The organism is Edaphocola aurantiacus (assembly GCF_019797745.1).
Classification (GTDB): Bacteria; Bacteroidota; Bacteroidia; order Chitinophagales; family Chitinophagaceae; genus Edaphocola; species Edaphocola aurantiacus.
The window spans coordinates 135700-246917 of record NZ_VOSI01000001.1; the positions used below are offsets into that span (position 1 = coordinate 135700).

At 45.1% G+C, this 111218-nt stretch carries 88 protein-coding genes; 40 read left to right on the forward strand and 48 right to left on the reverse strand.

Annotated elements, in window-relative coordinates:
• Positions 1-110: 110 nt before the first annotated feature.
• Genes kdsB through FTD44_RS00590 form a run of 5 tightly spaced genes read right to left on the reverse strand, consistent with a single transcriptional unit; the run spans position 111 to position 3511 of the window.
• Positions 111-851, reverse strand: a complete 741-nt coding sequence (kdsB, locus tag FTD44_RS00570) for a 3-deoxy-manno-octulosonate cytidylyltransferase (protein WP_222164683.1) — start codon at positions 849-851, stop codon at positions 111-113.
• Positions 852-882: 31 nt separating this feature from the next.
• The gene (locus FTD44_RS00575) at positions 883-1536 is read right to left on the reverse strand and encodes a response regulator transcription factor (protein WP_129021177.1); all 654 of its coding nucleotides are present in this window, start codon (positions 1534-1536) and stop codon (positions 883-885) included.
• Between the two features lie 14 nt (positions 1537-1550).
• Complete coding sequence (locus FTD44_RS00580) at positions 1551-2312, reverse strand: sensor histidine kinase (RefSeq protein ID WP_222164684.1); 762 nt, start codon at positions 2310-2312, stop codon at positions 1551-1553.
• Positions 2309-2932: a hypothetical protein gene (locus tag FTD44_RS00585; RefSeq protein ID WP_222164685.1), complete on the reverse strand. Its 624-nt coding sequence runs from the start codon at positions 2930-2932 to the stop codon at positions 2309-2311. Before FTD44_RS00585 ends, FTD44_RS00580 begins: the two co-directional genes overlap by 4 nt.
• Positions 2933-2935: 3 nt before the next feature.
• Complete coding sequence (locus FTD44_RS00590; RefSeq protein ID WP_222164686.1) at positions 2936-3511, reverse strand: hypothetical protein; 576 nt, start codon at positions 3509-3511, stop codon at positions 2936-2938.
• Between the two features lie 351 nt (positions 3512-3862).
• Here FTD44_RS00590 and FTD44_RS00595 point away from each other — a divergent pair, with 351 nt between their 5' ends.
• The gene (locus tag FTD44_RS00595) at positions 3863-4459 is read left to right on the forward strand and encodes a hypothetical protein (RefSeq protein WP_222164687.1); all 597 of its coding nucleotides are present in this window, start codon (positions 3863-3865) and stop codon (positions 4457-4459) included.
• A 4-nt stretch (positions 4460-4463) separates the two neighbouring features.
• Positions 4464-5066: a hypothetical protein gene (locus FTD44_RS00600; protein ID WP_222164688.1), complete on the forward strand. Its 603-nt coding sequence runs from the start codon at positions 4464-4466 to the stop codon at positions 5064-5066.
• A 62-nt stretch (positions 5067-5128) separates the two neighbouring features.
• Here FTD44_RS00600 and FTD44_RS00605 read toward each other — a convergent pair whose 3' ends face one another.
• The 6 genes from FTD44_RS00605 to FTD44_RS00630 all read right to left on the reverse strand — a co-directional run bounded on the left by FTD44_RS00605 (position 5129) and on the right by FTD44_RS00630 (position 14535).
• Positions 5129-5761: a YiiX/YebB-like N1pC/P60 family cysteine hydrolase gene (locus FTD44_RS00605; RefSeq protein WP_222164689.1), complete on the reverse strand. Its 633-nt coding sequence runs from the start codon at positions 5759-5761 to the stop codon at positions 5129-5131.
• A gap of 78 nt (positions 5762-5839) precedes the next feature.
• Positions 5840-6403 carry an ExbD/TolR family protein gene (locus tag FTD44_RS00610; RefSeq protein ID WP_222164690.1) on the reverse strand — a complete coding sequence of 188 codons (564 nt, stop codon included), beginning with the start codon at positions 6401-6403 and terminating at the stop codon, positions 5840-5842.
• Between the two features lie 302 nt (positions 6404-6705).
• Positions 6706-8931 carry an aconitate hydratase gene (locus tag FTD44_RS00615; protein ID WP_262901651.1) on the reverse strand — a complete coding sequence of 742 codons (2226 nt, stop codon included), beginning with the start codon at positions 8929-8931 and terminating at the stop codon, positions 6706-6708.
• 330 nt (positions 8932-9261) lie between these two features.
• The gene (locus tag FTD44_RS00620; protein ID WP_222164692.1) at positions 9262-12024 is read right to left on the reverse strand and encodes a bifunctional aconitate hydratase 2/2-methylisocitrate dehydratase; all 2763 of its coding nucleotides are present in this window, start codon (positions 12022-12024) and stop codon (positions 9262-9264) included.
• 232 nt (positions 12025-12256) lie between these two features.
• On the reverse strand, positions 12257-12859 hold the full coding sequence (locus FTD44_RS00625; protein ID WP_222164693.1) for a LysE family translocator: 603 nt from the start codon (positions 12857-12859) through the stop codon (positions 12257-12259).
• A 92-nt stretch (positions 12860-12951) separates the two neighbouring features.
• Positions 12952-14535, reverse strand: a complete 1584-nt coding sequence (locus FTD44_RS00630; protein WP_222164694.1) for a peptide chain release factor 3 — start codon at positions 14533-14535, stop codon at positions 12952-12954.
• Positions 14536-14668: 133 nt separating this feature from the next.
• Between FTD44_RS00630 and FTD44_RS00635 the strand changes: the two genes are divergently transcribed.
• The 3 genes from FTD44_RS00635 (at position 14669) to FTD44_RS00645 (ending at position 16627) form a co-directional block, all read left to right on the forward strand.
• Positions 14669-15448 carry an alpha/beta fold hydrolase gene (locus FTD44_RS00635; RefSeq protein ID WP_222164695.1) on the forward strand — a complete coding sequence of 260 codons (780 nt, stop codon included), beginning with the start codon at positions 14669-14671 and terminating at the stop codon, positions 15446-15448.
• Between the two features lie 11 nt (positions 15449-15459).
• Positions 15460-15948, forward strand: a complete 489-nt coding sequence (locus FTD44_RS00640; RefSeq protein ID WP_222164696.1) for a hypothetical protein — start codon at positions 15460-15462, stop codon at positions 15946-15948.
• A 94-nt stretch (positions 15949-16042) separates the two neighbouring features.
• Positions 16043-16627 carry a hypothetical protein gene (locus tag FTD44_RS00645; protein ID WP_222164697.1) on the forward strand — a complete coding sequence of 195 codons (585 nt, stop codon included), beginning with the start codon at positions 16043-16045 and terminating at the stop codon, positions 16625-16627.
• A gap of 54 nt (positions 16628-16681) precedes the next feature.
• Here the strand turns inward: FTD44_RS00645 and FTD44_RS00650 are convergent, their stop codons facing one another.
• The 4 genes from FTD44_RS00650 to FTD44_RS16120 all read right to left on the reverse strand — a co-directional run bounded on the left by FTD44_RS00650 (position 16682) and on the right by FTD44_RS16120 (position 23168).
• Positions 16682-18601 carry a T9SS type A sorting domain-containing protein gene (locus FTD44_RS00650; protein ID WP_222164698.1) on the reverse strand — a complete coding sequence of 640 codons (1920 nt, stop codon included), beginning with the start codon at positions 18599-18601 and terminating at the stop codon, positions 16682-16684.
• A gap of 110 nt (positions 18602-18711) precedes the next feature.
• Positions 18712-20361 carry a S41 family peptidase gene (locus tag FTD44_RS00655; protein WP_222164699.1) on the reverse strand — a complete coding sequence of 550 codons (1650 nt, stop codon included), beginning with the start codon at positions 20359-20361 and terminating at the stop codon, positions 18712-18714.
• Between the two features lie 149 nt (positions 20362-20510).
• Positions 20511-22934: a TonB-dependent receptor gene (locus FTD44_RS00660; protein WP_222164700.1), complete on the reverse strand. Its 2424-nt coding sequence runs from the start codon at positions 22932-22934 to the stop codon at positions 20511-20513.
• 99 nt (positions 22935-23033) lie between these two features.
• Positions 23034-23168 carry a hypothetical protein gene (locus tag FTD44_RS16120; RefSeq protein ID WP_262707777.1) on the reverse strand — a complete coding sequence of 45 codons (135 nt, stop codon included), beginning with the start codon at positions 23166-23168 and terminating at the stop codon, positions 23034-23036.
• A gap of 145 nt (positions 23169-23313) precedes the next feature.
• Here FTD44_RS16120 and FTD44_RS00665 point away from each other — a divergent pair, with 145 nt between their 5' ends.
• The 7 genes from FTD44_RS00665 (at position 23314) to FTD44_RS00695 (ending at position 31054) form a co-directional block, all read left to right on the forward strand.
• On the forward strand, positions 23314-24420 hold the full coding sequence (locus tag FTD44_RS00665) for a glycosyltransferase (protein ID WP_222164701.1): 1107 nt from the start codon (positions 23314-23316) through the stop codon (positions 24418-24420).
• Between the two features lie 124 nt (positions 24421-24544).
• Positions 24545-25771, forward strand: a complete 1227-nt coding sequence (gene odhB / locus FTD44_RS00670) for a 2-oxoglutarate dehydrogenase complex dihydrolipoyllysine-residue succinyltransferase (RefSeq protein WP_129021158.1) — start codon at positions 24545-24547, stop codon at positions 25769-25771.
• 217 nt (positions 25772-25988) lie between these two features.
• Positions 25989-26510 (forward strand): hypothetical protein, encoded by a 522-nt coding sequence (locus FTD44_RS00675; RefSeq protein ID WP_222164702.1) that lies wholly within the window; start codon positions 25989-25991, stop codon positions 26508-26510.
• Positions 26511-26515: 5 nt separating this feature from the next.
• Positions 26516-27271 carry an LVIVD repeat-containing protein gene (locus tag FTD44_RS00680; protein ID WP_222164703.1) on the forward strand — a complete coding sequence of 252 codons (756 nt, stop codon included), beginning with the start codon at positions 26516-26518 and terminating at the stop codon, positions 27269-27271.
• Positions 27272-27393: 122 nt separating this feature from the next.
• Complete coding sequence (locus tag FTD44_RS00685; RefSeq protein ID WP_222164704.1) at positions 27394-28392, forward strand: DHH family phosphoesterase; 999 nt, start codon at positions 27394-27396, stop codon at positions 28390-28392.
• A 22-nt stretch (positions 28393-28414) separates the two neighbouring features.
• The gene (locus FTD44_RS00690) at positions 28415-29335 is read left to right on the forward strand and encodes an FKBP-type peptidyl-prolyl cis-trans isomerase (protein ID WP_222164705.1); all 921 of its coding nucleotides are present in this window, start codon (positions 28415-28417) and stop codon (positions 29333-29335) included.
• A 105-nt stretch (positions 29336-29440) separates the two neighbouring features.
• Positions 29441-31054 (forward strand): M1 family metallopeptidase, encoded by a 1614-nt coding sequence (locus FTD44_RS00695; RefSeq protein ID WP_222164706.1) that lies wholly within the window; start codon positions 29441-29443, stop codon positions 31052-31054.
• Here FTD44_RS00695 and FTD44_RS00700 read toward each other — a convergent pair.
• On the reverse strand, positions 31046-31816 hold the full coding sequence (locus FTD44_RS00700) for an AMP nucleosidase (RefSeq protein WP_222164707.1): 771 nt from the start codon (positions 31814-31816) through the stop codon (positions 31046-31048). The genes FTD44_RS00695 and FTD44_RS00700 overlap by 9 nt on opposite strands.
• A gap of 114 nt (positions 31817-31930) precedes the next feature.
• Here FTD44_RS00700 and FTD44_RS00705 point away from each other — a divergent pair, with 114 nt between their 5' ends.
• Positions 31931-32371: a type I restriction enzyme HsdR N-terminal domain-containing protein gene (locus FTD44_RS00705; protein WP_222164708.1), complete on the forward strand. Its 441-nt coding sequence runs from the start codon at positions 31931-31933 to the stop codon at positions 32369-32371.
• Here the strand turns inward: FTD44_RS00705 and FTD44_RS00710 are convergent.
• The 4 genes from FTD44_RS00710 to FTD44_RS00725 all read right to left on the reverse strand — a co-directional run bounded on the left by FTD44_RS00710 (position 32330) and on the right by FTD44_RS00725 (position 38988).
• Positions 32330-33985 (reverse strand): S41 family peptidase, encoded by a 1656-nt coding sequence (locus FTD44_RS00710; RefSeq protein WP_222164709.1) that lies wholly within the window; start codon positions 33983-33985, stop codon positions 32330-32332. The two genes, FTD44_RS00705 and FTD44_RS00710, sit on opposite strands and share 42 nt — an antisense overlap.
• Positions 33986-34084: 99 nt before the next feature.
• Positions 34085-34972, reverse strand: a complete 888-nt coding sequence (locus FTD44_RS00715; protein WP_222164710.1) for a diacylglycerol/lipid kinase family protein — start codon at positions 34970-34972, stop codon at positions 34085-34087.
• 7 nt (positions 34973-34979) lie between these two features.
• Positions 34980-35816, reverse strand: coding sequence for a carboxylating nicotinate-nucleotide diphosphorylase (nadC, locus tag FTD44_RS00720; RefSeq protein ID WP_129021149.1), 837 nt, complete (start codon positions 35814-35816; stop codon positions 34980-34982).
• 136 nt (positions 35817-35952) lie between these two features.
• Entirely contained in the window at positions 35953-38988 is a 3036-nt protein-coding gene (locus FTD44_RS00725) for a fibronectin type III domain-containing protein (protein ID WP_222164711.1), read from the reverse strand.
• Between the two features lie 202 nt (positions 38989-39190).
• Here FTD44_RS00725 and FTD44_RS00730 point away from each other — a divergent pair, with 202 nt between their 5' ends.
• Complete coding sequence (locus FTD44_RS00730) at positions 39191-40099, forward strand: energy transducer TonB (protein ID WP_222164712.1); 909 nt, start codon at positions 39191-39193, stop codon at positions 40097-40099.
• Positions 40100-40107: 8 nt separating this feature from the next.
• Positions 40108-41241 (forward strand): RsmB/NOP family class I SAM-dependent RNA methyltransferase, encoded by a 1134-nt coding sequence (locus FTD44_RS00735; RefSeq protein ID WP_222164713.1) that lies wholly within the window; start codon positions 40108-40110, stop codon positions 41239-41241.
• Here the strand turns inward: FTD44_RS00735 and FTD44_RS00740 are convergent, their stop codons facing one another.
• From FTD44_RS00740 to FTD44_RS00760, 5 genes are all read right to left on the reverse strand, one after another.
• A complete protein-coding gene (locus tag FTD44_RS00740) occupies positions 41242-41607 on the reverse strand; it encodes a polysaccharide biosynthesis C-terminal domain-containing protein (RefSeq protein ID WP_222164714.1) in 366 nt (121 codons plus the stop codon). It abuts the gene before it with no gap.
• A gap of 11 nt (positions 41608-41618) precedes the next feature.
• Positions 41619-42422, reverse strand: a complete 804-nt coding sequence (locus FTD44_RS00745) for a DUF3658 domain-containing protein (protein ID WP_222164715.1) — start codon at positions 42420-42422, stop codon at positions 41619-41621.
• Between the two features lie 330 nt (positions 42423-42752).
• Entirely contained in the window at positions 42753-44201 is a 1449-nt protein-coding gene (locus tag FTD44_RS00750; protein ID WP_222164716.1) for a glucosamine inositolphosphorylceramide transferase family protein, read from the reverse strand.
• A gap of 216 nt (positions 44202-44417) precedes the next feature.
• The gene (locus tag FTD44_RS00755; protein ID WP_222164717.1) at positions 44418-45833 is read right to left on the reverse strand and encodes an aminotransferase-like domain-containing protein; all 1416 of its coding nucleotides are present in this window, start codon (positions 45831-45833) and stop codon (positions 44418-44420) included.
• 43 nt (positions 45834-45876) lie between these two features.
• Positions 45877-46248 carry a hypothetical protein gene (locus tag FTD44_RS00760; protein WP_222164718.1) on the reverse strand — a complete coding sequence of 124 codons (372 nt, stop codon included), beginning with the start codon at positions 46246-46248 and terminating at the stop codon, positions 45877-45879.
• Positions 46249-46375: 127 nt separating this feature from the next.
• On the opposite strand from FTD44_RS00760, the gene FTD44_RS00765 reads away from it, so the two are divergent.
• Complete coding sequence (locus FTD44_RS00765) at positions 46376-47155, forward strand: alpha/beta hydrolase (protein ID WP_222164719.1); 780 nt, start codon at positions 46376-46378, stop codon at positions 47153-47155.
• Between the two features lie 68 nt (positions 47156-47223).
• Here FTD44_RS00765 and FTD44_RS00770 read toward each other — a convergent pair whose 3' ends face one another.
• On the reverse strand, positions 47224-49206 hold the full coding sequence (locus FTD44_RS00770) for an alpha-ketoacid dehydrogenase subunit alpha/beta (protein WP_222164720.1): 1983 nt from the start codon (positions 49204-49206) through the stop codon (positions 47224-47226).
• Between the two features lie 180 nt (positions 49207-49386).
• Between FTD44_RS00770 and FTD44_RS00775 the strand changes: the two genes are divergently transcribed.
• Positions 49387-50508, forward strand: a complete 1122-nt coding sequence (locus FTD44_RS00775) for an endonuclease (RefSeq protein ID WP_222164721.1) — start codon at positions 49387-49389, stop codon at positions 50506-50508.
• A 75-nt stretch (positions 50509-50583) separates the two neighbouring features.
• Here the strand turns inward: FTD44_RS00775 and FTD44_RS00780 are convergent, their stop codons facing one another.
• From FTD44_RS00780 to FTD44_RS00830, 11 genes are all read right to left on the reverse strand, one after another.
• A complete protein-coding gene (locus FTD44_RS00780; protein WP_222164722.1) occupies positions 50584-51828 on the reverse strand; it encodes a hypothetical protein in 1245 nt (414 codons plus the stop codon).
• Positions 51825-52397, reverse strand: a complete 573-nt coding sequence (locus FTD44_RS00785; RefSeq protein WP_222164723.1) for an RNA polymerase sigma factor — start codon at positions 52395-52397, stop codon at positions 51825-51827. Before FTD44_RS00785 ends, FTD44_RS00780 begins: the two co-directional genes overlap by 4 nt.
• A 29-nt stretch (positions 52398-52426) precedes the next feature.
• Positions 52427-52678 (reverse strand): BPTI/Kunitz-type proteinase inhibitor domain-containing protein, encoded by a 252-nt coding sequence (locus FTD44_RS00790; RefSeq protein ID WP_222164724.1) that lies wholly within the window; start codon positions 52676-52678, stop codon positions 52427-52429.
• Between the two features lie 48 nt (positions 52679-52726).
• Positions 52727-53086, reverse strand: coding sequence for a DUF6970 domain-containing protein (locus FTD44_RS00795; RefSeq protein WP_222164725.1), 360 nt, complete (start codon positions 53084-53086; stop codon positions 52727-52729).
• A 30-nt stretch (positions 53087-53116) separates the two neighbouring features.
• Positions 53117-53413, reverse strand: a complete 297-nt coding sequence (locus FTD44_RS00800; RefSeq protein ID WP_222164726.1) for a hypothetical protein — start codon at positions 53411-53413, stop codon at positions 53117-53119.
• Positions 53414-53572: 159 nt separating this feature from the next.
• Complete coding sequence (locus FTD44_RS00805) at positions 53573-55582, reverse strand: TonB-dependent receptor (protein ID WP_222164727.1); 2010 nt, start codon at positions 55580-55582, stop codon at positions 53573-53575.
• A 54-nt stretch (positions 55583-55636) separates the two neighbouring features.
• Positions 55637-56431 (reverse strand): FixH family protein, encoded by a 795-nt coding sequence (locus FTD44_RS00810; RefSeq protein ID WP_222164728.1) that lies wholly within the window; start codon positions 56429-56431, stop codon positions 55637-55639.
• A gap of 119 nt (positions 56432-56550) precedes the next feature.
• Entirely contained in the window at positions 56551-56919 is a 369-nt protein-coding gene (locus FTD44_RS00815) for a hypothetical protein (RefSeq protein WP_222164729.1), read from the reverse strand.
• Positions 56920-57012: 93 nt separating this feature from the next.
• Positions 57013-59331, reverse strand: a complete 2319-nt coding sequence (tamL, locus tag FTD44_RS00820; protein WP_222164730.1) for a translocation and assembly module lipoprotein TamL — start codon at positions 59329-59331, stop codon at positions 57013-57015.
• A gap of 10 nt (positions 59332-59341) precedes the next feature.
• Positions 59342-64417 (reverse strand): translocation/assembly module TamB domain-containing protein, encoded by a 5076-nt coding sequence (locus FTD44_RS00825; RefSeq protein ID WP_222164731.1) that lies wholly within the window; start codon positions 64415-64417, stop codon positions 59342-59344.
• Positions 64418-64646: 229 nt separating this feature from the next.
• Positions 64647-66317, reverse strand: a complete 1671-nt coding sequence (locus FTD44_RS00830; protein ID WP_222164732.1) for a B12-binding domain-containing radical SAM protein — start codon at positions 66315-66317, stop codon at positions 64647-64649.
• Positions 66318-66618: 301 nt separating this feature from the next.
• On the opposite strand from FTD44_RS00830, the gene FTD44_RS00835 reads away from it, so the two are divergent.
• The 4 genes from FTD44_RS00835 (at position 66619) to FTD44_RS00850 (ending at position 68872) form a co-directional block, all read left to right on the forward strand.
• Positions 66619-66945, forward strand: coding sequence for a CPCC family cysteine-rich protein (locus FTD44_RS00835; RefSeq protein ID WP_222164733.1), 327 nt, complete (start codon positions 66619-66621; stop codon positions 66943-66945).
• A 49-nt stretch (positions 66946-66994) separates the two neighbouring features.
• Entirely contained in the window at positions 66995-67591 is a 597-nt protein-coding gene (locus tag FTD44_RS00840; protein ID WP_222164734.1) for a hypothetical protein, read from the forward strand.
• 76 nt (positions 67592-67667) lie between these two features.
• Positions 67668-68360 carry a hypothetical protein gene (locus FTD44_RS00845; protein ID WP_222164735.1) on the forward strand — a complete coding sequence of 231 codons (693 nt, stop codon included), beginning with the start codon at positions 67668-67670 and terminating at the stop codon, positions 68358-68360.
• Positions 68361-68512: 152 nt separating this feature from the next.
• Complete coding sequence (locus FTD44_RS00850) at positions 68513-68872, forward strand: hypothetical protein (protein WP_222164736.1); 360 nt, start codon at positions 68513-68515, stop codon at positions 68870-68872.
• Positions 68873-68973: 101 nt separating this feature from the next.
• Here FTD44_RS00850 and FTD44_RS00855 read toward each other — a convergent pair whose 3' ends face one another.
• The 4 genes from FTD44_RS00855 to FTD44_RS00870 all read right to left on the reverse strand — a co-directional run bounded on the left by FTD44_RS00855 (position 68974) and on the right by FTD44_RS00870 (position 78177).
• Positions 68974-70095 (reverse strand): T9SS type A sorting domain-containing protein, encoded by a 1122-nt coding sequence (locus FTD44_RS00855; RefSeq protein WP_222164737.1) that lies wholly within the window; start codon positions 70093-70095, stop codon positions 68974-68976.
• 93 nt (positions 70096-70188) lie between these two features.
• Positions 70189-74112 carry an Ig-like domain-containing protein gene (locus FTD44_RS00860; protein ID WP_394369723.1) on the reverse strand — a complete coding sequence of 1308 codons (3924 nt, stop codon included), beginning with the start codon at positions 74110-74112 and terminating at the stop codon, positions 70189-70191.
• Positions 74113-74399: 287 nt separating this feature from the next.
• Complete coding sequence (locus FTD44_RS00865) at positions 74400-75788, reverse strand: hypothetical protein (RefSeq protein WP_222164739.1); 1389 nt, start codon at positions 75786-75788, stop codon at positions 74400-74402.
• A 91-nt stretch (positions 75789-75879) separates the two neighbouring features.
• Positions 75880-78177, reverse strand: coding sequence for a beta strand repeat-containing protein (locus FTD44_RS00870; RefSeq protein WP_222164740.1), 2298 nt, complete (start codon positions 78175-78177; stop codon positions 75880-75882).
• 911 nt (positions 78178-79088) lie between these two features.
• Here FTD44_RS00870 and FTD44_RS00875 point away from each other — a divergent pair.
• From FTD44_RS00875 to FTD44_RS00890, 4 genes are all read left to right on the forward strand, one after another.
• A complete protein-coding gene (locus tag FTD44_RS00875) occupies positions 79089-79481 on the forward strand; it encodes a hypothetical protein (RefSeq protein WP_222164741.1) in 393 nt (130 codons plus the stop codon).
• Positions 79472-80710, forward strand: coding sequence for a hypothetical protein (locus FTD44_RS00880; protein ID WP_222164742.1), 1239 nt, complete (start codon positions 79472-79474; stop codon positions 80708-80710). The genes FTD44_RS00875 and FTD44_RS00880 overlap by 10 nt, the downstream gene beginning before the upstream one ends.
• Before the next feature lie 19 nt (positions 80711-80729).
• A complete protein-coding gene (locus tag FTD44_RS00885; RefSeq protein ID WP_222164743.1) occupies positions 80730-81560 on the forward strand; it encodes a carboxylesterase family protein in 831 nt (276 codons plus the stop codon).
• Positions 81561-81627: 67 nt separating this feature from the next.
• Positions 81628-83055: a hypothetical protein gene (locus FTD44_RS00890; protein ID WP_222164744.1), complete on the forward strand. Its 1428-nt coding sequence runs from the start codon at positions 81628-81630 to the stop codon at positions 83053-83055.
• 13 nt (positions 83056-83068) lie between these two features.
• Here FTD44_RS00890 and FTD44_RS00895 read toward each other — a convergent pair whose 3' ends face one another.
• A complete protein-coding gene (locus FTD44_RS00895; RefSeq protein WP_222164745.1) occupies positions 83069-83431 on the reverse strand; it encodes a winged helix-turn-helix transcriptional regulator in 363 nt (120 codons plus the stop codon).
• A gap of 87 nt (positions 83432-83518) precedes the next feature.
• Here FTD44_RS00895 and FTD44_RS00900 point away from each other — a divergent pair, with 87 nt between their 5' ends.
• From FTD44_RS00900 to FTD44_RS00935, 8 genes are all read left to right on the forward strand, one after another.
• Positions 83519-83890 carry a DoxX family protein gene (locus FTD44_RS00900; RefSeq protein WP_222164746.1) on the forward strand — a complete coding sequence of 124 codons (372 nt, stop codon included), beginning with the start codon at positions 83519-83521 and terminating at the stop codon, positions 83888-83890.
• Positions 83891-83959: 69 nt separating this feature from the next.
• Positions 83960-84394, forward strand: a complete 435-nt coding sequence (locus FTD44_RS00905) for a hypothetical protein (protein WP_222164747.1) — start codon at positions 83960-83962, stop codon at positions 84392-84394.
• A 79-nt stretch (positions 84395-84473) separates the two neighbouring features.
• Positions 84474-84974: a GbsR/MarR family transcriptional regulator gene (locus FTD44_RS00910; protein ID WP_129021112.1), complete on the forward strand. Its 501-nt coding sequence runs from the start codon at positions 84474-84476 to the stop codon at positions 84972-84974.
• A 55-nt stretch (positions 84975-85029) separates the two neighbouring features.
• A complete protein-coding gene (locus tag FTD44_RS00915) occupies positions 85030-85374 on the forward strand; it encodes a hypothetical protein (protein ID WP_222164748.1) in 345 nt (114 codons plus the stop codon).
• A 10-nt stretch (positions 85375-85384) separates the two neighbouring features.
• The gene (locus tag FTD44_RS00920) at positions 85385-85789 is read left to right on the forward strand and encodes a hypothetical protein (protein ID WP_222164749.1); all 405 of its coding nucleotides are present in this window, start codon (positions 85385-85387) and stop codon (positions 85787-85789) included.
• A 448-nt stretch (positions 85790-86237) separates the two neighbouring features.
• Positions 86238-86702 carry an SRPBCC family protein gene (locus FTD44_RS00925; RefSeq protein ID WP_222164750.1) on the forward strand — a complete coding sequence of 155 codons (465 nt, stop codon included), beginning with the start codon at positions 86238-86240 and terminating at the stop codon, positions 86700-86702.
• A 10-nt stretch (positions 86703-86712) separates the two neighbouring features.
• Positions 86713-87528 carry a DCC1-like thiol-disulfide oxidoreductase family protein gene (locus FTD44_RS00930; protein WP_222164751.1) on the forward strand — a complete coding sequence of 272 codons (816 nt, stop codon included), beginning with the start codon at positions 86713-86715 and terminating at the stop codon, positions 87526-87528.
• Positions 87529-87578: 50 nt separating this feature from the next.
• Positions 87579-88475, forward strand: a complete 897-nt coding sequence (locus FTD44_RS00935) for a TIGR01777 family oxidoreductase (protein WP_222164752.1) — start codon at positions 87579-87581, stop codon at positions 88473-88475.
• A 53-nt stretch (positions 88476-88528) separates the two neighbouring features.
• On the opposite strand, the gene FTD44_RS00940 is transcribed toward FTD44_RS00935, so the two are convergent.
• Complete coding sequence (locus tag FTD44_RS00940) at positions 88529-89221, reverse strand: META domain-containing protein (RefSeq protein ID WP_129021106.1); 693 nt, start codon at positions 89219-89221, stop codon at positions 88529-88531.
• 241 nt (positions 89222-89462) lie between these two features.
• On the opposite strand from FTD44_RS00940, the gene porZ reads away from it, so the two are divergent.
• Together porZ and recO are read left to right on the forward strand one after the other, a co-directional pair.
• Complete coding sequence (porZ, locus tag FTD44_RS00945) at positions 89463-91787, forward strand: type IX secretion system anionic LPS delivery protein PorZ (RefSeq protein WP_222164753.1); 2325 nt, start codon at positions 89463-89465, stop codon at positions 91785-91787.
• Between the two features lie 9 nt (positions 91788-91796).
• Positions 91797-92531, forward strand: a complete 735-nt coding sequence (gene recO / locus FTD44_RS00950) for a DNA repair protein RecO (RefSeq protein WP_222164754.1) — start codon at positions 91797-91799, stop codon at positions 92529-92531.
• Here recO and FTD44_RS00955 read toward each other — a convergent pair.
• A complete protein-coding gene (locus FTD44_RS00955; protein ID WP_222164755.1) occupies positions 92518-94173 on the reverse strand; it encodes an amino acid permease in 1656 nt (551 codons plus the stop codon). The genes recO and FTD44_RS00955 overlap by 14 nt on opposite strands.
• A 113-nt stretch (positions 94174-94286) precedes the next feature.
• Between FTD44_RS00955 and FTD44_RS00960 the strand changes: the two genes are divergently transcribed.
• Together FTD44_RS00960 and purL are read left to right on the forward strand one after the other, a co-directional pair.
• The gene (locus tag FTD44_RS00960) at positions 94287-100307 is read left to right on the forward strand and encodes an alpha-2-macroglobulin family protein (protein ID WP_222164756.1); all 6021 of its coding nucleotides are present in this window, start codon (positions 94287-94289) and stop codon (positions 100305-100307) included.
• A 412-nt stretch (positions 100308-100719) separates the two neighbouring features.
• Positions 100720-102921 carry a phosphoribosylformylglycinamidine synthase subunit PurL gene (gene purL / locus FTD44_RS00965; RefSeq protein ID WP_222164757.1) on the forward strand — a complete coding sequence of 734 codons (2202 nt, stop codon included), beginning with the start codon at positions 100720-100722 and terminating at the stop codon, positions 102919-102921.
• A 107-nt stretch (positions 102922-103028) separates the two neighbouring features.
• Here the strand turns inward: purL and FTD44_RS00970 are convergent, their stop codons facing one another.
• The gene (locus FTD44_RS00970) at positions 103029-105104 is read right to left on the reverse strand and encodes a WG repeat-containing protein (RefSeq protein WP_222164758.1); all 2076 of its coding nucleotides are present in this window, start codon (positions 105102-105104) and stop codon (positions 103029-103031) included.
• A 27-nt stretch (positions 105105-105131) separates the two neighbouring features.
• Positions 105132-105704 (reverse strand): hypothetical protein, encoded by a 573-nt coding sequence (locus FTD44_RS00975; RefSeq protein ID WP_222164759.1) that lies wholly within the window; start codon positions 105702-105704, stop codon positions 105132-105134.
• Positions 105705-105826: 122 nt separating this feature from the next.
• Between FTD44_RS00975 and FTD44_RS00980 the strand changes: the two genes are divergently transcribed.
• Positions 105827-106366, forward strand: coding sequence for a hypothetical protein (locus FTD44_RS00980; protein WP_222164760.1), 540 nt, complete (start codon positions 105827-105829; stop codon positions 106364-106366).
• Between the two features lie 413 nt (positions 106367-106779).
• On the opposite strand, the gene FTD44_RS00985 is transcribed toward FTD44_RS00980, so the two are convergent.
• Together FTD44_RS00985 and hutU are read right to left on the reverse strand one after the other, a co-directional pair.
• Entirely contained in the window at positions 106780-107097 is a 318-nt protein-coding gene (locus FTD44_RS00985; protein ID WP_129021096.1) for a heavy metal-binding domain-containing protein, read from the reverse strand.
• Between the two features lie 32 nt (positions 107098-107129).
• The gene (hutU, locus tag FTD44_RS00990; protein WP_129021095.1) at positions 107130-108788 is read right to left on the reverse strand and encodes a urocanate hydratase; all 1659 of its coding nucleotides are present in this window, start codon (positions 108786-108788) and stop codon (positions 107130-107132) included.
• A gap of 205 nt (positions 108789-108993) precedes the next feature.
• Between hutU and FTD44_RS00995 the strand changes: the two genes are divergently transcribed.
• Positions 108994-109842: a BadF/BadG/BcrA/BcrD ATPase family protein gene (locus FTD44_RS00995; protein ID WP_129021094.1), complete on the forward strand. Its 849-nt coding sequence runs from the start codon at positions 108994-108996 to the stop codon at positions 109840-109842.
• Between the two features lie 73 nt (positions 109843-109915).
• On the forward strand, positions 109916-111151 hold the full coding sequence (locus FTD44_RS01000) for a THUMP domain-containing class I SAM-dependent RNA methyltransferase (RefSeq protein WP_222164761.1): 1236 nt from the start codon (positions 109916-109918) through the stop codon (positions 111149-111151).
• The last annotated feature ends 67 nt before the right edge of the window (positions 111152-111218 follow it).

Consider the following 111218-nt stretch of genomic DNA (forward strand, 5'->3'; position numbering starts at 1 on the left):
AAAAAATATTTTTTATATGTGTGTGGGGCGGCCTGCCGCCCCCCCCAACACTTTTATAACATGTACACAAGCTCCTTCAACTCGCGTCCAAGAAGACTTGTCCTTTCTTTTTATTCTTGAATCGTTTTCAGGTAAGCCCTTGCTCTATCTACATCATCGGCCACATCAATGCCAATACCCATTTCAGAAACAGTAGTCATCTTCAATGGAATGCCATGCTCCAGGAAACGAAGACATTCTATCTTTTCTACCTTTTCCAGAGGGGTCATAGGCAGTGTCGGAAACAACATCAGGGCCTCTTTACGGAAAGCATAAACGCCTATATGCTGGTAATAAGTATTGGGAACGGTTTCATCACGCACATATGGTATAGGGCTGCGGGAAAACAACAGGGAATTGCCATCCAAATCACAGACTACCTTTACAACATTGGGGCTATTGATCAGCGCAGGATCGGTAATGGGTTTGCGAATACTCCCTACCCTAACCTGCTTTCCGGCTTCGTCTCTGAATAAATTAAGTAATTGTTCCAGTGGCTTTTTCTGCACAAAAGGCTCATCTCCCTGTACATTCAGGAATACGTCTGCTTCCAGCTGAGCAGCAATAGCAGCGATGCGGTCGGTACCGGATTCATACTCCTCTGTACTGCGCAACACAGTTCCGCCACAATTGCTGATGATGGATTCTATGGCCTCACTGTCGGTGACCACGACAACCGATTCGAAAAGACCAGTGGCCAGAGTAGCCTCATAGGTCCGCTGGATCACTGTTTTACCTTCCAGTTCTATCAGTAATTTTTCGGCCAGCCGTGTGGAAGCCAGTCGTGCCGGGATGAGCGCAATCGCTTTCATGTTTACTTTTTTTTGAAGGCAAATGTACTGCTTAAATCTGCACCAGTCTGTTTTTTATCGCAAAGATGACGAGACCGACTCTCGATTTCACTTCGAATTTTTCGAACAGTGCATCACGATAGTGGTCTACCGTTTTAGGGCTCAGACACATGCGGTCAGCAATCTGTGTATAGGTAAGGTCGGTACAGGCCAGTTTCAGAAACTCGAGTTCTCTTTCTTTCAGGCCCACTTTCACGGCCATGGCCCCTTTGGGTTGCATCACGGCCTGCAGCAGCTTGGCGCTGGCTATTTCCGAACTGTAGAATCCTCTGTTCAGTATCGTTTTCATCGCCAGGATCAACTCTTCCGAATCGGTTTCTTTCAGCAGATAGCCTTTTACACCCAGACGCAGCATATTGATCACAGAGGCATCATCATCATTAATAGTCAGGGCCAGTACAGGCAGTTCGGGATGGTTGATCTGCATCCACTCCATAGTTTTAAAACCATCCATGACCGGCATATTGATATCGAGCAGGATAATATCCGGCAGGAGGTTACCGCCGGTTTCCAGGTAGCGCACCAGTTCTTTGCCGTTCCGTGCTTCATAAATCACTTCATGATCCGGTATAGAATTGACCAGGGTACAGATACCCCGGGACATAAGTTCATGATCGTCGGCTATGATTACATTTACCTTTTCCATGATCGTGCGGTATTTTATTGTTGTGGTGTATTGTAAACCAGGGATAGTGTGGTGCCGCTCCCAGGAACGGAATCCATCTCTATCCGGGCATTAATGATTTTAGCACGGTTATAAAATCCGAGCACGCCATTTCCTTCAGAAATGTCCTGTATATTGAATCCGGAGCCATTATCGCTCAGCTGTAGCATCAGCTGATGCGGATTATACCTTAAGGTAATATCAATACGATCGCATTGCGCATGTTTCAGTGAATTGGTAATAAACTCCTGGCAGATACGAAAGATAATCAATTCTACATTAGTATCCAATACCCTGACCTCGCCGGAAATCTCAAGATTGATCTTTAAAGCAGACAGCTTACTTAAATACTCCTGCAGCTTGCGTATAGAGTCCACCAGGTTGTAATTATGCACCAGGTCATCATTCAGCAGGCGGCTCAGCTGGCGCACCTCATTCAGTGCTTTAGCAGCCAGCTCTGCAATCACATCCAGCTGCTCTTCGCTATACGATTTCCGTATCGATTTCAGGTACATGCAATTCAATGCCAGTATCTGTCCTATATTATCATGCAGCTCTCCTGCGACCTGTTTTAAAATAGTGTCTTTTACTTCTATACGGGCTTTATTGATCTCTGACAGGAAGTCCAGTTCTTTTTGCTGCTGCTCAATCAGCAGTTTATTCTTTTTACGGATAAACAGGACAATAATGACGATCACCGTAATGACAAGCAGTACGGGTATAATGGTAGCAATATATACAAGTTCATTATTATTCATCTGCGTTTGCATAAAAGTGCCGTCGTCATGCAGGTATACAGACAAAGCACACTGATAAATGTTACTACATTATGCACCAGGCTATGGTGAGCATATACAATCTTGAAATAGTTACTGGTGACCAGGAAGGCTGAACAACTGAGGTACAACAATAAGCCTATACTGATCCAGATCATGGGGTTATCATTAAAAGAAATGATATTGTCGGAACGCAATACCTCTGCCAGGTAATTGACCGCCATGATAACCATAAAGAACATAGACAGGAATGTCGAAATAATATTGTAAAAAGTATAGCGGTATATATGCCCGTAAAACAAGACCAGCGATAAGGCAAACAGCAATGTAAAAATGCCGATCAGTATGCGTGTATACCGCTGGACCGTTACGTAATAATATAAAAGGCTGTAAAAAGAAAATTCGAGTATGGACATGATATCATACACGTCCATATTATGTCTCTTATGCTTCATCAGCCAGTAAGCCAGCATTTCCAGTCCGAACACAAGGGTAATGTATACAGGCAATAACCGTAGTACCCCTTTCCTGTTTGGGAAAGTGATCCACCCGATGATCATTGTAATCAGCAGGAGCAGGTAAGAAAATGTGGCCAGCAGCATAAATTATTTCAGCAGTACCCCATCACAATTGACCGGACAAGGCATAATACGGTTCATGATAAATGTCTGTCCGCCCTCCATAATCGTAGTGCTTTTCAGACGGCTTGCATCATAATCTGTTGATGTGCCTCTTTCACTTTTGTATGTAGGAATAAAGGCAACAGACAGTTTATTATCAAATTCAGTACCGGAAGGTTTGTAACGGATAAAGTATATTCTCAGACCCAGATCATTTGCATTAAGTCCCATTTCCTTGGCATGATTGCGCACTACGCACAGGTAGTTCTGCATCTCATCCATACTCATCCACAAAGATTTTGTTTCGGACTCTGCATCAATGGCATTACCGCCGATGCTTGTTTTAAAATAATTCACATTTTGCTCAAATTCTTCGTAGCTGATGCTGCTGTATGCAGGCACAACACTATCCCCGCAGCAGGATGTACTACCAGACTGCAGTTCACTGATCTTTGCCTGAAGTGTTTTGATTTCCTGGTTTTGCTTATACATGTAATAACCGGAAAAAACCAGTGCTAGGAACAGCACTGTAGTCAATACTGGAGTAGTTTTTGAACGCATATTTTTTTGTTTTTAGGTGGTGAAACATGTACAAAATATAACAAATGTATTATAAATCACATAGTGCCACAGAACATTATCACGGATAAACGAACATTTAAGCAAAACTTAATCTGTATACACTGTTGATTACACTGCAATACTAGCAGAAAATAAGCAGCGTAAAATGGGGATTTTTCCTGAAAAATAAAGGGTATTGCTCTTGTATAGCATTTTGGCAAAAGCAAAACAGTATAGCATATCAGACCTTCTAAAATAAAAAATTAATCAAACTCACTAATTTTTGACTTACAGATTATATATTTATGTTATGATTATATTTTACGATGAACTTTTATCAAAACTCCTGTTATGAAACATTTATTAATTACCCTTTCCCTGCTCAGCGTCTTTGGAACGGCGCGTGCACAAAAGAAAATCTATCCGCGCAACAACCTGAAAATAATTCCTGCGGCCACTTTCGATCTTTACTTCTATACCTATGATTATAGCGTAGGTATTGCTTATGAACAAACTTTTAAAAAAGACAGCAGATTTTCCTGGACGCTCCCCGTTTATTTCGGCAACCGGACAGTAGTAAATCCAGGTTTCACAGGCACATTAAAATACAAAAATGTGCTCAAGATAAACCCAGGCATCAAGTTCTACCCATTCGGGCAACGAACACTGACCTACGGGATAGGCCTATCTGCATTTTATGTAAACGGGCATACTGAAGAAAAAAACATTCCATACTATGTTGAGCAGTACCGCCTGAACCAGTTGGGGCTGATGCTGAACAATTCGCTTACTTGTAATATCACAAAGCGCATTAATCTGAATCTGGAAATTGGCTATGGCCCAAGTATCTACAGTAGACTTAAAGACGTCAAAGAACAGCATAGTAGTTATAATCAAAACATCTTAACCATGCGCCATGCACATTTCAGCCTGGGCTACAGATTCTAATTTTATGAAAAAAATATACGCTTCATTACTGATCCTGATATGCAGTGTCAAAGGATTTTCACAACATACTGCACCGCTGAAAAACAGTATTAATATTATCCCTGTTGCTACTTTTTATACATACAACTGGAGCATGGGCATTGCTTACGAACGCCTGATCGACCACAAAGGCCGGTTTGGGGTAAATATACCGGTGCTGCTTGCTTTTATGAATGATGGATTTAATGTAGATGCGGGTGTGGAAAATTCCAATCGGTTACAGTTGAATCCCGGCTTCCGGTATTACCCGGTACGGAACAAAACGATGACCTACGGTGTGGGACTGTCTTATTACTATTTCAGGGGAAAAATCGAATATTATGGTTTTGGCTATTATTCTGGTCAGACTCAATACGAATCATGGAAATATACTATATGGCAGGCTGGTCCAATGCTGAATAATTATGCCGGCTTCAATATTAATGAACATTTCTATGTGGGAATAGAAGTGGGAGTAGGTGTGAATATAATAAACAAAGGCAAAGTAGAATCTACAGGCGAGGTGTACAGGAGGAATGCTGAAAAGGAAATGTTTCAGACCAATTTTCAGATCGGTTATCGTTTTTAAAATGCAGAAAGGAAAGCGTGATGAACGCTTTCCTTTTTCTTTATTGGTCATGTACGATTGAATTATCCTTCAAGATCGCCCAGCACTTTTATCTTATCTGAAGTCGACATTCCACCCGGATTACATCCCGGTAAGCCTTCCGGAATGCTCACCTTCAGGTTACGAAAATAGCTTTCCCACACCGGGTAGAAAGAGCCCGTTGCCGGATCTTTATAGGTCATCGGATATAACTGGAAAAACGGCTGCCCCTCATTAGCCGACTTAAAGGCATCATAGATCAGTTCTGAACAGTAATATTTACCGTTATTATACAGGAACTCCTCATCATAGGCACCTCCTACTTTTGACTGGCAAAAGGCCACTGCTGCAGGTATCAGACTACGATACGATTTCTTTACACGGGCCACCAGGTGCGGATGGGTACTGCGTTTCAGAAATTCATCCAGCTCGGTTTCCTGCACGCCCTTACCAATACTCTCCAGTACATAATAGGTACCGTTCGGCATCACACTGACCATACCCATATGGGAGAAATCCCTGTTTTTGTACCCCTCGGTTACGGCTTCAATAGCATCACACATCCCGCCACAATCCAGGTCCTGAAAAATAAGGTCTCCGGCTTTCAATTCTGTTTTTTTGATCGAAAAGGCAGAAAGGCTTAGACAACAGTATAATAATACTAAAAAGTATCTCATCGTAATTATTTGAAGGACAAATTTACGCTATTTCAGGAGTATAGGAAACAGGTGCTGCTTCATTAATCATAACGGTATCTATTTTTCGAATCCCATTCTTTTTTCTGTTGCAGCAAGAAATGCTTCATCCTCCGGAGTAATATCTACAACTGCATATACAGGAACTGCATTGATGCTCATTTCGTCCAGTATATTAATCAGGTCTTCTGTATTTGAATTGTCCGCCGGTTTTATCATGACGGTCAGCTTATCGCTTATGTCAAGTGCAGGGCTACCCTGGTCAATCATACCCTTTATCTCTTTCTTCTTTGCTATAATAGCATCTCTGATACCATCAATATTTTTAAAATTTGTCGCCTTTAATTCCGGTGGCCTTTTAGGATCAGCGCCCATGCCATAGTAATAATAGATACGATGATCTTTACTTAAAAGTATCGTCATTGCCGTACTTTCTTTTACAAGACTACTCTTTGACGGATCCATATCAGGCTCCTTATAAGGCATCTGAATTTCCATCGCTGTTGGCTTAGACATGGTAGTCGTAAACATAAAGAAAGTAATCAACAGGAAGCCTAAGTCTACCATAGGTGTAAGATCTACGTGGGGAGCACCTTTCCCTCCTTTAATTTCCATTGCAGCCATATAATTTCATTTTTTGAAGGGAAAGGAATATGTATTCTGTTCCCCTGGTTAGAAATGGTATTTCAATTTAAGACGCAAGTGAACGTATTCTGCACAAATATTTTCTTCAGAATATGGAATGTAATCGTCTATAATTCGAACCCTAAGGCACAAAGTAGCCATAGATATAAATAGATTTTTCAACCCATAATGCTAGTCTTTATTTCCTTTAAGCGGATACTCCGTTACACTAAAACAAACAGGAACCATAATATGATTATGGTTCCTGTTTGTTTACCCGATCTGTTACAGATCGTAATTATTTATGCTACCCCAAACTCTTTGCGGATGATGTTCAATGCGCTACCCGCTTTGAACCATTCAATCTGCTGAGCATTGTAGGTATGGTTTGCTTTGATTTCTTCGCTGGTGCCGTCTGCATGGTGCAAAACGATTGTCAGCGGTGTATCGGGAGCAAATGTAGTCAGCCCTAATACATCGATCACATCATCTTCCTGGATCTTATCATAATCTGCTTTATCGGCAAAGGTGAGTCCGAGCATACCTTGTTTTTTCAGGTTGGTCTCATGAATACGGGCAAATGATTTGACCAGTACTACCCGCACACCCAGGTGACGCGGTTCCATAGCGGCATGCTCACGGCTGGAGCCCTCGCCATAGTTTTCATCCCCTACTACGATAGAACCGATACCGGCCGCTTTGTATGCACGTTGTACCGCTGGTACTTCGCCATACTCACCGGTCAGCTGGTTTTTAACGGTATTGGTTTTCTCATTAAAGAAGTTGGTTGCCCCGATCAGCATGTTGTTGGAAATATTGTCCAGGTGGCCACGGAACTTCAACCATGGACCTGCCATAGAGATATGGTCAGTGGTACATTTACCTTTTGCTTTGATCAGTACTTTCAGTCCTTTCAGATCTGTACCTTCCCATGGCGTAAAGGGTGCTAACAATTGTAAACGTGCAGATGTAGGAGATACGACAACCGTTACATGGCTGCCATCGGCAGCTGGTGCCTGGTAACCGGCATCTTCTACGGCAAAGCCTTTAACCGGCAATTCCCAGCCGGTAGGCGGGTCCAGTTTCACCTGCTCCCCATTCTCGTTGGTGAGGGTATCGGTCAGCGGGTTGAACGTCAGGTCACCGGCAATCGCCAGTGCGGTAACGATCTCAGGACTACCTACAAACGCATAAGTATTTGGGTTACCGTCCTGGCGCGCTGCGAAGTTTCTGTTGAAAGAGTGAATAATGGTATTTTTCTCTTTCTTCTCTGCACCTTCACGGGCCCACATACCGATACATGGTCCGCAAGCATTGGCAAACACCGTACCGCCGATCTTCTCGAAGGTGTTGATGAATCCGTCTCTTTCGATGGTAAACCGTACCAGTTCAGAACCCGGAGTAATTGTATATTTAGCTTTCGCTTTCAGGTTTTTAGCAACCGCTTGTTCCGCAAGGTTAGCGGCACGGCTGATATCTTCATAAGAAGAGTTTGTACAGGAACCGATCAAACCCACTTCCAGGTTGGTTGGCCATCCGTTAGCGGCAGCAGCTTCTTTCATTTTAGAAATCGGCGTAGCCAGATCGGGAGAGAAAGGTCCGTTGATGTAGGGTTCCAGGGTAGACAGGTCTAATTCGATCACCTGGTCGAAGTACATTTCAGGATTGGCATATACCTCCGGATCACCGGTCAGGTGCTCTTTTACGGTATTAGCCGCATCTGCGATGGCGGCACGGCTGGTCGCTCTCAGGTAGCGCTCCATAGACTCGTCGTAACCAAATGTAGAAGTGGTTGCACCGATCTCTGCACCCATGTTACCAATGGTACCTTTACCAGTACAGCTGATGCTGGTTGCCCCTTCTCCAAAGTATTCTACTACGGCACCGGTACCCCCTTTAACGGTCAGTTTACCGGCCACCCACAAAATGATATCTTTAGGCGTAGCCCAACCGTTTAATTTTCCGGTCAGTTTTACCCCGATCAGTTTCGGCATTTTCAATTCCCAGGCCAGGCCCGCCATTACATCACAGGCGTCAGCACCACCGACACCGATCGCGATCATACCCAGACCACCCGCATTAGGTGTGTGAGAATCCGTACCGATCATCATACCACCCGGAAATGCATAGTTTTCCAATACTACCTGGTGAATGATACCGGCACCGGCTTTCCAGAAGCCCAGACCATAACGATCAGACACAGAGGACAGGAAGTCATACACTTCTTTATTACTATCTACTGCAACCTGAAGGTCGGTACCCGCCTCAACTTTAGCTTGAATCAAGTGATCACAATGCACCGTAGACGGCACCGCCACTTTATCCCTGCCACAAGTCATGAATTGTAATAATGCCATCTGCGCCGTTGCATCCTGCATCGCTACTCTGTCCGGTCGGAAGTCTACATAATCCTCTCCACGTACAAACGCTCTGTCAGCTGCTTTGTCTAAATGTGCATAAAGGATCTTTTCTGTAAGGGTTAAAGGGCGATTAAGCAGCTTACGTGCAGCCTCAATCTTTGCAGGCATTTCAGCGTACACTTTTTTGATTAAATCTAAATCGAAGGCCATATCTAATTATATTAATTTATCTATTGTCAAAAACTAATGACAATTTACGAAAAAAAATTGTGATGTAGAATTTACTTATTGTTAAATAGCTTGTCATTAATAATTGCAGCCAGTAGACCAGTAAACAGGCTGTGTTTTCATCAGTTCTATGCCCATGTCTTTCAAAGCCAGTGAGGCATTTTTATGTTGCATCATTGCTGTTTTACAAAGCTGTATACGCTGCATAAAAAAAGACCTCTAAGCTGTTGAAAGCTTAGAGGTCTCTGAACTATTATTTTATAAAACTTATTAATTCACTGCTACCGGAGCAAACTTAGTTAAGTTGATGCCCTGTACAGCTGCTTTATATTCTTCAATGCTAGGAATGCGACCCAGAATAGCAGAAAGTACTACTACCGGAGTAGAAGCCAGTAAAGACTCTCCTTTTTTACCTTCAGCATCTTCTACCACCCTGCCCTGGAACAGGCGGGTAGAGGTAGCCAATACGGTATCTCCTTTAGCCGCTTTCTCCTGGTTACCCATACACAGGTTACAACCCGGGCGCTCTAAGTACATGATATTTTCATACTCTGTACGTGCCGCATTTTTTGGCAATAAATCACTGAACTCAAAGCCGGAATATTTCTGCAGCATATCCCAGTCACCCTCTGCTTTCAATTCATCAATGATATTGTAAGTAGGTGCTGCTACTACTAAAGGTGCTTTGAAGGTTACCGCGCCCTGCTGTTCTTCTAAATTTTTCAGCATTTGAGAAACGATTTTTAGATCGCCTTTATGCACCATACAAGAACCCACGAAACCAAGATCTACTTTTTTATCATTGCCATAGAATGACAGTTCACGAATGGTATCGTGCGTATATCTTTTAGATACATCAGCATTATTTACATCAGGATCGGCAATCATCGGCTCATCAATCACATCCAGATCCACGACAACTTCTGCATAGTATTTTGCATTTGTATCCGGCATCAGCGCTGGTTTCTCACCAGATTTGATTTCAGCGATACGTTTATCCGCTTTGTTGATCAGGCCTTGCAGTACTTGTCTGCTGTTATCCATACCTTTTTCGATCATGATCTGGATACGGCTTTTCGCGATCTCCAAAGATTCGATTAAGGTATCATCCTGAGAGATACAGATAGATGCTTTTGCTTTCATCTCTGCAGTCCAGTCCGTAAAGGTAAATGCCTGGTCTGCAAGCAATGTACCGATATGTACCTCAATGATTCTTCCCTGGAATACGTTCTCACCATCGAACTGCTGTAACATCTGTAATTGTGTAGCATGTACCACATCACGGAAATCCATGTGCTCTTTCATGCTGCCTTTGAAGGTTACTTTTACAGATTCCGGGATTGGCATAGAAGCCTCACCGGTAGCTAAAGCTAAGGCAACGGTACCAGAGTCTGCACCGAAAGCTACGCCTTTAGACATACGGGTGTGTGAGTCACCACCGATAATGATAGCCCATTCATCGATTGTAATATCATTTAATACTTTATGAATTACATCGGTCATAGAATGATACTCCCCTTTAGGGTCACGGGCAGTGATTACACCAAAGTCATTCATAAACTTCATCAGCTTAGGAATGTTAGCCTGTGCTTTTTTATCCCATACAGAAGCGGTGTGACAACCTGATTGGTAAGCACCGTCTACGATCGGAGAAATAACGGTAGCCGCCATAGATTCCAGTTCCTGTGCAGTCATCAGACCGGTAGTATCCTGAGAACCTACGATATTTACTTCTACACGTACATCAGAACCAGCATGTAATACTTTGCCCTGAGTAATGCCTACCGCATTTTTGTTGAATATTTTTTCTACAGCGGTCAGACCTTGTCCTTCGATAGAAATTTCTTTAGAAGGAGCAAAAACGGAAGCCGGCTCAACACCTAAGATATTTGCTGCAATCGTCTGGATTTTTTTACCAAATACGATCGCGTAAGAACCACCCGCCTTGATGAATTCCATTTTCTGAGGCGTAAATGACTTCGAAAGATCAATCAGTTCCTGATCGCCGTTGTATAATTTTTTCTTCTTTGTATTAATGGTCAATACCGTACCTGTAGCCACTGAGTATACTTCTTCCAGGATAGGATCTCCGTTTTCATTACGTACTACATTTCCGTCTGCATCCACTTTCTTCACCCAGTTTTTCAGATCGATACCGATACCACCGGTTACGTCAACTGTAGTTAAGAAGATCGGAGAAATACCGTTAGTACCACCTACAATAGGGGCGATATTTACGAATGGAATATACGGACTGGCTTTTCTACCGGTCCAGAGTGCCACGTTGTTTACGCCTGACATTCTTGAAGAACCCACACCCATGGTACCTTTTTCAGCAATCAGCATCACGCTCTTATCTGGATGTTGTACCTGCAGCCCTCTGATCTCAGATTGTGCCTGAGGAGTGATCATGCATAAACCGTGTAATTCACGGTCAGAACGGGAGTGCGCCTGGTTACCCGGAGACAGTAAATCCGTAGAAATATCACCTTCACCGGCAATAAATGTAACTATCTGAATTTCTTCAGGAACTTCCGGCAGCTTGGTAAAAAACTCTGCTTTCGCGTAGCTTTCCAGGATATCTTTAGCAACTGGGTTTTCGTTTTTAAAAGCTTCTTTTAAACGATCTGTATCGGCATCATAAAGGAAAACCTGTGTTTTCAATACTTCTGCAGCAGCTTGTGCAATAGCAGCATCTGCTCCCAGCGCCAGGTCCAGCAATACTTCGATAGAGGGACCACCTTTCATATGAGATAACAGTTCGAAAGCAAAAGCAGGTGTAATTTCTTCTACCACGGATTCACCCAGAATGATCTCTTTTAAGAACCTGGCTTTAGCACTGGCTGCGCTAGTTGTACCCGGTAATGTGTTATAGATAAAAAACTGAAGAGAATCTTCACGATACGGACTGGCTGTATCTTTGATCTGTGCAATAATTTCCCATAACAGCTCAGCAGTATCAATGGGTTTTGGATGAAGCCCCTCGGCTTTTCTTTCTTCGATCTCTTTAAGGTAATCCTGGTAGATGTTCATATAAAATTGAAAATATAGTCGGCAGATTCAGATACTGCCATTTACTTTGTTAAACTGTGTTTGAGCATGTGCTCCAAGGCTTGCAAATTTAATCAATAATCATAACTAAAAAAAACCCTTCGACAAAATCGTCACGAGAATGTAAAAAACATCTATATAAGTATATACATCCTTTATAAGCGAATTCAGCTATAAAGGATGTATATACATGTTTATCATTAAATTATCTGGATTAGTGTGATACGCCCAGGTTGAAATGGGTTTTGATCAGCAGGATAAGACCCAGTGCAAAAATGCATATGGCACTGATCTTATTAATGTACATTATTGTACGCAGGTTTAGTTTATGGCGGATCTTATCGGCCAGGAATACTTTCAGAAAGTCGATACCCAATACCAGTCCCAGACAGGTACTGAACAGGACTACTTTATGAGAGGCCTCTACAGAAGGGCCGGCAATGAGGGCTACTGCACCTACCCAGGTAAGTACTACTCCAGGATTCAGCGTATTCATCAGGAAGCCACTGAGCCATATCTGGAAATAAGCGCTACGGCTGATCTTCATCGTCTTCTGATCACGATTCGGTTTTTTGGGCTTAAACTTCTTCATTAAGCCGTACAAACCCATGATCAGGAAAAGGCCACTGCCCACATATCCTACTGTTTTCTGGTGATCTTCCAGGAAGGTCATCCATTGTGTAGCAATATTGGCAAGGGTTACATACAGGATATCGCTTACACTTACTCCCAGTACAAAGGCCAGGCCGGCCCTGTAACTATGGTGCATGCTGTAGCGGATAATTGCAAATAGCGTAGGCCCAACTGATATTGCCATGAACAGCCCAAGGAATACACCTTTTATGATTGCTTCAGAGTACGTCAAAAGAGTTTCGGTTTAGTATGCAATGAAAAAGCAAGATACGATTATTAGTGTTTATAATCGCTGGTGAAATGGAATTCAATATCCGGATTATTCTGGCGTTCTGTGTTCAGGAACCACTCACTCTGTGCCAGGTAAACCAGGTTACCATCCTTGTCTTCCATGATATTTGCCTGCTTGAAGCGGGTAAACTCATCGATCTTTTTCTTTTCTCCGGTAATCCAGCACGCTTTATAGAAAGACAAAGGCACGAAATCTACCGAAGCACCATACTCCTGTAATAAACGATATTGAATAACCTCAAACTGCAGGTCTCCCACACAGCCGATTATTTTACGGTTACCACCATGCTGGGTAAACAACTGTGCTACCCCTTCATCCGTCAGCTGGCGTAAACCTTTTTCCAGCTGCTTGGTCTTCATCGGATCTTTATTCACCACTTCACGAAACAGCTCCGGAGAGAAGCTCGGCATGCCGGTAAACATCATTTTCTCCCCTTCGGTCAGTGTATCACCGATCTTAAAGTTACCGGTATCGAACAGACCTACTACATCGCCAGGATAGGCGTCATCTACCACTTCTTTGCTGCGGGCCAGGAAGGTATACGGGTTACTGAACTTCATATCCTTATCCAGGCGTATGTGTTTATAACTTTTATTACGCTCCAGACGGCCGGAACATACGCGCAGGAATGCGATACGGTCACGGTGTCTCGGGTCCAGGTTGGCGTGAATCTTAAAGATAAACCCGCTGAACTTAGGCTCGCCGGGACAAACTTCTCTTACATCAGTGGCACGGCACAAAGGATTTGGCGCAATACGCACAAAGGTGTCCAGCATCTCACGGATACCGAAGTTATTTACGGCCGAACCAAAGAATACAGGCGCTACTTCACCTTTCATATAGGCTTCGCTATCCAGCTCACCATATACACCATCCAGCAGTTCTACATCTTCGCGCAGCTGTGCTGCATCTTTTGCCCCTACTTTCTGATCCAGTAATGCATCATTAATATCATTGATGGCCACACTGTTCTCATCTGTTGCCTTTTGACTAGGCGTAAAGAGGTTCAGGCTTTTTTCGTATAAATTATATACCCCTTTGAACTCACGACCCATATTAATAGGCCAGGTCAGAGGATGTAAGGAAATATTCAGTTCTTTTTCGATCTCATCGATCAGGTCAAAAGGAAACTTACCGTCACGGTCCATTTTATTAACGAACACGATTACCGGTGTATCGCGCATACGACATACCTCCATCAGGCGGCGGGTCTGCTCCTCTACCCCATTCACACTGTCAATCACCAGGATAACGCTGTCCACGGCTGTCAGGGTACGATAAGTATCTTCAGCAAAGTCCTTGTGACCCGGTGTATCGAGCAGGTTGATCAGGAGATCTTTGTACTCAAAGGTCATTACAGAGGTGGCAACAGAGATACCTCTCTGGCGCTCGATCTCCATAAAATCCGATGTGGCTCCCTTTTTGATCTTATTACTTTTTACCGCTCCGGCTACCTGGATGGCACCACCAAATAACAGCAGTTTTTCGGTCAATGTGGTCTTACCGGCATCCGGGTGGGAAATAATAGCAAAGGTTTTGCGACGATTAATTTCGTTTTGGTATTTCATAATTCGGCTGCAAAGATAATACCTTATGTGTTAACGTGAAACAAAGAGCTATGCATATCACTGATAAGAGATACTATATATTATAATATTCCGTAGTAAAATCGTATTTTCGCGCCCGTTAAGAGAGATAACTTTGCTTCATTATAAGACATTCATACTGCGGGACGATGCTCCCTGGATCACTTTCGTGCATGGCGCGGGGGGTAGTAGCACCATCTGGTTTAAACAGATCAAGACTTTTGCCTCAGAATATAACCTGCTGATGGTGGACCTCCGCGGACACGGCGGTTCTAAGGATCATAAAACAAAACAGAAAGGCCGCTATTCCTTCTCTGAGATCGGTGATGACATCATCGAGGTTATGGAGCATGCCGGTATAGCACAAAGCCATTTTGTGGGCATCTCTTTAGGTACGGTCATCATCCGTGACCTGGCAGAGCGCTACCCCAACCGGGTAAGCAGCCTGGTGATGGGCGGTGCGGTGATGAAGCTGAATCTTCGTTCCCGCTTCCTGATGAATATTGCCCGTCTCAGCAAGTCCGTTATACCTTATATGTTCCTGTACAGCTTCTTTGCTTTTATTGTGATGCCTAAAAAGAATCACAAAGAGTCGAGACTGCTGTTCATCAACGAAGCGAAGAAATTATACCAGAAAGAGTTTAAAAAATGGGTAACCCTCTTCACTACCCTGAACCCGCTGGTAGCATTCTTCCGTATGAAGGAGACACATGTACGTACTTTATACATTATGGGTGCCGAAGATTATATGTTCCTGCCTGCCATTCAAAAGCTGACCGGACACCATCGTAATGCGCAACTGCACATTATCCCGGACTGCGGTCATGTGGTGAATGTAGAGCAACCGGATGTATTTAACCGCGAAGTGTTTTCCTTTTTACAAAAGGGTAAATAGTCAACCAGTACATGATCATACATTTTCTAAAAAATTACGAAGATTATAAACGTAAAGGATTAGGGCCTAAAATTGCACGGTTCGGAATTCCAAGCGGTCTTAGCGAAGCAGAGATCGTGGAAATGGAACTGGCACTCAATGAGGCAAAGCCTTTTCCGCAAACCTTGCGGGAGTATCTGTATATCGGAGGAGATTTCAATTGTATCTCCATGAATGAAGGTGGTAAAAATATCCCAAAAGCGTCCCTGTATTTTAGAACCGAATTAGGTAAAAGGGGCTTTGATATATCGCGGCCAATAGTAATGGTCCATATCTTTGAAGGCAAGTGTGGCACCTTTATCTACCTGGATGAGGGAGACGATCCTAAACCCTGGAACTGCTCTATATCCCCCGCATATGATACCGATGAGGGTGAGATGATCTGGGATGCGCCCTATGACTCCTTCTCACAAATGATCGATGTACATATCGAGCATTCTTTGAAAGGAATTCCTTTTTGATTTTTCTCCTGAATATCCATAAAACAATATGTATCAATTTCTACCCGGAAAATTGTTTTGTTCCGCAGCGCTATTATTAATCAGCAGCAGCCTGATGGCACAAACAAAACACAAACCTAAATTCCCGAATCCTAAGCTGAGAGCAAGTATAGAGCTGGGCATCATATCAGCAGAAGCAAAAGTATCATATAATATTAACCGCTGGAATAGTGTTTCCTTTGGGTGGGGGTATGGCTATACTATAGCCGGTTTTAGTAACCCTAAATTTGCCAACTCACAAAAGCAACAGTCAAATCCCAGAGATATGTCGTTATTGGGAGATTTCCATGCATGGTCCAGTTTTATGGTTAGCGGCTCTTACCGGTACTACTTGAGACATCGCGGCAATTACCTGCCAAATGGTGGCTACCTCGGTGTGCTGCTTCGCTACAGAGGTGCACAAAAAGAATATATAGGCAAAGACAATTACGACATGAGGCCTGTATTTTTCTATGCCGCACAGCTGGGTCACTTAAATTATTTAACATCCAATAGATTATACACAGATTTTTCTATAGGATACGGACTATGTATAAATGATCAATATACGGCAAAAGAATTTGCTCCACAATTATCACTATCCATAGGCTGGTTCATTGGTCCTAACAAAGTGCGCGAAGACAAAACAACAACACCATAACATAAAACAGGCTGCATGAATCATGCAGCCTGTTTTATGTTGAATACTTATTATCTAAGGGTTTGTATGAATGAGTTTGCGATGCAGGATCAACCCATCAGGAAGGGTGATCTTAAGCATATATATACCAGAAGGTAAACCTAAAGACAGCACACTCTTTTGCTGGTTTATTTTACTATTCTGAATAGCTCTGCCCAATACGTCATAGACACCTACAGTGGCCTGATGATATCCTTCCGGCAGTACCAGGTTATATACTCCTGAACCTGGATTGGGATATAGCTGCATGCGTGACGCGAGCTGCTGTTCTGTAATGCTGTTCGTATTGATGGTGATATGAAAACAATCTGAAGTATCGCGGCAACCATTACTGCTGCTGACAGCCAGGGCATAGTCTCCGGTCTGCGTCGGCGTAAATGTAGCATTGGTAGCACCGGATACCAGCTGCCCGGTGTTACAGTCAATCCATTGATAGTTTATACCAGTACCCATCGCCGTCAGGGTTTGGTTCTGTACTGTTACCCGCGGATCTAAATAACACTGAAATAATTTCAAAAGGTATATATCATCTCCACCATTGGAAGTAAGGTTATAAGTTGGCGCACCCGGATTAAAATCTGCGGTCTGGTTAAACTCTCCGCTGACATAGATCTGCCCTGTAGTGTCCAGCTCAATCGTATTGCCACGGGAGACAAAAGTAGACTGCAGTGCGCGGCCCCAGAGGAAGTGTTTATTAGAATCATATTTACAGATATAGGTTTGCACATTGCCCGCCGAAGGTATCGTATACGTACCGGGTCCCGGGTCAAAATCTACAGCTGTGTTATGATAGTAACCAGTGATATAATAATGGCTAAACTTGTCGACATAGCCGCGGTTTGCAGTGCTGTAGTCTACGGAGAAAGACCATTTAAATTCACCGGCAGTATCCAGCTTTACCACAAAAGTACTCAGGTACGGAGAAGAGGTCATCATACCACCATCACCGCCATCATTAAAATTCATGGTGCCGCTATAGCCGCCGCAGACATATAGATTATCTTTCAAATCATAATCAATATCATTACTGTAGGAACTGCCACCGGTGCCGATAAAGCAACGAACCCATTTAAAGTTTCCGTTTTTATCCCATTTCACTACATATAGCTTTTCCTCTGAGTTAGGATAAGGAATCACTGCAGCCGGACCAGGATCGAAATCGCAGTTAGAAGAAAACTGGCCGGTGAGGTAAATATTACCTTCATAATCGGTATCCATCTTACAGGATTCTTCCGGTCCGTCACCACCATAGCTTTTGGCCCACATCAGGCCGCCATCAAGGTTATACTTAGCTACAAATATATGGCGTACCGGTGCTGTCAGCAGGTAAGTGCCCGGTCCCGGATCAAAGTCAATATTTCCGGTGCCAAATGTTCCGGAAACGAGAATTCCGTTTTCTTTAGATACAATAATATCATAGCCCTGGTTAACATTTAAGGCGGTTCCGCTCAAAACATTAACCCATTGCAGGGCGCCGTTGGTATTTAATTTAAGAAAGAAGATAGAACCGGTATTGGAGGTACTGGTATACAGCTGCTGTCCTGGTCCCGGATCAAAATCTACGGTACCGCGGAAGCTACCCGTTATATAGATGGCATTACCCGCATCGGTCGTTACAGATTCTGTATACATAGCACCATTACTACCCCCGAAGGTATCGATCCAGAGTACAGTACCGGCAGTGTCCATTTTGGTCACAAAGCTTTTAGGGTTATTAATGCTTCCGGTCACGGTAAATGTATTCGGCCCCGGGTCCAGGTCTGCAACAGCGTTTGCATTACCTACACAGATGAGGCGCTGCATTTTGTCAAAGGTCTTATCAGTAATGTATTCATTGCCGGTGCCACCAATCTGTTTGGCCCAACGAAAATCCTGGGCGCGGACGGTGGTCACAAAGCATGATAAAAGGGCAAAGAGGGAATAAAAATGTTTCATGGGAAATGTTTTATAGTGCCATAAAAATAAAGCATATATGTATTATTTGCAAGCATAACACATAAATTAAGGGGTATAAAGCAAAAGAGCGGCTATTGCCGCTCTTTTGCTTATGGTTGTAATTGAGGTTGTGGTTCGATTTGTTTCATGACCCAATCCATTTCCGGATCCTTATCATTTTTCTTGTCTTCGTAGCTCGGGATAATCTCTTTATCCGGGAAGATACCTCTTCCTTTTACTTCCGTTTCATTTTCCGGACGAATGTGCATCAGGCCCATTCTCCAGGGCAAACGGGAATGTGGCAAACGGAACAGCGGCATTACTCCTGCAACCGTACCGTTAAAGTCTCCGCCGGTTTCTTCTCCAACGAATGTAACATTAGGCAAGGCTTTCAGCTCAGAAGATAACAGACAGGCAGCAGAGAAACAGCCACCATTGATCAGCACATAGATCTTGCCCTTGAACGCATTGGCCCGCGGCTTGTTTTCATCTGTACCATATAAGTTATGATAATAGTATTTTCCGTCATCTTTACGCGTACCAAAGAAACGGTCTCCGGCATAGAACGGATAGAATAGTGCCATAAACGGATAGGCAAACTTAGGTACCCGCTGGAATAAACCGGCGCGCAGCATACTCGTTTTGGACACTACCTGTGTAGGTCTGTAAAAAGTAAAGTTGGTATCGGCCAGGTATTCATACAGTTTTACAATCTCCTTGGCACTACCACCAGGGTTATCCCTGATATCCAGGATCAGTGTGCTACAGTCCTGTTTGCGGATGGAATCAAATATCTCTGCATATGCTTTACGGAATTGCCCGCCCATAAACTGCCTGATGGTTACAATAGCTACAGCACTGTCTTTGCCGGCAAAGCTCAGGCTACGGGTATACTTCTTCGTTTCCTTATCATACCCATAAACATTCTGGTTGCGCTCTTCCTGTTTTTCGGTTTCTTTTTTGGCCAATGCTGTCGCTTTGGCTACAGAATCCTGTTGTGCAACAGAATCTTTCACTACCGGCGAAACGGTTGTTTTGGCAATCTTCTGCTTTTCTTTTTTAGGTATTTCCTCTTCAGCTGTAGTATCTTTCAGGCGGTGCACCATTGTAGTAAATGTTGAGTCGCCCTGGCGCATCACAAATGGCAGGCTGTCATTCACGCCAATCTCTTCTATCAGGTATACCGGGAACCTGCGGGCAAATATCTTACGGATAAAGGTCTGGTTATATCCATCGGAAGTAAAGGTATTTCTGTACTTTTCATACAGTGCTTTAGTCCAGACACCTTTTATAGCCAGTACCTCTGCACCTCTTTTGATCTCTTTATGTATAGAATGATTATTGAGCACATACAATTTACCCTGTTCCCAGAAGTAGTCAAACTGGGATACCGGCCCTTTCCCCGCTTCATTCATGGCTTTTGCTTCTTTGCGGGTGTATTTTTTAGCCAGGGGCAGCATAGTCATATGACCCTGGTGCACTGAAGCAACTACCGGACTGATGGCCAGAAAGAACTCATTTGGGGTCATGCGGTGGTTTACTACCTTACGCAAACTGTCAAATTTATAGGCCATGGCCTCTTTACTCGTATACCAGTCGTAATTCGGATGCTTCTTAATCAGTTTCTTTTCTACAAAATTTATATCTTTCTGCAGCTTGTGAACAGATATGGCTGTATTGCGCAGCCTGTTATTCCGCTCCACAGATTTGCAGGCACCGAACAGCAAGGTAAAGGATAGTAGGGTAAATATTTTATACATGATGATAAGAAAAATTATGTGACGAAAATACAGTTTTAAACTGCAATTTTCTACCCCATTAAGGGGTATTTGCTGTAAATTTTTTTTTGCACTAAAAAGCGCCCGGAAAATCATCCCGGGCGCTTTTATCATACTTATAAATATGGTGCTTAAAACTTAGCGGCTATTTTAAAATTGATCAGTCTTGAGGTTAAACGATTAGGAATATAGAAGTTCATATCTGTATTCAGCGACTGGATGTACTCATACGAAAGTGTATTCGAAATACCCAGCAGGTTAAACACTTCCAGGCTCACCCATACTGATTTCACGCCTTTAAAAATACTGTAGGCACGGGCAGGGTTCTTCACCCCGTCAAGCAGCAAGGCAGAGAAACCTATATCTACTCTTTTATAATCCGGCAGACGGAAACTTTCTACTTTATTGAAGGTATAACCGGGAGGCGGCACCGGCAGGCCGGTTGCATACATCATGTTCAGGTATACTTTAAAGTTGTGGTTCTGCGGCAGGTAATCGGAGAAGAATACCCCAAAGGTTACACGACCATCGGTAGGACGTGGTTTATAATCGCCATAGGTATTGGTTGCCGGGTCCAGTATGCGCTCCATAGTCTTCAGGTAGCCCAGGCTCACCCAGGATTCTGCATCTTTTACCAGGTCACCGAACAATCTTACTTCTCCACCGTAGGCATAACCTTTACTGTTGTTATTGGCCGCATAGCGGATACGTACATTGTCATATTCGTAAGGCACCAGGTCCCACAATGATTTGTAGTAAACCTCAGCTGTAAGTTTGAACGGACGATCGCCTAATGCAACGAAGTTATAATCCGTACCGGCGGCGAAGTGTGCTGATTTCTGTGCTTTCAATGCAGTATTCAGAGTACCGTCCAGTGCACGCATCTCCCGATAGAATGGCGGTTGGGCATAAATACCCGCCGCTATCTTAAACAGGATATTAGCGTCCCAGTCCGGCTTGAAGCTGAAGTTTCCTCTCGGGCTCCAGAGCATTTCTTTATTCAGGAAAGAATAGGTTCCTCTCAGGCCAAGGCTCAGGATCATATCCTTATTCAGTAAAATATTGTCCTGCACAAATGCAGCAACTTTATTATAGTTCAGTTCATTGTCTGCACGGAAGCTCTGGTACATATTCACCTGGTACGGATCGTATGGAATAGAGAACCCGGCACTGTCTCTGCGCTCCCACTCCATCAGGCGGTCATAGATCACCACATGAGATAAGTCAGCCCCGAAAGAGAGGTAGTGCTTCCCTCCATCGTAGGACCCACGTAAACCAACATTGGCCACAGCTGCCTGCAGGAAGTTGCGGGCATAGCGGTGTATGGCACCGGAACCCAAACTGATCTTATCTTCGCCCAGGTTTTTACTACCCAGATCCAGCTCTACCAGCGATAACTGATACTGGCTTAAGATATCAAAAGTTTCCTGCTCATTAGACTGGAACATACCGCCCAGTACTTTCAGTTTCAGGCGGTCATTAGGTTTATAAGTAAGAGATACACCTCCGAAAGCATTATCAAACTGGTCTATTTCAGAACCATCATACAATACATTAAAGGCAAGCGCCTGTGTAATGGAACCGAATGCAGTACGGGAACTCTCGGGTTCAAAACGGAAGCGGTTCAGGGCATAGTTACCGATAAACTCCAGCTCCAGGCTGCGCGATATTTTATAATTGATTAAAGCCTGCAGATCGCTGAATGAAGGATTGTACTGCCCTTTTGTGACCTGAGACTGCAACAGGTAGCGGTTCGATTTCTGACGGAAACCGATCAGGTAAGTCAGTCTTTGTTTTTTGGAAGCACCTGCCAGATGGGCCTGAAAGCCCAACAGGCTTACCATTGCCGAACCGGAAAAGGATTTAGGTCTTTTATAAGTTACATCCAGGACTGAAGACATTTTATCACCATACTTCGCCTGGAAACCACCTACCGAAAAGTTTACACTACCTACCAGGTCAGTATTTACAAAACTCAATCCCTCCTGTTGTCCGCTGCGGACCAGGAAAGGACGGTTAATTTCAAAATCGTTGACATAAACCAGGTTCTCATCAAAGTTACCGCCACGCACCGTATACTGGGAAGTCAGCTCATTTCTGCTGCCGACCAATACCTTCAGTTGTCCTTCAATACCTCCGATAGTGCTCGGCAGCTTGTCGACATCTTTAGTATTGATACCAATGGTACCCACATCACCTCTTATCTTCTCATCTTTTACTTCTACCTCATCCAGTAAGGTTGCATTCTGCTCCAGGTATACGTTTCGCACCAGGTGCTGCCCTGCTTCTACTGTCACATTGAATGGTTCTGACTCATAACCCAGCAGAGATGCTTTCAGGTTCAGTCTTTTGCCGGAAGGGATTTCAATAGTATAATTACCCAGTGAGTCGGAGAATACGACAAGCTCTGTTTTCTGCAGCTGTACCTGCGCATCCCGTATAGGCTTACCTTCGGTATCCATGATTTTCCCGGACAGGGTACTGTTCTGCGCTACAGCAAACAGGCTGCTACACAGGCAGCCAAAGAGTATGAATAAGTTTTTTTTATATTGCATAGTGATCTTTCAAGTAAACGAAAATCCGGTACGGATTATTGCTACCTTTTAGGGTGGGCGTTCCTGCTCTTGCAGGTAAAACGGGTTTCGGGCGGGGGGTTAGCGCTTTTTCTGATACATACGGTTGATGTCATTACCGCAACCACAACCTTTTTTACCGGTTGCACAGCTTTGCAGGCAAAGTGACAGCACCATTAATACACCCAATATTCCCCATATTTTATTACGCTTCATTTGTTTCAACCATTTAATATCCGCCGGATGGTATTCCTGTTTTTTTCTTTTCTTTGTGCACAGGATCATTCCGGATGCGGATTGTGTCCTTCAAAATTATAAAAATAAAGGCATAAATCGTTTATCCCTACATAATCTTTTCACATTGTCTGCTCTTCCTAAAAAAATACTGATTGCACCGCTGGACTGGGGACTGGGTCATACTACCCGATGTCTTCCGGTCATAGCTGCATTGTTGCAGGAAGGACACACCGTTGTTGCAGCAGCAGAGGGTGCCCCGGCAAGCATATTGAAGACACAGTTTCCGGGGTTGCAGATCCTGCCTTTAAAAGGATATGACATTCGCTACAGCCGCAATGCCAAGATGCTTATGCCTAAGCTGCTCCTGCAGATTCCCAGGATCATCGGGCGCATTATATATGAACATCGCTGGCTGAGACGGGTACAGGCACAACATCAGTTTGATATCATCATTTCTGATAACCGTTACGGATTATACCATCCGGTGCTGACATCCATTATCATGACCCACCAGGTGCAGATCTTAAGTGGTATGGGCAGGCTTGCCGATAAAGTATTGCTGTCCCGCCACCGAAGTATGCTGGAGCGTTTTGATCAATGCTGGGTTGTCGACGATGCGACTAAAGGACTTTCGGGTATACTGGCCCATCCGGAAAAGATGCCGGCTAATGCCACCTATATAGGCCCCTTATCACAGTTTATGCGATATACTACGCCGGATACTACAGGAGAACACTGCCTGGTTTTATTATCCGGACCGGAACCGATGCGTAGTCAGCTGGAGCATATACTCTGGCACCAATGCTGTACCCTGACCGGCTACCGTTTTGTTTTTGTTGCCGGAAACATAAAAGGTAAAACTCCGGATCATTGTCCGGAACATATACAATATTATCCTTACCTGGGCGGTACCGCGCTGCAAGAGGCCATGACCAGGACACAGCTGGTGATCTGCCGCAGCGGCTACTCTACCCTTATGGACCTGGACTACCTGCAAAAACCGGCGATACTGATTCCTACTCCGGGACAAACGGAACAGGAATACCTGGCCCGCTACTGGGCAGATTCAGGCAGGGCGGTACACTATAGCCAGGACAATATTCAACTGGAAGCAGGGATCGCACATATATACAATAAGCACCATAACATCTCACCAAAAACCAGTACAGACCGTAATGGCAATGCGCTCAAAGCCTTGTCCCTATGGCTTCGGCAGCAGCTTTACAAATAAATTCATAAATCGCCCAGTTTCGGTTGTTAAAATCATTACGCTTTAGTAATTTTACAGCCGAAATACAAAATCGGCTCCGGTTTTGTTGATTTTTTAAATATATTTTCTGCAATACAGCAATATTATGATAGAAATTAAAGTGCCTCCTGTTGGCGAATCAATCAGTGAAGTAACCCTTGTTACCTGGATCAAAAAAGACGGAGAATGGGTAGATCGTGATGAAGTAATCTGCGAATTAGAATCTGAAAAAGCAACTTTCGAATTAAATGCAGAGCAGGCGGGTATCCTCCACCACGTTGCACAAGAAGGAGACACTATCAATATCGGCGATATTGCCTGTAAAATTGACGAAACTGCTGAACGCCCTGCGGGTGCAGCGGCTCCGGCTCCGGAAGCAGCTCCTGCTGCTGAAGCGCCAAAAGCTGCAGCAACAACTCCTGCTGCTCCGGCAACCGCTATTGCTGCTGATGTAAAAGCGACTCCTGTTGCGAAGAGCATGATGGCTGATAAAAATGTAAACCCGGGTAACGTTACCGGTACGGGCGCTAATGGCCGTATCTTCAAAAGCGATGTCCTGGCTGCATTAGAAAACCCTGGTCGTCCGGTAGGCAAACCTTTATTCACTCGTGAGGATAAAGTACAGAAGATGAGCAACCTGCGTAAAACAGTATCTCGTCGCCTGGTAGAAGCGAAAAACACTACTGCAATGTTGACTACTTTCAACGAAGTAGACATGACAAACATCATGAGCATCCGTAAGCAGTACAAAGATAAATTCAAAGAAAAACACGGTGTGAACCTGGGCTTCATGTCCTTCTTCACCAAAGCCTGTACCATCGCACTGCTGGAATGGCCTGCTGTGAATGCTTATATTGACGGTGACAATATCGTTTACCACGAATACTGTGATGTATCGATCGCGGTATCTGCGCCTAAAGGCCTGGTAGTACCGGTGATCCGCAATGCAGAAAGCATGGGCATGCACGAGATCGAAGGTAAAATCGGCGAACTGGCGGCTAAAGCCCGTGACAACAAACTGACGATCGAGGAAATGACCGGCGGTACCTTTACTATCACTAATGGTGGTGTATTCGGTTCCCTGATGTCTACTCCTATCATCAACATCCCTCAGTCTGCGATCTTAGGTATGCATAAAATACAGGATCGTCCTATGGCTGTAAACGGTAAAGTGGAGATCCGTCCGATGATGTACCTGGCACTGAGCTATGACCACCGTATTATTGATGGTCGTGAGTCTGTAGGTTTCCTGGTACGTGTAAAAGAATTACTGGAAAATCCGGAGCTGATGCTGATCGGCAAAAGCCCTACTCAGGCATTACTGGAATTGTAATTACAGCATTATACATAAAAAAAGCACTGACCCCTGGTCAGTGCTTTTTTTATGCCCTCCCCTGTGAGCAAACATCTTTCTCCGCGTTGGCTTACACTCATTACAGAAGAGTTCTGTGAAAAAAATTCCGGGATTTGCTAAGATTTTCTTAAAACAATACGTCTTATCTCTTAACAGCATCCCTGTATCATCCTGAAACAACATAACAATCGAAATTATGAAGAAAAAAATATTAAGCCTGTGCCTGCTCGGCATGAGTATAGGCCTGTTTTCCTGCAACCGGGGCGCCCCTATACAGGGCACGGTGTGGGTGCCTAAATACCTGAGCAAATCTGAGGCCCGGGACATCCGGTCCAAACCACCGCAGGCAGTAAGCAGCGGAGGCAAAATATATGCCTGGCAAGATTTTGTGTTTCAGCTGGAGTCTAATGCCGGTATACATGTATACAAGCTGGTAGATCAGAAACCGCAACCCTATAAATTTATACAGGTATACGGTGCCCAGGAGCTCTCGATCAGGGGCAATTATTTATACACCAATAATTTTACCGATATCGTAACCCTGGACATCAGCAATATGGACCAGGTGCTGGTAAAATCGCGGGTGGAAAATACTTTTGCCTTAGGCACTTCTACCCTGCCGCCGCAGCAAGGATTTTTCCAGTGCGTGGATACCACAAAAGGTATTGTTGTCGGATGGGAAAAGAAAAACAATATTGAAGCTACCTGTAAATACTAATCTCCATGAAAAAAGTCATATATACAATCCTTACGCTGGTGAGCCTGGCCAGCCTTTGCGGCATCACTTCCTGCAGTAAAGACGGGTACAGCGAGATGTCGCCTTCGACAGGAACGGGAGGCTCTCTGGCAAGATTTACCATTTCCGGTAATTACCTGTATGCAGTGGATCAAAATGCGCTCAAAACGTACCGTACGAACACCGACGGCAGCCTGAATCATGTATCTACCGTGGTATTGGGTGCAGACATTGAAACAATTTATCCTTACAAGGATAAATTATTCATCGGTTCCCGAGAGGCCATGTACATTTATAAACTGAACAATCCGGAGTTACCGGAATTCGAGCAGATGGCCTCACATGTGCGTGCCTGTGACCCGGTTGTAGCAAAGGATAATTACGCTTATGTAACCGTTCGCTCGGGCAATACCTGCGGCGGAACGGTAAACGCACTATATATTTACCAGGTCGACAACCTGAATTATCCGCAATTATTAAATACCTATTCCCTGCATGGCCCTTACGGTCTGGGTATAAAAGACAACACCCTGTATGTGTGTGACGGAGCGGGCGGCCTGCGCATCTTTGATGTAAGCAACCCTTCCGGAGCAACATTAACAGGCACCCGTGCCGGGTATACGTTCTACGACTGCATTCCATACGATTATGACAATGTGCTGATCTGTATGGTAGATGGTGGTATGGTGATCTATGACATCAGCAATCCGCAGGACCCTGTGTTCCAGTCGCAGACATTTTAAACAAGGCTTATTGACATACGGCATATTACAAGGATAACGGGCAACAGTACATCTGTTGTCCGTTTCTTCTTTAATACAGATTATGTAACTTGCAGCACAAATTAAAAAAGCGCAATCGAAGCATGCATCCTATCGAGTATATATTCCCCATACTGGCGGAACCCAAAAAGATATTTATTACCACTCACCAGAAACCGGATGCGGATGCTTTAGGCTCCTCTCTCGGACTGTACCATTACCTGATCCAGAAAGGACATGAGGTAACGGTAGCGATCCCAAATGAGCTTCCTGACTTTCTGCACTGGATGCCGGCTATCGAAACAGTACTGAATTACGAATCTGAACCAAAGATGTGTGAGCAGGCTATTGCAGCCAGTGACCTGATCTTCTGCCTGGACTTCAATCACCTGAGCCGCATCAAAGGGCTGGAAGCACCGCTGAGAGCAGCTACACAACTGCGTGTACTGATCGATCACCACCTGCAACCGGAAGCTGACGTATTCTTTTGTGGCACCAGCAATCCTGACAAGAGCAGTACCTGTGAGATGATCTTTGACTTTATACGCCAATGCGGAGATGAAGACCTGATCAATAATGCAATCGCGCAATGTCTGTATACCGGTGCAATGACCGATACCGGTTCATTCCGATTCCCGGCCACTACAGCAAGTGTACATGAAATGATTGCCTTTTTCAAGCATCGCGGCCTGGAGCACAGCATCATCCATCAGCATGTTTATGACAGCTGGAGTGCAAACCGTATGCGTTTCATAGGCTATGCGCTGCATCAGAAAATGGACATCGCCCCTTCGGGCAAGTATGGTATCATTGCATTGTCCTCCAAAGATATGGAGCCCTTCAACCTGATGTCGGGCGATACAGAAGGCCTGGTAAACTATCCGCTAAGCATTGAGGGCGTACAGGTTGCGGTACTGATCACAGAAAAAAACGGAGAAATAAAAATGTCTTTCCGCAGTAAAGGAAACATAGATGTTAGTACATTTGCAAGGACCCATTTTAACGGTGGCGGTCACTTTAACGCTGCAGGCGGCAGATCTGACCTGGGTTTTGAAGCCACTATAGAAAAACTGAAATCACTAATCGGTAACATTATACCATAAATAAAACAGATAAATTCATATCATGAAATTAAACACTTTATTATTCAGCTGTGCCATTGCAATGGCAGCGACTGTTTCCTGCAAAGGCCAATCTTATGAAAAAACTGCCAGCGGACTGGAATATCGTTATGAGCACAAAGGCACCGGTACATATGTAAGCAAACCTGGTGATATGGCGAAAATGCACATCACTTATAAATTAAGTGACAGTACGTTTTTCGATTCTCACAAAATGAACAATAATCAACCGGTAGATCAGCCTTTACAAAACCCTAGTTATAGCGGCGATGTATTTGAAGGTTTACTGATGATGAAAGACGGCGATAAAATGGTCTTCAGATTACCGGCTAAGACATTCTTCGAAGCGATGAAGCAACCAATGCCTGAGTGGGTAAAACCTGAAGGATATGTAACCTGGGATGTAGAAATGGTATCCGTTAGAAGCAAAGAAAAAGTAGAACAGGAGCAAAAAGAGCGTGCTGCCAAACAAAACACTATTGATGACGGCATTATCCAGAAATACCTGAAAGACAATAAAATCGTGGTGAAAGCGTTACCTAAAACTCCGGTTAAGGCTAACCCTAAAGTAGCCTACAAAGATGCTTCCGGCATTTATTATATCGTACAGAAAACAGGTACCGCTTTACCAATCGGTAACGGCAAAAAAGTATCTGTAAACTATACCGGTAAATTACTGGATGGTACTGTATTTGATTCTAACGAAGATCCTAAATTCAACCACGTACAACCAATTGAGTTTACCGTAGGTCAGAGACAAATGATCTTAGGCTGGGACATCATGGTGTCTAAAATGAAAGTAGGTGATAAAGTAACGGCTATTCTGCCATCTTCTCTGGCATACGGAGAGCGTGCTATGCCGGGCAGCCCTATTAAAGAGAACAGTGTATTATTATTCGACATCGATCTGCTGAAAGCAGAGTAATTTGTACGGATGAGCATATAAAAATGGTTATGGCGCGCCTCTGGTGCGCCATAACCATTTTTATATGCCATGATAATTTGTATTTTTAGCCCGTAAATATTCCTGATGAAATTATATCTCCTTGCACTGATCGGCCTGCTGGCCTTCGGAAACAAAGTAAGCGGACAAGACAAATTATATTGTACCAACAATCCCTACCGCAGCTGGTGGAATGTAGTGCATTACACCCTGGAGGCTAGCATACCCACAACGGCTGAAAGTATCAACGGCACGGTAACCATTCACGCAGTAGCGACGCAGCATACAATCGACACCATACAGGTAGACCTGCAATCGCCCCTGCAGTTAAGTACGGTCAAGGTTAATGGTATATATCGCCCTGCTTTAAAAAACGGAAATGCTTACCTGATCCCTACCGGTTATATCATGAAAAACGATACTTTTTCTGTAGTGCTGCAGTATCAGGGCGTACCGGTACAGGCAAAGAAAGCCCCCTGGGATGGTGGTTTTGTAAGACAGAAAGATGAACAAGGCAAACCCTGGATTGCGGTTGCCTGCCAGGGCATAGGTGCTTCGGTATGGTTTCCCTGCAAGGATTACCCGGGAGATGAACCCGAACTGGGAGCTGATCTCTATTATACCACAGATGCGGCGTATACCGCAATAGGTAATGGCGCATTAATCGAAACCAATAATAATGGTGCAACAGACAAAGAATGGCATTGGAAAGTCAGCAAGCCTATAAACCTGTATGACATTACTTTTTATATCGGAGATTATACGCACATGCGCGATACCTTCCGGGGGCTCAATGGCACCCTGCCCTTGGATTATTATGTATTAAAATCAAATGAAGCCAAAGCCCGCAAACAATTTGAGGTAGTAAAACCGATGCTGCGCGCTTTTGAATACTGGATGGGCCCCTACCCTTTTTACCCGGATGGCTACAAGCTGGTAGATGCACCTTACCTGGGTATGGAGCACCAGAGTGCGGTGGCTTATGGCAATGGATATAAGATGGGCTATGCGGGTGCAGACCGCAGCCAGACCGGCGTTGGTTTATTGTTTGATTTTATTATTGTCCACGAGAGCGGGCATGAATGGTTTGGCAATAATGTGTCGATCAATGATGTGGCGTACTCCTGGATACATGAAGGTTTTACAACCTACTCAGAAACGTTGTTAGCAGAATCACTATTCGGTCAGGAAAAGGCTTTTCAATACCAGCGGGGCTGCTGGAGGCTGATCCGCAATGATAAGCCTATGGAAGGCATGCCCGGCAACTGTGACGGCGGCAGCGGAGATCATTATGTAAAGGGCAGCGCCATGATCCATATGATCCGTATGCTGATGAAGGATGATCAGCAGTTTCGCCAATTATTACATGATATTGGCAGTACCTACGGCTATAAAGCTATATCCGGACCGGAGCTGGAACGCTTTATCATAAAGCGGACTAAGCTGAAATTAAAACCATTGTTTGCACAATACCTGCGCACTACCCAGGTACCGGAACTGGTCTTAACCAGAACAGGGAAAGGATTTACCTATCAATGGCAATCCTGCATTGAGGGGTATAACATACCCGTACTGGTATATATCGACGGACAAGCAAAATGGCTCCGGCCTACAACTAAGGTCAAACAGTTTAAATCTGCAACTGTAAAAGAAGTGAAGCCCAGCCCGGACTTTTATATCCGTTGTAAGGGTTTAGAATAAAAGGTGTTTTACCGTATGCCCGTTGTTGATCAGTTGCTTCAGTGATTCTATACCGATCTGTAAATGCAGGTTTACATAATTCTGCGTCACAGAAACATCGCTTTTAGAGGTTTTCACGCCATCGGGTGTCATGGGTTGGTCCGAAACCAGCAGCAAGGCCCCGGTTGGGATCTGGTTGGCAAACCCGGTCGAGAAGATGGTCGCCGTCTCCATATCTATCGCCATAACCCTAATCGTTTTCAGGTATTCTTTAAACTGGTCATCATGCTCCCAGACCCTCCTGTTGGTGGTATATACCGTGCCGGTCCAGTAGTCTTTATGGTGATCGCGTATAGTGGTTGAAATCGCTTTCTGCAGGGCAAAAGCCGGCAGGGCGGGCACTTCTGGCGGAAAATAATCATTACTGGTCCCCTCTCCTCTTATGGCCGCAATGGGCAGAATAAGGTCGCCTACAGCAGTTTTACTCTTTATACCGCCGCATTTGCCCAGAAACAATACGGCCTTAGGGGTAATAGCGGATAAGAGGTCCATAATAGTGGCAGCAGTGGGACTGCCCATACCGAAATTAATTATGGTAATACCGTCTGCAGTAGCACAGGTCATGGGCTTGTCTCTGCCCACCACAGGTACCTGGTGCATTTCGGCAAACATCTCTACGTAGTTCTGAAAATTGCATAACAGAATATAATCTCCAAAATGCTCCAAAGCCTGGCCGGTATAGCGGGGCAGCCAATCATTAACTATTTCGCTTTTTGTTTTCATATGGCAATTTAGCACATTTTCCCCGCCAATTAAAGCTACTACAAGCATTTAATAAAAAATTAAAGGGCTTACCCGCGCTGCAAATGCCGGATTTTTTAGGCATCTTTGCGCATCATGATTGCACTTGAATTTCCGGAACCTTCATTCAATATTAAAGTGGAACTGGGTAAGCAGATGATATTTGATGCCTTCCGCAAAAAATACGTCATCCTGACTCCGGAGGAATGGGTGCGTCAGAATGTGCTGGCCTCGCTGGTGCAAAAGGCGCAATATCCGCAGGGCCTGATCTCTGTAGAAAAACTACTGCTCGTGAATAATATGCGTAAGCGGTATGATGCGGTAATCTATGACCATGACCGCAAACCGTGGATGCTGCTGGAGTTTAAAGCCGCTGCTATAGACCTGAATGAAGATACCCTGAAACAGACCCTCAATTATTACAAAATGCTGCAGTGCCCGTACTTTATGATCAGTAACGGCCAGCAGACTTTTTGTGCAGAAAATAAAAATGGATTACTGAGCTGGCTTACCGCGCTGCCCGTTTATAATTTTTGAGTACTCCTCCCCGTTAATGATCTTCTGTGCATCATTCAGCATCTTATCACTACGGTTCATCACTTTATAGTACCCTTCATTGCTATACAGAATCCTTGCCCAGGAAGCTTTTACATAGTTTTGTAACAGCTTCATTTCATTAGGTTTGATGCGTACGATCATGGCATATTGCGGTGAGATCTCATTGCCTACGGCATCCAGTGCACGGGACAGGCTGGGATCGAAATACACCCTTGCGTCAAAATCCCGGAAGGATTGTAAGGACTTAAATAACTTATAATGACTCAGAAAATACTGATAAATGAACTGGTCTAATCTTGGATCATTAATAATTTTGGCCAGTACCGGAGAGTAAGATTCTTCATCGCGGGTTACGGTAACATCAGGCTCGATACCGCCACCACCGTATACCACACGGTTATTTTCTCCTGTATAGAATTTTGGTCCGCGCATCATTGTATCTATCCCCTCACGATTCTGCTGCTGCTCCCAGAAGTACTTATCACGGCCATCTTCGTAAGAGCGCTGTATGCTACGGCCTACCGGCGTATAATAACGGGCTACGGTAATGCGCATGGCTGCACCATCACCCATTTCAAACTGTTCCTGTACCAGACCTTTACCGTAAGTATTACGGCCTATGATCACGCCGCGGTCCCAGTCCTGCACGGCACCGGCCAGGATCTCACTGGCAGAGGCACTGGCCTCGTCTACCATAATCATCAGGCGACCTGTCTCAAAAATACCGTTGCGATATGCATTATAATTCTCTCTACCGATCTTGGACCCGTAGGTATATACCAGCAGTTTATTGCCGTTGATAAATTCATCAGCGATCTCTGTAGCAGCCTCCAGGTAACCTCCGGCATTCTGGCGCACATCCACGATCAGTTTTTTCATCCCGCTTTCCTTCAGGTAAGTGCAGGACTTCAGGAATTCGTCATAGGTATTGGCAGAGAATCTTTTGATCTTGATATATCCGGTTTCTTTATCCAGCATATACGCCGCATCAATACTACCCACCGGTACCTCTCCTTTCTTTACTTTCAGGGTGATGGTACGTTGTTCGATCGGACGATACAGGGTAATGTTTACTTCCGTAGCAGGATTTTTACGCACGCGGCGCACCAGTTCTGCCTTGGATACATTCACCCCGGCGACAACGGTATCATTGATCTTCAGTAACTGATCACCGGTTTCGATACCGGCAAAGAATGCGGGACTGTTCAGCGTGATCATGGATACCATAGGGGTATCGCGTACAATCTGGTATTCCATACCCACACCCTTGAAGTTACCTTCCAGCGTGGCGTTCACGGCTTCAAAATCTTTAGCGGGAATATAAGAAGTATGCGGATCGAGGTGGCTTAGAATACCCTCAATCGCATCGTTATACAAAGAATCGGAGCTGATAGAGTCGACATACTTTTCATGAATGATGTCGATCATTTCTTCCAGACGGTCATTGCGCTCCAGGATGGTCGCAAAGTCTCTTTTACTGCCCAGGTATTTATTCAGGTAAAAACCGGCAACAAGCCCAACTATCAGTACAATAGCGAGCATTAAAGGAATCCAGATGTTTTTGGTACGAATTTTGGGCAGCCGGTCGGACATAATGGTCAATGAGTATGCAAAATTAATTGAATATTAATGTAAACACCCAATTTTTTTTATTTATTGACCTATATTAACCCACAATATGTGCATAAAAAATCAGGGCACTAATACCTTGATAGCCTTAGGCATTATACTGATCCCGATTGGCTCGCCCGCATGGCAGGAAACTGCGTCTCCATCTACCTGCATGATATTATTCTGAGGGTTGCTGATCCGGATTTCCTTACCGGAATAATGCTGCACATAACGGCTCTCCTGTATAGCTCCCATAAAAGCCTGCAGCCCGATAACCGGGGTAAGCAGACTGGGATGCTCCCGGATCACTACAATATCGAGCATACCATCGTTCAGCTTGGCCTGCGGGGCAATGAAGAAGTTATACCCGAGTTGCGGTGCATTCGCTATGGTAATCATAAAGGCTTTTTCGCGCACCTCTCTTCCGTCGATATTCAGTACCCAGTCCTGGGCTTTAAACCTGCGAAAGTGTTTCAGGATAAGACTGAGGTATGTTTTAAAGCCGCGTGCATCATTGCCTTCAAAGGCTTTGGTAATAAGGGCATCAAAGCCGACACCCGTATTGCTGATGAAGTAATGGTCATTAGCCATTCCCACATCCAGCGCCTGTACATTAAAACTATTGATAACTTCCAGTGCTTTTTCCAGCTTTAAAGGAATGCCTATAGAACGGGCCAGGCCATTTCCCGAACCTTTGGGAATAATGCCCAGTATGGTATCACTACCCTGCAGTCCGGTCACTACATCATTCAAGGAACCATCACCGCCCACAGAAACGACGATGTCGATACCATCTGCAGCGGCTTTCCGTGCCAGCTCTATACCATGTTTGGGGTATTCGGTATAGGCAAAACGGATATCAAAAACAGATTTATCCAGTATGTTTACGATCGCATCCTGTATCGCTTTTACCCTATCAACACCCGCTTTGGGATTGATGATAAACAGGATTGATTTCAGTTCAGACATAAAGTGCTTAGATTTCTGCTTTGAGGCTGATGTCCAGGCTTACCGCATGATGCGTAAGGGCCCCTACGGAAATAAAATCGACTCCGGTAGCAGCATACTGCTCCAGGTTATCGAAATGAATACCACCGGACGCTTCGGTTTCGGCTGCTCCATTTATCAGGGCTACGGCTTCAATGATCTGTTCCGGTTTATAATTATCCAGCATAATACGGTCTACGCCACCGGTGGCCAGCACCTTGCGTACATCTTCTATATTACGGGTTTCTACTTCTATTTTCAGGTCCAGGTGATGGGCTTTGAGATAGGCCTGTGTCTGCAGGATCGCTTTCTCTATCCCTCCGCAGAAATCGATATGATTATCTTTAAGCATCACCATATCATACAAGCCATAACGATGGTTATGTCCGCCACCGATCAATACCGCCTGCTTTTCCTGCATGCGGAACAATGGTGTGGTCTTACGGGTATCGAGAATGCGGGTAGGATAATCTTTGATCTTGTCTACATAGCGCTTCGTCATGCTGGCAATGCCACTCATGCGCTGCATGGTATTCAGGACCAGGCGCTCTGCCTTAAGAATGGTATGTACACCGGCTTCTACTTCAAAAGCAATGTCTCCGTAGCGGATCGCATCGCCATCTTTCATAAAAAGATTAAAGCGGGCATCCGGCTCCAGGTAATGAAAAATATCCTGCGCCCATTTCATTCCGGCCAGGATACCATCTTCTTTTATTTTCAGTATAGCCTTGCCTCTTGCTTCTTTGGGAATGCAGGCCAGTGTTGAGTAATCACCGGTACGCACATCCTCTTCCAGGGCGGCGTGTATAAATTCAAGAGCAGTCATCTTTCTCGTTTTTATTCAGGGCAAATATAAGCTTATCCCTACTCCTGCCAAGCAATCACTGTAATTTAATATTCCGTAAACAAAAAAGCCCGGTCAACATTGCTGTCAGCCGGGCTTTTATTTCCTGATTTAATTTCTATTGTGTGATCACCAGTTTAGCGGTGTATAATTTACGGGAGTAGATTTTGATAAAATAAGTACCCGGTGGTAAATCCTGGTGCAGCAGGGAGAACTTGTTATCATTCACATTGCGGCTCTGGTACAGGGTACGACCGGTAGCATCGGCCACCTCTATCTTTTCGATCGGGTATGGCGATTCGATCATACTACGGCCTCCGTTCTGTGCAGGGTTAGGATAAACACTTACTTTATTTTCGCCGGTCTCATCACGATGAATTTTTACAATCTCGCTGTAGGCCTGCGTTCCGTCCGCACTGCGCATCTGCAGGCGGTAGAAGTTATTGCCTGTTTGTGTCGCTTTATTCATATACTCATACTTCCCGTTTGCTGCAGGATTATGCGCGGTATGATACAGATCGGTAAAATGTTTGGCATCTGTACTGTATTCCAAGGTAAACTGATCTCCCGTCTCTTCTTTATTCACTTCCCAGTTCAGCAGGTGATCGAAACCGAATACTTTACCGTCAAAATGCAGCAGATTCATGCCCAGCGGCGTACTGATCATCTGGAAATACACACGGTTAGACACTTCGTTGTAAGAGTCATTGGTGAACAGTACGATAAAGTAGTTGCCCGGCTGGTTCGGCATAGAGGTATCCGGAATGCTGCGGGAACCTGCAGGAAGACCATCGATATAGGTATAGCTTACAAAATCGTCTGTGTTGGGATCCATAGCTGCGCCGTAAATACCCAGCCAGTCTTTAGGATTACCCGGTCCGTCTACCCATGTAGCACCAATGTACTCACCAAGGTTATAGTTCGATTTATCTGTAGTCAGGGTGGTAATACTATCTCCTACAGAGAAGTACGTTCTTTCTGTGGCTTCAAAGTATGCATCTTTCAGGAGGTACGTGGCAAAGTAATATCCTTTTGCCAATCCGCTTACATTATAGGTACCGTTAGCCGAAGCACCAACATAAGACCATTTCACAGAAGGGCTGGTACCTGCGCCTGTACCGGGATTCATACCTACTTTGTAGATACCGATCCAGTCGTTTGTCATCGCCGGTGCATTGCTGAAGGTCACCGGCACGGTTGTTCCTACGTTATAATTGCTCTGTGCGGTAGCCAGTGTAGGTTTAGGTCCGTAGTAGAAGGGTACGCGTGGTGCAATTTCAGTATAGCCGCCGTCCTGGAACAGTGCCGCGTAATATTCATTTTTCGTACTCAGGTTAAATTTCAATACACCGCTGACATTCCCATTTGTGGTTTTCCAGGTAACAGAGGTATTGGTACTCGGGCTCTCTCCCTTGCGGTAAATACCGATCCATGCAGCAGGATTAGTAGAGCTGCCGGAGAACGCTACTCTTACGGTATCGCCCATGCCGTAACGGTTGGTATCGAGGCTTATCGCCGGATTGAATACAACACTGTTATACACCTTAAAGGAATCGGTAACTGACCATGCAGACCAGGACTGGTTTCTATCGCGATAGCGTGCCCGCACATAATGCCAGCCATTGCCTACCGCACCGGCCGGTACCGTGTATTGTGTAATATCCAGGCCAAGGTTCTGATTTTTGGTGGTATCTGGTGTGGAACCGGTCACAGTTCCGAACAGGTCTTCGTAATGACGGTATGATTTCTTCTCTAATACGCCGAAGTTACGATCTGCGGCAACCTGAAATTCTGTAGAGTTCAGCTGCTCATTGACGGTTGAAGCAAAAGCTGATGCCGTAAGGGTTACCGGCAATTGCAGGGAGTCCGGGAAGGTATTGGTAATCTGCGGTGCATTAGGCACTGCCAGTTGTTTACTGCGATAGAAAGAGTCAATCACGACATTATCCTTAGTACCGTAGATACTACCGATAGAATAAGTTACTACAGAAACTTTATCATTAGCCATATCAACATCTACCAGCTGGTATGCCCAGTTGGAAATGGTCTTCTGTACATCATCAAAGTTTTGCTCTGTAGCCATACCCCAGTACTGGTTCCAGGCGGTACCACCGGAGATAATGTTATAGGCCGGCTGGTTTTCCATCTGACCACGTGCGTATAAGTGGTGATGCGCGCCTACATTCATAAAGTACTTAGGAGACTGTAATGCATATGGCACAACTGAATTGCGCACCCATGCAGAAATATCACCAACATATTGCTCCGCCTGGTAAGGACGGTGGCCTATGGTGATAAACCATTTTACAGAAGCATCATTGTTCAGGGTATCGATTACACGTTTCACCCAGTTGAACTGTGTGCTGTTGGCCGCACTGGATTCAGTGTTCATGTAGATGATGACCATATTACCCGCCTGGAAGGCATAATACTCCTCAGAACCGGAATAGATGCCTTTATATTGCATACTATCCAGGAAGAAGTGGTCGTAATAGGCTTGCATCTTCAGCGTACCATAGGTCTCGTGGTTACCTACTGCTGTTTGTATCGGCAACAGGCCGGACAGGTATTTAGATTTATTCAGGTGTACATGTTCATAGTGATCCAGGGTACCTACATCTACCTGATCGCCCAGGTTGAGGATAAAGGAAACCGAATCATTAAAATTGGCACCATACAGCTGCGTCATTTTTCTTTTTGCAGACATCATCAGTGAGTCATAACGCGGCTCGGCCTTGATCTGATTGTCGCCGAGGATCAGGAAACGCAGGTGATTAGAAGCATTAGGCGCTGCACCGGCAACAGGCAGGGTACGGAAAGACTGTACCGCACTGGAGTCTGTACCACTCAACACACGATAATAATACTTGGTTGCAGGTTGCAGACCATGCAGTTTCACTGTATGATAATAGTAATCATTGTTATAGTTTACATCGTTCATTAACTGGGTGCTGCCACTGGTCAGCATATCCAGGTTAGTCGGAGATAATCCGAAGCGTACCTGAGGGCTAAGCGTGGTATTGGTTTTCCAGTTAACAACAATCGAATTGGGCGTGATAGCCTGTAGGTAAGGATTTACGGCTTGTGCTTTAGCAAGGAAGGGCATACATATTGCACACACCAAGCCACACAGTAGTTGTAGAACTCTGTTCATAAGAAAAAAAATATAGCAGGAGAAAAAATTGAATGGCAAAAGTAGCCGGCACAGGTTAAGGCAATCTTAATCCCTCTTTAAGAAATTGTTGTCAAATACGGGACTAAACATTTTGTAAGTTTACCATATCTGCATTTTAAGTATTTCCTTAACCGCTTATCTTGCAAAAAATAAGTATTATTGCATGTAAAACCATTCTGTAGTGACTTTCGAAAGCGTCAAAAATACCAAAGCATTATCGCTGACCCTGGGCATACACGCATTGCTGCTGCTGGCCTTTTTCTTTGTGAAATACCAGTCTGTGGCTCCGCCTGAGTTGCAGACCTTTGATGTAGAACTGACTACTGCACTGGGCACTTCGGATAATGGCCTGGGTATTGACCCAGCTGAAATGGTCATGGGCGCCCCTGCCCCGCTTACGGCTACGGCCGATGCCGGCAGCAGTGCTGATGGTGGCAACACTGAAACTTCATCCAGCAGCGAAGCTGACATCAACCAGGATGAGACCAATGATGAGGTTGCGACAACAGAACATGCACATTCTACAGCAGTGCTGAAACGTGCAGTGACCAATAATAAAACACCTAACCCGAATACTCCGGTATCCAATAACCGACCTAATAATAAACCTCCGCAACCGTCTAACAACAGTAACAGCCGTAATGCTGCAGCCAGCACCAATACAGGTGCGCGCAGTAATGCTACTCCGAAATATTCTTATAACGGTAGTACTGGTCCTGGTGGCACGGGATCTGACCAGGATGCACCAGGTGCAACCAGTCGTGGTGATGGTACGGGCAACGGGCTGAAAGGCAAGCCAGGTGGCGATCCTAACGGATTAAGTTATAGTGGCGGGGTTAACGGCCGCAGTATTGTAGCCAGCCCGGATAAAAGAGCAGAATTCCGCGAAGGTGGTAAAGTAAGTGTGAAAGTATGGGTGAACCGTGATGGTGCCATTACCCGCTACACGATTCTTTCTGCAGCAAACAGTACGATACGTGCTATTGCAGAGCAAAAAATAAAAGCCATCCGTTTCAACAAACTACCGTCTGCTCCTGTTGAGCAGAATGGTGTGATCATAATCAATTTCAAAGCCGGTACCGGCCGATAAAATAATTCATGTACTACCTCAGACAGGCAGTAGAAACCCTCATCGGTTCATACGACGGGAAGCTGCCCCTTAGCCATCACTTAAAGCAACATTTCAAAGCGCATCCAAAACTGGGCTCACGCGATCGCAGAGCCATTTCAGATGCGATATATACTTATTACCGGTTTGCCCGGTTTGTGACGCCATCATCCAGTCAGAACATATGGGATATTGTTCGGGAGGGTATGTTACAATGCGGCATAGAAAATGCTTTCCTTCAGCGTATGCTGGATGGCATGGAAGCCCACCCGGTGCAATGGGATATAACAGCTCCATTTCCCGGCATACAGCTTACCAGCGGCATGGAAGCAGATACCTGGAAGAAAGCGATGTTGCAACAACCGCGATTGTTCCTGCGCCTGCGCCATAACCGCGAACGAACATTTCAAATATTACAACAGCAGGAGATCAGCTATACCCTGCCTGATGAACATGCTATATCCCTGCCGAACAGCACACAGATCGACAAGCTATTGGACCCTAAGGATTACGTAGTGCAGGATTACAGCTCCCAGCATAGTATGGATCTGCTGAAACAGCATGCGGATGCGGACCAGAAAGCAATTAAAGTATGGGATACCTGCGCTGGTGCAGGCGGCAAGATGCTATTGCTGAAAGATACTTATTCTGAGGCCACTGTATTATCTACAGACATCCGCCCTACGATACTGCACAATCTGAAAGAACGGGCAAGGTTATATGGCCATAAATTTGTGCAGACCAAGGTTGTGGATAGCAGTGATGCCGGTGCGGTGTCTGGCGAAATCCAAGGGGAGTATGACTGGGTAATCTCTGATGTACCTTGCTCTGGCAGCGGTACCTGGGCCCGCACGCCGGAACAGTTTTATTTCTTTCACCCCGATAAGCTGCTGCATTTTGCAGACCTGCAATGGAGCATTGCGCGCAACACCTGTCGCAAAGTGAAGCCGGGCGGCTATTTCCTGTATATTACCTGTTCTGTATTTACAGCTGAGAATGAAGCCGTAGTACAACGCCTCCTGCAAACGAACCCGGATATGGAGTTGATTGCCGAACAGTTACTGAATGGAGTGGATGCACATGCAGACAGTATGTACGCTGCATTAATCCAACGCAAACCTTAATCAGATACGATAGGTATCTGCATTATGCTCGGAAAGGGAACCCAGCTCGATCAATGTACAGTCGGTCTTGGTTTCCAGTTCATGCCATACATAGGGATCTATCTCAATTTTAGTGGGTACATCCAGTTCTACACGGATAATTGCCGCCTCCTGTATATTGCCATAACGTAATATAGCAGTACCGGAAAGCAGGATCAGTATTTCCGGTTGTTTGGAAAGTGATGTGCCCTTATGATAATGGTTGCCACTGATCGTACCCGCTTTGCGAAAGATAACCAGGTGTCTGCCCATGCGTTCATGAAAGTATTCACAGGTATAACCCCTGTCATCTGTCCCGATTAATTCTAATGGAGTAATGCGTACCATGGTGGTATAATTTAAGAAGCCACTTCTTCCGAAGTTGTAGCGGCCGATCCGTCAAACAATTTTACAGTATCTTTTGTGAGACTGAGTCTCTGTGCACGCTCCAGCTCACGCAGGCGCCAGATCAGGAATCGGTCGCCGGTATAGATCTTATGTTTGCCCATCAGCTGCCCCACGAGTTTATTGATTTTCTGAGGCTGTGCCGTACAGGCATCCAGCAATAATTTATCATAAGCAGTAATGGGTTTACTGCTGATCTTACGGCCACCTTCATTCTGGCGTACGCCCATCCCCTCTTCATGAATCAGTCGCTTCCACTCATCTCCCTCTGTCTCCCATTCTGATGGGGTAATGGCCCTGGCTAGTTTAAGCGCTTTCAATACCTGGCGCGGAGGCAAGGCTGCAATGCTTTCGGGATAGAATAGTTTACCCTCATCATCCAGGAATGGAAGGCCATTGATATTGATGACATACAGTTTGCCCATATGCTTTTTAAGAAAATGCAGCAGCCAGAAATAAGTACATACATCTGCGGGAATACTACCCATCCAGAAGCATACCTGATCAATGGTTTCATTGGTCAGGCTGGTAGACAGTTCCATCAGGCGATCGAGATCATCAACCACTATTTCATGCTGATCACCCGACACCTCTTGCCAGAACTGGCTGCGCAGCTCAGAAAACTTAAGGGTTTCTGAACGCAGGGGTCCTACATTAAATACATCTTTAACCACCATTACAGAAGCCTCTTCTGTATCTGAAGACAATGCCTGCTTAACCGCATCTCCGGCGATATCACCTACTAGGATATGTACCATTTTCATAGCCGCAATTTACAAAAAAGATGCAATGCACCGGTATATTAAAAGGGGAAGACAGCCACTATGGTATGCGATACCCATCAAAAGTATGGTTGCATAGTGCTGTACACAATACTTTTATGAAAAAACACAACCAAAGTTAGTGCCGGACTTTTTACTGGCTGGAATATTGAACCTACTTTTGCTTCAGAAACTAAAACAAAACACACTTTAAACAGAACCACACCTAACAGCTAAAACCACTGAAACTGAAAATATCCTTTGATAGTCTCGGCCGGGATTATCGGGGTATTTTTGGTTTTCCGGTTCCACAGAAAATAAAGCAATTTACCCTTTAACCAACAGGTCTATGATCTGGAGTTGTTCATCTCCGTTAAAGGTATGCATACCATAGTATTTGTTATACCGGCTTAGCTGCTCTACAGCCTCTTCTTCATACTCCTCTTCACTCAGTTTTACGATCCTGTTGATCATGATTTCGGAACCATAGGTTGCTCCGCAATTCTGAGAGGGCCTGTACAGGATGTCTTCTTTACAATAGATCTGCCCTGCATTACGGGCTTTGTGCATATCTATAATCACCGGGTTCTTTTTATGTGGCTTCCAGTCAGTGCTGAACAGATTGTCGGAATAGTAAATATATAAGCGTTCATTGTTATCATACTCTTCCTCTTCTATTTTATTAAAGAAGAGCCAGTACTTACCCTCATGAAATAGCCATAAGGGGTCCAGTATATTCATGCCTTCTATCATCACCATTTCCTCTGCCCATACATGGGGAAACTGTATTGCTTTATAAACCGACAGCTTACCGGAGCTGCTTTGTTCCGGCATCATATAATACTGATCTTCGTATCTGAATACATTCGGAAAGGACAAATGAAACGGCTGTCCGAGTACTTTCGCAGGCTTGCCGGATGATTTCCCATTTTCATCAAGCATGATTACCGAAATATGTCCTTTGCCGGCACTCCGATCCATCTCTTCAAAAAAGATAAAATTTTCGCCGTCCTTCCGGACCAGGAAGGGATCGGCCCAGAAGCTCTTCTCAGGCTGCCCGATAAAAGATACTTTTTCCTGACGGATCAGGGCTATCTTCCAGCTGTACTTTCCGGACCAGAAACAAAGCTTACGCATTAATAGAAACAGGCATAGTCTGAGATAGTATCTTATCAGATGGCTCATCGTATAGGATGGATACCTTGAAAGATGCACCGGGCGTGGATTATCTTTGATCTGGCCTAATACGAGGTAGGTCAGGTAGTATAATGCCTTATCGCGGTTATTATATATTCCCCTGATTGTTGCAAAAGATAATTCATGGCAGGTTTCCCAGGTATGGCCGCTTTGGCGTGATGACAACCGCACATTGGTATACTGTTCTTTCCTGATGGCCGCATCGTACCAGTGATCTTTATCCATTTCCGGACGATATGCTTTTTTGAATGTCAGTGGCAGTGCTTCCAGTACACTTTCCGTAAGGCATATGGCATAGGTACAGGCTGCGGTTATTCCTTCTTCATACCGCTGCAGGCCGGGATAGTCAGACAGGGTATCTTCCAATGCGCAAGACTCCAGGGCAGGTACCTTAAAGGTTAGTAAACGACGATCTATAAAAGAAAGGATGGGATTTTTTTTGACTGTTGGGCGTGCTGTATCCAGTATATACACAGCACAATAATCTCCTGCGTGTTCTAGCAAAGCACGTAATATGGCACGTTCATAAGCGCTGATTGTTTTATGCAAGACAATCAGGTAAAGCGGTAGCTCACTCATATTAAATCATACGTTTTCACCGGGGTTCTTCAGGACCGGTTATACATTACTCATTCATATTACTACAGTATTCAATAGGTCTTAGCTGGCAATACTGTATTTAACGGCCTAGTGCCAGACCGCTAAGCAACTGAAAAGTATTCAAATAAAATCGCAGATAAAAATATATGAGCCTATTTAACAGTTAGTTTATAATAAAAGTGAACTATTCTCCGATTAAAGGGCATCCTTAACCATATTTCCAAGGCGTTTGAGGTCAAATTCCAGTTTATCGTTCCAGGCCAGGCCATAATTCAGTCGCATACAGTTATTGTACTGGTTGTATTGTGTAAACATACGTCCCGGAGCAAAGCCTATCTTTTGTTTGATAGCGATGTCAAACAGTTCAGCCGTATCGACCTTTTTATCCAGCTCCAGCCATAACATGAAACCGCCCTGTGGTTGCGATATACGGGTATGATCGGGGAAGTACATTTCTATTGCGCGCTGGTATCGCAGACAGTTTGCATACAGTGTTTTGCGGAAGGTGCGGAGGTGATGGTCGTAGCGACCGTAATTCATAAAGTCAGCCACGACTTCCTGGTATAAAGAGGGCGTGGATATGGTTTGCAGCAGTTTCTGGTGAATGATCTTATCCTTGTATTTGCCAGGGGCCACCCAGCCGACACGGTAACCCGGGGCCAGCGTTTTAGATACCGAACCACACCACATAACAATACCCGCCTCATCGTAGTATTTACAAGGCTTGGGCCTTGAAGGTCCGAAGAAGAGATTGCCGTACAGGTCATCTTCTATGAGTGGAATATCATATTCAGTAAGCATCCGTACCAGCTCTTTTTTATGCTCATCCGGCATGAGGCAGCCCAGCGGATTACTGAAATTGCTGATAAAACAGCAGGCATTCAGTTTAGGTAATACTTTTTTAACCGCATCCAGGTCTATACCGGTTACGGGATGTGTAGGAATCTCTATCACATTCAGTTTAAGCGAAGTGACGATCTGAATAATGCCAAAATATACCGGGCTCTCTACCGCCACCGTATCACCGGGCTGGGTAACGGCCATCAGGCAATTAAAAATGGCATTCATGGTGCCGGAAGTGGTTACGATATCATCTTCCGTAATTTTCCCTTCCAGTATCAGTGACCATTTGGCTACCGTACGACGCAGGTTGAGATTGCCCTGCACCGGCTCATAACTGACGCCACCATCTTTCATATTACGCACGGCATTGATAATGCCCTTGTTCAGCTTGGCAATAGGCAGCAGGCTCTGATCCGGAAGCCCCAGGGAAAATTGGGTAATCTCATTATCATACAAGGTGTCGAATACCTTGGTGATCAGGTCCTGCGGTTGCTGCTCCCGGTATGTAGCTTTGATCTTCCCCACAGAAGGCAAAGAACGCTTTCGCTCAGCAGCCGGACTCACAAAATAGCCGGACTGGGGACGGGATTCTACCAGTGACTTGCTTTCCAGCTCCCAGAATACCAGTTTGGCCGTATTCAGGCTAACATTATACATCTTCTGTACCGATCGTAAAGAGGGTAATTTATCGCCCGGTTTAAGGGTACCATTAACGACCTGCTCTTCCAGTACGCGTGCTATCTTAAGATAAAGTATTTCTTTTCTCACAGCCATAATATTGTCTCTTTCAAAGGTATAATAATACCGGTGGCTAATTGCAATTATTCAGCCAGCCGATCAGCCTGGTGATCTGTGTCTGCATCGCAGCTACATCCTCAACCTTACCGAAAGAGTGATCCAGCTCCTCTTGTGCTCTTTGCGCTAACTCTTGCCGGATAACAGTTGTATCAAACCCAGCTTTACCAAAATAACGGATGACCAGACTACCCTCTTCTGAAATACTGACCGACGAAAAACCAAGTACTTCGGTACCCAGGCTGGCCTGTACCAGTGGCAGTCCAAAACCGGCATTAAGTACGGTACCGGCACCTTGTTCACGGTAAATATCAATCAGTGATTTGAGGCCGGACAGGTATACCGGACTATAGTGCACTTCCCTGTGTTGATGAGCTATTGTTTTCATAACCAGATTTTTATACTGTAAAGCTAGACCGAATACCCGAATGGACACAGATACAGAAACGCCTATTAAATAGGACACAGTTTGACCTGTATATATTTTGTACTTTTAGTGCCATAAAACAATCTCTATGAATCGCATAGTATCGCTGCTAGGCTTACTTTTATGCTTACTGCCTGGTTTACCTAAAGGAGTTTATGCACAGCAAAAACAACAAAAATCACTGTTGACGGTGCGTCCGGATACGCTTACCCTATTCGACAAAGCACGTTCCCGGCCTATTCCTATAGCTATTTTCAGACCTATGCCAGGCATTATCAGTCCCGGGCTCATCATCCTCAGTCATGGATATGGCGCCAATGATCCGGGCAGCTATCTTACCTATAGGGGTATCTGTAATTTCCTGGCCTGGCAGGGCTATATGGTCATCAGTATACAGCATGAGCTCCCTACAGATGAGCTGATTCCGATGGAGGGGAAGCCACAGATTGTTCGCAGACCATTCTGGGAAAAAGGAGCGGATAATATCCTGTTCGTAATCCGTTATGCACAGGCGCATTATTCTGCACAGTGTAATACACGCAACATTATACTGATCGGGCATTCCAATGGCGGAGATATGAGTGCGCTGTTTCCGCAAAAATATCCGGGTATTGTTTCGAAGGTAATTACACTGGACAACAGGCGTATGGCCCTGCCCCGCACCAGGAAGCCAAAGATTTACACGCTTAGATCCAGCGATCAGCCTGCAGACGAGGGTGTATTGCCAGCAGAGACAGAGGCGAAGAAACTGGGCATAAAAATCATTAAACTACCCGCAACGATTCATAATGATATGGATGATGGTGGTACGGAGGCCCAGCAAGCAGAGATAAATCAGTATATACTCCAATTTTTGAAGGAAAAATAGCTATAAAATAGCTGTGGCGCACCTTTGGTGCGCCACAGCTATTTTATTCCGAATTGTAATATGATATTTTAGAATTGCATCAGCTTCTGTACAGACTCATCCAGTCTGCCCTTAGCCAGGAAGTTCTGCTCCAGTTCAATAGCAAATGGGATTGGTGTATCCAGGCTGGCACAACGCACGATAGGCGCATCCAGGTACTGGAAACAGTTTTCAGAGATCCATGCAGAAATTTCTCCGCCAATACCACCCATCAGACAATCTTCATGTAAGAGTAATACTTTACCGGTTCGTTTCACACTGGCTTCGATAGCTTCATAATCCAGCGGAGACAGCGTTCTCAGATCCAGGATGTCGATAGACAATTCAGGATGCTGCTTCGCATACTCTGTAGCCCAGTGTACGCCGCTACCATAAGTAATGATAGACACATCGCTACCTTCCTGCACCAGTCTTGCCTTACCGATCTCGATGGTATAGTAATCATCCGGTACCTGTCCGCTTACACTTCTGTACAAGGCTTTATGTTCGAAGAAGATAACAGGGTTAGGATCTTCAAAAGAGGCCAGCAGTAAGCCTTTGGCATCTTCCGGTGTGGCAGGATATACTACTTTTAATCCCGGTGTATGGGTAAACCATGCTTCATTGCTCTGAGAGTGGAACGGACCTGCTCCTACTCCTGCACCTGTTGGCATACGCACCACTACGTCGGCATTTTGTCCCCAGCGGTAATGAATTTTAGCGAGGTTATTGATGATCTGGTTGAAGCCTACCGTTGCGAAATCGGCAAACTGCATTTCCATCATAGCTTTATATCCTTTGATGGACAGACCCAGTGCAGTACCGATAATGGCGCTTTCACATAATGGTGTATTGCGCACACGCTCTTTACCAAACTGTTCCATCATACCTTCGGTTACTTTGAAGGCTCCGCCGTATTCAGCGATATCCTGACCCATCAAAACCAGTTTTGGATGACGTTCCATAGCCTGACGCATGGCATCGCTGATGGCCTGGATAAATTTCTTTTCGCTCTTTGCACAGCTATCGGTAATCACTGTATTTTCTGCTTTATATGGCACAAATACATCTGCTACTTCTTCTGCAGTATCCGGTTTGATGGCTTCCGCTGCAAAACCGATCTCCAGACCGGCTTCAATCTCCTGCTGAATCGCTTCACGGATCGCTGCGATCTGCGCATCGTCAATGATATTTTCTTTTTTCAGGAAGTCTTCATAGTTCTGTACCGGGTCTTTCTTGCCCCATAATTCAAACAGTTCTTTCGGTACATATTTCACACCACTGGCCTCTTCATGACCACGCATACGGAAGGTCATGGCTTCGATCATGATCGGCTTCTGCTCTGTAATACAGTATTCGCGCGCTTCTTTGATCGCCTGGTATACTTCCAGGATATTATTACCATCTATTATTTTTGAAGCCATTCCATAACCAACAGCTTTATCGGCCAGTTGCTTACAGATAAATTGTTCGCTGCTCGGAGTACTTAATCCGTAACCATTGTTTTCGATCAGGAAAATAACCGGCAGACCCCATACAGCTGCTGTATTCAGCGCTTCATGGAAGTCTCCTTCACTGGTACCGCCATCGCCGGAAAAGGCAAGGGATACTTTTTGTTCTTTCTGTAATTTATGTGCCAAGGCAATACCATCAGCAATAGCCAGCTGAGGTCCCAGGTGAGAGATCATACCACAGATATGGTGCTCATTACTACCGAAGTGGAATGAACGCTCACGGCCTTTACTGTAGCCTTCTTTTTTGCCCTGCCATTGCAGGAATAATTTAGAAAAAGGCATTTTACGGGCGGTGAATACGCCCAGGTTGCGGTGCAGGGGCATGATATACTCATCACTGTCCAGCGCCATAGTAGCTCCTACGGCAATCGCCTCCTGGCCAATACCGCTAAACCATTTGCTTACTCTGCCCTGACGCAGCAAAATCAACATCTTTTCTTCTATCATCCGGGGTTTTACCAGGCCCGCATATAATTGTATCAACAGGTCTTTGTCGAAGTGCTTATGATCAAATTGCATGGATTCTAAAAAATTTGCCCAAAGGTAATATATTTTACCTATCTGCCACGGCCGTATATATAGATAAATTATGCACAAGTCAAGTGTTTTTGGTGCGCACTCAATTTAACAGAAAGATGATATAACAAAAGGCCGATCATTGTATAATCGATCTACCTTTGGCGCCTGTTTTTGTGTGATATGAAAAAATTTCTCTGCTTTACATTATTCATGGCCGGTACTGCTGCGGTATGGGCACAGATCCCTGCCGGTTACTATAATGCGGCAAACGGCTATACGGGTTATGCCCTGAAAACAAAGCTCTCCAATATCATCAGCCTGGGGCATATAGATAATGGTTACGGCGGATTGTATACTGGTTACCAGACAACTGATGTAGATCATTATTATGAAAATGACGGTACCCTGCTGGATATGTATTCCGAAAAACCGAGTGGTACGGATGCGTATACCTACAGTGCTTCGCAAACCAGCGACCGTTGTGGTAATTACAATAGTGAAGGAGACTGTTATAACCGGGAGCATATTGTGCCGCAAAGCCTGTTCAACAGTAATGCTCCGATGAAGCATGACATCCAGTTTGTGATTCCTACAGACGGATTTGTGAATGGCAAACGCAGCAATTATCCTTACGGAAAAGTGAATAACCCGACCTGGACTTCGAGCAATGGTTCTAAACTGGGCGCCAACAGTTCTGCAGGCTACTCTGGCACTGTGTTTGAGCCGATCGATGAATTCAAGGGAGATATAGCCCGTGCAACTTTTTACTTTGTAACCCGCTACCAGAGCAGTGTTCCCAGCTTCAGTCAGGGTAATATCCTGGATGGTACCACTACAAGGGGACTGCAGCAATGGTATACTGATCTGTTATTGCAATGGCATCACCAGGACCCGGTGAGCCAGAGAGAGATTGACCGTAATAATGCCGCATATACCTATCAGCATAACCGTAATCCTTATATTGACCATCCGGAATATGTGGATTGTATCTGGGGCAATACGAATTGCGGACCGGATACGCCGACCGCCATTATACCGGTGCAGGAGCAACTGGCTTATGTGGCCATGTACCCCAATCCATCTACGGGTATAGTATACATCAATATTGAAACAACAGTACAGGATGCCATACAGATGATCTCTGTACAAGCGTTGGATGGCCGTATGATCTGGAATCAGGAAGCAGTGAATGCAAATAGCTTCAGTAAACAGATCAACCTGGGTGACTATCCTGCCGGGGTGTATATCCTGAAGGTGAAGACTGCAAAAGGTCTGGCTGTCCGGAAACTGGTTAAAGAATAAATATACAGTATATAAAAAAGTGTTGCGCGCCGGCATAGCCGGCGCGCAACACTTTTTTATATACTCCAAATCCGGTTATGGCTGGAAGCGATACATTAACCCGATATTAAAGAGACTACTTTTATAGCTTTTCTGATCGGTACTGATATAATTGGTCAGTCCCTGGCGGTACTGTCCCAGTACAGAAAGTGCTTTATTGATGCGGACACCCAGCTGCCCTTTCACCCCGGAATCCCATTGGGATACATTTCTCACCATAGACATCGCTTTGATGTCTTTCTGGGCAATATCACTGTTATAATACAGGTTAAGGCCTGTATTGATGTTGCGATACAAGTCTACCCCAACGGACAGGGACACCTGTTTGGTCACTTTATACCCGACCATCGGTGCAATACCTACACCAAGGATATTATTGCCGTATATATTCTGCGTCTCTCCTATTGTATTGGCAGCAGTGGCATTCAATCCGTCTGAGCTCACCATTTCTCCGTTTTTATAGGAGATACCGTATCGTGCATGCTCACTGAAGCGCACATCGGTTGCAGCCATGCTTACAGAGGCTTCGGTATAAAAGGCATCTGTCCATTCTTTACGCAGAACAACACCAACATTATACTGTACATTACCCAGGTTGGGCTTACCGATGTTTGCGGCCAGTCCGATACTCATCGATTTGTCCAGCTGCGGCTCATCAAAATAGCTGGTCTGATGGGTAATCGGTTCGAAACCGGAACGATTGCTTTTATTGCCAGCCAGTTCTTTAGATGACACTTCCGGCTGCAATGGCTTGACTGGTGTAATATTGATTGGGTCCTTTATCTCTTCGGCCTGTACCTTAACGATTACCGGAACATCCTGCAGTATCTCAACTTCCGGCTTTTCCCTGAAGGTATAGTCCAGCTCCTGTAAAGCATTTCCCGGCACTGCTGTCGATGCTGCTAAGGTATGCTGCGCTTCATTGCTTACCGGTGCTATGGCATCGGTAGTGTGTTCGCTTTGCGGTTGTGCGGCAACGGCCGCAGGAGTAGGTGCTTCCTGTTTGGGAGCCTGTGCGATCATGGTTTCGGAAGCATTTCTGGTCATATCCGACTGGTCGCTGAACTGCCAGATACTCCAGGTACCTAAGCTCAGCACTGCTGCTGCGGCCGCTATTTTACCATAACGACGCCAGCCCCACCAAGGTATCAGCTTCGGAGCCGGGGCCACGTCTGTTCCGGACAGCGCGCGCGCCATCTTTTCCCAGCCGTCTGCAGGAGGTTTAAACTCCTGGTTTTCCCACATGGCCTTCCATTCCTGCTCTCTGATCTCGTCACTCATATCTGAAAATTATGTGCGTTTGTCAAAATACTTTTCAAGGTTTTCCGCGCCTGGAATAATAACCAGTGCGAATGGTTTTCGGTTATAGTCAGTACATCTGCGATTTCTTTATGACTGTACCCTTCGAATACATAAAGGTTGAATACAACTTTTTGCTTCTCCGGTAGTTTCTTTAGTATGTGTACAATATCGGCCGCAGATAGTTTACGGTGTATCTCATTTTCTATCGGACTCTCGAGCAGATGGCTGTCGGTATTGTAAATGGTGTTCTTGTCTACTTCATTTTTCAGGGCGTTGATCGCACGTAACTGGTCGAGGCATACGCGACTCATTACCCGTTTGATCCATCCTTCAAAAGATCCCTCAAATTTATATTGTCCCAGGTTATTATATATCTTCAAAAAACCGTCATGCACCCACTGTTCCGCATCTTCGGAGGTAGGCGCATAACGGATACTCACCTTCATCAAGGTGCTGTAATAAGTGTAATAGAATTCCCTTTGCATTAAGGCTTCGCCTTTAATGCATCCGGTAATCAGGTAATGTAGCTTTTCGTCTATATAATCCATCTACAGGTTTGCCTGTATTAATTTTACGTTTAACTATCTTTTTTGCACTTACATGCATTGCACTCCTGCTCTGTGGCAAAGCCTTTCTGAGAACAGCCGCTGTATGCTTTCAGCTCGCAGCTATTGGTTGCAGGGTTAAAGAACCAGCGCTGAAAATAAGCCTGGCAAGCTTCACCTACAGGCACCTTGTCATTACAAGGACCATCTGCCGTTGAACATTTTTTAGAGCAGGAAGAAAATCCTACAATTGCTACTGCTAAAATACTGATGATTGCTTTCATGGTTTTACTTTTTTTAGGGTTATATAATAAATAGGGATTTATTCAATACTATTTATGCCAGATCTGGGCAACGAATATGGCATTGCTCCAGAAATCTACACCATTGATGGTACTGCCACCGGCAAAACCACCCAGGTAGCCCAGTGTGCGGCAATCATCATTCAGCACTTCAGAAGTCATATCTGCAATACAGGTGCCATAATCCATCACATACACCAGTTCGCCCTGGAACATATATGAATTGATGGTGGCATCTGCGCAGGTATTTTCATCTTCCTGGAAGACCAGTAACTTCCGCTCTACACATTCTTTCCCGAATGGAGGAGGACAGCCGGGCGGATTAATCTTATCGCAACTGAGCAATAGGGTGCTCAGTGTCAACATAGAAAATAGGGTTAGCGTTTTCATGACGGATCATTTAAAGGGTTATAACGGGCATTATTCTACCGAATATATTTCTATCAGTCCTTCGGAAGCATGCAACATTGCGCATACGGCGCCGGTATCCAATGTAGGGCAGGAACCGATAGTCTTGTATTGAGCCTGAACAGTTGCTCCGTTATTATACCCATCCAGCATCTCATGGTTACACACGCGGTAATCCTTTTGCTGATCTCTCAGGTATACGCCGGTACAGTCTTTTACAACAGTAACATACTTCATCTTTACACATCGGATGCAGGAACTCAGTCCGATTACGCTCCATACTGTTAAAGCCACTAAATACTTTTTCATGATAGACAGGGTTTACAGGGTAAAATATACAATCCCTTTTACCGGGGACAGGGTTATATATATAGACGCAGACTATTTAACAAATCTTAGAAAAATGAAAAAAAATATGCTGATTCCTTTCAGAAACAGCATATTATGATGGCAAAATTGTATGTATTGCTAAAAAGTCAGGCTGAGGTTAAGGGCCAAATTCCTGCCCGGACGGTAGAGTTTGAGGATGTCGAGGTGTTCGTAATACTGTTTATCCAGTATATTATAGACTGCTGCGTGTACATTCAGGGTATTCTTCCCTATTGCAAAGTTGCGTCCGGCCCCCACATTAAATATGGTGAATCCTGCCGAGGCCCGCTCTCCGTACACTGCTGTGCTGACACGATCCTGCCGGCTCTGGCTGATGCTTTCTGCATAAAAACCATATTTTGACGGTGTATATTCGATGCGGTTTATCGACTTAAACGGGGGTATGAGCGGTAAAGCATTACCGGCATTGTCCTGCCCTATGCTGATGCTGTTGGTAGATTGTATATACCATTTATCCCATGGCCGGTATGTAGCATATAATTCGCCGCCATACAGTAAAGCATCCGGAATATTGACATATTGCTTCACACCACTGGCACCAATCGTCATGGTGCTGTACCCTTGCTTGCGCTGGCCGACTATATAATTGCTGAAGCGATATACAAACAGTTGCGGTTGTATATGCAGCCGGTGCTGATGATAGGACATGCCCAGGCTGGCGTTTACAGAGGTTTCCTGTTTAAGGTCTTTATTACCGATGTAATCAAAATTATCCATCCGGTTGAACAGGTAAAAGGCATATAGTTCCTGAGCAGAAGCACTACGGGCACCACGGCTCAACTGTCCGAACAGCGTCCATCGGCCATTGATATGTTTCTCTGCATTCAGACCTGCGTTCCAGATAAGGTTTTTACGATCCAGGGAGCCTGTAAAGAGGCTGGACAATGTTTCTTTACCCAGTTCGGTATAGATATCTGATTGTACATAGTTCACCGTAAGGGACGGACTCAATGTCCAGTCCTGCCCCAGGTATATTTTATCCTTAAGATCGATGCCATATACGGTACGCTGCACATCCGGGAGGGTGAGCATAAACATCTCTGCTGCATTCTTAGGATACATCGTCATTTCGGCATGTAGCCTGTTGCTGTATGCGGTGAATTGGGCTTCCAGAAAATGATTGGTATAATACCATTTAGCCCTGGAGTATAAGCCCATCGTCTGCGAGGTGCCCGGCATATCCATATGTATGGGTACCTGCCAGGCCGGACGTTTGGTATCGTCCATAGCATGGTCTATATAATTATAATATACTTTGCTCTCCCAGCTTTTGAGCTTCATTCCTGTAGGCGTATATATATAACTGGCCGATCCTATTTTTGCTTTGGCAAAAGAGACATCCATCGTCAGTGCTGGATAGCCGATGTTATACCCTTCATCCTGCAGGTAATCTACCCTCAGTTGCTGATTGGGCTTCAGGAGATATACGGCACTCAGGCCGAGGTTCCATTTATTGTATTGTGAGAAATTAATTTCCTGCCCTTTACCGGCGGTATAATTACCGGCTCTGCGCCAGACGCCGTTTGCACTTATGGCAAAACGGGAACGGGAATATTGCAGTGCTGCAATGGTTTGCGTAGCGCTGGCATTGGTCTCATACCCTGCCCCAGCCAGCCCTGACCAGACTTTTGCTGCACCGGTTTGTGCTTGCTTCAGGCTGAAATTAAGTCCACCACCCACACTTGCATTATGCTGCTCTCCGTTCGGACTGAACCCCAGCTGTATGCGCTCCATATTATTGGGTTCTACATAGGAGCTGATCGGGTCCATACGATCGGTACAGGCACCGAACAGTTGCATGCCGTCTATCGTCATGTTGATCTGGGCGGCGCTCAGGCCCCTTAAAGTCGGTTCCATGGCAAAGTTTCCCCTGCGGATCATGGTTACTCCCGGTATGCGTTCCAGCAAGCGATCTGTGGATTGCTGCAGCTCCCGGCTGCGGGTATAGTTCTTCTGGTATCGTTGTCCTGCGATGGTATAATTGACGGTACTGAGTGTATAGCTGTGGTGCACAGAATCAGTTTCTGATTGTGCATGAACCATAAAGGGTACGGAGCACAGCAATAAGGCATATAAAGGTATACGCATATGTTTCTTATTGTGAACGACCGGCGGTATCAGAGATGCCGCCGGCTGCTCCGGTTAAAATAAAATATCTATAAATGCGTCCTGTAACAGTACAGTGCCGCTGGCATCTGACACTTTCAGGTGCAGGCGCCAGTCGCCGGTCATGGTATAATTTACTTTACCCTTATAATGTCCGTTGCCGGTGCTTACCGGGCTAATGTTATTCGGAGAACCATGACCCATAGAAGGCATTTCCGGTGTCATTTCAAGACTGAGGTTATCTACTGCCGGGAAGTTCATCATATCGGTTATTTTATGAACGGTGAATTCTACATCATTCATACCTACTTTCCAGGCTGCGGGACGCAGCAGGGATACGATATATGTGGTGTTATCGCTACCCAGACTGATGCTGATCACTTTTGTAGGAAAGGTGCCCACGGTAACGGGAATAGCGACTTTTTGTCCGTTTACGGTTACTTCCATTTTCCAGGCATCATCATCTGCCGTAGGCATAATGAATACTGCTGCTCCGGAATATAAACCTGTAGCAGCATCATAACTTACCTGTTCGTACGGTGCGGAGTGTGACATGGTGCTCATCTCCATCAGCGGATGAATGCTTACATTGGCTGTGCTGCTGACTGCACCGGTAGCGTCCTGTACTTTTACATATAATCTGTTATACCCGGTAAACAGTAAAGGGGTATCTGCATACAGTGTTATGGTATGGTCTGTGGTATTGGCTGTGCCCAACTGGCTTTTGGCCGGTGTTTCGATGTCTGGCTTAGGGTTGTTCTTTTTAGAGGTACAGGAAGTGTAGGTACATAAAGCGATGGCTACGCATACAAGCGCAAATATTTTTTTCATTCTTATTTTTTTATTTAATACAATGATGGATACAGGTACAATGGTAATCGCTGGTATAACAATACAAGCGTACCCTGGTACGATAACATAATGAAGCCAATGGCTTCAGCAATAAATCACTATACTAAATAATCGGGCGGATGAAATATGCGCTGCTGATCGGCCTGTAACGTTGAGGCATCATGCGTCTGGTAGGTAGGTACGGATTGGAAATAAGTCACTAATGCAATCTCGAAATGAGCAGCATTGCAATAGTAAACGGCTTCCTGTATGGTCTTTTTATTTTCCTTGCTGTTCTCCTCGTCTTTCTTCAGTTGTTTGGATAACTGACACTTACCGTTACAATGTAACTGCGGACGGGCCTTGTTTTCACACAAGGTTTGTGCAATGTAATTTTCATTTATTTTGAAGTCGATATAGATCACTACCTTACTGAACGCCTGTAAGAGCGTAGCCAGGAACAGTAAACAAAGTATACCTTTCTTCATCGCGGCAAAGGTAGGTATTTACCATTAATAAGAGACAAAGAAACTGTATTAAATGACAAGTGGCTGACCAATTGGTCAGCCACTGAATATGTTTTAGAACGGATACCCGATGGCCAGGTTAAACACGATATTTTCCTGCCTCCAGGATTTGGAACCGAAATCAATGCGGTTGATTACCCATTTTTCTCCCGGGTCCATCCATGGTTTACGCAGCGGCATACCAAAGTCCAGGCGGAGAACAAGGATAGAGAAGTCAAAACGCAACCCAAGACCGCCACTCACCGCTATGTCCCTGACGAAATTTTTGGTGAATACTCCTCCCGGCATGGTCGGATCATCTCTCAGCAGCCATATATTACCGGCATCTACAAACACAGCGCCTTTCAGCCAGGTAGAGTATAATGGTGTACGGAACTCGGTATTGGCCTCCATCTTAATATCGCCCAGCAGCTCCAGGAAGTTAGTGGTGCTTTTGCTGGTATGGAAGGAGCCCGGCCCCAGGAAGCGGGAACGGAAGCCTCTTAAACTGCTGGCCCCACCGGCAAAGAACTGCTTAATATTAGGCATTTTGTAGGAGTTGCCATAGGCATAACCCGCTCCGAGGAACAGTCTGTTGGCCCACATATTCTCCTTTCCGAAAGTTTTGTATACCCTGAAATCGGTCTGCATCTTTACATACTGTGCGTAAGGATTGCCGAATATTTTTTCCGGCTCCTTGCTCAGGTCTGTTTTCTGCGCCAGCCCCAGGATATTGCCTGACAGATCTAATAGTCCGTCGAAGAAGAAGTTGACATCTTTACGGCCCGCGATCTGCGAATTATAGGTAAACTGATAAGTAGGCCCGATAATGATCCCGTTAAAGATGATATTATTAATATAGAAGTCCGATGCATTATTAAAGGTATCGGTACGCACGAAGGTCACATTGACCGGGTATAACTTATGCTCTTTATTAATAGATTCTTTCCACTGATATCCCAGACCAAAATTAAATGTATTCAATCGATAAGTGGTTTCGCTTAAGTAGTAGTTATAGCCCAGCTTAACATAACTACGGGGTACAAATGCACTGGTCGTAGACACATTAAACAGGCTTCCGAACAACAAACGCGGCACTGACAAATTAGTTTCCAGACCAATCTGGTAGAGGTTAGGTCGTTTCTGAGCGCCTCCATACTGCATCTCAAAACCACCGCTGAGCTTAATTTCCAGTTGCTCGGCTCCTTTAAATATATTGCGGTGTTTCCATCCTACAGATAAACGGGAACCTACCCTGCTATCATTCTGTGAGAATGCAGCCGTTTCAAAACTCAGTGCTTTAGACGGTGCAGGTGTAAGATTATATAATGCGGTCAGCAGAGGCAGCCCTGTACTATCATAAGTATCGGTCAGCTCGCTTTTGATAAATTTAAAAGCATTCAAACTCACCAGTCGGTTCAGCGTCAGGTTCTGTTTTCTTTTGCTGTACAGATCTCCGGGTTTCTGCTGAATGGCGGTTTTGAAGAGTACCGGCCTGAAATTCTCACGGCGCTGTATCACACTATAGTGCTCATAAGGAATCGTATCCATATTACGGCGGCGATTGGCCGCTGTGCTGTCTGTATTACTACGGGCTACATAGTTTGTATTGACATAGATATCCTTGATGCGGTACTGCTGAAATGTCTTGGGCGGCATGAGGTCCGACTTCAGCTGCATATACACATCGATAGAATCTGTATTGGTTCCGGTATCAACTTTTGCAATCAGGTAATCCGGAGAGAAATAATAGTACCCTGTATTTTTCAGGTAATCATCTATACGATCCCGGTCAGCCATTACAGCATCGAGCAGGTATGGGTTTCCTTTTTTAAGCAGCGATTTGTCGGCCACATTGCGGATCTCTGCAGCAAGCGCGGTGGTATCTCCGGAGAGGTAATCAATATTTCTCATGAAATAACGCTTACCTGCCTGTATTTCAAAGAAGCCTTTAGTGGTCTTTTTCAGTGTATCATCCTCCCGGCGAGATATAATTACGGGGTAGAAATATCCGTTGTTCTGCAATTTATTCAGCAGGATCTGCTCATTTCTTTTCAGGTTAAAGCTCTCTCCCAGTACCGGTGCTTCACCGATCTTATCGCGTATATATTTACGCAATCCCTTTTCCGAACGGGGCTCTCCGGCCCAGTTGTACATGGTCAGTTTGAAACGTATACCAAATATCCTTTTATTAGGTTTGGGACGAATGGCATCGCCCAGGATTTCTTCCAGGTAGCCTTTGTCTTTACTGGCGGTATCGGTAACCTTTACTTTGCTACCCAGATAGAGGGTTTGCCCCTTAGCCAGATATTTGGTATTGGAGCAGGATGTTGCCATAAGCATCAGCCAGCAAAGGGTCGTCAAACCGGTTAATATGTGGATCGATTTCTTCAAGGCGCTATATTTAGTCAATAGTAGAGGTATTCGTAATGTTCATTGTCGAAGCCTGTTTCTGCTCTGCTGCTTTGCGTTCTGCTTCACGTTTACGGCGCATATATTCACGGTAGCGTTGCTGCCCCATCAGCAGGGCGCGGAAGCGGTTATACTCCAGGGAGAAGCGGAAGCTAAGACCGGTTTCTATGATATAACCATTAATGATATTCTGTAACTCACTCTTACGGTATCCTCTCAGGATGTACTTACCATCTGCCGTAAGCAGGTAATCGGCAGAAAGGTTACCCGGCAGGTAGCTCGGATTGGTGGCTCCGGCTGTCTGTCCTTCCAGTGCGAAGTCATTTCCAATCGTCAGTTTCAGGCGATCATTGAACAGTCGCTTGGATGCAGTGATATTGAAATCGGTACGATTCACACGAGATCCGGTAGAGAAATCTTCAGAAGAATTCACCCCGAAATCCAGCTCCACGCCCTTGATCAGGTCACCGGCCATACGGTTCATCTGCTCGCTCAGGAAGCGGCTGGCACTCTGGCGTACTGCATTTTCAAATCCGAACCCACCACCGGCTGAGCTAAACGGATCGTCTGCAACGAAACGGTTCAGCAACAGCAACGATACAACCTGCTTGTTCATATCGGATGGATTGTTGCGCAGGTCTCCCAGCTTACTTTCTACAAATGATTTTACGGTGGCATTTACGGTATTTAGTCCACCCTCTTTTACGACGATATCGAAACTGATGGTTGGTTTCAGTACTTTACCGCTCATTTTCAGCAATACCTGGAATGGCATGCGCTGACGGTAGAGGTTCATCTCCGAAGCTTCCTGGCCCTGGCGTTGTACCAGGTCGTATGGTGCGGCATTGGCATCATATACCGCGGTGATGTTGACATCGGCATCCAGCGGATCGCCGGCCAGCATAATCATACTACCCTTCTGTATACGGAATTTCTTTTTCAGCAGGTTATAGTTCAGTTCATAATATCCGTCTTCCAGTTCATACGTACCGGTCAGGGTCATGCTACCGTCAGAACCCAGGTTGGCATTCAGGAAGGAAGTTCCTTTTACATTCAGCCGGTCACCTGTTTCCGGATCGATCAGTACGGTAAATTGGGCATTTTTTTCAATATCAACATTCACATTCAGCGAAGAGCTCTGTGATAAAAGGTATGCTGCTTTTTTAAGATTCAGCTCGGCAGAATCGACATACCCACTGTCGCGACCGTCGTAGAACATTACAATACCTTCATTGGCAACCAGCGAAGGATTGTCCAGCATGGCATAGTTAAAGTCGGTACTGTCATGGATCGTGATATTACCATCAATAGCAGGTGCAGTCATATTTCCATGCAGGCCCAGTGTGGCGCTCAGGAATAACTTACCGTAGATAGATTCATTATCCTTGGAGGTGGAGTTCATAGCCTGCCATTCATTGGCCTTAAAGGTCATATCCAGGCTATACTCTGTAAAGTTTTTCGTATTCAGGCTTCCGGTGAGTGTAGCCAGTTTGCCGTACTGATCGTAAATTTTAAAGCGATCAAAATATAATCCTTTACCGGCATTGAAGCGAATGGTCTCATCCGGCATGCTCATATAAGTATTGAACATGGCCAGTGTTGTTTTGAGGCTATCTGTCTCCAGCGATCCGCCGATCGACGGACTGGCAATTGTTCCTTTAATATCCAGCTGTCCTTTAAGGATACCGCTGCTGTTCTTGAGGTTACCAAAAGTCAGGCCTTCGATTGTTTTCAGGCTGAAGGCATTAAAGTTGGCGATAAAGTCCAGTTCATTGCCATTAACCGGCTTCATGTAATAGTTACCGGCAATACTCAGATCATTACCGTAGCCTTTCAGAGTAGCATTGGCTGTATAGCTATAAGAATTTTCGTTGCGTACATCAGCACCCAGATCGCCCAGATTTGATCCCATTACATAAAGGGAATCTACCCGGATGTTGGATACAATTCTCGGGAAGCTGTCGCGCATATCCAGATCACCATTTACAAACAGGCGTCCATCGGCCAGAACGGTGTCTTTACTGATCATTTTGGTCAGGTTCAGTAAAGAGAAGTTGCGGATGTCGATATGCAGCGGACTGTTATAAGAGGTATCGCGACTATTGGCACTGATCAGCTGGTTGCCCTGGCTGAGTGCGAGGTTATGTATGTATAATCCTTTTTTTCCGCCCAGCACGATACTGTTATCAGGATCTACCAGCCAGTCATCATAGTTCAGCTTCAGCCCGCGCTGCAATTGCAGTACGATGTCGCTTTCCGGGTTGATGGAAGTGATGACCCCCAGCCCAAACTGGTCTACCCCTTCCACATCCGTAAGGTTGACGAAAGACGCAATGCTGTCATTGCGCAGGTAACCGGACAAGGAGGAGTTATAAAACTGTATGCTGCCCTGCGTAAAACGGTTCAGACCCGCTACATACATCAGGCTGCGATCCTGCTCAATAGCAGAGAAGGAGAAGGTATCCAGCGACATGGTTCCATAACGGATTCTTGGTGCGGTAAGCCCGATATTCAGCGAACTCGGATTGATCACCGAATAGAAACGTATGGTATCGAAAGGACGCAGTTCCGGCACCATCTGACGGAACAGGCGGTGATAGGCCAGCGTACCCGACAGGTTCATATCATAGGCCAGCGGCGCATTACTTACGGTATCGGATATCGTATAGTATTGGTTCACATGTGCCAGCAGGGCATTGCCCATCTGCAGCAATGGTATTTTACCTGTAAGCTTAGCATTAATAATATTCGCTACGTTGACATCTATATTTTGTATACTATCCTGTGGTGCAGAATTAATGTATACACTGTCAAACATATATGTTTTGCCGTTCGAGGTCAGGAAAGGACTGCGTACACTCAGCAGACCATTTGGATAATTTGGATTGGTTGAAGGGACATCGGCATATACATCTCCGGTGAATTTCAGTTCTGTATCCATGAACTTCAGGGCTTGCAGATCCAACAGGTCGATGGCCATATCGGCTGTCACTGCCGGGTATTCGTTCCGGAAGTTGAACATAGACTGCATCGTCAGGAAGGCATTCGGATCGCGGGATTTCAGCTCCAGCTGTCCTTCTTTGTTGCGGATAAAGCCCAGTGCGGTAATATTGCTGTACCCATAGCCATTGTAAAATGCCTGGATCACTTTCAGGTCTACATCTGCTGCCATGGTTTTCGGATCAAAGCCTGTCCCTTTTACGGTACCGCTCAGGGTAATGGTACCCAATTGCGGTTGCATACGCAGGATCTTACCGATATTAAACGTCTGCGCATCCAGGTACAGATCATACTTTTCCTTACCCTGCTGTGCCATTGAGAAATGTCCTTTCAACAGGGCATTACCATCGGAGGTACGGATGAGCAGGTCAGGATTATATGCTGTAGTTGTACCATTGATGGTACCGGAGAAGGCAAACCAGGCGGGGATATCCAGCTGCTGGCGTACAGATGCCGGTACAAAGGAATGGATATCCTGTTCGGTACTGTTCAGTTTTTTGATGTTCAATACATAACGCAGTTTATCAGCATCCGGCAGTCCGAAAATGCGGCCGCTCAGGTCTACCTGGGTCTGTTTCAGCCCTTGTGCGTATAACTGTATTATATTAAGGTTGCCTACTGTACCATTGGCCAGCAGGTTAAAGTTCAGTTTCTGGTTACGGTAATCTTTCAGTTGCTGTCTCTGCGCCTCCGGCAGGAAGATAAAGAGGTCACTGAAGCTCAGCACCGACTTCATCAGATTCACATCCAGTTTCATCTGGGAGAGTTCCTTACTCAGATCACCCAGCGAACGGTAGCTGACCGCAATTTTATCCTGCAACAAGGTTTGTGGGGTCTTCAGGTATAATTCGTCCAGCACAGCACCCCGCTGATGGTATATGAATTTGGTGCGGAAGGTCTGTATATTCAGACCGCTGCGCTCATTCATAGACAGGTTCTTGATATTGCCCAGTATGGTATCGGCACTGTACATGAGATCGCTGCCGGTCAGGTAGAAGTTCTGGATATTCATGTGTGAATAATCCATGCCTGTTTTCAGACGCGGTGCATTATTGTCATCAAAAGCAAAGTTCACATCCTTGAACAGCAGGTCGTTCAGCCAGATGACCCAGCTGCCGGTATCGGTACTGCTCACGGTATCTTTCGGCACTGCTTTGGCCTTAGCCTTTGCTTTCGGGTCTATTTTATTAAATACCAGTCCCGAATGGGTCTGATCCAGGTTCAGGTAATTGATTTTGATCTGACGCTTCAGCAGGCTGAAGTATGGCATAGCTGCCGAAAGGGATTTGGTCTGGATATTAAAATCCATTGCCGACTCTGCATCTTTAAATGCAAAATCTGCCCGGTTCAATAATAGCTTATCTACGACTATGGAAATCTCTGTACCCGCACTGGTATCCTCCGGAGATGGTGGCAGTGCAGAAGGCATCGCATAGAAATAGGAGTTGATGGTATCGCCACGGAAGTCGTTTACTTCAAAACGCATGGTATTGATATCGATCTGTCTCGGCTTCAGCACCAGGCTGTTAATCCTGATCCCGAACAATGCACCACCTATAGTATCATGAAAACGGTAACGGGTATTGCGGATATCGATCAGTCCGGCATCAATATATACCGGCGATGCCTTGGCGGTATCCATCACCTCTTGCTGTGTGGCTTCTTTCTTGCCCACAAAAGAGTCTACGATAAACTGGTAATTGAAATTGGTATCGTTGGCCGTACGGTACATGTTGATATTGGCCCCGTCCAGTCCCAGCTTACTGACAGAAATCTTACCCTCTATCAGCTTAAACATATTTACATTAATATCCAGCTTATTGACCCAGACAATGGTATCCTGGCGCTTGTCCAGCACCAGTACCTGGCTCAGATTTACAGCTGTAGGTATACTGAAATCGATCTTACCGATAGACACTTTGGTATCCAGCTTTTTCTGCAGGTAGTCTACAGCGTACTTTCGGATCTGCTCTTTACCCCATGGTGTATTGATCACCACTACGGCCGCCACAACAAGGAGTATGACGGAGAGAATAACGTATAGTATGACTTTTAGGACTTTCTTCATTGTGTATACTCACAAAAATAAGGTCTAAATCGCGTAATACAATACCTTTATATACAATTTACATTTTTTTCACGGTCTGGGGATACGTGTCTGCAAGCCGCGTGCAGACTGCATATGGATAAAAGATTATATTAATCTTAAATCAGCATAGCATAAAAACGATACAGGTCCGAGGTAAATATGCCCCGGACCTGTAGTATTATTTAATCGTGAATCATTTGCTTTCTCCCTATAAGTACTGCAGATCGGCACAAAGCACCTCGCCCTTTTCCTGTCCGTCAAACTGGATGATCAGGTAGTCCAGCTTGGGCTGTATTGCTCCATCCTGTATATAAATCGTGGTGTCGAAATGTACCGGCAATACCGCAAAACGGTATTTGTGATGGTTTAGGCCAAAGCTCTCGATCACTTTAAAACGCTCGGCCTTGTCGGCTTCCAGCTCAAAAATGTCCTGTGGTTTCACTTTGTAGAAGGTATAATAATCCAGGGCCAGCAGTTCTGCCAGTACAGTATCCTCCGGATACAGCTCCTGTATATAATCACGGATTACTTCATACACCTGCTTAAGGGTATGCTTATGGAAGGCATGTTTTTCGACAAAACGCGCACCCACTCCCATAAGGAAGTCAAAGATGCTGTAGTGTGCCGTAATATGCTTCAGCGCATTACAGGCACGTTTTTTATTCCAGTAGATTTCCAGGGCATTCTCCAGCAGCGTTACTTTATGCAGCTCTTCTTCGCTGAGGAAGCGGCTGCGGATGATCTGGTACGGAGGCTCCGGATCAAATACATAATCGTACTGTTCGTACTTTTCACGCACCGGTGTGCCTTTCAGGAATTTAAGGAAACCCAATTGCAGTTCCGGCGGATATAGTTTGAAGGTTTCTTCAAAGCTGTACTTCAGATCAGCCATATACTCCAGCGGCAGGCCTACAATAAGGTCCAGGTGCATCTCAATCTTGTTCTGCAGGGATTGTACCACACCCGAGGTTTTGGTAAAGTTCTGCTTACGGCTTACCTCCAGGTTGCTCTGCTGGTTAACCGTCTGTATACCGATCTCGAAACGGAAAAGTCCCGGCGGCACCTTCTCCTGTATAAAGGCAATGATGTCTGGATGCACAATATCGGCCGTGATCTCGAACTGGAATACATTGCCCGGACGATGATGGTCCAGGATAAACTGGAACAGATCGAGGGTAAAATCTTTCTTGATATTAAAGGTGCGGTCAAGGAATTTAATCGTACGACCGCGCTGCATCAGGTACAGGAGATTATCCTTGATGGTCTGCATGGGCAGGTAGCGCACTTTATTATCCAGGCTGGCCAGACAGAATTCGCATTTGTACGGACATCCGCGACTGGTCTCGATGTAGCAGACTTTATTATTCAGCTCCTCAGCCGTATCGTACTGGTAAGGATTACGATCCTCCAGCAGTTTTACATCAAACTGTACGGATTGCTTATTATAATGTATTTGTCCTTCTTCTTTATAAATCAGGTTCGGCACCAGCGATACATGCGGGTATTGGCGCACAAAATGCTCAAACGGAATCTCTCCCTCTCCAGCGATGATATAATCTACCGCATCTTCTGCAATCACCGGCTCCCATTCGTAACTCACTTCCGGTCCACCCAACAAGACTTTTGTATTCGGGTTCAGGGCCTTGATCTCTCTTGCGACCGCCAGGGTCTGGGTAATGTTCCAGATATAACAGCTGAAACACACCACATCATAATCGATACAGTATGCTGCCACCTCCTGCGGATCGTTCTTAATGGTGAACTCATGCATGTGCAGATCGGCATTACCGTTATCCTTGTTCAGATCGTACAGGATACGGATGGCCAGATTAAGATGTATATATTTCGCATTCAGCGTCGTGAGCAATACCTTGGGCATGCGGCAAAGATACTAAGGGAAATGGGAATGGGGTGCGAAAAAAGGGGGAAGTGAAAATTTAAGATAGTCGATACACAGGAACATGTATCAGCCAGGTTATTTACTTTTGTTGCAAAACAAAGGGATGAATTAAATACCCTCAATTCAAATATAATGAAAAGAACAATAATCGCATTGACCATTAGAAGTTGCGATAAATTGCAGACAAATTTGAAAAAGTAGCTAATACCTTATGAAATTGGAATATACCTTTGAATTACAACACAGAAGAAATTATTTCAAGCAACATTTTCCTCCGATAATGATACTAGGACCAGTAAGTGCTCTCGACATTCAGTACAATACTTGCCCGGTTTGTGGATACTACTGCCTGAATACAAGAGCATCATTTGATATTTGTTTTATGTGTTTCTGGGAAGACGACTGGCTGGAGGCATATGAACCAGAAAAGAAAGAGTCCTTTTTACCTGAAAGCACTCCATATTTTATCCAAAAGCTGTGGCAGGAAATGGATGAACAGATTGAAGGACAAAATGCGTCTGCCACTGACAGACTCAAAATCATTTTAGAAGAGATCCGTAGTCTATTACAGCATAAAGGATTATATAAATTTATGGACATGACATAATTTAGATGTGCAAAATAGAATTACGTATTAAATAGGATCATTCACAAATATGCAAAAAATCTTCCTCATACTTTGTGTATTACACTTCAACCAAATGGCTCTGGCACAAAGCAATGGATCTCCGGTAAGTATATGCATCAATATTACTGATGAGTATATTAATCAATACAAAAAAGGAACTGCACCCTATGAACTATTGCGCGGGCACTACAGCTTAGATTCATTGCCCAGCATTGAGCAAAAATCATATGGAGTAATGATAGAGCTTACCAATACTTCTGATAAGCCTGTATATATTGCCTCTATGACATGTGGCTGGCCCGAAATATTCATGCTTAATAATAAGGATTATCTGCACTTCGATTATGAAGGCTGCGATGGAAATGTGCCAGAAACCATAACTATAGCCCCGCAACAGCATCATTACTTTTATGCAGTATTGATCGAACATCTATGGCATCTTCAAAGACCAGATGACCAAAATGTCAGACCAAAATACACATTGTCTCCAACCCGCATCGGGTTAAAACTGTTGTATAATCCTCACGACAAAGGAAATAAAAATTATTTTGCGATAATGCAGGATAGAGACACCTGGTCTGTAGTGTGGAGCAACACGCTGGAACTCTATCCAGAAAAACCATAAACACAACTTTCACATTATAAAATATACATTTCATAGAAATATCATTACATTAGACTTACACCAAAAACGATATACTATGAAATTTATCCTATTGGCACTTGCAATATGTTTTGTAACACTTACTCTGCATGCACAAACTATTACTCCGGGCACGTATACTGCCGATGGTTCAGGGCAGGACAGCCTGATGTTTACCGATAACAATCTGTTCAGCAATCAAGGCGAACATTCCGGGGGTACCTATTACGGACAGGGCACTTACACGATTCAACAGGACTCGCTCTACCTGACTTATGATAAAGATGTACCGGGCAAAATAGTGCAGAAAGCCCGTACCAAAAAGGGGGCCAAACAAGCTAGCGGGCCGGTTACCATTACGGTATATCGCGCCGCCTCTGCTGTAGAGCAGCCAGCGGTATATGGCAAATACATTATGCTGGAATTACTGGATAAGGATAAAAAAGTACTGCGCCTTACGGAACTTAAAGGTGATGGCCACTACACCATTACGGACTCTCTGCTGTATGAAACGGCCTTCCTCAGACTGGCTGGCGACCAGGACGAACTGGCTCCGGGCACGAATAATTATCTTTTTGAGCTTACACAGCCAATCCATAAACCGACGGATATATTACTGTATACCTACCCTCGTCTATATAACCAGGTGATCAGCAAGACCGTTATCAATAAAGGTAAAATAGCGATTATTTCAGACCGGCAGTTTGTGCTCTCTAACAGCAATAGCGAACAAACGTATACTAAAAAATAGTATATTGCTCTAAACTTAAAGCTACGCATAAACTAATTCCTTTAACCGCGCTGCTACTGGGGCTTGGCACACTGAGCCTTCAGGCACAACAAAAATCGCCACAACTGGGCTGGAAGCAGGAGTATCGCGAAACGGATACATTACGTTCCATAATGTTACTGGAAGACCAGGATCACTGGATACAGCAACTATTCAAAACACTTAATGCACCCGCAGAGCACTCCACTCCGGGTAAGTATATCTGGCAGGAGGTCAGTATACCCGGACTAGGAACTGCCCTCAGACTGGAACTGAAAGATGGTGTACTGGAACAGGATCGCAAGGCGGCATCGTCCTGCTGGAAATTATTTACCAGTGAGACGGATAAGGCTACCCGCATGCAATCATTAAACGAGGATCGCTGGCGTGAAACGGAGATCAAAATAACGGACAGTAAAGGTCAGAACGTACTGGACACTGCGGCAAAAGAAGCGCTGGCAAAAAAGTATCTGCTTACACTGCTGCAATCATAGTACTGCAATAGAGCAGTGACCGAAATAATAAAAGGCAAGGTATACATACCTTGCCTTTGCAATTAAACACCTTCTATAGTTACATAAGACGATGTACTATATTATTTTGCAATCACCAGTTTTTGTGTCTGGTCAATCAGGTTGCCATATGCATCAATCAAAGAAACCATATAAGTACCGTTAGCCAAAGCAGGTAATACATAGTTATTTTCTCCGGCAACTACATCATATTGTTTGCTGATCACCATACGGCCAATTGCATCAACGGCCTTAACCTGTACGGTTTTCATTCCATTAGTAGCATTCAGTTTTATATGCACGGGCTCGTTTTCTCTCGCCGGATCAGGATATACCGTCCAGTTATTTTTACCGCTACAATCAGTATGTACCGATTTTACGTCGCTATACTTGAACTGGCCATCTACATCCACCATTTTCAGTCGATAATAAATGGTACCGGTTGGCTGCTCTGCCACGTATGCATAAGTGCTTCCGTTCAGACTGCTCTTGTTTTTTACGGTTGTAATCGTATGAAATGTTCTGGCATCAGCGCTGCTTTCTACTGCGAAATGATCAAAATTGCGTTCTTCAGTAGTCGTCCAGCTCAGTTTTGCGGCACACCCATCCGCTTCAGCCGTAAAAGCGGAAAGGGTTACTGGAAGCGGTGTAAATACGGTAAAGCTTGTTGTAGAGTTGTCATTACCAATGAGCTGGTTACCTTGAGCAACACTTGGTGCACCGGTAAGCGGATTTTTAAAGGTCGGCGCGGGATCAATCACATAGCTGATATTAGCCGTAACGGTCTGGAAAATCGGCATTGCGATCAGACCTGTTGTATTTATCCATACATCATGGATATCGAAAACAGGTAAGGTAGCATTATTACGCAATTTAATCGTTCCGTTTGTACCTGGGGTAAGTGAATATACATACCATCTTGGATCGCTATTAACCAGATCCAGGCCTGTAATGCCAACATTACCCCCTACAGATAATGTAATTTCTAATGAATTGGCCACAATATCTGTAGTGATTCCGATATTACCGGTCGTTACCTGTATCTGACCATTACCTCCCACTGGTATCTGAGCACCATTGAGTGGATATGCAAGAATGGATATCCATGGATCTGCGTCCTGCGCGCGGCCGGAGAAAGGCGTGAAGCTCAGTAAAAGCAAGGCCGTTATGGCCGTAAGAATGGCTTTTGAAAAATTTTGTCTCATTGTATTAAATTTATGGTTGTTTAAATCTTAATGATAAATGAAAGGTGCCGCCTACCGTTCTGCTCCCGGGCGGCACCTTAAAAATTTATACTGTTATGGGTTGGTTGCCGTAACAGATGTTTGTGAACTGTTATTTGCATTATTGCTATCTCCGCCACTTGCAGCGACAATGATTGCATTGATCGGCTGACTGGTATTCGCAGCAATACCTGCTTTACGGCTTATATTGAATCCTAAGGCAGAGTAACCATACGGACTAATCACTTTACCAGGTTTAAGCGTACACAATATGTAGCTTGAAGTTTCCGTGATGATCCAATCGTTATTAAATACTGTAGTACCTCCGCTCACATTAGATGTTGTCGTTGTTGCGCCGTAAGTAATGGTAAAGGCGGAAAGCTTCGGAATACGGAAGGCAACCTGACCTAAACTATTCATATTTGCTACTTCAACAATATTAACCACGAAGTCTCTGTTGTCTCCTGCTGCTGGGAAGCTTAAGGCATCGATCTGAACAACAGGTGTGAAATCCGGAGCAGTTCCTACCAGAATATGCAAGGTTGCTGTATCACGGGCCACAGGGCTACCGTTATCGAAGATGGCATACGGATACTCAACTGCACCAATAAATCCGAAAACAGGAACGAATGCATAAGAACCGTCTGTATTAAGCGTCAGGGTACCTTTACCAGAGATGGCGATCGTTTGCGCCACTACCATTTGGATATTGCCCTCTGCATCATGATCGTTCGACAGTACATTGCCGTTCAGTGTTTTTCCTTTGGTGGTTACACCATAGTCGTCATTTGCGGTTGTCGTATTCGGAGTGCCCGGAGGATTTACCGTTACAAATACTTGTGCAGTATCACACATTGATGGCGTACCGTTATCACAGATTTTATATGTGATGGTATCCGTACCAGTAAAGCCGGTTGGTGGTGTATAGGAGATCGATCCGTCAGGGTTGATCGTGGTCGTACCACCGGCCGGGGTTGTACCCGCACCTGGGTTATTATCGATCACAACCACGTTGCCCGGAGGCAGGGTCGTACCCGGTGTACCCGGTTTATCATTACCCAGCACAGGAACCGTTACCGGAGTATTCTGAGGCGTTTCTGTCACGTCATTGTTCGCTACAGGTGGGTTGGGTTGGTTATTGTTCAGTACAGTAATGTTCAACAGTTCGTTGGTACATACATTGTTATAACATACCGGAACCAGGAAGTTATACTCACCCGGTACAGCCGTAACAAAAGTATAGGTCCCATTAGGGTTCATTACCGGCATAGCAGCACCTGGATTGGTATAACCCGGTTGTGCTACAGGTGTACCATAGGTACTACCAACCGGTACATCATCATTTGTGGCTACGTTACCCGTTACCGGAGTGTTTATGTAAGTAGTGTTAAAGTCAGGGTCTGTATCCAGTGGTTTGCTCACCAGGATATGCAGGGTTGCCGTATCACGGGCCACAGGACTACCATTATCGGCAATCGCATATGGGAAGTCTACAGGACCATTGAAGCCAGGAACCGGTACAAAGGTGTAAGCACCATTGCTACCCAGCGTCAGGGTACCTTTACCAGGGATAGTGGTTGTTTGCGCCACTACGGTTTGGGTATTGCCTTCTGCATCATGATCATTGGTCAGTACATTACCGCCTACGGATGTAGATGGAGTCGTCGTTACATAATCATCATTTGCAGTAGTCGTGTTCGGTGTGCCTGCAGGGTTAACAGTTACATATACCTGTGCTGTATCACACATTGATGGCGTGCCATTATCACAGATTTTATATGTGATGGTATCCGTACCGGTAAAGCCGGTTGGCGGTGTGTAGGAAATCGATCCGTCAGGGTTGATCGTGGTCGTACCACCGGCCGGGGTTGTACCCGCACCTGGGTTATTATCGATCACAACCACATTGCCCGGAGGCAGTGTGGTGCCTGGTGTACCTGGTTTATCATTACCCAGTACAGGAACCGTTACCGGCGTGTTCTGAGGCGTTTCCGTTACATCATTGTTTGCTACAGGTGGGTTTGGCTTGTTATTATCCAGTACAGTAATGTTCAACAGTTCGTTAGTACATACACTGTTATAACATACCGGAACCAGGAAGTTGTACTCACCCGGAATAGATGTAACAAAGGTATAGGTACCGTTAGGGTTCATTACCGGAATAGCAGTACCTGGGTTGGTATAACCCGGTTGTGCTACAGGTGCACCATAAGTACTACCAACTGGTACATCATCATTCGTGGATACATTACCTGTCACCGGAGTATTTATGTAAGTAGTATTGAAGTCAGGGTCTGTATCCAGTGGTTTGCTCACCAGGATATGCAGGGTTGCAGTATCGCTAGCCACAGGGCTACCGTTATCGAAGATCGCATATGGGAAGTCTACAGGACCATTGAAACCAGGAACCGGTACAAAGGTATAAGCACCATTGCTGCCCAGTGTCAGGGTACCTTTACCAGGGATTGTAGTTGTTTGCGCCACTACGGTTTGAGTATTGCCTTCAGCATCATGATCATTGGTCAGTACATTACCGCCTACGGATGTAGATGGAGTCGTCGTTACATAATCATCATTTGCGGTAGTCGTATTCGGGGTGCCCGGAGGATTTACTGTTACCACAACCATTGCTGTATCACACAGAGATGGGGTGCCATTATCACATACTTTATATGTAATGGTATCCGTACCGGTAAAGCCGGTTGGCGGTGTATAGGAAATTGACCCGTCAGGGTTGATCGTGGTCGTACCACCGGCCGGGGTTGTACCCGCACCTGGGTTATTATCGATCACGACCACATTACCCGGAGGCAGGGTTGTACCCGGTGTACCCGGCTTATCATTACCCAGTACAGGAACCGTTACCGGAGTGTTCTGAGGCGTTTCTGTCACGTCATTGTTCGCTACAGGTGGATTCGGTTTGTTATTATCCAGTACAGTAATGTTCAACAGTTCGTTATTACATACACTGTTATAACATACCGGAACCAGGAAGTTGTACTCTCCCGGAACAGATGTAACAAAGGTATAGGTACCGTTAGGGTTCATTACCGGAATAGCAGCACCTGGATTGGTATAACCCGGTTGCGCTACAGGTGTACCATAGGTGCTACCAACCGGCACATCATCATTCGTGGCTACGTTACCCGTTACCGGAGTGTTTATGTAAGTGATATTGAAGTCCGGATCAGTATCCATACCCTGCTCACTTGACTTAGTGTAGTAAGCTTGATTTGCAGTAGTATTGGTTGCCAATGCCGCATAATCACGGTTACGCAACTCGGTACCGGCTGCCGGTACACCTGCCGTGCTCGCGCCCGGTGTATTTACCTGCCAGCTACCCGGGCCCTGGTATTGTGTCACGTAGTTACCCGAGCTGTTAAAGACCGACTGATTCGTCGTCGTGTTATGCTGCAGGGCAATATTGGTGGTACTGCCTGCTACGTCGCCATAAATATTCCAGGTACGTTGCATACCGGTATTATAGAAGTTCTCTACCGGTACAGAAGTGGCGTAACTGGCAACATTTACATGCACAGTATTCACCATCGTCGGATTCACTGTAGCCGGTGTATAGTCCCCTTCAGTAATCCCTACCGGGTATATCCAGGCAGCAGTATAGCTTTCTTTCACTACATGTCCGTTACCGGCGGTTACTGCAAAGGCAGCAGGACGGTACCCGGTTTCTGTAGCAGTACTGCTGAAGCGAAGGTCGTATGCCCCCAGTAGTACATCATTTCCACTGACAGCCGAGCCATTGCCCAATGTCGTCGCCCAGGTAAAGTTATTACCAATATAAAGCGTGTGGTCTGTATTAGCAGTACTGATATCGCCCATAGAAGGCGTAGTAGATACTACACCCAGGACCAGGTTATTGGGATTACGCTGGATGACCTGTGCCAGAATTTTGCTGCCCCCGCCGTCTATCGTGGTGGGCTGGCCGCTCCAGGCTACGGTCTCGGCAAGCGTACCAATACTTCCCGGATTATCCAGGATCATTTTACCCCCGCCATCAATCACAGCAGTAGGAGCGATAAAAACGTATTGACTGGCAATCACCCATTCCTGCCCTGCAGGGATAGTGATATGCGCACCGGGGCCAATATACAGATACTGGCTGTACTCTGTAGTACCACCTGCATCGTATGTGCCCATACGCGTCACGGCGCTCTGTGCCGTTGCCTGGCCTGCCGGGACCAGACCCAGACTCAGGGCCGCAATTAGTTTATAAAATGTTGTTTTCATTGTCTTTTTTTAAACGTGTACAAAAGGCCGGAAGCGGCGTCTTAGTTAATGCTTTGATAGGTAATCACATTCTCTCCCCAAACCGAACCTCCAAAATTCATCAGGCTACCGGTAGCATTAAAGTTTTGCATAGATCCGATAGCCCAGTAGTAATATGTTTTATTGCCACCGGAGGTATTATTGATCACTACAGAACCTTTCATGATCGAATAAGGGGAATTAGTGCCCAAGCCGCCACTGATAAGGTCGCTGGAGCCCACAATGTCGGGACTTGTGGCAAAACTGCTACTACTGTTACCGAAGGAGGTACGCACCCACCAGGTCTCATTACTTGCAGTATAGGTTACGGTGCCACTACCTTTGGACATAAGCATGGTGACATCTACCAGCCATTTACCGGGAGGCAGGGTTACTGCATTTCCTGTATATTGAGGTGTAATCGTATTGGAAGGGATATTGACTCCGGCGCCGATAGGCGCGTAATAGATATCTACAGCGGCGCGCTTCCAGGTACCGACACCATTGGCATCAGAAGTAAGCACTTTATTTAAGCCCTGTGTACCATCTACAATTTTAATAGCGCCATTGGTGGTACCGTTCTGAATATCCAGTCTTGTAGCAGGATTCGTCGTATTGATACCTACAAAACCCTTGTCATCGAGTGTCATCCGGGTAGTGCCACTGGTACTGAGCTGCAGGTTACTGTTCAGATTCGTACCGTTGCCGGTATAGGTTGCATTAATGACACTAAGGTTTGCAATTGCGCCATTGACATAGCCCTGCATACTAATGTTACCAAGCCCGTCATTGTTACCCAGGTTTTGCGGCGTTGCGCGCGTACCACGGGCATTGCTCAGGTAGAGGCCGGATGTATTACTGCCTCCTGTAGTGTTGTAAGAGCGTACCCAAACATCATCATACAGTGGCCCTCTGTTGTCATTGTCTATATGCAATATAGAGGCCGGAGCCGAAGTACCCAGACCCAGACCGCCATTAGTTCCCAACCTCATTTTTTCAGTACCATTGGTTTCAAATGGCAGATCAAAGTTATCGTTGGTACCAATCGTCCTGAGGGCACCATTATCATTACCGTCCTGTATCCAGGCAAGGCTGGCAATAGCACCGGCATTTACAACACGCACCCATTGGGTACCGTCATTGTAATAAAAACCCGGGCTTACTGCCGTATTGCCGCTGCCTGCAGTAGCGGTGTTGTATACAACCATACCTGCGACATGGGCATTAAGCGGACTCGCCGCAGTAGTGGCGGTCAGGGCAAGACGCGATAATAATAATCCCTTATTGTTACTCTGTAGTTCCAGTATTGCATTAGGATTGATGGCAGCATTAGCCGTGCCATCAGACACCCTTTGCTGTGCGAGCAAAGGGCTGCTGTTCATCAGTAAAACTCCTGCAAAAAGCAGGTTCATAGGTGTACATTTCATTTTATAATTATTATAGGTTATTCGTTTGAAATATTTTTTCGTAGTGATATGGTTACCGTATACGGTTCAATTATACCTACCAGGCATTTTGCCATGTAGTACCATCCCATACACGCAGTTTGTGCAGGGTAGTATCATAATACGCCTGGCCTTCTACCGGGCTGCCCGGTGCCGTAGCCGCTTTGGGCAACACCACCCCATTGCTGAAGCCCAGCACTAATTGGTTGCTGTTGGTCGTTGTGGCATTGGTACCCAGGGCCATACTGTTATTTTGTGTTACCGTATTGTTCTGGCCAATAGCCGTACTATACGCAGCATTAGTGATCGTATTATTGCTACCCAGGGCATTAGACAGGTTCGCGTTAGTAAGTGTATTGCTTGCACCGGCAATATGCGCACCGCTACTGGAGGTCAAAGTATTCCGGAAGCCGGAAAGGGAAGAAAAATTGGAGCCCGTAACGGTATCCTGGTAACCTGTTATCAGATTGCTGTTGGACTCGGTAACCTTATTGTAAGATCCGATCGTCGCATTGTTACCTTGCTTGAAACTAAAGCCCTCACCAACAGTATTCCCCAGACCACTCACCAAGTCTCGACTGCCAGATACCTTTATATCAGAAGGGAACCCGGCACCTAAGGCCGCACCGGTATAAGTGAAGCTCGCAGGACTATTCATCACATAGTTATTTTCCCCGATGATCAAGCTCATGCCCGTAGTAGAACCAGTCTTATTGACTTTACCGGTCATAAGATTATAACCACCGGAATCGACATTACCAAAACCAAATACAGCCGTCTGGTTCGTACCATACAGTTCATTGTTCTGGCCGGCTACAATCCCAAAAGGATTACCGGGAGCATTTACAATATTTCCATCACCGAGCACCGCACCACTGTTCCCGGCGGTTATATTGTTTCTGCTACCGGCAATCAAAGTATTTTTACTATTGCTTACATCATTATTCCTACCGCTGATGAAGGTAGCCGTGCTACCGCTATCCAGTTGGTTGGCGGTACCGATGATGCCACTATTAGCAGAACCGGAACCGATGATATTGTTAAATCCACTGATGAATGTATAGTTGGAAGTGTCCTTATTGGAGCCACCGAAAATAGCTGCATTCTTTGCATTGCTCATACGGTTATCGGAGCCGTATATGATGGAGGAGTAAGCATCTGCAGCAGTATTGATGATATTATAATTACCGCCTACCAGATTAGCCCCGGCATTGCCACCGGTAACGGTAATGGTATTGATATTGCCCAAAACAGTAGAATAGTTGGCATTGCCCCCGGTAACAGCAATCTTATGTGCATTACCCAGGACTACAGAATTATCGGCGTTAGCACTGATGCTGTGGCTGCCACCTGCCACCAGTGTGTAACTGGAGCTGTCTTTATTGGCATTACCAAAAACAGCCGAAGCGATGGCGGTATTGATATTATTATTCTGCCCCCCGACTACATTGGTCCAGGTATTGTCGCCGGTCAGGGTGTTGGCTGAGCCACTCACCAGGTTTTGCCCAATAGAAGTAGCCGACAGCACATGATTCTGCCCGAAAACCGCTGTACCCAGTGCATTGCCACCAATGGTATGGTTACGTCCTGCCACAATCGTATAAGTGGCACTATCCTTATTACCATCGCCCGATACTGCTGAGCCTCCGGCATTGAACAGGATATTACTGTTGCCGCTTACAGTGCTGTTCGGACTATTGGTCAGGGCATTATTATACCCTGTCGCGAAGCTGGACGTACTGGCATTGATCTTGTTTTGTAAACCGAATACCGAGGAATGGTTAGAACCTGTACCTACAGTATCGTTCTGCCCCCAGATAAAACTGTATTGCGATCCGGCACTGGTCGCTGCACCACCAACAGCATTTGCATTCTGATCGAAGATCATGCGGGTGATGTTGTTGACGCCCAGGGCCAGGTTTTTGGCATCGGTGGTACCCCAGAAATTGGCCGCACCAACCGCAGTGCCTACTGTAGCAGGTGGTGTGCTGGCTGCATTGCCTTTCAAACGCCAGAAATCACCGGCGGCGGCACTACTGTTAAAACTCAGGGGGTTCCATTTACCCTCCCACACTACCAGGCCAGTGTCCAGGCCATTGGCTCCGCCGGTAGTGGTGTTGAACACCACCATACCTTTGGCAGGACTGCCGGTCATCGGCGTCCACAGCAAGCGGTCGGTCAGGGCCACTCTGCTGGGCAGAAACCCTTTATTGTTGCTTTGCAGTTCCATTACCGCTGCAGGATTAATAGCCGCATTGGCCGTACCGTCCGAGACCCTTTGCTGAGCCTGAAGTGATGTACTTCCTGCCAATAATAATACGGGCACCGTAATCTTTGTAATTGTTTTTTGTTTCATATTAAATCGGATGTAATTGTTTTTAAATTTCCGCTGTTCTAACAGACCGATTGACGTCCTTCTTTTAGGCCAATCAGTTTATTCACTTCGGTTAATAAATTCAATTTGGGGACAAAAATAGACTGCCTCAGGGTGTCAAAAACCAAGTCCTGGAGCGGGTTTCCAAAAACAGTACAAAAGTTAGGCGCCTTTCAAAATGTTTTTATACTCATTTATAACAACTATAATATGGCCTTCAGTTACTTATGATTTAGCACCTATAATTTGGCTGTAACAAGTCATTATGAAAACGGTTTGCAAACCGTACCTTTTCCAGTCAGCTATCCTGGGCTATCGGTCATTTATGAACAAAACATGATGATTGAAGACGAGAAAAATTTATATGAAAGCAAATTGATACACACAGCATCTACACAGATCCGGATCATACGTACTAAAGCATATCATTGGTAATCGAGATAAGGAGCAGGCATTATACCGATGAGCGTGGGGAGTATGGATCTATACACCGTTTAGAACGGCCATCTCACATACAGTTCTTTTGTATGGGTTGTGGTAATGAACCGGGAAACTTCATTTTTCTTATAAAGAAGCAGATCGTTACCCTTAACAATATCGTGTTCAACAATTTAAGCAAACAACAGGCTATTGAGCCTTTATTTTCAGGCATACATCATTACATATTTCCTTACCAAAAACAGTACTTAAGATAGTAGTCTGAATGCACATCGTAGCATTGCACAGCCTTACTTTTGTCCCAGAGAACATTCAATGAATATGCATCTATTTGTTCATTGAGTCAATTCTATCTCTTTCATTACAGGCTTAAAAAAGCGCTCCTTTCCAGGAGCGCTTTTGGTTTCTGCCAATTATATCAGAACCATGTTTAAATTCTGATTATATTTACCCATATGAAGTCTGTCTTACTTTCATGCTTTATACTTTTCTCTGGTATTGCCGCAAAGGCACAGGTATGCGATACCGTTTACCGTGCAGTGCAGTACCCTGCTTCTTATGCAAATGATTCGCTGCAGCAATATATATTTCACTCTATTACAGAGGTGATCACCCAATGCCAGTCAGAGGGAGAAGAACCCGCTACAAAGCTTTATCTGGAACTCACCATCGATTATACAGGTACGGTGGTTGATGTGCACTTTCGCAAGCCGGCTTTAAGCCAGCGTTGTCAGGCGATGCTCCGTAATAAATTAATCGGCATAAAGGGCTGGAAACCCGCCCGGCATAATGATCAGGAGGTGTGCAGTATGCTGCTCATTCCGGTAAACTGTATTAAATGGCAGTAAGCGCTTATTTGTTTTCGATGCGAAAAATGATGTTCCTGCTGGCGGGTCTTTTTCTGAGTATGCAAATTCAGGCACAAAGCATCATTGAATTGGAGCGAGAAGTCCGGTCTTATAATAGGTATCCGGATCAAAGACTTTGTGAGGCTAAGCTTTTATTGTCAATAGACTCAATGAATGACGCAGGCCATAGGTATATGTATGAGCACTATAACAGTCAACATAAAGGCTCCGGTAGTACTTATTGGGACCAGCTCATCCTCGATCATCCCAACAGCCCGCTCCCGTATATGGTGCATGCAAAAATGCACTTTTTGGATGCTTATGATAATCAGCATTTATATCCTGAACAATTAACGTACCTGTATCAGGCTCTGGAACAATATCCAGACAATGTAGGCGTACAATATGAACTGGCAAAGCTATATTACAAAGACTTTTTATACCCTATTGAAAAAGATCAATTTGCAGCATCAGAGTCAATAGAAGATATACCTGAAATGAAATCAATTTATGCATCTGCAGTAGACAGCGCATTATATTATTTTAGTAAGGTGTGGCAAAATGATACAATCAACCGTTACCAGATTTATTTTCCTATAAAACAAATAGAGTATTTCCATGGCACTAATGAATCATCTTTTCCATTAAATATTGATAGTAGTGGTCATAATGACTACTTCCCTTACTGGTATTTTATGTCCGGAATAAATTATGCTGCAGGCTATCACAATCTTGTATTTGAACTGAAGTTGAGCAGTCATGCTGTCAGCTCCAGAACCACACAACTTAAAGCGCTGAAAGAACCCGGACTATATACCCTTCCCGTCAGTTCCGGTACTACAGTTTATCGGTTTACCTGGCTCAGGTCTTTCCATCACCCCATCAGTATACGTCTGGAGCAAACCAGTAATGAATACATTATTTATTGGAAAGAAGGAAAAGGTCCAGGTGGATATGCACCTAAAGGATTAAAAATATCGGGAAGAAAGCGATTAAAACCAGCGCAAGGACAAAAATGTATTCAATTGATCAATGGCATGCAGTTGGATTCATTACCAAACAATCATGAAACCCTTATGTTTGACGGTGCGTCTTGGCTGCTGGAGCGCAAAACGGCAGGCGGATACAAGGCCTTCCACACGAATGAACCGGATCAGAAATTTAACGACTTAGGACGGTTCCTGCTAAAATGTACTAATATCCGTATAAAAGAAGATGAAATATATTAAACAAACACCTGACTAAGCTATGAAACCGTTGCTCCTTTTCTATTTCCTACTCACTTGTTCCGGTCTGGCATCTGCACAGCAGCATGTATTCAGGCAGGACAAACCGGATAGCCTAACCATAGCCCGCAACAGGACAGCGGTATTACAATTGTCTGCTGCACCCTTTCTTAAAGGTTCGTTTTCTGCTGAGGATATAACGATACCCTATCGTTTATTGTTACCTAGACAGATGAACAGACTACGGCAATACCCGCTTGTGATCATGCTGCACAACTCCGGCAAAATAGGTACGGATAATGAATTACAATTAGATCCGCTGGCCAGGACCTGGCTCAGAACAGCAATACAGGAACAGTTTCCGGCATTTGTACTGGCCCCGCAATTTGCACGGCGCTCATCTAATTATCATCCTGACAAAGGCATACAGGTATCCGCACCGTCTGCAGATGTAGCCGCTATACTGGATTTGCTTCATAAACTGGAACAGGAATACCCAAACATAGATCGCAGCAGGATATACCTTGTAGGGTATTCTATGGGTGCCTCTACTGCCCAGAACCTGATGAGCTTTGCCCCTGAACGTTTTGCCGCAATGGTTTCTATCGCTGCAGTACCGGACATATCTAATCTTAAAGCATTTAGCCATAAGCCCATCTGGCTGATTCACGGACAGCAGGATAATGATAATCCCTATAGTGGAAGCGTATACCTGTTCAACAAACTAAAAGGGAATAAACAACTTGTATTCACGACTTATACTGAGTTGAATCATAATAATATTACTATTCCATTCTTAGCCTCAGACGCGATTCCCAGATGGCTGTTCCGGCAAAAAATAAATACAAAATAGATAAGTATTTTATAGAGCAAAGAGTATATTGCGCACGAAATAAATCATTCGTTCACATACCTATTACATGAAGCTCAAGTATTTCGCCTTATCTGTACTGTTGGCATGCAGCAGTCCTTCTTTCGCTCAGGAAAATGATGCATTAGTCATTAAACTGTTAGATAATGATCGTATCGGAGCGGTGAACCTTGACCAGGATAAATTTATTGCATCCCTGGGACTGGTAACAGAATATTGCAAGGGGTTATCAGACCTTTTTGCGCCTGAGCAAAAAATAGGCATTCTGTTAACGGTACATACTAGCGGTGCAGCAACGTACAAATGTTACTCCAGTCCGGCATTACCTACTGCTGCAGAAGCAAAAATACTTAATGACCTGCAGGCTATTCCGCTGGAGCATACCAGACTGGTCGATTTCCCGGTTTTCATCGCTGTACATAGCAGCCCGGAAACAGCTACTGATTTTACAGGCTTTGAAAATCCTGTTCAGCAAAAGAAGAGTGTTTATGTAAATGCAGATTTAGCTACCAAATTGCAACTCAATAAAGAGTATGCACTCAAAGAGGTATTGCCCGTATTAACAGCTTATGAGCTTATCGCAGAAAGCCAGTATGCAGGCGTCAAAAATTTTGGCAAGAAAGCCAGCACAACCAGCTTTGGACAGGAACAGGATGTATATGCATTCACCAGTAAAAACCCGGATTACTGGCGTGCAACCATGGAAATGGGCGCTGGCAACCAACTAATCCCAACAACTAAAATTGCTGCGCTTGTTGCACAGGGAGAGCTAGACCAAGCTATGAAATACATTGAGATTGTAAGGATGTTTTCCGACAAAGAATCCATTTCTGCTATATACCTGGATGAATTAAAAGACCGACTCAGCAACTTTCATAATGAATTGAGTATTGCCATAGAAAAAGGTATATCCGCCCATGACCGGGGCAACTACATAAAAGCAATTGCTATATATAATGATATCCTGAAGGTATATCCAAATTCGGCCTGGGCCCTTTATGAAAAATACTATTCTGAACATGCTCAGAAGGTCGCCTTGCGACAAATAGAAGCAACGGATGGTGAAGACTGGGCTAAAGCTAAAAAAGATATTTATAAGCACAATCCACTATACCATATGGATGTACATGCCAGTAATGGCAGGGGTGCTTACCTCATCGTACGCAGACAAGAGATCAGCAAATTGTTTAAGAATGAAGATCAACAGCTACAGGATGTGTACCAGTATGCCATGATTGCATCAGATCTGGGCATTTATGACTTTGCTGCGCAGCTCTTCTGGCTCACTATTCCTTATAGCGAAAAAGACATGCAGAAAGATGCATTGCATCAATACCTGTACTGCCTGGAACAATTAGGTGTAAAAGACTTGAAGGCCAACTTCGAAGGTGATTTTCCTACAATATTTAAAGAAATAGAGCAACAGAAAAAGAAGGCAATGAAAGAAAGTCCGATCTATCAGTCTATGAAAAAATAGCCTTTACAGACCGCTATTGCGGTTGCGCGATTTCCTCTATTATCCGCTCGCGGTGCTGCTGCCCCCAGCGGCCCATGGCCTCCAGCACTTCCTTCAGCGTTTCGCTGTATGGTGTCAACGCATATTCTACGGTAACGGGTTTGGTATTACATACCGTACGGCTTACCAGCCCGTTCAGTTCCATCTCCTGCAATTCCTTTGATAAGATGCGGGGCGAGATCTCCGCTTCGCGGCTCAGCTCCAGGAATCGTTTTTTACCATCCATCAGGATAGTCAGCAATACCATTTTCCACTTGCCTCCGATCACATCAAGGGTATCTCTTATGGCCAGACGGGCCTTTTTACAGGTCACTGAGTTATGTACAATACTATCCATTTTGTAACTACTATTCTTTTTGTAACAGCTATCTAAAGTATAGCAAATATACAGAGCTTTGCCTCCACAAACAAAACACAATAAAACATGTCACAAAAAGCAATGAACATTACCGGATGGGTATTAACCATCGTATTAGCCTTATTATTTGCCATGAGCGCATTTATGAAACTCGGCCTGAACGAAACGGCAGTACAGCAAGCCGCTGCTGCCGGGATGGATGCAGCTACCTATCGTATTATTGGTGTGGTGGAGATCCTGTCCTTGCTCCTGTTCCTGGTACCCCGTACCGGTCTGCTCGGAGCCCTGCTGCTGATCGCCTATATGGGCGGGGCTATTGCAACCCATCTGCAGCACCAGCAACCGATTGCTATGGCCGTTGCCGTACAGGTTGTACTCTGGATCGCCACCCTGCTGCGCCACCCCGAGCTGAAGCAGCGATTGGTTGCAGCAAAATAAAAAGTGTATAAATAGCAAGTGCATAATCGTCCACACCGGTTATGCACTTTGTTTTTACCCTACATTTGTATGCAACAATTAGTTGCGATGCAAAAAGAACAATTACAAGAGCTTATTGATAAACTGGAGGAAACACAACTAGTGCACGATGCATATTTCAAAATTGGGTCAGAAAACGGGCACCATACAGAGAGCTATATCCGTGCCAATAAGGAAGGCTTGCGGCTGTTTGCATTGCGTTTACTGAAAGCGTCAAACCAAAATGAAAAAACATCTCTCCCTCATTGGTTTGATATTACAGAAGAATGGCTGGAAGCCGATAGTGAAGTGTTTATTAATCATATTCAAATATTACAAGAAAAAAGAACTTCTGTCCTTCCAGAAATAGAATCTTCAGATACTGGGGGTAAGCTACTTGGCTATGGATGTATACTCATAATGCTTTTACTTATTACATCCACCATTATTGGTCTGATAACAATTGTCCAATGGATCACCGGATAATTTTTATTTTTTAACTTTCAAAATATTTTGAAAGTTAAAAAATATATGTACTTTTGTATCAGCAAAGACAAAGAAGATCATGAAACTCGCAGACGCTAAAGAAAAGTATATACAAACCTGGGGTACACTGGCCTCTAACTGGGGCATAAACCGTACCATGGCTATGGTGCATGCTTTACTGCTGTCCAGCGACAAGCCACTCTCTACCGATGAGGTAATGGAAGAATTGCTGATCTCCCGCGGCAATGCCAATATGACCCTGCGCGACCTGATCGACTGGGGCATTGTACGGAAAGAGATCATTAAAGGTGAACGTAAAGAGTATTTTGTGGCGGAAAAAGATATCTGGTATCTCTTTAAACAGATCGTAAAGGAAAGAAGGAAAAGAGAGATAGAACCGGTGATTGCCAGCATAGAAGAGCTCAGCCATATCGATGAAGACGGACCGGAGGCCGAATCATTCGCAAAACTGATGGGCGATATGAAAAATGTAACGAACAAGATCAACAATATTATGGACCTGGCCATTAAGAGTGATGAACACTGGCTGGTCGGTAAAATAACGAACCTTATCAAATAAGGTTTTTTATTTAGTCTTTATTTTCAATATTTACTGAAACTTCATTTTATTCGATATGTACAATATACTAGCTTATACGATGTACCTGCTGATAACCAGTTTCATTACAATATATGTAGGCTATTGTTGTCACAAAAGCGGAGGCATGTACCTGCAGTATTTGTTAGGCGATCATGCTCCTTGCCAGGCGATCAACAACCTGCTGCTCTGTGGCTATTACCTGGTCAATATCGGCTATGCAGCGTGGAGCCTGCATGATGGCTTTCAGATAGGCAATGCTGCTGAACTGATGATGACCCTCTCTGTTCGCACCGGATCGATTGTTTGTCTGCTCTGTGTGCTGCATTATATCAATATCCTCACCTTTTATCTTTTAAGCAGAAAATACATTCATTCTTAAATCATATACAATGAACACGCAAATCTCGCTTCTCGCTTATTTCATCTACCTGCCTGTTGCCCTCGGCCTCACCATCACGGTAGCCCATCAGTTGTTCAAAAACGGTAAAGTCTTTATGCTGGATATCTTTCACCAGCAGGCCGATATTGCCCTGGCCACCAATTCCCTGTTCAAGATCGGCTTTTACCTGCTCAATGTAGGCTTTGCCCTGACCATTATTCGTATGTCTGCCATCGTTAATGCAGAAAGCATGATCGTAAAGCTCAGTACCAAGATCGGCGGCTTTGCCATATACCTGGGCATTATGCTGATGCTGAACCTTTACCTGTTTATGCGCGGCCGTAAAAAAGCCCGCCAGCACCAGCGCGAACTGAACAAACTTTTTGGTAACAGCAAGGGTATTGAATTTGAATAATAGTCTTTGATTCATAAAACAGTTGTTATGAAACGCTTCTTTAAAACAGATTTTTATATACAGGCATGCACCGTCATTTGTGCCATAGTGCTTTTGCCAGTAGTATATCTGTATGCACCCAATTATCTATTACTACTATATCCCGCAGTAGGTTTGATACAGCTCATCAGTTATCTTATACGCCTGAGTATGCACTACAAAAAATCACAACTATTCAGGATTTATGGTATATTCATGATACCGGTTTGGCTAGCACTTGTTATGGGTATCACTGCATTGTCCATACAATCGAAATCATTAACGACAATATGTCTTTGGATTCTTTTAGCAGCCTTGGTTTTCAGTCCAGTTATGGCCATCATATATGCATTGGATTGCCGGAAGGTATATAAGGCTACACATTACAAAATTCAGAAATTCTTACACCTGGTCAATAAATAAGCGCATCATGGCAATGATTTGCATCAATACCCGAATACAGGCACCCAGGGAAATCGTGTTTGACCTTTCCCGCAATATAGACCTGCACCTTGAATCTACAGCACACACTAACGAAGTGGTTATCGCTGGCCGCCAGTCAGGATTGATAGAATTGAACGAAACCGTTACCTGGCGGGCAAAGCACCTGGGTTGCTACCGCGAGCTGACGACCAAAATCACAGCTATGGAATACCCGGTAAAGTTTGAAGATCGTATGACCAAAGGGCCGTTTAAATACCTGCAGCACATTCATCTATTCCGGGAAGAAGACAGCGGCACCCTGATGACAGACCTTTTTTACTTTGCTGCTCCCTACGGATTCCTGGGCAGGATAGTTACTGTCCTAGGTCTGAAACCTTATATGAAAAGACTATTATACAAACGCAACTGCATGATCAAAGCAAGAGCAGAAGCGTTCCTCACAAACCCATAATCATTCAGCCATGAAAACACTGGATCAACATACGCTGATATATGATAAAGACTGCCCTATGTGCAGGATGTATACCAAAGCTTTTATAAGCTGCGGTATGATGGATCAGCAGGGAAGGTTGCCCTTCCATGAAATAAATAATAATCACTTTACGCAGCTGGATACAGACCGCGCCTGTAACGAGATTGCACTGGTGAACACACAGACACAGCAAGTGACTTATGGTCTGGACAGCCTGCTGACGATTATCGGACACTCCTTTCCGGCATTAGCCAGGATTGCACGCTTCCCTCCCCTCTATTATGGCTTTAAGCAATTATACGCTTTCGTCTCTTATAACCGCAAACAGATCATACCACACAGGACAGAAGACGGAAAAACTGCTTGTGTACCGGACTTCAGGCTTTCTTACAGGATAGCATACATCCTTTTGGTCACCCTTCTTTCTACACTTGTGCTGAGCGCATTCAGTCAAAAACTGGGTAACTATTTACCACAGCACCATCATCTATTGAGGGAAGGGATTATCTGCTTAGGCCAGATATGCTGGCAGACATTGTGGCTGAAACGCATACTAGGAAAGCAATACGCAGACTATATAGGCAATATGATGACGGTATCCCTGATCGGCACACTGCTGCTCATACCCGCATTATTCATACCCCTGAGCAACCTGGCCGCACTCTTTTATTTTGCCGCAATAGTGACTATTATGCTGGCAGAACATTACAGGCGCTGCAAGCTACTGGGCATAGGTTTGTTACCCAGCATCAGTTGGATTGTATACCGCATACTGGTTTTAGGTATTATTTTCTACATTGGTTAATCTGCTATTTAAGCACGAATAGTTCCATTAAAAAACACTAAACGTATTATATGAATATCATCATCGCAGGGGGAACGGGTTTTCTCGGGCAGGAACTCAGCAAATGGTTTCGCCGCAAAGGCCATACGGTACACATCCTTACACGTAAACCCAAATACAGAGACGATCATTACTGGGATGCCCGGAGTACTGGACCATGGCAACAATTACTGGAGGGCTGCGATGTGCTCATCAATATGACCGGAAAGTCTGTTGACTGCCGGTATACAGAAGCCAATAAGAAAGCCATTCTGCAGTCAAGGATTGACAGTACTACAGTATTACAGCAGGCCATCGACCAATGCAGCCATCCGCCCAAATTATGGCTCAATGCAAGCTCTGCCACAATTTACATACATGCAGAGACACAGCAAATGACGGAAGCATCTGGCATTACCGGCGACGATTTTTCGATGAATATATGTAAGCAATGGGAGGCTGCATTTTTTAATAAGGCCAATCCGCAAACCCGGAAAGTAGCCTTACGCACGTCTATTGTGCTGGGCAACGAAGGAGGAGCCTTTCCTAAATTCAAACAGATCACCCGCCTGGGCCTGGGCGGTGCACAGGGCCGCGGCATGCAAATGATGAGCTGGATACATATAGCTGATTTCTGTGCAGCTGTTGCATTTATTATTGCACAGGAGCAGATCTCCGGCCCGGTAAATATAACAGCACCCACACCTGTATTGAACCAGCAATTCATGCAGCAACTGCGCAAACGCTGTCATATTCCTTTCGGATTACCGGCTCCTGTATCTATCCTGGAAATAGCTGCGGTACTTTTAGGCACAGAAACAGAGCTGATGCTCAAGAGCCGGAATGTAGTCCCCATGCGTTTGTTGCAGGAAGGATTTGCATTTCAGTATCTGGCAATAGACCAGGCAATGGAACAATTAATACCTTAAAATGCTTAGGGCCCGGCATACGCCGGGCCCTAAGCATTTTATCTTCCTGTAGACTATTTTACAATCATCTGAAAACGGGCCAGGGGTGCCATACGTGCTTTGTTTAAAGACAACACGCCATTATGAATGGTGTAATTATCTGCACTACGGATGGCTTTCATTAATAAAGGCTCAGCCTCTACCCCATCAGCAAAACAGGCTTTCATAGTCGATACCGACTGTCCGAATTTAATACGACCGGTTTCCGGCATTACCTCAAAAGTACCTCCGTAGCTGTTACAGCCACCAAAGCCACCGAAACGCATGTCTTTTTCTGTAAAACTGATATACGCACTTTTAGCATGCTTATTGTAGGCAGATACGGGTTTGCCATTCAGCTCGATCAGCATCCATTTACCACCATACAAAGAGCCAGATACTACCGGCTCAGCTGCTCCTGATTGTTTTTCCAGGCGGGTACCATAGCGGGTGCCGGTAAGGTTATTTTCCCCAACCTTGAAGCTCAGGTTGTTTTTTGGTAAAGTGATCATATCTCCATTACGGCTCCAGGAGAATTTACCAGAAGTTGTTTTACCATTATTAACCAGTGTATAAGTTTGATTCTCATTCAGGGTCAGGTGCATATTTTTACCGGAGCTATAGTGCCCGGACCAGTCAAGGCTATTGCGGGAATTGTCCTGTGCAAAACTGCTCGTGCCCAATACAGAAATCAGGCTAAGGCTTAAGGCGAATTTTAATACGTTCATAATTTTTATTTTTAGGGGTGGATATGTTTTATAGTACCAAACTGGCAAACCAGTACAGTCTGATAACAAAAATAACAAATCGTGGTTTTAGACACGAGTTAATCCACAAAATTTAACGTAAGTCCGTTTTTGTTTCGTTAATATATTTCCATAAAGAATACAGGCCAGATATACCAATAAGGCTTATGTATACGTTAGTTTAACGCACGGTTTAAAGCAGAAAAACCGTATTTTTGACCATATGATCAAGTTACCGCTACTGTATACTGCCGCATTCAGCATTTTAGCCTCTGTTACTGCTCCGGCACCAGCCTCCGCGCAGCAGTTACGTCCTCCTGTTGGCCAGTGGAATACGTACCTGCCTTATGGTACAGTTCTTGATTTTGACAGCGATGGTACAACCTTTTTCTGTGTTTCAACATCTGCCTTCTTTACTTATAATACTAAAGACGGAGGGGTAAGCGCATACAGCAAGGCCAATGGCATGAGTGATGTAGATATGGCTAAAGTAGGATATGATGTCAGTACAGGAATGGCCGTACTCATCTATCAGAATGGCAATATTGATCTGTTTAAAGACGGACAGTTTTACAATATTCCTGATTTCAAAATAACCACTGTAGCAGGTGACAAGACCATATATGACCTGTATTGCAGTGATGGCCATGCTTATATCAGTACCGGTATCGGACTGCTGGTCGTAAACCTCACAAAAAGAGAAATTAAAGAGACCGTACCCTTCTTCGAAGGAACAGCTCAGGGCTTAAACAGAGCATCCTCAGGTTCAGGAACAGATATATATGCAGCCACAAGTGTAGGCTTATTTCATACCCTGACGACCAATCCCCTGATGGTTAACTATGCCAGCTGGGAACACATCAGCAGTAATAATTTTACATCTGTCTGCAAGAGCGGAGATAATGTATATGCCGTAAGTGGTGAGGGGATATATAAATTACAGAGCAATGTACCAGTCCTTATACACAGCAGCAATAATAATATCATAAGGCTGCAACCTGCAAGCGACGGCCATTTATGGGTACTGACCCAGGGCAATAACGGTGCGGCTCCATATGTAGTTAAAATAGATGCTACCGGTGCCGTGCAGGACTCTATACCTAATTTTTACGCCAATACATTTATGGATTCCGGCGATGGCAAATACTGGTCTTCTGACGGCTATGCCGGTCTGAAAAGCCGTAGTGTAAATGGCAATCCTAACGATTGGACCTCTACAAATCCTGCCGGACCTTATACCAATGGCGCTTATGGGGTATGGGCCAATAACGGAGAATTCTGGCTGGCACATGGTGCCCGTGGCCTCTCTGACTGGTTTGTGAAGCTGAACCAGGATTATGTAGCCCATTACAATAACGGGGACTGGCGCCCCTTTAAATGGGATATGCTGGCGGCAACCAGCAGTCCATTTGCCTTTACCGATGCCTTAAACATTGTTAAAGACCAAAGCAGTGCTGATGTTTATGTAGCCATGTATAACGGTGGCATTGCCAAGATTGATAAAAACAACAGTATTACCGTATACAAACAGGGATACCTGGAGTCTAATATGGGTGGCGATACTGCCAGCTACCGTTGCACAGATGTTGCACTGGATGGCGATAATAATTTATGGATCACGCAAAGTACGGTACAGAATGTACTTAGGGTAAAAACCAAAGCCGGCAACTGGTATAGCTACCGCGTAAACGGGGTGAATCATGGTGCCTCTCTGTTGATTGATGATCTGGGCCAGAAGTGGTTTGCCGCAGGTACAACCGGTGGTGGTCTGGCTATTTATAATGATAATAATACCCTCGAAAATATTAATGATGACCGCAGTGTAGTCTTAAGAAGTGGTGCAGGATCCGGTAACCTGCCGAACAACAGAGTATTAAGTCTGGCTAAAGATAAAGATGGCTCTGTATGGGTAGGTACCAGCAGTGGTATTGCTATTTATAACTGTGACCTGGATATCCGCAATGGTATTTGTGATGCCTACCTGAAACCCCTGCAGACAGAAGGCTACAATTTTGCCAACTACATGTTTGAAGGAATTGCAGTCAATGCAATTGCCATAGATGGTGGCAACCGTAAATGGGTCGGAACGGATGTGGGCCTGTTCCTCTTATCTGAAGATGCCGAAGATATTATTGCTCAATATACAGAAGCGAATAGCCCGTTACTGTCCAATACGATCATTAATATTGATATTGATCCTACTTTAGGTACAGTATTCGTAAGTACAGATAAAGGTTTATGTTCTTTCGGAGGTGCGGCTACTGAGGCCGGCGGCACGGTAACCAAGCCATTGTTTGTGTTCCCGAACCCAGTACCATCGGGTTATAACGGCAATATCGCAATTAAGGGTATGACTGCTGCCTCCAATGTAAAAATTACAGACATTAATGGTCAGCTGGTATACCAGGGTACCTCAACCGGCGGACAAATTGCCTGGAATGGAAAAGACTATACCGGACGCAAAGTACAATCCGGAGTATACCTGGTGTTTGTTGTCAGCAAAGACGGCACACAGAAAGCAACCGGCAAATTCATCATCCACGAATAACCACACATCATGATTTCAGCAACCGGCGGCATCGTACTGCGTACGGTAAAGTACGGAGACACCAGTATTATCTGTAGTATTTTCACAGAGGTATTCGGGCTGCAATCTTACCTGGTCAAAGGGGTACGATCTGACAAAAAGAACAGCAGAAAAGGTAATATCCTGCGACCGGGCTATATCCTGGATCTGCAGGTATACCGGCAACCCACCAAAAATTTACAGTATATAAAAGAGTTTCAACTGGGTTATTTCTACAATACCCTGGGAGAGCATATTGTCAAGAACAGCATCCTGCTGTTCTGCGTTGAAGTACTTTCCAACTTCCTGGTTACGGAAGATGAGCAGCAGGATCTGTATGAATTTGCTTTATCATTTTTCAAATACCTGGATGAGGCTTCGGACAACGAGCTGACCAATCTGCCATTATACTTCCTGATACAAACAGCGCAGATCATGGGTTATGCCATCCAGAACAATTATAGTGCAGCAGACTGCTACCTGAATACTTACGAAGGACGCTTCCAGCACGCCATTGGCATTGCCTTACCTATATTTGACAATGACATTTCAGCACTTACCAGCCGCTTTCTTGAAGCTGAAAACCTGAATGCATTTACGGCTATTCAGGCTCCGGCACAGGATCGCCGGTTCATACTGGAAGGTTATCTTCATTTCCTGCAGACACACGACAGCCACTTCAAGCCCTTACGTTCGCTGGAGGTCTTACAGGCTATTCTGCATTAGCAGCACGCAATTTACTTTTTCGGTATCCGTATATCCCGTAAATGGTCAGTCCGAACAGCATCCAGCCGATGAATACCATCCAGCTCTGCTGCGGAATCTCAATCATCAGGTACAGGCAGCATAACAAGCCCAGTACAGGCACAACGGTATATTGCTTCCATATGGCATATACTGAGATGCAGAAGGCCAGCAGTACAAACAGCATGAACAATACATCACGGTAACCTGCAGTATACAGGTGGCGGTACGTTTCATGAAATTTATCCCAGGCAAAGAATAAAAATACGCCGAATAAAAGCGGCATTACATATCTGGAATTGATATAAGGCAGCTTAAACTTCTGTTCCGGCGCGGCTTTCGGCAGGCGCAATACCCCACCACATACCAGCACAAATGCAAATAAAGTACCGATACTGGTCAGTTCTGTCACAATATTGGCATCGATAAACAGTGCAGGTATGGCTACAATAAGGCCTGTAATAATAGTGGAGAAAGCAGGGGTTTTATATTTATGATGTAGTTTACCAAAACGGGAAGGCAATAATCCGTCACGGCTCATGCTCATCCATATGCGCGGCTGGCCAATCTGGAACACCAGCATTACACTGGTCGCAGCGACTACTGCACTGAATGAAATAATTTTACCAAGAATCGGTTTATTGATTGCCTCAAATACAAATGCGAGCGGATCAGTTACATGCTGAAACTTGCTGTAGTGTACCATACCTGTAATCACCAATGCGGTCACCACATAAATAACCGTACAGATCAATAATGAATACAGCATCCCGCGAGGCATATCGCGCTGCGGATTCTTACACTCTTCTGCAGTTGTCGAGATCGCGTCAAAACCAATATAAGCATAGAACACGGCAGACACACCGGATAACACTCCGGTAAAACCATTCGGCAGGAAAGGCGTGTAATTATCTGAATTGACATAAAAGACTCCTACTCCGATAACGAGTACCAGTATCACCAGCTTTACCACCACCATAGCATTGGCACTGCGCTTACTTTCCTTAATACCGATATAGGCCAGAATCGTCACCAGTACCACAATTACAAATGCAGGCAGGTTCATGATAATACGCATGCCGCCCAGTACAGGCGCGGTTTTCCAGGCCTGTGCCGGTATATTAGTCAGTCCGGCAGTAAAGGCCGCTTTTGCTGTTTTTCCATCAGATATAAGCCAGGCCGGCAAGTGTATATTTACCGCCTTAAGCATATTATTAAAATAGCCGCTCCAGCTGATGGCTACTACTATATTACCAATGGCATACTCCAGGATCAGCGCCCAGCCTATAATCCAGGCCAGTACCTCTCCGAAGGCGACATAAGAATAAGTATAGGCACTACCCGACAAGGGAATGCGTGCAGAGAACTCTGCATAGCATAATGCCGTAAAGCCACAGGTAATGGCTGTAATGATAAAAAGAAGAATCACCCCTGGTCCGCCTTTAAAAGCCGCATCCCCGATAGTGCTGAATATACCCGCGCCTATGACCGCAGCCACACCCATCATGGTGAGGTCTCGTACATTAAGGCTTTTCTTCATATGCTGGTGTTCTGCAGCCTCAAAATGATCTGCAGTCTGCTTCAGCTGTGCGATGGTTTTCTTTCTGAAAAGGTTATCAAGCATGTGATGTACCGTAATATGTTATAAAATCGGTAACAAAATAGGAAATAATGTGGAATTCAGCGCAAAAAAACATCCTTACATTTGTAAATACTACTGATCCTTAAAATTTAACTATGAACAAGCACATTCGTATCCTCATCAGCGGCATGCTGTTGTTGGGTAGTCATGCCTTTGCTCAAAAATCCGCTCCTCTTAAAATGTATGATTACGAACCTTCGTGGAAAAAGGTTGACTCGTTCCAGGAGATCGGCCGGCCGCAGTCTGCACAGAAAATAGTGCAGGACATCCTCAAAAAGGCACAATCCATACAGGATGAACCTCAGATCATCAAAGCGCAAACCTGGCTCATGATGCTGAACCAGGAAGAACACGCTGACGTACTAGCCATAAAAGCCAGCGAAAAGCAACTGGCAGCAGCCACAGACCCGGTACAAAAAGCCCTCTGGGCCAATGCCACGGCAAAAGCATACCTGAGTTATCTAAATGCCAACCGATATACAATCTACGGCCGCACCCAATCTGCACAACAACAAAGCGCAGATGTGGCCACCTGGGATGTCAATGTCCTGCATGATACCATCACTCAATTGTATAAAATATCGCTGAAAGACAGGGATGCCCTGCGCAACATCCTGACCAGAGATTACAGTGCTATTATTTCCAAGGGAGAACATACAGCCCATTTAAGACCATACCTGTACGATGTACTGGTTTTTGATGCGATTGACTATTTCTCCAATGATGAACGCACCATCACCAAACCGGCTTATGCGTTCCAGCTGAATGAGGCTAGCTATTTTGCCGATGCAGCAACATTTGCATCCATGAAACTGGAACATAAAGACAATACCGCACTACACTTCCAGGCATTGAAACTGTACCAGGAAGTGATACAGAGACAGATTGCACTGAAAAATAACGATGCACTGATCGATGCAGACCTGCTGCGACTGGGTTTTGTGCACACCTACAGTACCCTGCCCGATAAAGATGCACTGTACAGTAAGGCGCTGGAGCAGATTATAAACCGGGCAAGCAAACAGGATGATGTGGCACAGGCCATGTTCCTGTTCCAACAACAAAAGTACAATCAGTACCAGGAGCAACAGAATCGTGCTCACAACGCTGGTATTAAGCGTACAGACCAGGTAGACCTGAAAGCACTGGCCTCCAGTCTGGCAGCAATTATCACTGCTTATCCAAAATCAGAAGGGGCCGCCAATGCACGGAACCTGCTGGATGCACTCAATAGCAAACAGCTGTCCGTTAATATGCAATCTGTGCAGATACCGGAACAGCCTGTACTGGCATCTGTCGGCTATAAAAATGTCGGTAACATCGAAATGATGCTCTATAAATTAAGTGCAGAGGACTTTATCGGTCAGCATCCAAACCTGAAAGCGAAATCGTTGCGTACCTGGCAACAGGTATTGCCGAACAGTGATGACCTGAAAGCACATCGCGCAGAGATTAAGATCGATGCCCTGCCTATGGGACAATATGTACTGATCATGCGCAATCCTGTTATGGATACACTGTACCACTATTTCCAGGTAAGCAACCTTAGTATTGTTAAAGGCCCTAATGATTACCGTTCAGGCACTACATCAAAAGTATATATACTGGATCGGGAAAAGGGTACGCCTGTAGAAAATGCTACCTTACAATATAAAAAAGACAAATGGATATCCCTGGCGAAATCAGGAAAAGATGGTCTGTTGAACAATACGGTATCTAATCGTACAGTGGATTATAACACCCTGTTTGAATTAGTTCAGGGACAGGATCGCCTGATCCTGCAAAACGAAGCGGGAAGCCTGATAGAGTATGATCGTAACTATACCGAAAACAAAAAAGACCGTTACCAGGATTTCATGTTTACCGACCGGAGCATTTACCGTCCGGGACAGACGGTTTATTTCAAAGGCATCAGCCTTAAATCATCTTATGACAACAGAGTAAACAACGTTGTTGCCAACAAATCGGTTACTGTTACCTTCAGGGATGTAAACCGTCAGATGATTAAAGACATCACACTGACAACAAACGAGTATGGTTCATTCTCCGGCAGCTTTATCGCACCGGAATCGGGATTGACCGGTACCATGTTTATCCAGACAGATGAAGGTGCCGTATACTTTAATGTAGAGGAATATAAACGTCCTAAATTCCAGGTATCATTTGATACCGTAAAAAACAACTATGCACTGAATGACCAGGTAACTATAAAAGGTAAAGCAATAGCATATGCAGGCAACAGCATCAGCAATGCACAGGTACAGTACCGCGTAGTGCGCCGTACCCGCTTCCCTTACTTCTGGAGAGCCAGCCGATGGGGCTTCCCGATGTCCTCCGGACAGCAGGAAATGACCAATGGCACCACAGAAACAGATGCAGCCGGCAATTTCAGCATCAGCTTCAAAGCCATGCCTGATGCCAGTATTCCTGCCGATGCAGAACCGGTATTCCAGTATGAAATAACAGCAGATATCACAGATATAAACGGAGAAACCCGCAGCAGCACCTGTTATTTTTCTGCAGGCTATACGGGTATTATCCTGGATGCTAATATACCGGCTCAAAGTACACCTGAGCAGTTAAGCAAACTGTCGATCCGTACCGAAAACCTGAACGGTGTATTCACTCCGGCTCCCGTTTCGATTAAAGTATCTCAACTAAAATCACCGGATCATTTTTACCGCGAGCGCCTCTGGGAGGCTCCTACAGACTTTATACTGAAGGAAAATGAGTTTCATACGGCATTCCCGAATGACATGTATGGTGAGGAATGGAAACCGGAAAACAGGACTGTGACTAATGTAGTATGGGAACATCAGTATACTACAGAAGAGGGCAATACCTTACAAACGAAAAATGACATCTGGAAGCAAACAGGCTACTACCTCATTGAGATCAATACTAAGGATCATAATGGCAAGGCTGTTACAGAAAAGAAATATGTATTTATCTGGAATGAAAAACAACCGGAACAAAAAGAGTTTGCACTGTTCATTAAAAATGATGCGGACAAATATGAACCGGGACAGCAATGGAAACAATGGGTCGTACCGGCATATAATAAAGCACACTTATTGCAATACAACAGCTGGAATAAACAATTGACCCTGGCAGCAGATAAATCCGTTCGCCAGCAGATTACCGAAGCTGATCGTGGCGGTGCCTATACCAGCTGGGCATATGTATACCAGAACCGTTTTTACTCTGGTTCAGAACAGATCAATGTGCCCTGGAGTAATAAAGAGTTGCAACTGAGCTGGGCTACCCACCGCGATAAATTACAACCCGGTGCTGCCGAAGAATGGACACTGACCATCAGCGGAACGCAGAAAGACAAAGTAGCTGCAGAAATGATGGCCACATTGTACGATGCTTCATTAGATGCATTGAAACCGCATAATTGGAGCTGGGATCTGCTGCAGCCGCATAAGTATTTCTATGGTAACTGGGGAAGCATCTCTTTCGGACAAAACCAGGCAAGTGTTTATTCTTCGGATAACACTATTAACCCATATACTAAAGTATACCCTTCACTTTTTGGTTATCTGCAATTCAATAGGGCATACGATGAAGTAACCGTTTACGGTGCTAGACTCGATGCCCGATCATATGTAGGCGCAATAAATACAGTAACAGCGAAAGAAATAGCGAAAAGACCCGTAAGTAGAAATGCTAATGCTGAATCAGAAGACGCGGCGGCTGCCGCTCCGGCTGCAGCCGATGAAAAAGCTGGTGGACAGACGGAGCCAAAACCTGAGCCTACAGTTAGCCCACGCACCAATCTGAAAGAAACCGCCTTCTTTATGCCGCAAACGCATACGGATGAGCAAGGTAATGTGGTACTGAAGTTTACGATGCCGGAAGCCCTGACAGAATGGAAGTTCATGGCATTCGCCCATACCAAAGACTGGAAAACCGGCTACCTGGACGGTAAGATCAAAACTCAGAAAGAGCTGATGGTGACCCCAAATGTGCCTCGCTTCTTCCGTCAGGGAGATGAGATGGTGCTGAGTGCGAAGATCAGTAACCTGAGTGGCAAGGAACTAAAAGGCACGGCCACTATTTCATTTGTAAATGCACTGACCGGTCAGCCGCTGGATAAAGCCTTTGGCCAGTCCAATAGCAGCAAACCGTTCACTGTAGCTGCAGGAGACAATGTACCAGTTAGCTTTACCCTGAATGTACCACAATCTGTTTACGAACCGGTTGCGGTAAGTATCGTGGCACAGGCAGGAAGCTTTAGCGATGGAGAGTCGCACACCATACCGGTAGTGACCAATCGTATGCTGGTTACCGAAACCCTGCCGATGCCGGTAAAAGGTGATGGTACCACAACCTTTACCCTGGATAAACTCCTGCAATCCAACCAAAGCAATAGCCTGGTACATAAAGGACTGACGATTGAGTATACGGCCAACCCGGCCTGGTACGCGGTACAGGCATTGCCTTACCTGATGGAATATCCGTACGAATGTGCCGAACAGACCTTCAACCGTTTTTATGCCAATGCACTGGCCGCTCATATTGTAGCACAGACACCAAAGATCAAAGCGATCTTTGATAAATGGAGTACGGAAGATACGACTGCCCTGCTCTCTAACCTGTCGAAAAACCAGGAACTGAAAAGCGCACTGCTGGAAGAAACCCCATGGGTACTGGAAGCACAGAGCGAACAGGAGCAGAAACGTAATATCGCGAAATTGTTTGCTACCCATAAAATGGCAGCAGAGTTGAACAAAAGCCTGGACAAACTGGGCAAGATGCAAAACAACGACGGTTCCTTCTCCTGGTTTGAAGGCATGCGTGCAGATCGCTATATCACTCAATATATCCTGACCGGTATCGCGAAACTGCAACAGCTGAATGTATCTACGGCACAAACCAATCGCATAGATCAGATCGTTACAAAAGGACTGCAATACCTGGATGGGGCGATTGTGAAAGAGTACAAAGAGATCAAGAAAGAAAAACTGAAAGAGGAGCACATCAGCCAGACACAGGTGCAGTACCTGTTCCTGCGCAGCGCCTTCCCGATGATTAAAAAAGATGCCGCAACCCTAACTGCATTTAGTTACTACCTGGACCAGGGCAAAAAATACTGGACTAAACAGAACAATTATATGCAGGGTATGATTGCCCTGAGCTTGTTCCGTACCAAAGAAGTCATCGCAGCAAAATCAATACTGACCTCTTTGTCTGAAAGAGCCATACGTAATAAGGAGACCGGTATGTACTGGAAGAATAATCCGGGCTACTGGTGGTATGAAGCTCCGGTAGAAACGCAGGCATTAATGATACAGGCGTATAAAGAGATCATGAACGACCAGGCCTCTGTAGATCAGATGAACATCTGGTTACTGAAACAAAAGCAAACCCAGAACTGGCGCACAACTACTGCTACGGCTGATGCCTGTTATGCTTTATTGTCCGGTAATGCTGCCTGGTTACAAAATGAACCTAAAGTAACCATCAAAGCGGGTAGCAAAACCATTGAATCTGCTCAGATGCAGCAGGAAGCTGGTACCGGTTATTTCAAACAAAGTATTCCGGGTACTGAAGTATCGGCAGATATGGGTAACCTTTCCGTTACCGTTCAGAATAGTGCAGGCGCACAAAATGCCATTGGCTGGGGCGCTGCTTACTGGCAGTACTTCGAGAACATGAGCAAGATCAGTTCTGCTGCAAATGAAAACATGCCGTTACAGATCGAAAAGCAATTGTTTGTAAGCCGTAACAGCGACAGAGGTCCGGTGCTGACCCCGATTACAGCTAAAAGCCCTATCAAAGTGGGTGATAAAGTAACCGTAAGGGTCATTATCCGTGCCGATCGCAGTATGGATTATGTGCACCTGAAAGATATGCGTGCCGCAGGTTTTGAACCGGTAAATGTGCTGAGCGGCTACCGCTACAACAACGGACTGGGTTATTATGAATCGACCCGCGACCTGGCCAGCCATTTCTTTATCGACCGCCTGAACAAGGGTACTTATGTATTCGAATACCAGGTGATCGCTAACCAGAAAGGAACGTTCTCCAACGGCATTACTACAGCGCAATGTATGTATGCACCGGAGTTCAGCAGCCATAGTGAAGGCATACAGGTGACCATTCAATAATATTAGTTCAAAAAATAAGTAATAAAAAGAGCAGCTTCTGAGAATCTGCTCTTTTTATATCATACCGTTTCCCGCGATCTTTTGACGACGGAGGATAAGATAATATAGCTAACCGCAAATAAGACAAAAGTGACGATAAGCATCCGGGCGCGGGTCGGGTCGCCACCCAGGGCCAGGCGTATCACTTCTGCCACTGGGCCTGCAATACATATACTAATGCATATCCTCGCTATTCTCGATTGTAAATACTTCATATTTCCCTCACATTGAATATAAAGCCGAATATATACATTTATCCGGCTCAATACGGCCAAAAACCCTAAATCACACTTCTTTATAAGCAAAAACTGAATTATCTTTGCTCTTTCAAATCGTACCGGCGGTACATATTACTGCTTTGTTAAATATAAATATGGAAGCTACTTTAGAACAAGCCAAGCAATTAGGCCTTCAGGAACAAGAGTTCGAAGCCATTAAACAAGTATTGGGTCGTACCCCTAATTTCAATGAAACTGCAATGTACTCTGTAATGTGGAGTGAGCACTGTAGCTACAAAAACTCCATCAAATACCTGAAAAAGTTACCTAAAGAAGGTAAACGCGTAATGGTTGCTGCTGGAGAAGAAAATGCGGGTCTGATCGATATCGGCGACGGCTTGGCAGTAGTATTTAAAATTGAAAGCCACAACCACCCTTCTGCAATTGAACCATTCCAGGGTGCAGCTACCGGTGTTGGTGGTATCCACAGAGATATTTTCACAATGGGTGCCCGTCCTATCGCAGCATTAAACTCTCTGCGTTTCGGTAACCTGAACAATAAAAAGACACAACACTTATTAAAAGGTGTGGTAAAAGGTATCGGTCACTACGGTAACTGCTTTGGCGTACCTACTGTAGCGGGCGAGGTATACTTCGAAGACTGCTATCAGACTAACCCTCTGGTAAATGCGATGAGCGTGGGTATTGTAAAAGTAGGTCAGACCTTCTCTGCAACCTCTCATGGTATCGGCAACCCGGTATTCATCGTAGGTGCTGCTACCGGTAAAGACGGTATCGGTGGTGCGAGCTTCGCTTCTGCTGATATTACTGAAGACAGCGCGGAACAATTACCAGCGGTACAGGTAGGTGATCCGTTCGAAGAGAAAAAACTGTTAGAAGCCTGTATGGAACTGGTAGGAACCGGTATCGTAGTAGGTATGCAGGATATGGGTGCAGCCGGTATCAGCTGTTCTACTTCTGAGATGAGCGCTAAAGAAGGTTTCGGTATGGATATCGACCTGAGCAAAGTGCCTACACGCCAGGCCAACATGAAAGCATGGGAAATGTTGCTGAGCGAAAGCCAGGAGCGTATGCTGATCGTGGTGAACAAAGGTCGTGAAGAAGAAATGAAAGCGATCTTCGACAAATGGGATATCCACTGTGAACTGATCGGTCAGGTAACAGAAGGTCCTAACTTAAAATATTATATTGATGGTGAATTAGCAGCTGACTTACCTGGTGAGAGCCTGGTATTAGGTGGCGGTGCTCCTCAATATGACAGAGAGTACACTGAACCTAAATATTTCGAGCAGGTAAATGCTTTCGATCAAAATACTATTGCAGAACCAACTGATCTGAAAACGGTTGCTGAAAATATCGTTGCACAACCTAATATCGCTTCCAAGCGTTGGGTATATGAGCAATATGACAGCATGGTAGGTACAGCAAATGCAAGTACCAACAATCCTAGTGATGCAGGTCTGGTAAGATTACACGGTACAGATAAAGCCCTGGCGGTAACTGTAGACTGTAACAGCCGTTATGTATTCCTGAATCCATACGTAGGTGGTCTGATCGCGGTGAGTGAAGCAGCCCGTAACATCGTATGTAGCGGTGGTCAGCCATTGGCTATTACCAACTGTCTGAACTTTGGTAACCCTTATAACCCTGAGGTATACTATCAGTTCGTACATGCCCTGAAAGGTATGAGTGATGCTTGTATCCAGTTCGACACCCCGGTAACCGGCGGTAACGTGAGCTTCTACAACCAGAGCGAAGACGGTCCTGTATACCCTACTCCAACCATCGGTATGGTAGGTCTGCTGGATCATATGGATAATGCAATGACCCTGAATTTCAAAAATGAAGGTGATGTAATCTATATGCTGGGTGAAAGCCGCAATGATATCAACGGTTCTGAGTACCTGTTCAAACTGAACAATGTTACCCACAGCCCTGCTCCGAACTTCGACCTGCAGGAAGAAGCAACTTTACAAAACAAAGTAGCGGAACTGATCAAAGCGAAAGCGATCCGTTCTGCACACGATATTACCGAAGGTGGTCTGTTCATCAGCCTGCTGGAAAGCGCCATGCCTAATAACCTGGGCTTCGCGATCGATTACAAAGATGGTATCCGTAAAGATGCATACCTGTTTGGTGAAGCACAAAGCCGCGTAGTAGTGAGCGTTGCTGCTGATCAGACAGCTGCTTTCGAAGCGTTATTAGCAGGTCATCCGGTTGAAAAACTGGGTACGGTTACTGCAGGTGCCATCACGATCGGTGGTGACAACTGGGGTACTGTTGACAGCTGGAAAAACACTTACGATACAGCAATCGAAAAAGTACTGGCTTCTTAAGCTAAGCAGTATTTCTATACATAATAATGGCGCGCCTTTCGGCGCGCCATTATTATGTATAGAAATATTATTCCGGCATTTCCTGCTCCCGTCGATGACGAGTGCCCTTATTTTTCCGTCACCTGCTTTCCGTATTCATCATATGTCTTACCGTTATAGAGGCGTATATGAAACAGGCCACTTTCCTTATCCCGGTATATAGACTGATAGTGTTCACTCAGTTTCTTGATCACCTGCCCTTTCTTATCAATCAGCATTTGGGCTCCTCCTGTCTCTTCGACAAGTGCATACCCCGACTGTTCAAAAAAGTCATGCGCTCCTGTATACACGCAAGGCAATACCAGCTTACCCGCTGCATTGATATACCCATACTTATCCGTACCCGCGTGACGCACCTTGGCCAGGCCACTGCTGAACGGTTCCGCATCACTCATCCCAATATCCTTTAGGGCAATCTTTACCTTTCCTAAAGTATCGATAAAGAACTTCTTATTGTTGCGCACTACCCTGTCTGTTCCTATAGTATACGTCTCCACCAATAACAATCCGTTCCCGAAGTAGCCATCTATATCCTGGTATTTGCCCTGGGTAATGTTTTGCCCTTTGAGGTTATATACATCCTCTTTATTATCTTCAGTACGGGTATAGAAAAAGCCATCGGTATAGTTCACATCATTAAATGCAAAAGGAACCAGTACCGTAAAGTCCGTATTATATACCCCTTCATTGTCGCCGATACGGGCATTCCAGTAGCGGTCACCAACCAGGCGCAGGAAATCATGCTGCATCGGCAGCACTTCCTTGCCTGTAGTCACATCAACCAGTCCTATATTGCCATTCACCTTAGGTTCTATCTTCATATACTTACCGGCATACAGTTCAGGATCATCGACCCGGTACGCCACTTTATGCAGGGTTTCCGTTTTATGATCCAGCCAATAGGTCGCTTCGTGATCATCGATCTGATCCCAGTAGTAATAAGCGTTCTGAGGTCTGAAATATTCATCAAACTCAGGTTTTACCACCCACTTCCCTTTAGTATTCAGAATACCCGTTTTACCGGTCTCAAAATCAGCCGCAACATAGTAACCCGTCTCCCCTTTATAATAATTGACCTTATACACCACCTGCTGGGTACGGGTCTTCAGGCTGGTATCGCTCCGGATAAATACGACCCTGCTTACCGGTCCTGCAAACTGGTACAGGCTGGTTTTTTCCTGCAGGCCGCCTGCGTCGGTCGCTGCATTGGCCCGCACATAAGCCTCCATGGCTGCCTGATCTTTTAGTTCGCCATTACGCACTTTCTTTTTAGCTTCTTCCAGTACCGTAATCAATTGCTGAAAGGCTGCTTTTCCCTTTTCGGTCAGGGAGGTCTGACTGCTGTAGCTCTTCTGTGACAGTATTCTGCCGTCTTTATATAATGCCTTCACCTCTACCTGTTCTCCTAATTCAGCCGGTATAATGCAGGATACCTGGTTACCTTTAATGTCATCCAATACAATACTACCAAAAGGCGTATTCAATGTTTTATGTTGCAGGTCGAGGGTATCGCTGGTACTGCTGCGCAGGGGCAATGCTATAGAAAAGCTAATGTCCTTAACCGGTTTGGGGTTATAGAGTACAAATGATTCATAAAAACTGCTTTGCTCGGCCCAGACCCACTTCTCCACTTCGGACAGTTTTGCGGTATCGACAAACCAGTCCCCATCCGGATCAGTCGTTGCATATTTCTGCCTGATAGTATAAGGACTACAGTAAACACCGGCGGCATCGGCCTTTGTACCATCCAGGAAGGTAACCTGTTGGGGAATGTATACAGGCTTCTCTTCGGGATGATCCATATGATGTGAACTGCTTTTGCCCATGAGGGTCAGCAGGTCAAAATGGTCATTATCTATTGTGATGATGTTATATGGATATATAACCCTGGTCTGCATAGACAGGGAGTCAAAAAAGCGCTTGACCCGCTCTTCTGAATAGGCTGTATATTTTTCAAAATTATGCTCATCGGCAGGGTCAAATTTACCTGGCCCGGCAGTAATCGCGATACGGGTATCGGAAAACTTGATCATCTGGTTGATGGCTGTAATGTTCTCCTCTATCTCCTTAATCAGTGCATCATTCTTCTGCGCAAAGGAACTGGTCGCAGAAAGCAAACCGGCACATAATATCAGCTTTTTCATGGTTGTAAGTGTTTTGTCTCTTTTATTTTAGAATGAATAGCCTATTCCTATGCTACCCCAGGGTAAAAATCGTCTTTCATTTTCCCATTTAATACTGCCCGAACCGGTATAGCGATCCAGCAGGTACAGTGGTGTAAAGGAGGCCCGGTAAGACCAGGGGCTATTGTACTTCTGGTAACGGTAACCCAGTCTTGTAGCCAGGTATCCGCCTTTCAGACTGTATAATAAAGATGTTTTATCATTAAAGAACCGGCTGGTCACATAATCGTCCATCATATAGCCCAGGCCCAGTTCAGCATAATGTCCGTTATGCACCTGGTAGCTGCCTTTTACCATCAGATAGAACGCAGCGTATCCTTTATACCCATCAGGGTTATAAGCACCGCCCGCCTGTGCAAACAACTGAAACCTGGGCGGACAGGTCAGCAATGCCCGTTCATAACTGAGTGTATACAATCCGCCGGGACCACCCAGCTCTGCAGTAACCGTATTTTTGTACGCTTTCTGTTTCAGCAGCAGTATATCCACTCTGGCCGTATCCTGTGCTGTGCTATACAGGCTACTGAGCAAACCGGCCGCTAGTAATAATGTTGTTTTCATGATGATTAAAATAGGGTCCCTAAAGTACAAAATTATTCACAATCCTTTTACATATTTTCGATTACTTTGCGCCCCATAACAGCAGTATCTTTACTGTAACATCAACCCTAAAAACCCAGATTATGCGTCGCATTTTACCCTTCCTTATGTTGCTGGCCTGTACCATACCAGCCTTTGCCCAGCAAGCCAATATGGAATTAAGTACCTTGAGAATCGGGCCCTTCAAAATATTTATGGACAAGGCCGAGGCTGAGGCCCTGGCACATAAGCCCCTGCTCACCGCTACAGAAAAAAATGATTACAAAGGAGAAACAGTAGTGAAGTATAATAATGAACTGCTGAAGGTTACGATCAACACACAATATGTGGGTGAAAACCAACCGGAAAAAGAAGTGATTACCAATATGAGCACTACCAGTGCCAAGTTCCGTACCAAAAGCGGCATGGGCGTAGGATCGACCCGATACGAACTGCTGAACACGTATAAGGACTACAGCAATTTTGAAGTATACGCGGGTTGGGAAGAGGATAATGAAAAACGTTCTAAGAATATCAGCTATTTTGTACTGAAAGACCTTGATGCAATGACTTCCCTGTCTTTTAAACTGGTCAATAATGTAGTGGTAGAGATCAATATCTACCAGGACGAGGGAGGATGCTAGATTAATTCAACAGGTAAAAGTAAAAAGGTATTATCCGGCGCGCGTATTGAACGCGCGCTTTTTTTGTACCTGTCTGACATCATTTATCCGCTGCATTGCGGAACCGGTACATGCGAGGGCCTGGAGCTGAAACTCGTTCGCTGAGGCATAGGTAAGTATATGTTCCCGCCTATAAAGTTTAATCCCGATTGCATCGGGATGATGTCTGAACGCCCGATACAATCGGGCCAGATTTTGTTGTTCTTAGTGGCCCTTCGGAACACTAAGAACAGTTACGGTATAAACCGGCACACGCGAGGGCACGTGCGCCAGCTTAGGAACACTAAGACCAGATATGGTATAATCGATTGAACATAATACAACAAGGGCTCATCAATGATGAGCCCTTGTTGTAATTTATTAATGATGATCTGCTACACAACCACAGCGGTACCGGATACGCTTACCATAAGCATACTACCATTGGCTCCGACCACCTCGTAATCGACATCAATCCCGATCACGGCATTGGCACCCAATTGGCGGGCACGGTCTTTCATCTCTTCCAGCGCGGTCTCACGGGCCTCGGCCAGTACACGCTCGTATGAGCCGGAACGGCCGCCCACGATATCACGGATAGAGGCGAACAGGTCTTTAAACAGGTTGGCACCGATAATCGTTTCGCCAAAGACAATGCCTTTGTGCTCTTTAACCGGATGGCCTTCTAATACAGTTGTGGTCGTCAGTATCATATTGTATTATTTAGAGGTGAATAAGTTTGCGCTTATTTCCAGATATTCAGTCCGAAGTTATCGGCATACTCCGTAGCAGTTTCATAACCCGCATCGTGGTGACGCAGTACACCCATTGCCGGGTCATTGTGCAGTACACGTTTCAGGCGGGCATCAGCATCGGCACTACCATCGGCAACAATTACCATACCGGCATGCAGGGAATAGCCCATACCTACACCACCACCATGGTGGAAGCTAACCCAGCTGGCACCTCCGGCAGTATTGATCAGTGCATTCAGGATAGCCCAGTCAGCAACAGCATCAGAACCATCTTTCATCGCTTCTGTCTCACGATTAGGAGAGGCTACTGAACCACAGTCCAGGTGATCGCGACCGATTACGATAGGTGCTTTTACTTTACCTTCTCTTACCAGTTGGTTGAACAACAGACCAGCTTTCTCACGCTCACCCATACCTAACCAGCAGATACGGCTTGGTAAACCCTGGAAGGCAATTTTATCCTTAGCCAGTTTCAGCCAGCGCTGTAAGCCTTCATTCTCAGGGAACAATTCGGCCAGTGCTTTGTCAGTAGTATAAATATCTTCAGGATCGCCGCTTAAGGCTACCCAACGGAACGGACCTTTACCCTCACAGAACAGCGGACGGATATAAGCCGGTACGAAACCCGGGAAGTCAAATGCATTCTCTACCCCACGCTTATCCTTAGCCTGTCCGCGCAGGTTATTACCATAGTCAAAAGTAATTGCGCCGCGTTTCTGTAATTCAAGCATCTGGCGTACATGGTGTGCCATGGTATCCAGAGAGCGGCTCTTATATGTTTCAGGATCTTGTTCTCTTAAGGTATTGGCCTCTTCAACACTCAGTCCTTCAGGGAAGTAACCGATCAGCTCATCATGTGCAGAGGTCTGATCTGTCAGTGTATCTGGTGTAATATTACGATCAATCAGGCGCTGCAGCAGGTCTACTACATTACAGCATACACCGATAGAAACGGCTTCTTTATTTTCTTTGGCTTGTAACGCGCGGTCTATGGCCTGGTCTATATCTGCATAGCTCTCATCCAGGTAGCGGGTTTCGATACGCTTGTCCATACGCCATTGCTCGATCTCAGCAGCCAGACACACACCTTCGTTCATAGTGATGGCCAGGGGCTGAGCGCCACCCATACCACCTAAACCGGCAGTAACGTTCAAGGTTCCTTTCAGCGTACCATTATAGTGCATATTAGCCAGGGATAAATAGGTCTCATAAGTACCTTGTACAATACCCTGAGATCCGATATAGATCCAGCTACCGGCAGTCATCTGCCCGTACATCATTAATCCTTTGGCTTCCAGTTCGCGAAAGTGCTCCCAGGTTGCCCATTTGCCTACCAGGTTTGAGTTTGCGATCAATACTCTAGGGGCATCTTTATGTGAACGCAGTATACCTACAGGTTTACCGCTCTGTACCATCAAAGTCTGGTCTTCTTCCAGGTTTCTCAGGCATTCCAGTATTTTATCAAAACTCTCCCAGTTACGGGCTGCTTTACCGATACCACCGTAAACCACCAGGTCTTCCGGACGCTCTGCCACTTCAGGGTCCAGGTTATTCTGGATCATGCGGTAGGCCGCTTCTGTAACCCAGTCTTTACAATTCAAGGTGCTTCCGGTTGGTGCTTTAATGACTCTTTTTGCTGTTTCTGACATAAAAATTATTGTACCGTTAATTTGGTGCACAAATATACAATTTTATACTACTTCCCCGACCGGGAGTTGATAATTTTAAATTTTGCTAAAACTGTTCAGAAAGCGTACTTTTTATTTGGCAGGACCGATTTCTTGACTATCTTTAGGCACTAATTATATGAGGCCGCTGAGGGCTCTAATTACAACCTTTTTCAAATCTGCTGTTATGTCCTTTACACTTATTGCCGATAGTGGCTCAACCAAAACCGAGTGGTGTTTGCTTGATGAAAAAAAAGCTAAAAAGCTGACCACCGGTGGCATTAATCCGTACTTCATTACCGAAACGGAGTGCTTGGATATGCTGCAGAGAGAGTTGAAGCTGGGTAAGGCTAAAGATGATATATCTGAAGTGTACTTCTACAGCGCAGGTGTAAAAGCCCCTCAGAACCAGAAGACCATGACCTCTATCTTGAAACAGCACCTGGGCATTAAAGATGTTTTTGTGCATACGGATATGCTGGGCGCCTCCCGTGCGACCTGCAAACAGGAAAAAGGTGTAACCGCCATACTGGGTACCGGAAGCAACTCCTGCTTCTATGATGGCAGCAAGATTACCAAACAACACCCCTCTTTAGGTTATATACTGGGAGATGAAGGCAGCGGAACGGCTATGGGCCGTAAAGTACTGCAACACTTCTTCTACCAGACATTTGACGGCGATCTGCACGAGGCATTTATCAATAAATATGGCAATGACCTGCCGGGCGTATTGCATAAAGTATATAAAGAGCCCCTGGCCAATCGTTACCTGGCCAGCTTCACCGAATTCCTGACCGATCACAGGGGGCATTATATGATCGAAAACATTATCGAAGATACCTTACTGGAATTCTTCACCAAAAACCTGCTGAAATACCGCGAAAGCTGGAAATACCCTATTCATTTTGTAGGATCAGTAGCCTTCGAATTCAAAGATGTGCTGCTCAGCGTTATCGATCAATACGGTCTGAGTGTGGGTAGTATTGTCAAAAGTCCGATCGACGGATTGAAGACATACCACCAGTCTTTAAAATAGCATTTGTCATAGCCGTTTTTTTTTGCAAATTTTGCAGGTTCGTTCTCTTTCAAAAAAGAGGATAGTCTTTCTTATGCTTTCATTCCAAGATAACAGTAATATAACCATTACCTGCCACAAACATTTATCGGATGCCCTGACGCGGGAAGTTAAAGCCCTGGGCTTTGCGGTAACACAAACATTCCCGACAGGCGTCATGCTGCAAGGCAGTCTGAATGATTGTATCAAGCTGAACCTTAATCTGCATTGTGCCAGCCAGGTATTATTCAGCCTGAAAAAATTCAAGGCTGATAATGCAGATGATGTGTATGAAAATACGGCGCAGATCGATTGGAGTACTGTTATGGACGATGACAGTTATTTTTCCATCACCAGCAATGTAATGCACCCTACGATCAACAATAATATGTTTGCCAACCTGCGGGTGAAGGATGCGATTGTGGACCAGTGCAGGAAACGCAGCGGCCAGAGACCCGATACCGGTGCCGAACTGAGGGGCGTGGTGGTGCACCTGTTCTGGAAGAATGAGGATGCAGAACTCTTCCTCGATACTACTGGTAACTCTATAGGCCGTCATGGCTACCGTAAAATACCGGGCAGAGCACCTATGCTGGAAGCACTGGCTGCTGCAACTATATTAACAACTAAGTGGGATCATAAAACCCCGTTCATCAACCCGATGTGTGGTTCCGGAACGCTGGCCATCGAAGCCTTGCTGATTGCAACCCGCCGCAGACCGGGCCTCTTCCGTACCAATTATGCCTTTATGCACCTGAAAGGGTACGATGAGGCGGTATATGAATCAGAAGATGCTTTACTGGAAGGTCAGATTATAGACCTGCCGGAACTGAAAGTAGTGGCGTCGGACATCAGCCATGATGCGATCATCAATGCACAGAAGAATGCAATTGCTGCAGGGGTTAAAGACCTGATTACCTTTGAGGTATGCGACTTTGCCGAAACTACAGTACCTCAGAATGCTGATGGCATCGTATTTATGAATCCTGAATATGGAGATCGTCTGGGAGAACTGGAAGAACTGGAGCATACCTACGCCCGCATAGGAGATTTCTTCAAACAAAAATGTGCAGGTTATACTGGTTACATCTTTACCGGAACTATGGACCTGGCCCGTAAAATAGGCCTGAAAGCCAGCCGCAGAATACCGTTTTATAACAGTAAGATCGAATGCCGCCTGTTTGAATATGAATTATACAAAGGCAGTAAAAAAGAGCCTCAGCAAGAAGGCGGACAAACCGGTAAACCGGAGTCTAAAAATACCGGCAAACCTAAAAGAAAGTTTTATTAAAAGTGTTGCGGCGCCCCCCCCGGGCGGCACCAAAAGTAAAATCATAATAACATAATAGAGAACAAAA

Coding starts and splice junctions, on each gene's coding strand:
- kdsB (WP_222164683.1), bottom strand. CDS start 851: ATGAAAGCGATTGCGCTCATCCCGGCACGACTGGCTTCCACACGGCTG.
- FTD44_RS00575 (WP_129021177.1), bottom strand. CDS start 1,536: ATGGAAAAGGTAAATGTAATCATAGCCGACGATCATGAACTTATGTCC.
- FTD44_RS00580 (WP_222164684.1), bottom strand. CDS start 2,312: ATGAATAATAATGAACTTGTATATATTGCTACCATTATACCCGTACTG.
- FTD44_RS00585 (WP_222164685.1), bottom strand. CDS start 2,932: ATGCTGCTGGCCACATTTTCTTACCTGCTCCTGCTGATTACAATGATC.
- FTD44_RS00590 (WP_222164686.1), bottom strand. CDS start 3,511: ATGCGTTCAAAAACTACTCCAGTATTGACTACAGTGCTGTTCCTAGCA.
- FTD44_RS00595 (WP_222164687.1), top strand. CDS start 3,863: ATGAAACATTTATTAATTACCCTTTCCCTGCTCAGCGTCTTTGGAACG.
- FTD44_RS00600 (WP_222164688.1), top strand. CDS start 4,464: ATGAAAAAAATATACGCTTCATTACTGATCCTGATATGCAGTGTCAAA.
- FTD44_RS00605 (WP_222164689.1), bottom strand. CDS start 5,761: ATGAGATACTTTTTAGTATTATTATACTGTTGTCTAAGCCTTTCTGCC.
- FTD44_RS00610 (WP_222164690.1), bottom strand. CDS start 6,403: ATGGCTGCAATGGAAATTAAAGGAGGGAAAGGTGCTCCCCACGTAGAT.
- FTD44_RS00615 (WP_262901651.1), bottom strand. CDS start 8,931: ATGCCTGCAAAGATTGAGGCTGCACGTAAGCTGCTTAATCGCCCTTTA.
- FTD44_RS00620 (WP_222164692.1), bottom strand. CDS start 12,024: ATGAACATCTACCAGGATTACCTTAAAGAGATCGAAGAAAGAAAAGCC.
- FTD44_RS00625 (WP_222164693.1), bottom strand. CDS start 12,859: ATGGCAATATCAGTTGGGCCTACGCTATTTGCAATTATCCGCTACAGC.
- FTD44_RS00630 (WP_222164694.1), bottom strand. CDS start 14,535: ATGAAATACCAAAACGAAATTAATCGTCGCAAAACCTTTGCTATTATT.
- FTD44_RS00640 (WP_222164696.1), top strand. CDS start 15,460: ATGATCATACATTTTCTAAAAAATTACGAAGATTATAAACGTAAAGGA.
- FTD44_RS00645 (WP_222164697.1), top strand. CDS start 16,043: ATGGCACAAACAAAACACAAACCTAAATTCCCGAATCCTAAGCTGAGA.
- FTD44_RS00650 (WP_222164698.1), bottom strand. CDS start 18,601: ATGAAACATTTTTATTCCCTCTTTGCCCTTTTATCATGCTTTGTGACC.
- FTD44_RS00655 (WP_222164699.1), bottom strand. CDS start 20,361: ATGTATAAAATATTTACCCTACTATCCTTTACCTTGCTGTTCGGTGCC.
- FTD44_RS00660 (WP_222164700.1), bottom strand. CDS start 22,934: ATGCAATATAAAAAAAACTTATTCATACTCTTTGGCTGCCTGTGTAGC.
- FTD44_RS16120 (WP_262707777.1), bottom strand. CDS start 23,168: ATGAAGCGTAATAAAATATGGGGAATATTGGGTGTATTAATGGTGCTG.
- odhB (WP_129021158.1), top strand. CDS start 24,545: ATGATAGAAATTAAAGTGCCTCCTGTTGGCGAATCAATCAGTGAAGTA.
- FTD44_RS00675 (WP_222164702.1), top strand. CDS start 25,989: ATGAAGAAAAAAATATTAAGCCTGTGCCTGCTCGGCATGAGTATAGGC.
- FTD44_RS00680 (WP_222164703.1), top strand. CDS start 26,516: ATGAAAAAAGTCATATATACAATCCTTACGCTGGTGAGCCTGGCCAGC.
- FTD44_RS00685 (WP_222164704.1), top strand. CDS start 27,394: ATGCATCCTATCGAGTATATATTCCCCATACTGGCGGAACCCAAAAAG.
- FTD44_RS00690 (WP_222164705.1), top strand. CDS start 28,415: ATGAAATTAAACACTTTATTATTCAGCTGTGCCATTGCAATGGCAGCG.
- FTD44_RS00695 (WP_222164706.1), top strand. CDS start 29,441: ATGAAATTATATCTCCTTGCACTGATCGGCCTGCTGGCCTTCGGAAAC.
- FTD44_RS00700 (WP_222164707.1), bottom strand. CDS start 31,816: ATGAAAACAAAAAGCGAAATAGTTAATGATTGGCTGCCCCGCTATACC.
- FTD44_RS00705 (WP_222164708.1), top strand. CDS start 31,931: ATGATTGCACTTGAATTTCCGGAACCTTCATTCAATATTAAAGTGGAA.
- FTD44_RS00710 (WP_222164709.1), bottom strand. CDS start 33,985: ATGTCCGACCGGCTGCCCAAAATTCGTACCAAAAACATCTGGATTCCT.
- FTD44_RS00715 (WP_222164710.1), bottom strand. CDS start 34,972: ATGTCTGAACTGAAATCAATCCTGTTTATCATCAATCCCAAAGCGGGT.
- nadC (WP_129021149.1), bottom strand. CDS start 35,816: ATGACTGCTCTTGAATTTATACACGCCGCCCTGGAAGAGGATGTGCGT.
- FTD44_RS00725 (WP_222164711.1), bottom strand. CDS start 38,988: ATGAACAGAGTTCTACAACTACTGTGTGGCTTGGTGTGTGCAATATGT.
- FTD44_RS00735 (WP_222164713.1), top strand. CDS start 40,108: ATGTACTACCTCAGACAGGCAGTAGAAACCCTCATCGGTTCATACGAC.
- FTD44_RS00740 (WP_222164714.1), bottom strand. CDS start 41,607: ATGGTACGCATTACTCCATTAGAATTAATCGGGACAGATGACAGGGGT.
- FTD44_RS00745 (WP_222164715.1), bottom strand. CDS start 42,422: ATGGTACATATCCTAGTAGGTGATATCGCCGGAGATGCGGTTAAGCAG.
- FTD44_RS00750 (WP_222164716.1), bottom strand. CDS start 44,201: ATGAGTGAGCTACCGCTTTACCTGATTGTCTTGCATAAAACAATCAGC.
- FTD44_RS00760 (WP_222164718.1), bottom strand. CDS start 46,248: ATGAAAACAATAGCTCATCAACACAGGGAAGTGCACTATAGTCCGGTA.
- FTD44_RS00765 (WP_222164719.1), top strand. CDS start 46,376: ATGAATCGCATAGTATCGCTGCTAGGCTTACTTTTATGCTTACTGCCT.
- FTD44_RS00770 (WP_222164720.1), bottom strand. CDS start 49,206: ATGCAATTTGATCATAAGCACTTCGACAAAGACCTGTTGATACAATTA.
- FTD44_RS00775 (WP_222164721.1), top strand. CDS start 49,387: ATGAAAAAATTTCTCTGCTTTACATTATTCATGGCCGGTACTGCTGCG.
- FTD44_RS00780 (WP_222164722.1), bottom strand. CDS start 51,828: ATGAGTGACGAGATCAGAGAGCAGGAATGGAAGGCCATGTGGGAAAAC.
- FTD44_RS00785 (WP_222164723.1), bottom strand. CDS start 52,397: ATGGATTATATAGACGAAAAGCTACATTACCTGATTACCGGATGCATT.
- FTD44_RS00790 (WP_222164724.1), bottom strand. CDS start 52,678: ATGAAAGCAATCATCAGTATTTTAGCAGTAGCAATTGTAGGATTTTCT.
- FTD44_RS00795 (WP_222164725.1), bottom strand. CDS start 53,086: ATGAAAACGCTAACCCTATTTTCTATGTTGACACTGAGCACCCTATTG.
- FTD44_RS00800 (WP_222164726.1), bottom strand. CDS start 53,413: ATGAAAAAGTATTTAGTGGCTTTAACAGTATGGAGCGTAATCGGACTG.
- FTD44_RS00805 (WP_222164727.1), bottom strand. CDS start 55,582: ATGCGTATACCTTTATATGCCTTATTGCTGTGCTCCGTACCCTTTATG.
- FTD44_RS00810 (WP_222164728.1), bottom strand. CDS start 56,431: ATGAAAAAAATATTTGCGCTTGTATGCGTAGCCATCGCTTTATGTACC.
- FTD44_RS00815 (WP_222164729.1), bottom strand. CDS start 56,919: ATGAAGAAAGGTATACTTTGTTTACTGTTCCTGGCTACGCTCTTACAG.
- FTD44_RS00825 (WP_222164731.1), bottom strand. CDS start 64,417: ATGAAGAAAGTCCTAAAAGTCATACTATACGTTATTCTCTCCGTCATA.
- FTD44_RS00830 (WP_222164732.1), bottom strand. CDS start 66,317: ATGCCCAAGGTATTGCTCACGACGCTGAATGCGAAATATATACATCTT.
- FTD44_RS00835 (WP_222164733.1), top strand. CDS start 66,619: ATGATACTAGGACCAGTAAGTGCTCTCGACATTCAGTACAATACTTGC.
- FTD44_RS00840 (WP_222164734.1), top strand. CDS start 66,995: ATGCAAAAAATCTTCCTCATACTTTGTGTATTACACTTCAACCAAATG.
- FTD44_RS00845 (WP_222164735.1), top strand. CDS start 67,668: ATGAAATTTATCCTATTGGCACTTGCAATATGTTTTGTAACACTTACT.
- FTD44_RS00850 (WP_222164736.1), top strand. CDS start 68,513: ATGTTACTGGAAGACCAGGATCACTGGATACAGCAACTATTCAAAACA.
- FTD44_RS00855 (WP_222164737.1), bottom strand. CDS start 70,095: ATGAGACAAAATTTTTCAAAAGCCATTCTTACGGCCATAACGGCCTTG.
- FTD44_RS00860 (WP_394369723.1), bottom strand. CDS start 74,112: ATGATCCTGGATAATCCGGGAAGTATTGGTACGCTTGCCGAGACCGTA.
- FTD44_RS00865 (WP_222164739.1), bottom strand. CDS start 75,788: ATGAACCTGCTTTTTGCAGGAGTTTTACTGATGAACAGCAGCCCTTTG.
- FTD44_RS00870 (WP_222164740.1), bottom strand. CDS start 78,177: ATGAAACAAAAAACAATTACAAAGATTACGGTGCCCGTATTATTATTG.
- FTD44_RS00875 (WP_222164741.1), top strand. CDS start 79,089: ATGAAGTCTGTCTTACTTTCATGCTTTATACTTTTCTCTGGTATTGCC.
- FTD44_RS00880 (WP_222164742.1), top strand. CDS start 79,472: ATGGCAGTAAGCGCTTATTTGTTTTCGATGCGAAAAATGATGTTCCTG.
- FTD44_RS00885 (WP_222164743.1), top strand. CDS start 80,730: ATGAAACCGTTGCTCCTTTTCTATTTCCTACTCACTTGTTCCGGTCTG.
- FTD44_RS00890 (WP_222164744.1), top strand. CDS start 81,628: ATGAAGCTCAAGTATTTCGCCTTATCTGTACTGTTGGCATGCAGCAGT.
- FTD44_RS00895 (WP_222164745.1), bottom strand. CDS start 83,431: ATGGATAGTATTGTACATAACTCAGTGACCTGTAAAAAGGCCCGTCTG.
- FTD44_RS00900 (WP_222164746.1), top strand. CDS start 83,519: ATGTCACAAAAAGCAATGAACATTACCGGATGGGTATTAACCATCGTA.
- FTD44_RS00905 (WP_222164747.1), top strand. CDS start 83,960: ATGCAACAATTAGTTGCGATGCAAAAAGAACAATTACAAGAGCTTATT.
- FTD44_RS00910 (WP_129021112.1), top strand. CDS start 84,474: ATGAAACTCGCAGACGCTAAAGAAAAGTATATACAAACCTGGGGTACA.
- FTD44_RS00915 (WP_222164748.1), top strand. CDS start 85,030: ATGTACAATATACTAGCTTATACGATGTACCTGCTGATAACCAGTTTC.
- FTD44_RS00920 (WP_222164749.1), top strand. CDS start 85,385: ATGAACACGCAAATCTCGCTTCTCGCTTATTTCATCTACCTGCCTGTT.
- FTD44_RS00925 (WP_222164750.1), top strand. CDS start 86,238: ATGGCAATGATTTGCATCAATACCCGAATACAGGCACCCAGGGAAATC.
- FTD44_RS00930 (WP_222164751.1), top strand. CDS start 86,713: ATGAAAACACTGGATCAACATACGCTGATATATGATAAAGACTGCCCT.
- FTD44_RS00935 (WP_222164752.1), top strand. CDS start 87,579: ATGAATATCATCATCGCAGGGGGAACGGGTTTTCTCGGGCAGGAACTC.
- FTD44_RS00940 (WP_129021106.1), bottom strand. CDS start 89,221: ATGAACGTATTAAAATTCGCCTTAAGCCTTAGCCTGATTTCTGTATTG.
- porZ (WP_222164753.1), top strand. CDS start 89,463: ATGATCAAGTTACCGCTACTGTATACTGCCGCATTCAGCATTTTAGCC.
- recO (WP_222164754.1), top strand. CDS start 91,797: ATGATTTCAGCAACCGGCGGCATCGTACTGCGTACGGTAAAGTACGGA.
- FTD44_RS00955 (WP_222164755.1), bottom strand. CDS start 94,173: ATGCTTGATAACCTTTTCAGAAAGAAAACCATCGCACAGCTGAAGCAG.
- FTD44_RS00960 (WP_222164756.1), top strand. CDS start 94,287: ATGAACAAGCACATTCGTATCCTCATCAGCGGCATGCTGTTGTTGGGT.
- purL (WP_222164757.1), top strand. CDS start 100,720: ATGGAAGCTACTTTAGAACAAGCCAAGCAATTAGGCCTTCAGGAACAA.
- FTD44_RS00970 (WP_222164758.1), bottom strand. CDS start 105,104: ATGAAAAAGCTGATATTATGTGCCGGTTTGCTTTCTGCGACCAGTTCC.
- FTD44_RS00975 (WP_222164759.1), bottom strand. CDS start 105,704: ATGAAAACAACATTATTACTAGCGGCCGGTTTGCTCAGTAGCCTGTAT.
- FTD44_RS00980 (WP_222164760.1), top strand. CDS start 105,827: ATGCGTCGCATTTTACCCTTCCTTATGTTGCTGGCCTGTACCATACCA.
- FTD44_RS00985 (WP_129021096.1), bottom strand. CDS start 107,097: ATGATACTGACGACCACAACTGTATTAGAAGGCCATCCGGTTAAAGAG.
- hutU (WP_129021095.1), bottom strand. CDS start 108,788: ATGTCAGAAACAGCAAAAAGAGTCATTAAAGCACCAACCGGAAGCACC.
- FTD44_RS00995 (WP_129021094.1), top strand. CDS start 108,994: ATGTCCTTTACACTTATTGCCGATAGTGGCTCAACCAAAACCGAGTGG.
- FTD44_RS01000 (WP_222164761.1), top strand. CDS start 109,916: ATGCTTTCATTCCAAGATAACAGTAATATAACCATTACCTGCCACAAA.